The sequence below is a fragment of the Kitasatospora sp. NPDC057904 genome (assembly GCF_042887925.1).
Lineage (GTDB): Bacteria > Actinomycetota > Actinomycetes > Streptomycetales > Streptomycetaceae > Kitasatospora.
Window position 1 is genome coordinate 1 of record NZ_JBHVOL010000009.1, and the last position, 113013, is coordinate 113013.

Here is a 113013-nt window from a genome sequence, read left to right on the forward strand (position 1 = left end):
CCCTCCCCGCCCCCCCCCGGCCCCGGCCCCCCCTCCGGCCCGGGGCGCCCCCCCCCCCCCCGCGTCCGTGACCCCTACCGCTCCACCGCGAGCAGCGAGGTCAGCCGCCCGGCCAGCAGGTCCCAGCGCCAGGAGCGCTCCACCCAGCGCCGTCCGGCCTCGCCCATCCGCCGCCGCAGCTCCTCGTCGTGCAGCAGCCGGACGATCCGCTCGGCCGACGCCGACGCCGAGCCGCCCGGCACGACGTACCCGGTCTCGCCCTCCAGCACCGCGTCCGGCGCGCCGCCGGAGTCGCCGGCCACGACGGGCAGACCGGTCGCCGAGGCCTCCAGGTAGACGATGCCGAGGCCCTCGACGTCGAGCCCGCCACGCCGCGTCCGGCAGGGCATCGCGAAGACGTCCCCGGCGCCGTAGTGGGCGGGCAGCTCCTCCCACGGCACGGAGCCGGTGAAGCGCACCGAGGCGCGCACGCCCCTGGCGTCGGCCAGCTTCTCCAGGTCCGCCCGGTACGGGCCGCCGCCGACGATCAGCAGCACCGCGTCCGGCACGTCGGCGAGGATCTGCGGCATCGCCTCGATCAGGGTGTCCTGGCCCTTGCGCGGTACCAGGCGCGAGACGCACACCACCACCGGCCGGTCCGCCAGCCCCAGCCGGCGGCGCACCTCGGCGCCCCCGGAGGCCGGGTGGAACGTCGTCTCGTCCACGCCCGGCGGCAGCTGCACCATCCGGTCGGCGGCCTCCGGTCCCACCGCGCCCGCGATCCGGGAGCGGGTGTACTCGCCCAGGTACGTCAGCACGTCGGTGCCCGCGCCGATCCGGCGCAGCAACTGCCGGGCGGCCGGCAGCTGGGCCCAGGCGGCCTCGTGCCCGTGCGTCATGCCCAGCAGCCGCCCGGCCCCGGCCCGGCGCAGCGCGGGCGCCATCAGGCCGAGCGGCGCGGCGGCGCCGAACCAGACCGAGTCGCACTTCTCCGCGCGGAGGATCTCGGCGGCCCGCCGGGTGACCCGCGGTGTGGGAACCATCACCTTCGTCCGGTCCCGGATCACCGGGAACGGCTGCTCGGCGTCGAAGCGCGCGACCTCGGTGCCGTCGCGCCAGGTCGAGGCGTAGACCACGATGCTCCCGGCGGGCTGACGGACGGCCATGTTGTGCACGAAGGCCTGGATGCCGCCGGGTCGCGGCGGGAAGTCGTTGGTGACGATCAAGGTTCTGTGCATCAGGCCACGGCTCGCTCGGTCGGGGGGTGCTCGGTGTACCGCTGGGTGATCCGTACGATAGGTCAACACCATGACCCGCCGGGAACGGAAGCACGCACGGCAACCGTTCCACCCCCGGGTCAGTCCTAGTACCTGAGCCGCTGAGGACGGCGGCCCGGGCGTCCGTCGCGCGACGCCTCCGGTGGGGACGTCCGAGACGAACGAGGGAGCGCTGTGGAGTTGGCCCCGGCCATCGAGACCGGTACTTCCCGTGCCCGCACGGGCCGCCCGCTCGGGGCGCTCGCGGCACTCGTCGCCACCTGGGCGGGCACCCGGACGCTGCTGCTGCTGTTCGTGACCGGCGTGCTGCGCTCGCCGGGCGGCGACGTCACCGCGGACGTCTGGATGATCTACCACGCCTGGTACGGCGTCCTGCAGACCGGCACCTTCCCGTTCGACGACGTCACCTGGCAGTACCCGCCCGGCGCCGCCCTGGTGATCCTGCTGCCCGGCCTGCTGCCGTGGTCGTACGTGGTCTCGTTCTGGGTGATCTGCGGGGTCGCCGACGCCCTCGTGATGGCCCTGCTGGTCCGCACCGGCCTGCGCCGGGGCCGGGCGCTGACCGGCGCCTGGCTGTGGGTGGTGGCCGTGCCGCTGCTCGGCCCGATGATCTACAACCGCTTCGACATCATCGTCACCGCGAGCGCGGTGGCCGGCCTGCTGGCGCTGATCCGCCGCCCGGCCGTCGGCGGGATGCTGCTGGGCCTCGGCGGGATCGTCAAGATCTGGCCGCTGCTCGGCCTGATCGGCACCCCCTCCGGCCGCCGCACCGGCCGTTCCTGGACGCTCGCGGCGGCCACCGCCGTCTCGCTGGGCTTCCTGCTGGCCGCCGGGATGAACGGCGCCTTCGGCTTCCTGGCGTTCCAGAAGGACCGCGGCGTCGAGGTCGAGTCGCTCGGCGCGCTGCCGCTGCACTACGCGCGGATCGCGGGCGGCTGGGACGGCCGGGTGACGATGAACTACGGCTCGGCCGAGATGCTCGGGCCCTGGGTCGGCGTCGTCGGCAAGGTCATGATGGCCGGCACCGTGCTGGGCTTCGCGTGGCTGCTGCTGTGGCGCTACACCGCCAAGCGCCGCAACGCGGCCACGATGTACGACGCGGCGCTGACCGCGCTGCTGATCTTCACCGTCACCAGCCGGGTGATCAGTCCGCAGTACCTGGTCTGGCTGATCGGCGTCGCGGCGGTCTGCCTGACGGTCCGCGGCAGCAGCCAGCGGCCGGTGGCACTGCTGATCCTGCTCGCGGCGCCGCTCACGCTGCTCGAATTCCCGCTGATGTTCACCCAGGTCCTCGCGAGCGACCCGGCGGCCATCGCCGTCCTGTCGGCGCGCAACCTGCTCCTGCTGGCGGCGACGGTCCTGTCCTGCGTCCGCCTCTGGCGCTCCACGCGGGGCACGGACCGGCTGCCGCCGACCGTCGTGCTGACGCAGCCGGAGCCCGTCCCGGCCGGCTCCTACCCGGTCCGCCCGGGCATCGCCTACGAGCAGGACCTGCTCGACGGGATCGACCGGCCCAACACCCCGGCCGGGCGTTAGCCGCCCTAGGCGTTGAGAGCGGCCACCTCGGCCACCCACAGCCGCGTGAACTCGTCCTTCCCGAGGCCCAGTTCGGCCCGGAACAGCCGGTCCATCCGCTGGTCGCGGTCCTCCCCCGCGCCGTCCGCCGCGCCCACCGCGCGGTAGAACGCGACCAGGCGGGCGGTGCCGAAGCGGGCGGCGATCAGCCGACAGGCGAGCCAGGCCTGCTCGTAGGCCTGGGCGATGCCGGTGGTGCCCGCGGCGAAGTCGCGGTCGGCGGGCAGGGCCGTGGGCACCCTTCCGGCGGCCACGTCCCGGGCCAGCTCGGGGGCGATCTGGCGGGGCGTGCGGCCGGAGTCGCGGTAGGCCGTCCAGTCGGCGACGCCCTCGGAGAGCCACAGCGGCGTCCAGGCCCGGGTGTCGGCCCGGGTCGCGACGTGGGTGGTCTCGTGGGTGACGACCACCTGGCGGCCGAAGTCGCTGAGCCGCCCGAACGCCTCGGGGTTGATCAGCACCCGGTCGGCCGGGGTGTGCGAGGGCGCGCCGGGGGCGGCCACGGTGACCGCCGCCATGCCCGTCCAGCCGGCCGGATCGGCCTCCAGCAGGCGGGCGAACTGCGGCTCGGTGGCGGGCAGTTCCAGCAGCAGTCGGCCCGCCCAGCCGGTGCCCCAGACCGCGCTCACCGCGGGGACGGCGCGGTCGCCGATCGCGACCGGCCCGGCCGGGTCCGGTCCGGCGGCGAGGCCGAGCACCAGGCACTGCGCGCCGCGCGCGGACCGTCCCGTCCCGAAGTCCCAGAGCGCCGGCGGCCCGCTCGCGGCGTCCTCGCGCTCGACCCGCCAGCCGTCGGCCCGCGTCAGCGTGAGGCGGCGGGGGTAGACGGCGGGGTACTCGTCGTAGCCGGCGACCCGGACGTCCAGGTCGGCCGTGACGGTCAGCCGGCCGGGGTCCGTGCCCGGGGAGACGACGAGGTTGCGGTAGCCGGCGGTCAGCGGCAGTCCGGTGGTGGCCGACAGCTCGCGCGCGCGTTCGTCCAGCACCGCCGCCACCTCGGTCCGCTCGTCCGCCCCGCCGAGCCCCCGGCCGGCCACCGCGGGGGCGACGGGCGGCAGCGACAGCTGGGTCAGCCCTCCGGCGGCGAGCAGCAGGGCGCCGCGCCGGGACAGCACGCAGGGCCGTATCGCGTCCGGTCCGGACGGGGTCGGGCTCAGAGCCGGACCACCCCCGCGACGGGCATCGCGTTGACGCTCTCGTACCGCACCCTGGCCCCCGGGTACGGGGCGTGCACGATCACCCCGCCGCCGGCGTACATGCCGACGTGGTGCATGTCCCGGTAGAAGATCACCAGGTCTCCCGGTCGCGCTTCGGACAGGCTCACCCGCTGGCCGGCGTAGGCCTGGGCCTGCGAGGTGCGCGGCAGGCTCACTCCCGCCTGCCGCCAGCTGTAGTACATCAGACCGGAACAGTCGAACGCGCGGGGGCCGGTGGACCCGTACACGTACGGCGACCCGATCATCCGCACCGCCGCCGCGAGCGCCGCCGCCCCACGCTCGGAGGCGGGCGGGGTGGTGCCGAGGTCCAGCCGGTCGGTGCCGCGGGTGGCGCGCTGCTCGGCCTCCTGGGCGTCCTGCGCGGCCATCCGGGAGCGCTCGGCGGCGCCCAGGCTGTTGAGCAGCCGCTGGGCCTTGGCCAGCCGCTGCTGGATCTCCTGCTTGCTGTCGGCGAGCGTCCGGCGGGCCTGGTCCAGCTCGGCGAGCTTGGCGGCGGTCTCGGTGCGGCGCTGGTCGAGCCCGCGCTGACGGGTCACCAGCTCGTGCAGCGTCTCGTTCTGCCGCTCGGTCGCCTGGTCGAGGGTCCGGGCGCGGGCGAGGTAGCCCTCCGGGTCGGTGGCGAGCATCAGCTGGACGGTCTGCGCCATGCCGCCGGAGCGGTACTCGGCGCCGGCCACGGTGGCGAGGTCGCCGCGCAGCTGGTTCAGCTGGTCCTGGGCGGCGGCGATCTCGCCCTGGAGGACGGTGGTCTCGCCCTGGAGCCGCTGCTGGGCCTCCTGCGCGGCGTTGTACTTCTCCGACGCCTGTTCGGCCTCGTTGTACAGCTGCTCGACCTGCGCCTTGACGTCCTTGCGGCTGGGCGCGTCCGGGGAGCCGGGGGCGGCCTGGGCGCTGCCGCCCGTCGTGACGCCCAGGGCGGTGGTGGCGGCCGCGGTCAGCACCAGCGCACGGGCGAGCAGTTGGGAACGGCGGTGCACGGGCATGGCGGCGGCTGCTCCAATCCTGCGGACCGGTCCCGCCGCCGCACCCAAGCGGGCGGTCCTGGAGCGGGAGTCCGGTGGCAGACGTTAGCGAGTCCGGGCAACCGAGTCCAAACCTCTCCCAACCCGAATATTTGACCCTTAATCGGACACCAGTCCGAGGAAAGGAAACGCCGCAGGCCCGGACCTCCGGGGAGGAGGGCCGGGCCTGCGGGAAGCCGAGCGGGGAATCAGACCCGCACGATGGACGAGAGCGGCATGTTGGTGACCGCCTCGTAGCGGACGCTCGCACCCGGCTTGGGCGCGTGCAGCACCTGGCCGTTGCCGGCGTAGATGCCGACGTGGTGGGCGTCGTTGAAGAAGATCAGCAGGTCGCCGGGCTGGGCCTGGGAGAGGTCCGTGCCGATCCGGGTCCCGGCGCCGGCCTGCTCCTGCGAGGTGCGCGGCAGCGAGACGCCAGCCTGGTCGAAGGCCCAGACCATCAGGCCCGAGCAGTCGAAGGAGTTCGGGCCGGTGGCGGCCCAGACGTACGGGCTGCCGATCTTGGTGGCGGCGTAGGACAGCGCGGCGGCACCGCGCGAGCTGCCCGCCGCCGGCGGCTTGGCGACCGGCGAGGACGACGGGGCCGAGCCGAGGTCGGTGCGGCTGCTGTCGCGGGAGGCGCGGTCGGCGGCGGCCTGCTGGGCCTTCGCGGCGTCGGCCTTGGCCTTGGCATCGGCGGCGGCCTTGTCCTCGGCCGCCTTGATGGCCTGGCGCTCCTGCTCGGACAGGGTGTTGAAGAGGTTCTGGGCGGCCGTCAGCTTCCCCTGGATCTGTTCCTTGGACGCCTTCAGCTGCTGGGTGGTCGCGTCCAGCTCGGCGAGCTTGCCCTGGGCCTCGGTGCGGTCCTGGTCCAGCTTGCGCTGCTGGTCCTGGAGCTCCTTCAGCTGACCCTTCTGGGTGCTGCCGGCCTGGTTCAGGGCGTCGGCCTGGCTGAGGAAGTTGTCCGGCTTGGACGAGAACATCAGCTGGACGGTCGGGGATATGCCCCCGTTGCGGTACTGCTCGCCGGCGATCTGGGCGAGGCCGCCCTGGAGGTCGGTCACCTGCTCCTGCTGGCGGGCCACCTGGTCCTGGAGGCCGCTGACCTGCTTCTGCAGCTCCTGCTGCTTGGACTGGGCGGCGTTGTACTGCTCGGTCGCCACCTCGGCCTGCTCGTTGAGCTGGTCGACCTGCTCCTTGACCTGGTCCTTGGTCGGCGCGGGGTCGGCGTGGGCGCCGGACTGCGCGGAGAGGGCGACGGCTGCCGCGGCAACTCCGGTCAGGAAGGAAACTCGGGCACGGCCGGCGGGCTTGGGACGACGATGGGACGCCACGAAGGCGGACTCCTTCTTCCTACGTCCGCCTACCGGGTGAGCTGACGGGTTCGGGCCGGAAGCATGCCCTACGACGCCTCACGGCCGTTCCACCGGCCGACCTGGCGCCGATTCACCCCGGAGGAACGTGGTTCCCCGGCTCCGCTCCACAGCGCCCCCTGTCACTGGGCTCCCCTGTCGGACGGTCGCTTCGACCCGTCCCGCTGCTTCACGAACTCGGCGGGAACCACCGCCGCCACCCTGGCTGGGCGATCGACAGTGCGGTGGTCCGGGTCACGACCCTAGTAACTGAACCGTGATCGGTTCAAATCCTTGTCAGAAAAAAGGCGGAAGAATAACCAAGTTCTTTTGTGAAGATGACAGAAGGTGATCGCAGCAGCACGCAAGGCTGATCACTTGTCACGCGAACGCGGCGAAACGCAGGGAAACGCGCTCAAGCGAACGCGCCACCCCCGCTCGGGAGGTGGCGCGGATCACAGGGCCGTCGCGCCGGCCCGCGGCGTGTCGGCGGGTCAGACCCGGCGGATGGTGTTGATCGGCATCGCGTCGGCCTTCATCACCTTGACGACGTCGCCGGTGTGCGGCGCGTGCACCACCATGCCGTTGCCGATGTACATCGCGACGTGGTGCATGTCGGGACCGTAGATCACCAGGTCGCCGGGCTGGGCCTGGTCCAGCGAGGGCACCCGGGTGCCGTAGTGGCCCTGCTCCTGCGAGGTGCGCGGCAGCGAGACGCCGGCCTGGCCGTACGACCAGAGCATCAGGCCCGAGCAGTCGAAGGTGCTGGAGCCGACGGCACCCCACACGTACGGCGAGCCCTGCTTGCTCATCGCCTTGGCCACGGCCACGGCCGCGTAGCCGCTGGCCGGCGGCAGGCTGCTCAGGTCGACCCGGTCGGTGCCGCGCGAGGCGCGGTCGTCCTGGGCCTGCTGGGCCTTCAGCGCGGCGCGCTCGGAGGCGCTGAGCGAGTTGAGGAGGTCCTGGGCCTGCTTGAGCTTGGCGTTGACGTCCGCCTTGGACTGGTTCAGGTCCTTGGTGGTGGAGTCCAGGGAGGCCAGCACCGCGGCGGCCTCGGCCTTCTCCTGGTCCAGGCGGCGCTGCTGGTCCAGCAGGCCCTTGAGCGCGTCGGTCTCGGTGGCGGTGGCCTGCTGCACGCTGGAGGCCTTGGCCAGGTAGTTGTTCGGGTCGGAGGAGAGCATCAGCTGGACGGACGGGTCGATGCCGCCGGTGCGGTACTGCTCGCCCGCCACGCCGGCGAGGCCGGTCTGAAGCTGGGTCATCTGCTCCTGGCCGCGGGCCACCTGGTCCTGGAGCTGGTCGGCCTGCTTGCGCAGCTGGTCGGCCCGCTCCTTGGCGCCGTTGTACTTCTCGGCGGCCTGCTCCTGCTCCTGCTGCAGCTCGTCGATCTGCGCCTTGACGTCCGTCTTGTTCGGCTGCGGCGCGGCGTGCGCGGCCACCTGGGCGGAGAGCGCGACCGCGGTCGCAGCAGCAGCGGTGAGCACGGAGACCCGCGCGCGGCTCGGCTGCTTGGGACGGCGGTGGGAGGCCAAGGGACCTGCTCCTTCTTCCATGGACTCACCGGTTCGGGTGAGAAATCCGGAAAATAGGTTTGACGCCAGACCCTAGTGAACATCCAGGCATTGCGCCACTCCCCCAAAGGCGTGAACTCCGAGCCCCCACGCCGCTTCACCGAATCCGCACATCACCGCAAACCGGACGCTGAGCGGCCGTCATCCCCATCGGCACGGAATCAGGGCCGCGCCAGCCGGTTCAGCAGCAGAACCGAGGCGACCGGGCGCGCGCCGGCCTTCCGCACGCCCTCCGCGACCTCCCGGTCGGCGGAGACCACCACGACCGGACGGCCCTGCGGCTCGGCCCGCACCAGGCGTCTGATCAGCTCGTCCGCCGTCTCGCCGGTCCGGCTGAAGCGCACCCGGACCCCGCGCGGCGGCGCCATGATCACCGGCACGTCCAGGTCCTGCCCGTCGAACACGCACGTGACCTCCGCCTGCGTGCGCTGGGCCAGCATCGCCAGCCCGCCCAGCAGCCGCAGCCGCTGCTGCTCCAGCGGCAGCGTCGGATAGCCGGTCTTCGTCACGTTGTAGCCGTCCACCACCAGGTGCACCTGCGGGATCGCCAGCAGCTGGTCCAGCAGGGCCGGATCGTCCTCCGCGAGCCCGCGCCGGGCCACGTCGTGCGGCGAGGCCGAACCCGGCACCACCGCCTCCACCAGGTCCGCCGGGCGGATCTGCGACACCGGCAGCGCCAGCTCGCGCTGCAGCCCCTGCGCCGACTGCAGCACGGTGTCCAGCAGCAGCCGCAGCCGCATGTCCTCCACGCTGCGCCCCTCGCGGGCCGAACGGCGGCCCTGCTCGGCGGCGGTCTCCAGCTCGCCGACGCGGTGCCGCAGCCGCCGTGCCTCGCTCTCGGCCGCACTGCGCTCGGTCGCCGCCTGCGCGCGCAGCGCCTCCAGCTCACCGGCCAGCCGACGGGTCTCGGCCTGCGCCCGGCGGGTGTCGCTCTCCAGCGAACGCACCTTCTTGCGCAGCGAGTCGGCCTCCCGCCGGACGTCCTCGGACTCGGCCCGCTGCCGGTCCAGGTCCGCGCGCGCCCCGGCCCGCACCTCGGCCAGCTCGGCCTGCAGCTTCTCCACCAGCCGGGCCGCCTCCGCGGCCGCGCCCTCGGCGCCGGCCCGCTCGGCCTCCTCGCCGGCCTCGGCGACCAGCCAGCTCCAGCCCGCCGACCGCACCAGGTAGGCGGCGGCCGCGACGTCCATCGGATCGGCGGCGCCGGGGACGCTGCCCGACTCCAGCGCCTTCACCAGGTCCGGCTGGCCCAGCCGCAGCCGCTCCGCTATCCGCAGCCGGAAGGCCGGCTCCGACTCCAGCGCCGCCGCGATCGCCGTGGCCGCGTACTTGGCCCGCCGGGCCGGGGTGAACTTGGCGTACTGACGCAGGCTCTGCGGCAGCTCGGCGGGCGGCAGTCCGCCGAGCGCGTCCGCGGCCAGGCCGACCACGCGCCGGCGCACGCCCTCCGGCAGCGGCCGGTCGAGCTTCTCGGCGGGACGGCCGGCGCCCGGGTCCGCGGCGGTTCCGGACGCGGCGGCACCGTCGGCGGCCCCCGCCGCCCCGGCGGCCGGCTCCGCAGCGGGCTGCCCCTGCGGTCCGGCGGGCTCCCTCGCTGCGTCCACCACGTCCTCGGCTCCGATCCTGGTCCAACGGGTGCGGCCCCGCGGCCGCCGTCCCTGTCGTCACGCTCCGTGCGTTCTGTCTGTATTGTCCCGTGCGGCGGACGGCCGTGCCGTGCACCGTCCACCGCACCGGCGGGGCATCAACCCTGCTCGGCCTCGACCGCCGCGTCGTCCGCGCCCGGGCGGGCGACCAGCTCGACCTGGTCCACCGCGTTGCACCAGCGGCAGCGCACCGTCTCGACCGTCTCGCTCAGGACTTCGGTCTCCTCGACCTTGGACTCGCCGGCCAGGTCGAAGTGCAGGAACTCGGTGACCCGCGCGGAGCGGGTCACGTCGAAGCGGGTGAGGTTGCCGCACAGGGTGCAGCGCCAACGCGTCTCGGCGGTCAGAGCGGGGACGGTCATCGGGGGTCCTCTCGGGTGGTCCCTGGGTGGGCTAGGCGCTCCCCCCGGAGCCCCGGCATCGGCGGCGGGAGGCGGGAATGCCCGCCCCAAGCCTATTGCCTGGGGCAACCATCACGGCCACCGGTTCGGGCGATCGGGACGGCTAGCCCACCTGCCGTACAGCGCGGTGTCACGGAGGGCCCGCGGAGGGATGCTTGGCCGCATGGCGCTCGCGGCCCCCGGCCACACCGACGCGCGGGACGGCGGCCCCGCGGTGCCCGCCCCGGCGGTCACCTACGCCCTGATCGCGCTCAACACCCTGGTCTTCCTGTTCGGGCCGGCCGCCGGACTCAACCCCCTCTACGGCACCGGGCAGGCCCGGCTCTGCGCCGAGCAGCGGTACGAGCAGCGCTGGGGCGCCGTCCCCGCCGAACTGCTGGCCGGGCGCCCGCTGACGGCCGAACAGCTCGCCGAGGCCCCGGACCCGGCCCCCGGCTGCCCGGCCGCTCCCACGCCGGGCAAGCGCCCGGCCGTCTCCGTCCTCACCGGCCTCTTCCTGCACGCCGGCTGGCTGCACCTGGCCGGCAACCTGCTCTTCCTCCACGTCTTCGGCCCCACCGTCGAACGGCGGGTCGGCCGGGCCCGCTTCCTCCTCTTCTACCTGGCCGCCGGGAGCCTCGCGACGTACGGCTTCGCCCTCGCCGAGGCGCACTCGGCGGACTCCACCCGCGTCCTGATCGGAGCCTCCGGCGCGATCTCCGCCGTCCTGGGCGCCTACCTGCGCTTCCACCCGCGCTCCCGGGTGACGACGCTCGTCCCGCTGCTGCTCTTCCTGCCGCTGCGGTTCCCGGCCTGGCTCGTGCTGGGCCTCTGGTTCGCCCTGCAGTGGTGGTCGGTGCACTCGGCCGGGCCCGGGGTCGCCTACCTGGTCCACGTGATCGGCTTCTGCGCCGGCTTCCTCTACGCCTGCACCGTCGTCGGTCACCCCCCGAGACGACGCGGCTGAGGCCCGATACGCTGGCGCCACCCCACGAAGGAGCCGGAACAGTGATCACCGCCATCGTCCTGATCAAGACCAGTGTCGACCGCATCCCGGAGATCGCCGAGGCCATCGCCGCCATCGAGGGCGTCAGCGAGGTGTACTCGGTGACCGGCGGCTACGACCTGGTCGCGATGGTGCGGGTGCGCAAGCACGACGACCTGGCCGACGTCATCCCGGGCCGGCTGAACAAGGTCCCGGGCGTCGCCCACACCGAGACCCAGATCGCCTTCCGCACCTACTCCCAGCACGACCTGGAGGCCGCGTTCGCGCTCGGCCTGGACGAGTAGTCCTCAGTCCTCAGTCCTCACGGCGAGTGTCGGCGACGCAACGGCCGCCCTCGTTCCGGTAGTTCCACGCCGCGCCGTCCGTGACCAGCTCGCGGACGGCGGTCAGGAAGCGGTCGACGTGCTCGTCCGGGGTCCCGGCGCCGAAGCTGACCCGGATGGCGTTCAGGCTGCGCTCGCCCGGCAGCGACGGCTCCGGCGCGCCGCACTCGGACGGCGCCACGTCCTCGTCGCCGAGCAGCGTGCGCACCAGCGGGTGCGCGCAGAACAGCCCGTCGCGCACGCCGATGCCGTACTCGGCGGAGAGCGCGGCCGAGAAGTGCGAGCTGTTCCAGCCCCGGACGACGAAGGACAGCACGCCCACCCGCGCCGAGTCGGAGCCGAACAGGCTCAGCACCTTGACCTGCGGGATCTCCGCCAGCCCGGCCGTGAGCCGGGCGATCAGCGCCTGCTCGCGGGCCTCCAGCGCGTCGAAGCCGGCCTCGCTCAGCGCCCGGCAGGCGGACGCGATGGCGTAGGCGCCGATGACGTTCGGCGAGCCGGCCTCGTGCCGGGCCGGGCCGGTGTGCCACTGGACGGCCACCGAGCCGTCGGCCTCCCGGGCCACCGTCCGGGTCGCGCCGCCGCCGGCCAGGTACGGCTCGGCCGCGTCCAGCCAGTCCGCCCGGCCGGCCAGCACCCCGGCACCGAACGGCGCGTAGATCTTGTGGCCTGAGAAGGCGATCCAGTCGACGTCCAGCTCGGCCACCGAGACCCGGTGGTGCGGGGCGAGCTGCGCGGCGTCCAGCACCACCCGGGCGCCGTGCCGGTGCGCGGTCGCGGTGAGCTCGGCGACCGGCCACAGCTCGCCGGTGACGTTCGAGGCGCCGGTGACGCACAGCAGCTTCGGGCCCTCGGGCGCCCCGGCGAGCGCGGCGTCCAGCGCGGCGACGGCCTCGGCGTGCGAGCGGGGAGCGCGCAGGTAGGTGACGTCGAGCCCGGCGTGGGCCCAGGGCAGCAGCGAGGCGTGGTGCTCGGTCTCGAACGCGAACACCCGGGTGCCGGCCGGCAGCGCGGCGGCGAGCAGGTTGAGCGAGTCGGTGGTGGCCCGGGTGAAGACCACCTGGTCGCCCTCGCGCAGGCCGAGGAACTCGCCGACGGTCCGGCGGCTCTGCTCGAACAGGTCGGTGGACAGCTGCGAGAGGTACCCGGCGCCGCGGTGCACGCTGCCGTAGTAGGGGGCGTACGCGGCGACGTCGTCCCACACCCGCTGCAGCGCCGGCGAGCTGGCCGCGTAGTCGAGCGGCGCGTAGCCGACCTTCTCGCCGTTGGCGAGCGGCACCTGGACGTCGTGGCCGAGGACGGCCAGGGGGGCGCAGATTTCGGTGGCAAGGGACACGAGGATGCACTCCTTCGGAGGTCGAGGGACCCCGGGAGTGCTAGTCGTCGGGCGTCCGCGCTTGCCTCGCGGACGGTTCGCCGCGCGGCCCGGTCCTCACCCAGGGCACCCCGCCACGGACGGAGGGTTGCCGGACAGCAAGCTGGGGCTTGTCGCTGTCACTCATGACCTGGACAGGACTCTAGGTCGCGTCCGCCCGGTGGTCAAACAGGCATCCACCATCCGGACAGCCGAAGGGGCCCGCGGCGACGAACTGCCACGGGCCCCTCAACTCGCTTGTCAGTCCCGGCCGGTGGCCTCCGACCAGCGCCGCAGCAGCTCCTGCGCCGCGCCCGAGTCCACGGCCGCCGCGGCCCGCTCCATGCCGGCCGCCAGCTGCTCGGCGAGCGGCGCGTCCGTCAGGTCCAGCGCCACCAGCGCCGCCGCCGTGTTGAGCAGGACGGCGTCCCGCACCGGCCCGCGCTCCCCGGCCAGCAGCCTGCGCGCGACCTCGGCGTTGTAGGAGGCGTCCGCCCCGCGGAGCGCCTCGATGCCGACGAGCTCGATGCCGACGTCCCGCGGGTCGAAGGCGGTCTCGGTGACGATGCCGTCCCGCACGATCCACACCTGCGACGTCGTGGTGACGGTCAGCTCGTCCAGGCCGTCGTCGCCGCGGAAGACCAGCGCCGTGGAGCCGCGCCGGGCGAGGACGCCCGCGATCAGCCCGGCGAGCCGGGTGTCGAAGCAGCCGACGGCGTGCGCGGTGACCTTCGCCGGGTTGGTCAGCGGGCCGAGGATGTTGAACGCGGTCGGCACCCCGAGGTCGCGCCGGGCGGTGGCGGCGTGCCGCATCGACGGGTGGAACTTCGCCGCGAAGCAGAAGGTGAGCCCGACCTCCTCGGCCACCTCGGCGACCCGCCGGGCCGACAGGTCCAGGGCGACGCCGAGCTTCTCCAGCACGTCCGACGACCCGCTCGCCGAGGAGGACGCCCGGTTGCCGTGCTTGACCACCTTGGCACCGGCGGCCGCCGCGACGATCGCGGACATCGTGGAGATGTTGACGGTCTTGGCGCGGTCGCCGCCGGTGCCGACGATGTCCACCGCCGGGCCCGGGATGTCCAGCGGCTCGGCGTGCGCGTACATCGCGTCCACCAGGCCGCTGATCTCGTCGACCGTCTCGCCCTTGGCCCGCAGCGCCACCATGAACCCGGCGACCTGGACGGGGGACGCCTCGCCGCTCATGATCCGGTCCATCGCCCACGCGGTGGCCGAGCGGTCGAGGTCCTCCCCCTTCAACAGCGCCGCCAGGAGGTCCGGCCAGGTGCGGACCACCTGCGCGGGGTCGGTACCACCGTTCGCAGGGTTCACGTTCACCATGGCTGACTCCAGCTTTTGTCGGTTCCCCCAGGGGGGACGTCCGTACGGATGGAGTCAGCCTATCGAGCGGCGGGGTACCTCCGGCCCTGTCTTCTCTAGTACTGAGACGGCGCCGCTCAGCGCGTCGCGGGGGCCCGCTTGGCCAGGCGCGCCCGCAGCAGCGTGGCCACCGCCCCGGCCAGCGCGACCGGGTCGACCGGGCGCGAGATCGCCGCGTCGGCCCGGCTCCAGGCGGCCAGCCAGGAGTCCTGCGGCCGGCCGATCAGCACCAGCACCGGCGGGCAGCCGTAGATCTCGTCCTTGAGCTGGCGCCCGAGTCCGAGCCCGCCGGCCGGCACCGCCTCGCCGTCCAGGATGCAGAGGTCGACGCCGCCCTTCTCCAGCGCCCGCAGCACCGCGGGGGTGGTCGCGCACTCCAGGTAGGACAGCTCCGGCAGATCCTCGGCGGGCCGGCGGCCGAGCGCCGTCAGCACCTGCTCGCGGGTGTTGCGGTCGTCGCTGTAGACGAGGACGGTGAGCGTCTCATCGGTCGTGTACGCCATTGACCCTGCTCCCTCAAGTGTGATCCGGACCACGTTCGCCTGACCCGGATGCTACTCCGGATCACCCCCGGCCGAGCCCTCCCCCGCGCGCGTTCCTCCTCAAGGCGCCGCGCCCGGGGCTCACCCGCCCGGAGGACGCCCCGTCACCCGGCCACGCGCAGTCCACCCGGACGGCCGACAGCCGGGCCCGCTCCCCTACCTCCGGGCACTGCGCCGACCGTGCATCGACACGCTGGGCAACGGGGTCCAAGGGCCCTCCGAGGAACCGTCAGAAAAGGGACACGCCGCTGCTCAGGTACCGTCCGGGCACCTGGGTGCCCCCCAAGCGGGCATACCGCACGCACCGGACACTCCGAGGGAGACCCCCCGGCGTGAAGACGGAATAAGGGACCGACATAATGTCCGTCGTGGCGACAGCAACAGCAGTAGAAACCGGGCACGCGCACGGATCGGTCAACCGGCCGAACATGGTCAGCGTCGGAACGATCGTCTGGCTCAGTTCCGAGTTGATGTTCTTCGCGGCCCTCTTCGCGATGTACTTCACGCTCCGCTCCGTCAAGGGGCCGGAGTTCTGGACCGAGAAGGCGCACGCCCTCAACGTGCCCTTCTCCTCGGTCAACACCACGATCCTGGTGCTCTCCTCGCTGACCTGCCAGCTCGGCGTGTTCGCCGCCGAGCGCGGGGACGTGAAGAAGCTCCGCTCGTGGTTCGTCATCACCTTCGTGATGGGCGCGATCTTCATCGGCGGTCAGATCTTCGAGTACACCGAGCTGGTCAAGAAGGACGGCCTCTCGCTGTCCTCCGACCCGTACGGCACGGTGTTCTACCTGACCACCGGCTTCCACGGTCTGCACGTGACGGGTGGTCTGATCGCCTTCCTGCTGGTCCTGGGACGGACGTACGCAGCCAAGCGCTTCACGCACGAGCAGGCCACCGCCGCCATCGTGGTGTCGTACTACTGGCACTTCGTCGACGTCGTGTGGATCGGCCTGTTCGCGACCATCTACCTGATCAAGTAACCAGCTGATCAGGTCGCTGGCCACCGGCTGCGGCCCCCGCCCTCACCGGCGCAGGGCCGCTTCTGCCGGTGCCGACGCTCCCACCGACCGACCGCGCGCGCAGCCCTAGCCGGGCCGCCTCGTGCCGGCCAGACCGGCAGCCGGGTGCACCCACCAGTCGACCAGATCCTGACACCGGGGTTATTCCGTGAAAAAGCTCTCCGCACGACGGCGCCACCCATTGGCGGCGCTGGTCGTCCTACTTCTCGCCCTGGCGGCAACCGGGGGGCTGTACGCCGTGTTCGCGCCCGCCGGCAAGGCGCAGGCCGACGTCGCCGCGCAGTCGCTCGCGATCGACGAGGGTAAGAAGCTCTTCGCCGTCGGCTGCTCGTCCTGCCACGGCCTGAACGGCGAGGGCAGCAGCGACGGCCCGAGCCTGGTCGGCGTCGGTTCCGCCGCCGTCGACTTCCAGGTCGCCACCGGCCGCATGCCGGCCCAGCAGCCCGGCTCGCAGGTCCCGCGCAAGAAGAACATCTACTCGCAGGCCGAGATCGACCAGCTCGCCGCCTTCGTGGCCTCGCTCGGCCCCGGCCCGGTGACGCCGACCCAGGAGCAGTACACCTCGACCAACCCCGAGGACATCTCCAAGGGTGGCGAGCTGTTCCGCACCAACTGCGCCCAGTGCCACAACTTCGCCGGCCAGGGTGGTGCCCTGACCAAGGGCAAGTACGCGCCGTCGCTGGAGGGCGTGGACGCCAAGCACATCTACGAGGCCATGCAGACCGGCCCGCAGAACATGCCGTCGTTCCCGGACACCACCATGCCCGAGGAGCAGAAGAAGCAGATCGTGGCCTTCGTCCGCCACACCACCAACGATGAGCCCAACCCCGGCGGTCTCACGCTCGGCAGCCTCGGTCCGGTGACCGAGGGCCTGTTCGGCTGGATCTTCGGTCTCGGCGTGCTCATCGCGGTCGCGATCTGGGTCGCCGCCCACACCCCCAAGGCCAAGAAGTCATGAGCCACGACATGTCAGAAGAGAAGCTTCCGGAGCACCACGGCTCCGCCGGCGAGGTCGCCGAGCACGGCGACCCGTTCGCCGACCCGGGCCTGCCGGCCCACGAGCCCCGTCGCACCGACATCGACGAGCGGGCCGCCAAGCGCGCCGAGCGCCAGGTGTCGCTGATGTTCGTGATCTCGATGATCGCCACCATCGGCTTCATCGCGTCGTACGTGGGCATCGACCCCGACAAGATCGTCTACATCTTCCCGCTCGGTCACGTCAGCGCGCTGAACTTCGCGCTCGGCCTGACCCTGGGCGTCGCGCTGTTCCTGATCGGCGCGGGCGCGGTCCACTGGGCCCGCACCCTGATGTCGGACGTCGAGCTGCCGGCCGAGCGTCACCCGATCGAGGCCGACGACGAGGTCCGCGCGGACGTCATCGACCAGTTCAAGACCGGTGCCGCCGAGTCCGGCTTCGGTCGTCGGAAGATGATCCGCAACACCCTCATCGGCTCGATGGCGCTGGTCCCGCTCTCCGGCGTGGTCCTGCTCCGCGACCTCGGGCCGCTGCCCGAGAAGAAGCTGAAGGAGACGGGCTGGAAGGAGGCGACTCCGGCCAAGCCGCTGCAGCTCATCAACATGAGCACCAACCTGCCGATGAAGGCCGACGACATCGTCATCGGCTCGCTGACCTTCGCCATGCCCGAGGGGCTGCACGTCCACGACGAGGACTTCCAGCAGGCCATCGCCAAGGACGCCCTGATGCTGGTGCGCATCGCGCCGGACGACATCAAGGACGACAAGTCCCGGGAGAAGGGCTTCGAGGGCATCCTCGCCTACTCGAAGATCTGCACCCACGTCGGCTGCCCGATCAGCCTCTACGAGCAGCAGACCCACCACGCGCTCTGCCCGTGCCACCAGTCGACCTTCGACCTGTCGGACGGCGCGCGCGTCATCTTCGGCCCGGCCGGCCACCCCCTGCCGCAGCTGAAGATCACCACTGACGAACAGGGTCACCTGGTCGCCACCGGCGACTTCGAAGAGCCTGTCGGCCCGAGCTACTGGGAGCGTGCTCGATGAGTAGCGCGAGCAGCACCACCTCCGGTGCCGCCAAGCCCACCAGCACGCGCGCCAACCCCGCCAACAAGTGGGAGGCCGCGGCTGACTGGACGGACGGCCGGCTGGGGATCTACTCCCTCGCCAAGGCCAACCTGCGCAAGATCTTCCCGGACCACTGGTCCTTCATGCTGGGCGAGATCTGCCTCTACTCGTTCGTCATCATCATCCTGACGGGCGTGTACCTGACGCTGTTCTTCAAGCCGTCGATGGCCGAGGTCGTCTACAACGGCTCGTACGTGCCCCTCAAGGGCATCGGCATGTCCGAGGCGTACGCGTCGACCGTGAACATCAGCTTCGAGGTCCGCGGCGGTCTGCTGATCCGCCAGATCCACCACTGGGCCGCCCTGGTCTTCGTGGCGGCGATGCTCGTGCACATGATGCGCGTGTTCTTCACCGGCGCGTTCCGCAAGCCGCGTGAGATCAACTGGGTCTTCGGCTTCCTGCTGCTGGTCCTGGGCATGTTCGACGGCTTCTTCGGCTACTCGCTGCCGGACGACCTGCTGTCGGGCACCGGTATCCGCTTCATGGAAGGCGCGATCCTCGCCGTCCCGCTGGTGGGCACCTACATCCAGATGTTCCTGTACGGGGGCGAGTTCCCCGGCACCGACATCATCCCGCGGTTCTTCACGATCCACGTGCTGCTGATCCCGGGCATCATGCTCGGCCTGCTGGTGGCTCACCTGATCCTGGTCTTCTACCACAAGCACACCCAGTGGGCGGGCCCGGGCAAGACCGAGAAGAACGTCGTCGGCATGCCGCTGATGCCGGTCTACATGGCCAAGGCCGGTGGCTTCTTCTTCCTGGTGTTCGGCATCATCGCCGCCATCTCGGCGATCGCGTCGATCAACCCGATCTGGGCGTACGGCCCGTACCGCCCCGACCAGGTGTCGACCGACGCCCAGCCGGACTGGTACATGGGCTTCTCCGAGGGCCTGATCCGCGTCATGCCGGGCTGGGAGATCAGCCTGTGGGGCCACACCCTGAACCTGGGCGTGTTCGTCCCGCTGATGATCTTCCCGCTGGTCCTGGTCGCGATCGCGGTCTACCCGTTCATCGAGGGCTGGATCACCGGCGACAAGCGCGAGCACCACATCCTGGACCGCCCGCGCAACGCCCCGGTCCGCACCGCCCTGGGCGCCGCGTGGATCAGCCTCTACCTGGTCCTGCTGATCGGTGGTGGCAACGACCTGTTCGCCACGCACTTCCACCTGTCGCTGAACTCGATCACCTACTTCGTGCGCGCCGGCTTCTTCGTGGTGCCGGTCATCACCTTCATCGTCACCAAGCGCTGGTGCCTCGGCCTCCAGCGCCGTGACAAGGAGAAGGTGCTGCACGGCCGCGAGACCGGCGTCATCAAGCGCCTGCCGCACGGCGAGTTCGTCGAGGTGCACGCCCAGCTGCCGCAGAAGGAGCTGTTCAAGCTCACCGCGCACGAGCAGAACCAGCCGGTCCAGCTGCCGGCCCAGACGGACGAGAACGGCGTGGCCGCCAAGGCCGGCGTCTTCACCCGCACCCGGGCCAAGCTGTCCCGCGGCTTCTACGGCGAGGGCAGCCAGATCCCCAAGCCCACCGCCGAGGAGCACCACGAGATCACCAGCGGCCACGGCCACCACTGATCCCGTCCGCACCGCAGCGCCACACCCGAGGGCCGCTGACCAGAGTTCTTCTGGTCGGCGGCCCTCGGGCTTTGCCGTCTCCCCAGCCCCCAGGCACCCTCAGGAGCCCATCGTGCAGCTGTCCGTCGACCCCGCCTCCGCCACTCCCCCGTACGAGCAGATCCGCGCCCGGATCGCCGAGCTGGCCCGCTCGGGCGAACTGCCCACCGGGCTGCGGCTGCCCACCGTCCGGGCGCTGGCCGAGGAGCTGGAACTGTCCGCCGGGACGGTCGCCCGCGCCTACCGGGAGCTGGAGGCCGACGGCGTCGTGGAGACGCACGGCCGGCGCGGCACGCTGATCGCGTCCACCGGCGACACCGCGCACCGGCTGGCCGCCGAGGCGGCCACCGAGTACGCCGAACGGGTGCGCCGGCTCGGGCTGTCGCGCGGGGACGCCCTGGCGGCGGTGGACACCGCGCTGCGGGTCGCGTTCCCGGAGGACTAGGGAGGACCAGGAGGACCGGGAGACCTGCGGAGGGCCTGCGGAGGGCCGCTCAGACCTCCGGGCGGATCATCCCCGTGGCGGGGGCCTGGGAGGCCGCGACGGTGGTGCTGAAGGGCTTGCCGAGGGAGCTGTGCTTGACCCAGTCCGCCCAGGACACGTTCCAGTCCCCGAAGCCGTTGCCGAACGGCTCCATCGTGGCGCCGTGGCTGTTGACCACCGTCACCAGGTCCCCCACCCGGGTGTTGTCGTAGAACCACTTCGCGTTGTCGGTGCTCATGCCGGTGCAGCCGTGGCTGACGTTCTCGTAGCCCTGCGAGCCGACCGACCACGGCGCCGCGTGGACGTACTCGCCGCTCCACGTCACCCGGGTGGCCCACTCGACGTTGAGGTCGTAGGCCTCCGAGCTGCCCGCGGATATGCCGATCGTCTCGCCGTTCATCCGCACCGAGCGCTCCTGGCCGAGCACCACCTTGACGCCGTTGCGGGTGTCGAAGCCGGGCTTGCCGGTGGTCACCGGGATGGTCCGGATCACCTCGCCGTCGCGCTTCAGGGTGAGCTCGTGGGCGGCGGCGTCGATCACCGACTCGACCCGGGCCCCGATCCGCAGCTTCAGGCTGCTGCGGTCGCCGCCGTACAGGCCGTCGGCGATCCGGGTGCCGGTGCCGTCGAAGGCCAGGCCGACGGTGGTGCCGACGGGCCAGTACTCCTCCGGGCGGAAGTGCAGGTTCTTGTCGTCCACCCAGTACCACGCGCCGGTGACGGCGGGCTGGGAGCTGACCGTCAGGGCCTGCTCGACCTCCTGCCGGGCCTGCGGGTCCTTGACGGCCTCGGAGAGCTGCACGGTCAGCGGCTGGCCGACCCCGTACACGCCGCTGCCGGAGGAGTCCGGGCCGAGCTTCGCGGTCAGCAGGCGCTGGGCGGCGAGGGTGCTGAAGTCCTGGGTGATCTCGCCTCGCCCGCCCCTGCCGTCGTCCGCCGCGATCCGGACGCTGTACGACGCCGAGGCCTTCAGCCGGCCGGTCGTCTGCCAGCTGCGCTGGTCGTCCGCGAGCCTGCCGGCCACCACCCGGCCGTCCGGCCCGACCACGGTGACGTCGGTCAGCCTGCTGCCGGCGACGGCGGTCACGGTGACCGACTGGGCCGGGTCGACCTTGCCCTCGGCCGAGAGGTGGACCAGCCGCGCCGCGTCGACCTTGTGCGGGCCGGTGCGATCGTCGTCACCACCGGCCGAGCAGGCGGCGAGCGGGGTCAGTACTGCGAGGGCCAGCGAGATGCCGCCGAGACCCGCTATTCCGCGCCTGTCGGCCATGACCGCCTCCGGGGGTTCGCACGATTGATCAGATCGTAGGAACGCCTTGCCGTGGAGCGACATCCGAGCGACCCCGCGTTCACCCGGGTGAGTGAGGGGCTCACCCCGGGGACGCAACAGGGGCCGGACCTCCCGTGTGGGAGGTCCGGCCCCTGCCGGTGCGGCGGAACCTACTGGTTCTGGTTCTCGCCCCGGTAGAACTCGAAGACCCAGCCGAACAGACCGATCAGGATGATCGGGATCGACCAGAACAGCAGCCACCAGCCGAAGATCACGCCCATGAAGGCCAGCGAGCCGCCGATGGCCAGCGAGAGCGGCTGCCAGCTGTGCGGGGCGAAGAAGCCCAGCTCACCGGCGTCGTCCGCGACCTCGGCCTCGGGGTTGTCACCCGCGCCGCTGTCCACCCGGCGGGCGGTGAAGGCGAGGTAGTACCCGATGAAGGCGCACAGCGCGAAGGCCAGGAACAGCGCGGTGGTGCCGGCGGCCTCGACGCCGTGGTCCGAGTGGGTGGTCCACAGGCCGTAGGTGATCGCCATCGCCAGGACGAAGACCGCCAGGCCGAGGAAGATCTTTCCCTGTTCCTTCATCAGGCGTCGCCGTCCTTCTTGCCCTTGCCCAGCTGCGGGGCGTCGTACTTCGCCGGGGTCACGCCGGCGAGGTGCTTGGCCTCCTCACCGTGGTTCTCCAGGTAGTCCAGCGCGGCGATCTCCGGGTGGTGGAGGTCGAAGGCCGGGGATTCGGAGCGGATCCGCGGGAGGGTGAGGAAGTTGTGCCGCGGCGGCGGGCAGGAGGTCGCCCACTCCAGCGAACGGCCGTAGCCCCACGGGTCGTCGACCTCGACCTTCTCGCCGTACTTGGCCGTCTTCCAGACGTTGTACAGGAACGGCAGGATCGACATGCCGAGCACGAACGAGCCGATGGTCGAGACGGTGTTCAGCGTGGTGAAGCCGTCCGAGGCCAGGTAGTCGGCGTAGCGGCGGGGCATGCCCTCCGCGCCGAGCCAGTGCTGCACCAGGAAGGTCGTGTGGAAGCCGAAGAACAGCGTCCAGAAGGTGATCTTGCCGAGGCGCTCGTCCAGCATCTTGCCGGTCATCTTCGGCCACCAGAAGTGGAAGCCGGCGAACATCGCGAAGACGACGGTGCCGAAGACCACGTAGTGGAAGTGGGCGACGACGAAGTACGAGTCCGAGACGTGGAAGTCGATCGGCGGGGAGGCCAGCAGGACGCCGGTCAGACCGCCGAAGAGGAAGGTGACCAGGAAGCCGACCGTCCAGAGCATCGGGGTCTCGAAGCTCAGCGAGCCCTTCCACATGGTGCCGACCCAGTTGAAGAACTTCACACCGGTCGGGACCGCGATCAGGAAGGTCATGAAGGAGAAGAACGGCAGCAGCACCTGTCCGGTGACGTACATGTGGTGCGCCCACACCGTCACGGACAGACCGGCGATCGCGATGGTGGCCGCGATCAGGCCGGAGTAGCCGAACATCGGCTTGCGGCTGAAGACCGGGATGATCTCCGACACGATGCCGAAGAACGGCAGCGCGATGATGTACACCTCGGGGTGACCGAAGAACCAGAACAGGTGCTGCCAGAGCAGCGCACCGCCGTTGGTCGGGTCGAAGACGTGCGCACCGAACTTGCGGTCCGCCTCCAGGGCGAACAGCGCGGCGGCCAGCACCGGGAAGGCCAGCAGGACCAGCACCGCGGTCAGCAGGACGTTCCACACGAAGATCGACATGCGGAACATCGTCATGCCCGGAGCGCGCATGCAGATGATCGTGGTGATGAAGTTGACCGCACCGAGGATCGTGCCGAAGCCGGAGAAGGCCAGACCCATGATCCACATGTCGCCGCCGACACCCGGCGAGTGCACGGCGTCCGACAGCGGCGAGTAGGCGAACCAGCCGAAGCTCGCGGCGCCGTTCGGGGTGAGGAAGCCGGCGACCGCGATGGTCGAGCCGAACAGGTACAGCCAGTACGCGAACATGTTCAGACGCGGGAAGGCCACGTCCGGTGCGCCGATCTGGAGCGGCATGATCCAGTTCGCGAAGCCCGCGAACAGCGGGGTCGCGAACATCAGCAGCATGATCGTGCCGTGCATCGTGAACGCCTGGTTGAACTGCTCGTTCGACAGGATCTGGGTCCCGGGACGAGCCAGCTCGGCACGCATGACCAGGGCGAGGATGCCACCGATCAGGAAGAAGGCGAACGACGTGCCCAGGTACAGGGTGCCGATCGTCTTGTGGTCAGTGGTCGTGAGCCACTTGATGATGGTCGCACCCGGCTTGCGGGTCCGCTGCGCCCCGACCGTGACGGCCTCGGCGCCCCCGCCGGCCGCGGCGGGCTCGTTGAGGATGGTCACTTCTCTTCACTTCCCATGGAGATGACGCCCGAGGGCACCGCGCCGGCCTGGCCCTTGGCCCGGAGGTCAGCCAGGTGCTTGTCGTAGTCGGCTCGGTCGACGACCTTGACGTTGAACAGCATGCGCGAGTGGTCGGTGCCGCAGAGCTCGGCACACTTGCCCCTGTACTCGCCCTTGACGGTCGGCGTGACCTCGAACTTGTTCACCACGCCCGGCACGACGTCCATCTTCATCATGAAGTTGACGGGCCAGAAGTCGTGGATGACGTCACGCGAGGTGAGACGGAACTGGACCGTCTCGTTGACCGGCAGCCACAGCGTGGGCGCGTCCTTGGGGGTGCCCACCTCGTACGCGGCGTCCTTGTTGGCCGGGTCGGGGTTCTCGGTGTTCTCGTAGTTGAACGCCCAGCTCCACTGGAAACCGACCACGTTGACGTAGTGCTGCGGCTTCGCGGAGACGGCGGTCAGCTTGTTCTCGTCGCGGGCGACGAAGTAGAAGAGCACCGAGACGATGATGATGGGGACCGCGGTGTAGAGCGCCTCGATGGGCACGTTGTACCGGGTCTGCGGGGGGATCTCCACGCCGGTGCGGCTGCGCCGGTGGAAGATCACGCTCCAGATGATCAGACCCCACATCAGTACGCCGACCACCAGCGCCGCGATCCAGGAGCCCTGCCACATCTGAAGGACCATGGGTCCTTCCTTGGTGACGGGGCTCGGGAGGCCAAGCCTGGGGAGGTCGTTGGCCGAGCAGCCGGTGGCGGTCGCGATGACGAGGCCCAGTGCCAGCGCCTGAGGCAGCTTCCGCCGCATCGTGCGCCGCGGCGAGCGGTCGGAGCCGTTGGGACTCACGTAGCGCCTTCCCGAAGTCTCGCCCGCCTTCGCGTCGCCCCGAGGAGGACTGCCCTCCCCGGCGACCCGTCCACGGGCACGGTTTGAATGCTTATGCGGGCCAAACCCTACTCCAGCCTTATGCGCTCCTGACGGGCAGCCCCCGGTAACGCGCCGCCCGGTCGCCCGATCAGGCCCGGCAGGGGCTGCGCCGCAGGTCACCGCAGGCATTCGAGGTCCGTACCCCCGATCGGGGGATGACCTCCCGCAACGTGGGTGACGGTCCGTCGGACGCGGACGAAGCGGACATTCGGGATGATCGACTGACGGGCGGTGAGCACCTGCGCCGGGCTCCGGAGCGGCCCGGCGTGTCGTTAAATGTGACCGTGTACTTCGACGTGGCTTCGACGGCGCCGCTCCACCCCGTCGCGCGGCAGGCCCTGACCGCCGCGCTGGACGAGGGGTGGGCCGATCCGGCGCGACTGTACCGGTCCGGACGGCAGGCCCGGATGCTGCTGGACGCCTCCCGCGAGACGGTTGCCGAGGTGCTCGGCGCCCGGGCCGACGAGATCTCCTTCACGGCGAGCGGCACGCAGGCCGTCCAGCTCGGCATGCTGGGCGCGCTGGCCGGGAACCGGCGGCGCGGCGGGCACCTGGTGCACTCGGCGGTGGAGCACTCCAGCGTGCTGCACGTCGCCGAGAAGCACGAGGCGGCCGGCGGATCCGTCTCGGTGGCGCCGGTGGACCGGGCCGGCCGGGTCGCCGCGGACGGCTTCGCCGGGCTGCTCCGGGAGGACACCGCGCTGGCCGCGCTGCAGAGCGCCAACCACGAGGTGGGGACGGTCCAGCCGGTCGAGGAGGTCGCCGGGCTCTGCCGCGAGGCCGGGGTCCCGCTGCTGGTCGACGCCGCCCAGAGCGCCGGCCGGGTCGGCGTGCCCGCCGGGTGGTCGCTGCTGGCCGCGAGCGCGCACAAGTGGGGCGGGCCGCCCGGGGTCGGGGTGCTGGCGGTGCGCAAGGGCGTCCGGTACGCCTCACCGCTGCCGGCCGACGAGCGCGAGGGCGGCCGGGTGCCCGGCTTCGTCAACATCCCGGCGATCGTGGCGGCCGCCGCCTCGCTGCGGGCCGTACGGGCCGAGGCCGAGCGGGAGAACGCCCGGCTGCACGCGCTGGTGGAGCGGATCCGGGGCCGGGTGCCGCAGCTGGTGCCCGAGGTCGAGGTGGTCGGCGACCCGGTGCGGCGGCTGCCGCACATCGTCACCTTCTCCTGCCTGTACGTGGACGGCGAGGTGCTGCTGACCGAGCTGGACCGGGCCGGTTTCGCCGTCTCCTCCGGCTCGTCCTGCACCTCGTCCACGCTGACGCCCAGCCACGTGCTGGCCGCGATGGGGGTACTCACCGAGGGGAACGTCCGGGTCTCGCTGCCGTACGGGACGGCCGAGGCGGACGTCGAGCGGTTCCTGACCGTCCTGCCGGAGCTGGTGGCCGGCGTCCGGGCGCCGCTCGGGCTGGACCTGCCGGCGCCGGAGCCGGCCGTGGGGACACCACCCCGAGCCGAAGGGCGGGCCGGTGCCGAAAGCGCGGGAGCGGGGGAGCGAGGAGATTCGGCACCGGACAGCCGGAGGGCGCGCCCGGAGGCGAGCGGGCGAGTCACAGTGATCGACGCGCTCGGCAAGCGCTGCCCGCTGCCGGTGATCGAGCTGGCCAAGCGGATCGGCGAGGTGCCGGTGGGCGACACGGTCGCCGTGCTGGCGGACGACGAGGCGGCCCGCCTCGACATCCCGGCCTGGTGCGGGATGCGCGGCCAGAAGTACGCGGGCGAGGCCCCGGCCGCCGACTACGGCGGCGACCGGGGCTCGGCCTACCTGGTGCGGCGGACTACTTGACCAGGTGCGAGCGGACGTCCGCGGCGGCGTCGGCGCCGTAGGCGTTCTCGAAGCGCTTCAGGAAGGCGGCCGGGCGCAGCTCGTACTCCTGGGTGCCGACGGTCTCGATCACCAGGGTGGCGAGCATGCAGCCGAGCTGGGCGGCGCGCTCCAGCTCCAGGTCCCAGGAGAGGCCGGTGAGGAAGCCGGCCCGGAAGGCGTCGCCGACGCCGGTCGGGTCGGCCTTGGTCTCCTCGGGGGCGCAGCCGACCAGGATGGCGGGCTCGCCCTTGCGCTCGATGCGCACGCCCTTGCTGCCGAGAGTGGTGATCCGGGTGCCGACCCGGCCGAGGATCTCGTCGGCGTCCCAGCCGGTCTTGCTCTCGATCAGCGCGGCCTCGTACTCGTTGGTGAACAGGTACGCGGCGCCGTCGACGATCTCGCGGATGTCGTCGCCCTCCAAGCGGGCCAGCTGCTGGGAGGGGTCGGCCGCGAAGGCGTAGCCGCGGGTGCGGCACTCCTGGGTGTGGCGGACCATCGCCTGCGGGTCGTCCGCGCCGATCAGGACGAGGTCCAGGCCGCCGACCCGGTCCGCGATCGGCTTCAGCTCGATGCTGCGGGCCTCGGCCATGGCGCCGGTGTAGAACGAGGCGATCTGGTTGTGGTCCTCGTCGGTGGTGCACATGAATCGGGCGGTGTGGCGGGTCTCGGAGATGTGGACGGACCGGCAGTCCACGTTGTTGCGCTCCAGCCAGCTGCGGTACTCGGCGAAGTCCGCCCCGGCCGCGCCGACCAGGATGGGGTTCAGCCCGAGCACGCCCATGCCGAACGCGATGTTCGGGGCGACGCCCCCGCGGCGGATGTCCAGGGTGTCGACCAGGAAGGACAGCGACACGGTGTGGAGCTGCTCGGCGACCAGCTGGTCGGCGAACCGGCCGGGGAACGTCATCAGGTGGTCGGTAGCGATCGAGCCGGCGACGGCGATGCGCACGGGAGGTCTCCTCAGGATGGCGGCAGGGCCATGGGCGAGCGGGGTTGTTAACCCGTTCACGGTACCGGGCGGGCGCCACGAGGTCCCACGAGTGCCGGAAATGGCACCGGCTGCGGGCGAACGTGTACTACCTCCGAGTAGCACTGGTGGGCGGGAAGAACGTGGTCCTAGGTTGGCCGCAGGGGCGCGCCGGACCGGCCGGCCCCGGTGACCGCGGCAGTGCGGCCGCGGCACGACCCGGATCGGAGCGGTGCCCGATGATGCCCAGCCCTTCCTCGCTCCCCGTGCTGCGCGGCGACGCGGACGGCGAGACGCTCGACGCCCTGGTGGACTCCTCCCGGCGGCTGCGCCGGTTCTGGCCACTGCTGGCGGCCGGCCCCCAGCCGAGCGCCCCCTCGCTCGCCGGCTTCCGGGTGCCGTCCGGCGCCCAGCGGCTGGTCGCGGGGATGGCCGAGTACGGCAACTGAGGCTTCCTGGGGCCCGGACGGAACCGGATCCGTCCGGGCCACGTCACATCCGCGCGGAGCGGCCCCGGAGGCGGCACCGCTGAGCCCTCGGGAGGATGTGCACATGGAGCAGGAGAGGATGCCGCGCGGTCGGCGGGCGGTGGCGCTGGCGGGTCTGGTGCTGGCGGCGGCGGTGACGGTGGCCGGGTGCAACGGGGACGGCAAGTCGTCCTCGGAGGCGGCGGCCACGGCGACGGCCGCGGCGACGGCGACGGGCTCCCCGGTGGCGCCGGTGCCGTCCGACGGCGCGTCGGCCGGCGCGTCCGCGGGCGCGCCCACCGCAGGCGCCTCCGGCGGGCCGGCCTCGTCGGCCACGGCTCCGCCACCGGCCGGGACGACCCCGGGCTCGGTGCCGCCGGCCCCGGCGCAGCCGACGGGGGCCACTCCCCCGGGACCCGGCATCGCGGTCGGCGAGCCGAACCCGAACGGGCCGTCGCCGGCGGCGCGTCCGGCGGTCACCTACCGGGTGGACGGCAGCAACAAGCTGACCGTGTACTTCTACGGCGGGGTGTGCCAGCAGTACGCGCTGAAGGCGGACGAGTCGCACCCGGGCCAGGTGGACGTCAAGGTCGTCGTGGCGGCGCCGGTGAAGTCCGGGCAGGTGTGCAGCGAGCTGGCCAAGCGGCAGACGGTGACGGCCGACCTGCGCGCGCCGCTGGCGGGGCGGACGGTGAACGACCTGTCCACCGGCAACGCGCTCCCGCTGGAGGCGGACCCGCACATGGGCCCGGCCCCGGTCTCGCCGGACGGCGCCGCGAAGTAACGGGAGAAGTAGCCGGACGCGGGCACGACGAAGGCGGCCCCGGGGTGCTCCCCGGGGCCGCCTTCGTCAGTCGTTCGAGCGCTGGGCCGCCGGGGCCTAGCTGAACGAGTCGCCGCAGGCGCAGGAGCCCGTGGCGTTCGGGTTGTCGATCGTGAAGCCCTGCTTCTCGATGGTGTCGACGAAGTCGACGGTGGCGCCGCCCAGGTACGGGGCGCTCATCCGGTCGGTGACGACCTTCACACCGCCGAAGTCCTTGACGACGTCGCCGTCGAGCGAGCGCTCGTCGAAGAACAGCTGGTAACGCAGGCCGGAGCAGCCACCGGGCTGGACGGCGACACGCAGCGCGAGGTCGTCGCGGCCTTCCTGCTCCAGCAGGGCCTTGACCTTGCCCGCGGCGGCATCGGTGAGGAGGATGCCACTCTCTACGGTGGTCTCGTCCTGGACGGTCATCTGCTTTCTCCCGGTCTTTGAGAACGGTCTGCCGCCAGTGCCAACCAAAGGCCGTCCGGATTCATTTCCCTGACGGCTGTGGTTTTGCGGCCTCTCGGCGGCGGATTTTCCGTGGGCCGGGTGTGCCACCCGCGTCCCCTACGGTTCCCATGCTCGCACAACCCGGATGGAGCGGGCACCGCCCGAGCCCCCGATCCGGGCGAAGCGGCCTCGCGGCGGCGCCGCGGACGCCAGGATGGTGGGCATGATCCTGCGCCAGGTCAGGGACACCGCCGCCGACGCGGAGGCCGTCCAGGAGATCGCCCTCGCCTCGTCCGCCGCCTCCGGGCCCGGCACCCCGGGCGCGGCACCGACGCCGGTCCAGTCGGCGCGCACCAGACACCTGGCCCGCACGGATCCGTCGGGCTGCTGGCTCGCCGAGAGCGCCGGGGAGGCGGTCGGCGTGGTGCTGTCGATGCGCCGGGAGGGGCTGTGGATGCCGTCCCTGTTCGCCGTCCGGCCGCACGCGCAGGGCAAGGGCGTCGGGCGGCTGCTGCTGGAGCGGGCGGCGGCCCACGGGCGCGGGTGCCTGCGCGGGATGGTGTGCGTGCCGCAGTCCGCGGCGGCGGCCCGCCGCTACCGGCTGGCCGGGTTCACGCTGCACCCGGCGATGCGGCTGGACGGCCGGGTGGACCGGGCCGGCCTGGTCGACCCCGGGGACATCCCGGTGCACCGCGGCAACGCGACCCACCTGCACCTGCTGGACTCGGTGGACCGGCGCCTGCGCGGCTCGGCGCACGGGCCGGACCACGAGCTGATGCTCGGCCACTTCGAGGAGCTGCTGATCGCCGACGCGCTGGCCGGCAGCGGCTACTGCTACCGCGACGGCGGCGAGGTGAAGCTGCTGGCCGCCACCTCCAAGCGGATCGCCGCCCGGCTGCTGCGCGAGGCGCTGGCCCGGGTGCCGGAGGGGGTGCGGGCGCGGGTGGACTTCCTCACCGCCGAGCAGGAGTGGGCGCTGGACGTCGGCCTGGAGGTGGGGCTCAGCCCGGAGCCCGGGGGCTACGTCGGCCTGCACGGGATGCGGCCGCCGGCGCCGTACCTGCCGAACGGGGCCTTCCTGTAGCGGCCTTCCCGTGGGCGCGCCGCGGCCCCGCCGGAGGTGCTCCGGCGGGGCCGCGGTGAGGTGTGCGGGGCTCAGGCCATGGTGTCCAGGATCTCCCGGACCATCTCCATCGTGGTGCCCGGGTGCAGGAAGGCGAAGCGGGCGACCGTCTCGCCGTCCCAGCCGGTGGGGGTGACGAAGCCGATCTGGTCCGCGAGCAGCTGCTGCGACCAGCGGTAGTAGTCGTCGTTGGTCCAGCCCGTGCGCTTAAAGCAGACCGCGGAGAGCTGCGGGTCGAACAGCAGCTCCAGGTGCTCGGTGTCGCGGATCAGCCGGGCGGTGTCCTGTGCCAGCTTGAGGCCGGTCTCGATGGCGTCGGTGTACGCCTGGGTGCCGTGCACGGCGAGCGAGAACCAGAGCGGCAGGCCGCGGGCGCGCCGGGTCAGGTGGTAGGCGTAGTCGGTGGGGTTCCACTCGTCGCCCTCGGTGTGCAGGACGTCGAGGTAGGAGGCGTCCTGGGTGTGGACGGCCCGGGCGAGCTGCGGGTTGCGGTAGATCAGCGCGGCGCAGTCGAACGGGGCGAACAGCCACTTGTGCGGGTCCACCACGAAGGAGTCGGCGTGCTCGATGCCGTTGTAGCGGGCCCGGACCGAGGGGGCGAACAGGCCCGCGCCGCCGTAGGCGCCGTCCACGTGGAACCACATGTCGCGCTCGCGGGCGACCTCGGCGAGGCCCTGGAGGTCGTCGACGATGCCCTCGTTGGTGGTGCCGGCGGTGCCGACGACCGCGATCACCGTCTCGGGGTTCGGGTCGGCGGCCAGGGCCGCGCGCAGCGCCTCGCCGGTGAACCGCCGGTCGACGGTCGGGACCTTGAAGGCCTCGACGCCGATGATGTTGAAGGTGTTCTTGACCGAGGAGTGCACCTGGTCGGCGACGGCTATGCGCAGGCGTGCCTCCGGCCCGACGCCCAGCTTGCGGCGCGCGGTGTCGCGGGCCACGACCAGGGCGGACAGGTTGCCCGCCGAGCCGCCGGAGACGAAGCAGCCGCCGGCCGTCTCGGGCAGGCCCGCGCGGTCGGCGATCAGCCGCAGCACCTGGTTCTCGGCGGCGATCGCGCCGGCCGCCTCCAGCCAGGAGATGCCCTGGAGGGAGGCGCAGGAGACGACCATGTCGAACAGCAGCGCGGCCTTGGTGGGGGCGCACGGGATGAAGGACAGGTAGCGCGGGCTGTCGGCGGAGATGACGGCGCGGGACAGCTCGTGGTCGTAGAGCTTGAGCACGTCGGCCGGGCTGTTGCCCTCGGGGTTCAGCAGACCGGCCAGCTGGGCGCGCAGGTGCTCGCCGTCGCCGGGGTGGTCGAGCGGGACGGGGTCGTACTGCAGCCGCTCCCGCATGTAGTCGAATACCAGGTCGACCAGGTCGTTGTCGGGCCGGTGCATGCGGTCGGGTGCTGCGGACACGGCTGTCCCTCTCGGCTGTGGGGTCGGGGGATCCGGCCGGGCGGGGAGCGTTCACCGCGCTGACCGGACGTGATCAGCGTAGGCAGCGAAGGGGGTGGGCCGCGCGTCGGAACGCGGCTGGTCAGGCAGGTTTCGAGCGTCTTCGGGCCGGTCCGCGCAGGATTCCTGCGTACGCCCCGGAGAGGGCCGTCCGGGTCAGCCGATCAGCTGGGACAGGACGACGGAGGAGCGGCTGCGCTGGACCCCGGGCTCGCGGCGGATGCGCTCGATGACGGCCTCCAGGTGGCGCATGTCGGCGGCGCGCAGGTGGACCAGGGCGTCCGGGTCGCCGGTGACCGTCCAGGCGGCGACCACCTCGGGGAACTGGCGCAGGCTCGCGAGGATCTCCTCGGGGGCGGTCCGCTCGCGGCAGTACACCTCGACGAAGGCCTCGGTCTGCCAGCCGAGCACGGCCGGGTCGAGCACCACGGTGAAGCCGCGGACCACCCCGCGCGCCCGCAGCCGGTCGATCCGGCGGCGGACGGCGGTGGCGGAGAGGTTCACCTGGAGGCCGATCTCGGCGTAGGAGGCACGGCCGTCGCTGCCGAGGCGGGCGAGGAGCAGCCGGTCGGTCTCGTCCAGGTCCGCCCCGGTCACCTCGTGCGCTCGGCTGCTGCTCATCGGTGCGGGGCTCCACGGGTCGTGCGGGGATCGGCGGACGGGACGGCAGTGGCCGGTCTGCCGAAACGGTTCGGCATCCATTCTGGCGGATGACATGAGCGAGTTCACCGCTGACAGATGACCGGGAGGCGTACACCAGGGCGCCACTCGTGGTTCAGGTCACCGGCAGCACGATCTTCTCGCGAGTGCGGCCCCCGGCGCTCGGCGCACACCCGGAGCCGCCCGGATACCGATTCGGCCACGCCCGGAAGCATCCGATCCGGCAAGCGGTTCTCGTCACATCGACAGGATGGCCATCGTCACTCTGACGCTAACCGGTTATCATAGATAGTGTCAGATAGACGAAAAGGCTTCACCGCTTGATCGGCCGCACAGAAGGGCACCCGCCCGTGACCACCACCATCACCGAGACCTACGGCGTCGACCCCACTCCGACGCCGCTCGCTCTGCTGCTGCTCGGCCGGGAGGCCGACCCGAACAGCGAGCGCGGCGTCGAGTGCCCCGGTGACCTCCCCCCGGCCTCCGACCCGAACCTCGTCGAGCGCGCCCGGGCGGCCAAGGCCGCGCTGGGCGAGCGCGTCTTCATCCTCGGGCACCACTACCAGCGCGACGAGGTGATCGAGTTCGCCGACGTCACCGGCGACTCGTTCAAGCTCGCCCGGGACGCGGCGGCCCGCCCGGAGGCCGAGTTCATCGTCTTCTGCGGCGTGCACTTCATGGCCGAGTCCGCGGACATCCTCACCGGCGACGACCAGAAGGTCGTCCTGCCCGACCTCGCGGCCGGCTGCTCGATGGCCGACATGGCCACCGCCGAGCAGGTCGCCGAGTGCTGGGACGTGCTGACCGACGCCGGCATAGCCGACGTGACCGTCCCGGTCTCGTACATGAACTCCTCCGCCGACATCAAGGCCTTCACCGGCAAGCACGGCGGCACCATCTGCACCTCCTCCAACGCCAAGCGCGCCCTGGAGTGGGCCTTCGAGCAGGGGCAGAAGGTCCTGTTCCTGCCCGACCAGCACCTCGGCCGCAACACCGCGGTGCGCGACATGGGCTTCTCGCTGGACGACTGCGTCCTGTACAACCCCCACAAGCCGAACGGCGGCCTGACCGCCGAGCAGCTGCGCGACGCCAAGATGATCCTCTGGCGCGGCCACTGCTCGGTGCACGGCCGGTTCAGCCTGGACTCGGTGAACGACGTCCGCGAGCGCATCCCCGGCGTCACCGTCCTGGTGCACCCGGAGTGCAAGCACGAGGTCGTCGCCGCCGCGGACATGGTCGGCTCCACCGAGTACATCATCAAGGCGCTCGACGCCGCCGAGCCCGGCTCCAAGTGGGCCATCGGCACCGAGCTGAACCTCGTCCGCCGCCTCGCCAAGGCGCACCCGGACAAGGAGATCGTCTTCCTGGACCGCGCGGTCTGCTTCTGCTCCACCATGAACCGGATCGACCTGCCGCACCTCGTCTGGGCGCTGGAGTCGCTGGTCGAGGGCCGGGTGCCGAACGTGATCACCGTCGACCCGGAGACCGAGCGGTACGCCAAGGCGGCGCTGGACCGGATGCTCGCCCTGCCGTAACACTCGCCCTGCCGCAACAGCGGCGGACGCACGAAGGGCGGGCCCCCTCCGAGTGGAGGGGGCCCGCCCTTTCGTCTGGCGCCGAGCGGTGCGGAAGGCTACTCCGGGTACCCGGGGATGACGCCCTCGTCATCGGCCATCAGCAGCGCGCGGACCTCGTCGATCGTCGCCTCCGCGGCCGGCAGGATCAGCTCGGACGGCTCCAGCGAGTCGTCCGGCAGCCTGGTGCCGTACTGCTTCACGGCGTCCAGCAGCTTGCCGTACGCCGAGCGGAAGAGCTCCTCGTCGCCCGAGTCGACCGCGGTGACAAGCTCCGCGTCGAGCTCGTTGAGCAGGTTGAGGTGGGCCTCGCCGACCTCGAACTGCCCCTCACCCATGACCCTCATGATCATGCCGTGCGTCTCCCTGGTTCGTGGGTGGAGCTCAGCTCACTTGTTGTAGTTGATGCGCGGGGTGTCCTGCGGCGCATCGTGCGGCTGCTGCTGCGGCTTGCCCTGCTCGATCGCGGCCGGGCCGGCAGCCGGACCGCCCGACAGCTCGGCCTTCATTCGGGCCAGCTCCAGCTCGACGTCCGAACCGCCGGCGACGCGCTCCAGCTCCGCCTCGATGTCGTCCTTGCGGCCGAGACCGCTCGCGTCGTCGAGCGCACCGGAGGCCAGCAGCTCGTCGATCGCGCCGGCCCGCGCCTGCATCTGCGCGGTCTTGTCCTCGGCGCGCTGGATCGCCAGGCCGACGTCGCCCATCTCCTCCGAGATCCCGGAGAAGGACTCGGCGATGCGGGTCTGCGCCTGGGCCGCGGTGTAGGTGGCCTTGATGGTCTCCTTCTTGGTGCGGAAGGCGTCCACCTTGGCCTGCAGCCGCTGGGAGGCGAGCGTGAGCTTCTCCTCCTCGGCCTGGAGCGCCTGGTACTGCGCCTCCAGGTCGTTGATCTGGGACTGCATGTTGGCCTTGCGGGTCAGCGCCTCGCGCGCGAGGTCCTCGCGGCCGAGCGACAGCGCCTTGCGGCCCTGGTCCTCGTACTTCGCGGACTGCTGCTGGAGCTGGGTCAGCTGGAGTTCCAGGCGCTTGCGCGAGGTCGCGACGTCCGCGACGCCACGCCGTACCTTCTGCAGCAGTTCGAGCTGCTTCTGGTAGGAGTAGTCGAGCGTCTCACGGGGATCCTCCGCCCGGTCCAAGGCCTTGTTCGCCTTGGAGCGGAAGATCAACCCCATACGCTTCATGATTCCGTCGCTCATGGGCCTCGGGTGCCCCCTTCTCCGGCCTGCGGTCTCTATCTCGTTACCAGACACGACGAGTGTATGTGCAGCGAGCCCGTCGCCGCAGTGCACCTGCCTGCAACAAGACTGCTACAGCGCTGGGTGCCTCTTCCTCATCCCCCGGGTGGATCCCATTCTCATCCCCCCAATCCTCCACCCGACTGATCCCCTACGGGAAGGGGCCGGAAAACCCCGGGCGGGTTCCCACCTCGCGGATCGATACGCGTTTGCGTCCGAGGCCGCCCCGAGAAGCGCCGCCGCACCCCGTACGCTGGTGGTGTGTTCCGACGCCGTTCAGATGATGCCGCTGCCTCCACCGTGCTGGAGAAGCAGGACGAGACGACCCAGGCCCGCGACCCGCAGGCCAAGAAGGGCCGGCCCACTCCCAAGCGCAGTGAGGCCGAGGCCAACCGGCGTACCCGGGTGGTCGTGCCCAAGGACCGCAAGGAGGCCGCCAAGCAGGCCCGCGACCGGATGCGGGTCGAGCGCGAGAAGCAGCGCCAGGCGCTCATGGACGGTGACGAGCGCCACCTGCCCGCGCGCGACAAGGGCGCGGTGCGCAAGTTCGCCCGCGACTACGTGGACGCCCGCTGGTCGCTGGCCGAGTTCTTCCTCCCCGCGGCCGTGCTCATCCTGGTCCTCAGCATCGTCAAGGTGCCGGCCCTGCAGCTGCTGTCCACCCTGCTGTTCCTGCTGTTCTTCGTGCTGGTCGCGCTGGACTTCGTCCGCCTCGGCCTCGGCCTGCGCAAGCAGCTCGGCGAGCGCTTCGCGGGCCAGAACACCCGCGGAACGGTCGCCTACGGCCTGATGCGCATCCTGCAGATGCGCCGGCTGCGGCTGCCCAAGCCGCAGGTCCGTCGCGGGGAGCGGCCCTGACCGCCGAACCGGTGGACTCCGGCTGGGCCCCGCCGTCCTGGGAGGGGCCCGGCCTCTACGCGCTGCCGGGCCAGGGCGACGGCGGGCACGACCGGCTCGGCCAGGAGCGCGCGGGCCAGGAGCGGGCCGGCCAGGAGCGCCGGCTGCCCTCCCGCAGCGGCTCCTTCGCCGGCGGCACCGCCGCGTGGCTGGACCGGCTCGGCGGACTGCGCAACTTCGTGCGCCAGGAGCTCGTCAGCCGGCAGCTCGCCGACCAGCTGGCCGGCCGCACCGCGCAGCGCGTCCTCGACATCGGCTGCGGCCAGGGCACCCAGGCGCTGCGCCTGGCCCGGGCCGGCCACTACGTCACCGGCATCGACTCCGACCCGGTCGCGCTCGGCGTCGCCCAGGGGGCGCTCGCCGAGGAGGCGCCCGAGGTCCGCGGGCGGATCCAGCTGCTCAGCGGCGACGGCCACCAGTGCGGGCGCTGGTTCGGCCCGCGCAGCTTCGACGTCGTGCTCTGCCACGGCGTCCTGATGTACCTGCCCGACCCGGACCCGATGATCGCCTCGCTGGCCCGGCTGCTCGCGCCCGGCGGACTGCTCTCGCTGCTCGTCCGCAACCGCGACGCGCTCGCCCTGCGGCCCGCCGCCGCCGGGGACTGGCGGGCCGCTCTGCACGCGTTCGAGAGCGATCGCTACTACAACCGGCTCGGACTGGCCGCCCGCGCCGACCGGCTCGCCGACCTGTCCGTCACGCTCTCCGAGGTCTCGGTACCGCTCAAGCACTGGTACGGCGTGCGGGTCTTCACCGACAACGCCCCCGACGACGCGGCCCCGCCGGTGGACGGGCGCCAGCTGGCCCAGCTGCTGGAGGCCGAGGACCGCGCCGGGCGCACCGACCCCTACCGGCAGGTGGCCGCACTGCTGCACGTCATCGGGGCCAAGTAGCGCCCCCTGACGGGCGGTTGCGCCGGTCAGTCCTCGTGCAGGCTCATCGAGTAGACGACCCGGTCGTCGTCCAGCAGGACGGCGTTGTCGACACCGTCCTCGGCGAGCTGCTTCCAGGTCTCGCCGATCCAGGTCTCGGCGTCGCCCTGGCCGGCGAACTCCTCGTGCCCGACGCCCGGCGCCACCTCGGTGCCGTCCGCCTTCTCGTACCGCCACGTCCAGACCATGCCCGGCTCCTCCCGCCGACGACCCTGCCAGTGTGCTGCGCACCTTAGCCTGCCCGGCACGATCTTCCGTATGCCCGGTCCGGCAGGATGGGAACCATGGCGACCCACCCCGAACCCTCCCGCACGCTCCTCCTCGGCGGTGCGCGCTCCGGCAAGTCCACCAAGGCCGAACTGCTCCTCGCCGACCGGGCGGACGTCCTGTACGTCGCCACCGGCGGCACCCGGGACGGCGACGCCGAGTGGGCCCAGCGGGTCGCCCTGCACCGCGAGCGGCGCCCGGCGAGCTGGCGCACGGCCGAGACCTGCGACCTGGAGGCGGTCCTCGCGGACACCGCCGATCCGGCCCCGGTGCTCGTCGACTGCCTTGCGCTGTGGCTGACTTCGGTGATGGACGAGTGCGGCGCCTGGGACGACGCGGCCTGGGCCGGCGGCGCCGAGGCCGCCGTGCAGCGGCGGTGCGACGCCCTCGCACGGGCCTGGGCGGCGACCGGGCGGCACGTCGTCGCCGTGAGCAACGAGGTCGGCATGGGCGTCGTCCCGGCGACCGCGGCCGGCCGCCGCTTCCGCGACACCCTGGGACGGCTCAACATGGCCGTGGCGGACGCCTCGCAGCGTGTGCTGCTGGTCGTGGCCGGGCAGGTTCTGACGGTCAAGCCAGCCGCAGCGTGAACACCTGCGGCGTGTAGCCTCTCGGACGATGGACACGACCGTGGATCTCGATACGTTCTCCTCGCTCGTCGAGCGCCCCGACGAGAGCGCCCGGCGGGCCGCCGACGAACGCTGGCAGGCGGCCGACCGGCCGCGCGGCGGGCTCGGCAAGCTGGAGGAGCTGGGCAGCTGGCTGTCGTCCGTGCAGGGGCGCTCCCCGGTGCGGCCGGTCTCGGCGCCCAAGGTGCTGCTGTTCGCCGCCGACCACGGCGTGGCCGCGCTCGGGGTGTCCCGGCTGCCCGCCGCGGGCGGCACCGCGGCCCGGGTGCGGGCCGTGCTCGACGGCACCGCGCCGGTCGCCCGGCTGGCCTCCCGGTACGGCGCCGACGTGCGGATCGTCGACGTCGCGGTGGACACCGACCCGGCGGACTTCCCGGACGAGGTGGTCGGCCACCGGATCCGGCGCGGCTCCGGGCGGATCGACATCGAGGACGCCCTCACGCCCGAGGAGACCGTCCGGGCCTTCCGGGCCGGCATGGCCGTCGCCGACGAGGAGGCCGACGCCGGGACGGACCTGGTGCTCCTCGGTGACCTCGGGGTCGGCTCGACGACCGTCGCCGGGGTGCTGATCGGCGCCCTGTGCGGGACGGACGCCGCCGCGGTGACCGGGCGCGGCTCGGGCATCGACGACCGCGTCTGGATGGTCAAGTGCGCGACCATCCGGGACTCGCTGCGGCGGGCCCGGCCGGTCCTCGGCGACCAGCTGGCGCTGCTCGGCGCCACCGGCGGCGCGGACTTCGCGGCCATCACCGGCTTCCTGCTCCAGGCCGCCGTGCGCAAGCTGCCGGTCGTGCTGGACGGGGTCGTCTCGGCGGCCTGCGCGCTGGTCGCGCAGCGGATCGCGTTCCGGGCGCCGGAGTGGTGGCGCGCCGGGCAGTCCAGCGGGGAGCCGGCCCAGGCCAAGGCGTACGACCGCCTGACGCTGACGCCGATGCAGGAGCAGGGGATCACGATGGGCGAGGGCGTCGGCGCGCTGCTGGCGCTGCCGCTGCTCCAGGCCGCCGGGGACGCGCTCGCGGACGAGGCGCCGCGCGCGTACGTGCCGGCGGCACCCAAGGAGCAGCCGAGGCTGCCGTCGGCGGCGGACCTGCTGCGGCGGCTGTAGGCGCGCACCGGTACGGACAACCCGCGGACGGCGGCTCGGATTTCGGGCCGCCGTCCGCCGTCTCACACAGTTAGGAAGTGCGTCGTGGAGCGGGCCGGCTGGGGCGACGGGCTGCGGTTCGCGTTCGGGACGCTGTCGGTCCTGCGGGTGCGGGTCGAGCGGTGGGACCGGGCGGCCGGGGGGCGGGCCATGGTGCTGGCGCCGGCCGTGGGACTCGTGCTGGGCGGGATCGCGGCCGGGGCCGGGGCACTCGTCGCCTGGCGGGCGGGCGGGCTGCTCGGGGCGGTCACGGCGGTGGGCGTGCTCGCGGCGCTCACCCGGGGGCTGCACCTGGACGGGCTCGCGGACGTCGCGGACGGACTGGGCAGCGGGAAGCCCGCCGAGGACGCGCTGCGCATCATGAAGCAGTCCGATATCGGGCCCTTCGGCGTACTTGTGCTGCTTCTCGCCCTGTTCGCCCAGATCGCCGCATTGGCCGGACAGTTCGGGCACTCGCCGCTGCGCGGGGCGCTGGCGGTTGTGTGCTCCGCGGTGGCCGCGCGGTGCGCGCTCGCATGGGGCTGCCTGCGGTCGGTTCCGCCCGCGCGGCCGGGCGGACTCGGGGCGATGGTGGCGAGCACCGTCGCTCCCCCGGCCGCCCTGGCCGCGACGGCCGCGACGGCGCTCCTTCTGGCCATTCTCGGCCTGTTTGACGGCTCGTCATCCGTTCGCCTCCCCCTGGCCCTCGCCCTCGGGGTCGGCTGCGCGTGGCTGCTGCTCCGCCGCTGCGTACGGCGCTTCGGCGGCATCACCGGGGACGTGCTCGGCGCCGTGGCGGAGACCGCCGCGACCGGCTCGTTGTTCGCCCTGGCGTTGCTGGCCTGACACCGGGCGGCGCGTGATCCCACCATGCGGACTACCATGCGGGGAGCACCGCAGCCCTGCACCGTCGCAGGTCCTGCCCGCCCGGCGCCGAGCGTGGAGCCGGGGCCTCTGGTGTGCGTGTCCGCGAACGGCGGGTGCGCGTAGCCAGGGGACCCGGACCCGGACCGCGCCGGAGGGACACCCGCGACGCCCGCCGGGCTGCGCCGGTGCGGCAGCCTCGCCGCACCCGGCCGTGGACCGCGAAAGAACAGGACGCATTACGTGACTGCATTGTCTGTGAGCACCTCCGCCGCCGCCTCGCTGCGTGCGGACGCGCTGGTGGTCGGTGTCGCGAAGGGCCCCAAGGGCATCGTGCTGGCCGCCGGCACCGACGCCGTGAACGAGGCGTTCGAGGGCAAGCTGGCCGAGGTCCTCACCACCCTGGGCGCGACCGGCGCCGAGGGCGAGGCCGTCAAGGTCCCCGCTCCCGCCGGGCTGAAGGCCGCGCTCGTGCTCGCGGTCGGCCTCGGCGAGGCGGCCGAGGAGGGCTACGGCCTGGAGACGCTGCGCCGCGCCGCCGGTGTCGCCGCCCGCACCCTGGCCGGCGCCAAGAAGGCCGCGCTGGCCCTGCCCGCCGAGTCCGCGGACGAGGTCGAGGCCGTCGCCCTCGGCGGTCTGCTCGGCTCGTACGCCTTCGGCACCTACAAGGGCGAGGGCGGCAAGGAGCCGGTCGGCGAGCTCGTCGTGCTGGCCCCGCGCAAGGGCAGCAAGGACTCCAAGGCCGCCGTGGAGCGCGCCGCCGCGATCGGCGAGGAGATGAACCGGGCCCGCGACCTGGTCAACACCGCCCCGAACGACCTGAACCCGAAGAGCTTCGCCGCGATCGTCCAGGCCGCCGGCAAGGAGCACGGCCTCAAGGTCGAGGTGCTGGACGAGAAGGCGCTCACCAAGGGCGGCTTCGGCGGCCTGCTGGGCGTCGGCAACGGCTCGGCGAACCCGCCCCGGCTGGTGAAGGTGGCCTACACCCACCCGAAGGCCAAGGCCACGCTCGCCTTCGTCGGCAAGGGCATCACCTACGACTCGGGCGGCATCTCGCTGAAGCCGGCCGGCCACAACGAGACCATGAAGTGCGACATGGCCGGCGCCGCCGCCGTGTTCGCCACCGTGGTCGCGGCCAAGCGCCTCGGCCTGGCCGTCAACGTCACCGGCTGGCTCGCGCTGGCCGAGAACATGCCGTCCGGCTCCGCCACCCGCCCGGGCGACGTGCTGCGCATGTACGGCGGCAAGACCGTCGAGGTGCTGAACACCGACGCCGAGGGCCGCCTGGTGCTGGCCGACGCGATCGTGCGCGCCGGCGAGGAGAACCCGGACGCCATCGTCGACGTGGCCACCCTGACCGGCGCCATGGTGCTGGCCCTGGGCAACCGCACCTTCGGCGTGATGTCCAACAACGACGAGCTGCGCGAGACCCTGCACACCGTCGCGGGCGAGGTCGGCGAGCAGTCCTGGCCGATGCCGCTGCCGGCCGAGCTGCGCAAGGGCATGACCGAGTCGACCATCGCCGACCTGGCCAACATGGGCGAGCGCATGGGCGGCGGCCTGGTGGCCGGTCTGTTCCTGAAGGAGTTCGTGGCCGAGGGCACCGACTGGGCGCACCTGGACATCGCCGGCCCGGCGTTCCACGAGGGCGCGCCGTTCGGCTACACCCCGAAGGGCGGCACCGCGAGCGCGGTGCGCACCCTGCTCGCCTACGCCGAGCGGACGGCGGCGGCGAAGGCCTGACCCGGCCCACCCGTTCGGAGGGGGCCCGGCGCACGTGCGCCGGGCCCCCTCCGGCGTTCCGGACGGGTTACCCGCAGGTAGGCCGCCACCCGGCCCCGCACCCCTGTTCGCTGCGGGCGAAACTTTGTTCCGCAGTGCGGAAGCAGCGGCGCCCGAAGGCCGTCACAGCGCCCGCCCGGTGGCTGTCAACCCGGCGTTGAGCTGCAATGATGCCCTTCCGTCGGGGGTGTTCCCACCCCCGTGACCACCCGGTGGGACACCCGCGGGGCGGACCCGGACATCAGCCGCCGTGAACAAGTGCGAAGATGTATTTCCGGCACGACTGGGCGCCCCACAAAGGCTTCCGACCCACCGGACCGCGACCGGCCCGGCGACCCACCCCATTGCATGGAGGACGTGACGTGGCGAACGACGCCAGCACCGTTTTCGACGTAGTCATTCTCGGAGGCGGAAGCGGCGGTTACGCCGCGGCGCTCCGCGCCGCTCAGCTGGGCCTGAGCGTCGCCCTGGTCGAGAAGGGTGAGCTGGGCGGCACCTGCCTGCACCGCGGCTGCATTCCGACCAAGGCGCTGCTGCACGCGGCCGAGATCGCCGACGAGACGAAGGAGGCCGCCGAGTTCGGCGTGCTGGCCACCTTCCAGGGCATCGACATCAACGGCGTCCACAAGTACAAGGACGACGTCATCGCCGGCCTGTACAAGGGCCTCCAGGGCCTGGTCGCCTCCCGCAAGGTGACCTTCATCCAGGGCGCGGGCAAGCTCTCCTCGCAGACCTCGGTGGACGTCAACGGCCAGCGCATCGAGGGCCGCCACATCGTCCTCGCCACCGGCTCCGTGCCGCGCTCGATCCCGGGCCTGGAGATCGACGGCGACCGCGTCATCTCCTCCGACCACGCGCTCAAGCTCGACCGCATCCCGAAGTCGGCCGTCATCCTCGGCGGCGGCGTCATCGGCGTCGAGTTCGCCTCGGTCTGGAAGTCCTTCGGCGTCGAGGTCACCATCGTCGAGGCGCTGCCGCACCTCGTCCCGCTGGAGGACGAGAACTCCTCGAAGCTGCTGGAGCGCGCGTTCCGCAAGCGCGGCATCAAGTTCGAGCTGAAGGCCCGCTTCTCGGGCGTCGAGTACACCGAGGCCGGTGTCCGCGTCTCCACCGAGAACGGCAAGCAGATCGACGCCGACCTGCTGCTCGTCGCCATCGGCCGCGGCCCGGTCTCGGCCGGCCTCGGCTACGAGGAGAACGGCGTCGCGATGGACCGCGGCTACGTCCTCGTCGACGAGTACATGCGCACCAACGTGCCCACCATCTCGGCCGTCGGTGACCTCGCCCCGACCCTGCAGCTCGCCCACGTGGGCTTCGCCGAGGGCATCCTGGTCGCCGAGCGGCTGGCCGGCCTGAAGCCGATGCCGATCGACTACGACGGCGTCCCGCGCGTGACGTACTCCAACCCCGAGGTGGCCTCTGTCGGCATCTCCGAGGCCAAGGCCGTCGAGCTGTACGGCAAGGACAAGGTCGTCACCCTCAAGTACAACCTGGCCGGCAACGGCAAGAGCAAGATCCTGAAGACCGCCGGCGAGATCAAGCTCGTCCAGGTCAAGGACGGCGCCGTGGTCGGCGTCCACATGGTCGGCGCCCGCATGGGCGAGCAGGTCGGCGAAGCCCAGCTGATCTACAACTGGGAGGCCCTGCCGGCCGAGGTCGCGCAGCTGATCCACGCGCACCCGACCCAGTCCGAGGCCCTGGGCGAGGCGCACCTGGCGCTGGCCGGCAAGCCGCTGCACGCGCACGACTGATCACGCCCCCACCCCCGTTCCGGTACTTCCGTACTTCCCGTACTCCCGTACGCAAGACTTGATAGGAGTCGCTGAAACCATGGCGGTCTCAGTAACACTGCCCGCGCTGGGCGAGAGCGTTTCCGAGGGCACCGTCACCCGCTGGCTGAAGGCCGAGGGTGAGCGTGTCGAGGTCGACGAGCCGCTGCTCGAGGTCTCGACCGACAAGGTCGACACCGAGATCCCGGCGCCGGCCTCCGGCATCCTGGCCTCGATCAAGGTCGGCGAGGACGAGACCGTCGAGGTGGGCGCCGAGCTGGCGATCATCGACGACGGCTCCGGCGCCCCGGTCCCCGCCGCTGCTCCGGCCGCCGCGGCCGCGCCCGCCGCCGCCCCGGCCCCGGTCGCCGCTCCGGCTCCCGTCGCCGCTCCGGCTCCGGTTGCCGCTCCGGCCCCCGTTGCCGCTCCGGCCGCTCCGGCCGGCGACGCCACCCCGGTCGTGCTGCCCGCGCTGGGCGAGTCGGTCACCGAGGGCACCGTCACCCGCTGGCTGAAGGCCGAGGGTGAGACCGTCGAGGTCGACGAGCCGCTGCTCGAGGTCTCCACGGACAAGGTCGACACCGAGATCCCGTCGCCGGTCGCCGGCGTCGTCGTCAAGATCCTGGTCGGCGAGGACGAGACCGCCGAGGTCGGCGCTCAGCTCGCGCTGATCGGCGCCCCGGGTGCGGCTACTGCCGCCCCGGCTCCGGTTGCCGCCCCGGCTCCGGTCGCTGCTCCGGCTGCCCCGGCTCCGGTCGCCGCTCCGGCTGCTCCGGCCCCGGTCGCCGCCCCGGCTCCCGTTGCCGCTCCGGCTCCCGTTGCCGCTCCGGCTGCCCCGGCTCCGGTCGCCGCCCCGGCCCCCGTTGCCGCCCCGGCTCCGGTCGCCCCGGCCGCCCCGGTGGCCGACGCCGGTGACGCCTACGTCACCCCGCTGGTGCGCAAGCTCGCCGCCGAGCACGGTGTCGCGCTGTCCGCCGTCACCGGTACCGGTGTCGGCGGCCGCATCCGCAAGCAGGACGTCATCGCCGCCGCCGAGGCCGCCAAGGCCGCGCCGGCTCCGGTCGCCGCTGCCGCCCCGGCCGCCGCGCCGAAGGCCGCCGCCGCTCCGTCCGCCCTGCGCGGCCAGACGGTCAAGATGACCCGCATGCGCAAGGTCATCGGCGACAACATGCTGAAGGCCCTGCACGAGCAGGCCCAGCTGACCAGCGTGGTCGAGGTGGACGTCACCAAGATCATGTCGCTGCGCGGCAAGGCCAAGGACTCCTTCCTCGCCCGCGAGGGCGTCAAGCTGTCCCCGATGCCGTTCTTCGTCAAGGCCGCCGCCCAGGCGCTGAAGGCCCACGCGGCCATCAACGCCCGGATCAACGAGGCCGAGGGCACCATCACCTACTTCGACACCGAGAACATCGGTATCGCGGTGGACTCCGAGAAGGGTCTGATGACCCCGGTCATCAAGGGTGCGGGCGACCTCAACATCGCCGGCATCTCGAAGAAGACCGCCGAGCTGGCCACCAAGGTCCGCGACAGCAAGATCACCCCGGACGAGCTGTCCGGTGCGACCTTCACCATCAGCAACACCGGCTCGCGCGGTGCGCTGTTCGACACCGTGATCGTGCCGCCGAACCAGGTCGCCATCCTGGGCATCGGCGCCACCGTCAAGCGCCCGGTCGTCATCGAGGCCGACGGCGGCACCGCCATCGGCATCCGCGACATGACCTACCTGTCGCTCTCCTACGACCACCGCCTGGTGGACGGCGCCGACGCCGCCCGCTACCTGGTCGCGGTCAAGGAGATCCTGGAGGCCGGCGAGTTCGAGGTCGAGCTCGGCCTCTGACCCCCCGTGGTCCCCGCGGAACCCCGCACCGTCCCCGGACGGCGCGGGGTTCCGCCGTTCCCGGCCCGGCCGCCGACGAACGTTCCGCCGGGCGTCACCAGCGTTTCGCCGGGCCATGGCATGCGCGGAGGCGGGCGAACGGGGATGCTGGAGCGGTGATGGACGAGACCGACTTCTGGCAGATCATCGACGAGACCCGGGAGGCCGCCGACGGCGACCCCGACGAGCAGGCCGACCGGCTGGTGGAGCACCTCGTCCAGCTGACCCCGGACGACGTCATCGACTTCGGCCGGCTCTTCGAGGCCCGCTTCCAGCGCGCCTACCGGTACGACCTGTGGGGCGCCGCCCACCTGCTGCTCGACGGCGCCTCCGAGGACACCTTCGACTTCTTCCGCTGCTGGCTGATCGGCCAGGGCCGGGACGTCTTCGAGGGCGGGCTGCACGAGCCGGACGACCTGGCCGACCTCCTGCCCGAGTTCGACGAGGAGGAGGACGGCGAGGCCGAGGACCTCGGCTACGCCGCCGACGAGGCCTACGAGCAGCTCACCGGCCTGCCGCTGCCCGAGGTGGGCGGGCGGCAGGCGGGCCGCCCGGCGGGGACGCCGCTGGACTTCGAGGACCCGGACGCGATGGCGAAACGCTTTCCCAAGCTCTGGGAGCGCTACGGGGATTAGAGCGCCGTCCTCCGGGGGGTCAGGTGGTGCTGCCCGTGCCGGCGCTGCCGTCCTGCTTGATGCCCCGGAGGATCTGGTCCAGGACGGAGGCGTCCGGCGCGGCCGGGTCGTCGTCCACGCCGCCCTCGAACACGACGAACCCGCCACCCTTGGCCGGGACAGTGGCCAGCAGGACGTAGCCCTGGGTGCCGTCCGAGGTGCGCACGTGCCAGCGGGAGGCGTAGCCGAGCACCCCGGCGACGGTGACGTAGGCCGAGCCCGAGTCGGTGTGCGAGGTGATCCCGGTGAAGATCGCGGCCGCGTAGTCGGGCATCGCGGCCTCGGCGGCGGCCTTGGCGGTGGCGCCCTGGACGGTGTCCTTCTGGATCGCGAACTGGCCGCGGATGCAGGTGTTGTTCCCGTCCGGGCAGGTGTAGCGGCCGGAGCCGAGGTAGACCGTCGACTTGGTGTTGTTGGTCTGCGCCTCCCAGCCGTCGAACAGCGGGACGGTGATGGCGTGCTGGGCGTCCGGCACGGTGCCCTTGAGGACGGGCGCGGGCTTGGGCGCCTGCTGCGTCTGCGTCGGGGTCGGCACGGTGGTGGGGAGCGTGTAGGTCGGGCTGGGGGCCGGGTCCTGGCTCCGGGTGACGGTGACCGTCGGGTTCGGGGTCGGGTCGGCCGACGGGGAGCCGCCGGCGAGCGTCAGGCCGGCGATCACCGCACCGACGACGAGGACCGCGGCGGCGATGCCGATGACGACGCCCGGCTTCACGCCTCCGCCGCGGGCCGGCGGCGGGTAGCCGTAGCCGGGCGGCTGGGCGCCGGGGTAGGCCGGGCCGTACTCCTGGTTCCCGTAGCCCTGGCCGTACTCGGGGGCGCCGTAGCCCTGGCCCGGGTAGCCGTAGCCGGGGGCCTGGCCGCCGGGGTAGCCGTAGCCGGGCGGCGGCGCGTCCTGCGGGGCCGGGGCTGGGGCGCCGTAGCCGTACCCGGCGGCCGGGGCCGAGGGCCCCGGCGGCTGCCAGCCCTGGGTCGGCGCGTCGGCGACCTGGGCGGCGCCGCCCTGGAGCGGGCGCACCTCGGAGGTCCAGGCGTTGCCGTCCCACCAGCGCTCCTGACCGGGCGCGCCGTCCGCACCGGGTACCGGGTACCACCCGGGAGGCGTCGAGTTGCTCACGGGCGTACCGTACCCGGCACGACGGCGGTCGAGACAGCGCGAGTCGGTCACGACTCTGCACCACTCGTTCACAACTGACACACCGTCAGGAGTGGTGGGCGAACGACCGGCCGGGGCGCTCAGCCGGTGAGGCGGCGGGCCATCCAGATGTCGTCCACGTACGAGCCGTCGATCAGGAACTCCTCGGCGAGCGAGCCCTCGACGACGAAGCCGCAGCTCTCGTAGAGGCGCCGGGCCGGGGTGTTCCAGCCGAGGACGCGCAGCGTCATCTTGCGCGCGCCCTCGGCGTGCGCCGCGGCGCACGCGGCCTCGACCAGCTTCCGGCCCACGCCCCGGCCGCGCGCGGAGGCGTCGACGGCCAGGCCCTGGATCTGCCGGACGTGCCGGTTGCTGGCGAGCGGGGTGGCCGGGACCGGGCGGATGTAGCCGACGATCCGGCCGTCGAGGAGGGCGAGCAGGTACTGCTCCGGGGCGTGCCGCTCGTCGAAGACGCCGTCCTCCTCGGGCGGCTGCGGGGCGACCTCGGACAGGGGGGACCACGCGGCGCGGTTGAGGGCGGCGAGTTCGCGCTCGTCCTCCGGCCTGGCCGGTCGGATGATCAGATCGTCATCGTGCATGCGCGTCAGCCTAATGAGGGGTGTCCACCCCGTTCTCCCGGTTAAAGGGGCCTACGGGTTAAGAACTGGGAGGATGGGGCCCATGCGCATCGCTGTCACAGGCTCCACGGGTTTGATCGGTTCGGCGCTCGTCCGCTCCCTGACGGCGGACGGCCACGAGGTGGTCCGGCTGGTCCGGCACCGCTCCAGGACGGGTCCGCAGCCCGACGGCACCACGGCCATCGGCTGGAACCCGCTGCTCGGCCAGGTGGACCGGGGCGGACTGGCCGGCGTCGACGCCGTCGTGCACCTGGCGGGCGCCGGGGTCGGCGACCACCGCTGGACGGACGCCTACAAGCGGGAGATCCGGGAGAGCCGGGTGCTCGGCACCGAGACGCTCGCCGTCGCGCTGGCCGAGCTCGAGGAAGCGCCGAAGGTCTTCGTCAGCGCCTCCGCGGTCGGCGTGTACGGGCAGACCGGCGACCGGGTGATCGACGAGGACTCCCCCCTCGGCGACGACTTCCTCGCCGAGGTGTGCGTGGAGTGGGAGGCCGCCGCGCGGCCCGCCGAGCGCGCCGGGATCCGGGTCGTCCACCCGCGCACCGGGCTCGTGCTGTCCGCGGCCGGCGGGGCCGGCGGGCGGCTGTTCCCGCTGTTCAAGCTCGGCCTGGGCGGGCGGCTCGGCGACGGGCGGCAGTACTGGAGCTACATCTCGCTGGCCGACGAGGTCGCCGCGCTGCGCTTCCTGATCGACCGGGAGGACCTGTCGGGTGCCTTCAACCTCACCGCGCCGGAGCCGGTGACCAACGCCGAGCTGACCGCGGCCCTCGGGCGCGTGCTCAGCCGGCCGACGCTGTTCCCGGTGCCGGAGGCGGTGCTGAAGGCGGTGCTCGGGGAGCTCGCGATCGAGGTCGTCGGCAGCCACCGGGTGGTGCCCCGGCGACTGCTCGACGCCGGCTTCGAGTTCACGCACACGGACGTCGACGCGGCGGTGCGGGCGGCCCTCTGACGGCCCTCCCGTCCCGGGGCCGGGCGTGCGTGCCCGGGGCCGGGCGTGCGTTCCCGGGGCCCGGTGTGCGTGCCCGGGGCCCGGAAACGTACCGGGGCCGGGCGTGCGTTCCCGGGGCCCGGAAACGTACCGGGCGTACGGCATTCGTGCTGGCCACGGGCATATGCCGAGCGGGGGTCGGACGGGGCTCCGGCAGGGGGCGCACGGGAGCACGCGGTGGGCGCGTTGCACGCCCCCGGTGACCGTGCGCGCCCGCCGACCCCCGAACCCGGCCGCCACGGCGCACAGTCCGTGACCGCGCCCCCGCCCACGCCCTTCCCGGCACCCGATCCGGCCCGATGCGTTTGTCTGACGCTCACACTGACTGGGCATCACATCGTCGGACCGTGTCCCGGCACCCCGCTGCCTGCGTCGGCCGGAGCCCCGGGAACCAGGGAGGGAGCACGCCCGTGCCCACGTACGACTTCACCCGCCGCGCCCGCCGACCGTCCGACCCGGACGTCGTCGTGGTGGGCGGCGGCCTCGCGGGCCTGACCGCCGCCCGCGCGCTCACCGGCCAGGGCCTCACCGTTCAGCTCCTCGAACGCGCCGACCGGATCGGCGGCCGCATGGCCACCCGCGAGCTGGACGGATTCCGGCTCGACGACGGCAGCCACCTGCTCAACACCGCGTTCCCCGAACTGCGCCGCGCGCTCGACGTCGACCGCCTGGAACTGCGCCCGCTCGCGCCCGGCGTACTCGTGCACAGCGCCGGCCGCCGCTACCGCGCCGGGGACCCTCAGCTCACCGCCGCCCGGCAGGCCGCCGTCCGGGCCCCGCTCGGCAGCCCGTTGGACAAGGCCCGCCTCGGCAGCTACCTGGCCCGGCTCGCCGCCACCCCGGCCGGGCGGATCCACGCCCGCCCCGAGACCACCGCCGCCCGCGCGTTCACCGGCCACGGGCTCGCCCCGCGCACCGTCGACGGCTTCCTGCGGCCGCTGCTCAGCGCCCTGCTCAGCGACCCGGCGCTCGGGACCAGCAGCCGGATCGCCGAACTGGTCCTGCGCTCCTACGCCCGCGGGCGGCTCTGTCTGCCCGCCGGCGGCATCGCGACCGTGCCGGCCCAGCTGGCCGCCGCGCTGCCCGCCGGCACCGTGCGCACCGGGATCGAGGTCACCGGGATCGCGGCCGACGGCGTCGAGACCGCCGCGCACGGCCGGATCGGCGCGCAGGCCGTCGTCATCGCCACCGACGCCCGCTCCGCCGTCGAGCTCATGCCCGGACTGCGGCTGCCGGACTTCCACCCCGTCACGACCTTCTTCCACGCCGCCGACCGGTCCCCGGTGAACGAACCCGTCCTCCTCCTGGACGCCGACCGGCCCGGCGGCCAGCCGCCGCTCGTCTCGCACTCGCTGGTGCTCAGCGAACTGGACCCCTCGTACGCCCCGGCCGGTCAGGCGCTCGTCGCGACCACCGTGCTCGGGCGGCGCGCCTTCGACGCGGGCGGCCCGGCCGGGCTCGAACCGGCCGTCCGGGCCCGGCTCGCGGAGCTGTACGGGACGTCGACCCGGGGCTGGCAGTTCCTCAGCGTCCGGCACCTGCCCGACGCGCTGCCCGCCATGCCGCCGCCGCACAACCCGCAGCGGCCGGTCCGGGTGCTCGCCGGGCTGTACGTCGCCGGGGACCACCGGGACACCAGCTCCGTGCAGGGCGCCCTGGTCTCCGGACGGCGGGCGGCGCGGGCCGTGCTGCGCGACCTCGGGCTGCCGGCCTCCGCGCGGGAGGCGGAGGCCGCGGCCTGACGGCGGTCACGGCTGCCCGGAACACGCGGACAGCCTGCCGGGACGGCGGTCACGGCTGCCCGGAACACGCGGACGGCCTGCCGGGACGGCGGACCGGCATCGTGCCAGGATGCCGCTATGCCCGCTATGACTGCTATTCGTGGGGTTTCACCCGTTGCGGCGCCCGCCGCCGCCCGGGCCCTGCGGCCGGTCGCGCGGTGAGCGCCGCCGTCCACCCGCTCACGCTGATCCTGATCCCCGCCGCCGCGATGGCCGCGCCGCTGCTCGCCGACCGGCTGCTGCGGTGGATCGCCGTCCCGACCGTCGTGTTCGAGATCGTGCTCGGCGTCCTGATCGGACCGGACGTCCTGGACTGGGCGCGCGTCGACGACCTCGTCACCGCGCTCTCCCAGTTCGGCCTCGCGATGCTGATGTTCCTGGCCGGGTACGAGATCGACTTCGCCAAGCTGCGCGGCGGCCCGCTGAAACGGGCGGGCACCGCGTGGCTGGCGACGGTCGTCCTCGGCCTCGGGGTGGGCGCGCTGGTCAACCCGAACCCGCTGGACGGCGCCTTCGCCGGGTTGGTGCTCACCACCACCGCACTCGGCACGATCCTGCCGATCCTCCGCGACTCGGGCGAACTCCCCACCCCCTTCGGCTCGTTGGTGATGGCCACCGGCGCCGTCGGCGAGTTCGGGCCGATCATCGCGATCGCGGTCCTGCTCAGCGGCAACTCCCCCGCCCGGACCGCCGTCATCCTCGGCGCCTTCGCCGTCATCACCGCCTTCGCGGTCCTCGGCGCGCAGCGGCCCCGGCCGGACTGGGTCACCCGGCTGATCGAGCGCACCCTGCGCACGTCCGGGCAGTTCGCGATCCGCGCGGTGATCCTGGTGCTCGCGGTGATGGTCGCCGCGGCGATCTGGCTCGACCTCGACATGCTGCTCGGCGCGTTCACCGCCGGGATCGTCTCCCGAATGCTGCTCTCCGGCGTCCGGGCGCACGAGGAGGAGGTGATCGAGGCGAAGCTGGAGAGCATCGGCTTCGGCTTCCTGGTACCGGTGTTCTTCGTGGTCAGCGGGATGAACTTCGACCTGGACGCGCTGCTGGACGACCCCGGCACGCTGCTGCTCGTCCCGGTGTTCCTGGTGCTGCTGCTCGCGGTGCGCGGGGCGCCTGCCGCGCTGCTCGCCCCGGCCGGGCTCGGGCAGCGCGACCGCGGCGCGCTCGGGCTGTACGCCGCGACGGCGCTGCCGCTGGTCGTGGTGATCACGACGATCGAGGTCGAGGCCGGGCACATGCCGTCCTCGACGGCCGCCGCGCTGGTCGGCGCGGGGATGCTCTCGGTGCTCGTCTTCCCGCTCGCCGCGCAGCGACTGCGCGGCGACGTCCGGCCGCTGGCGCCGGAGGCGGGGCGACCGCGGGTGCGCGCCGAGAGCTGGTGAGGCTGGGGCGTCTTTCGTCTTTGGAGTCGGGCCGGGTCAGGCGTCTTTCGGGTCGGGCCGGGTCAGGCGTCTTTGGGGCCGGGCCGGGTCAGGCGTCTTTCGGGTCGGGCCGGGTCAGGCGTCTTTCGGGTCGGGCCGGGCCGGGCCGGGCCGGTGCGGGCCGGGCGTCGTCGTGCGCCCGGCCCTAGCATCCGTCGGCCTCCGTTGTCCGGCCTGCTGGGGTCAGATCACCCCCGCCTGGCGGGCCGTCTCCTCGAACGCCCGCGCCACCGGGCTGCCCCGGTAGGGCGTGAGGCGGCGGTGGAAGTCCCGGACGTACTCCAGCGAGCGGGCCGAGCGCATCTCCCCCGCCGCCCGCAGCGCGTCGGTGGCCATCGTGCAGGCCTCGTCGAGGTCGCCCATGCCGAGCCGCGCGGTGGCGAGCACCAGCCGGCAGAAGATCCGGCTGCGGGCGTACGCGGGCGAGCGCAGCCGCAGCGACTTCTCGGCGTGCTGCGCGGAGGTGCGCCACTGCTGGAGGTCGCGGTAGCAGTGGGCGAACTCGTCGGAGAGCTGAGCCTCGTCGAAGTACCGTGCCCAGGAGGGCAGTTCATCGCCGGGCCGGGCCGCGGCCAGCGAGCGCTCGGACCGTACGAGCGCCGTGGTGCACGCCCGGACGTCGCCCAGCAGGCCGTGCCCGCGCGCCTCGGCGGCGTGCAGCAGCGACTGGACGACGGGCGGCACCGCGGTGCCCACGCCCTGCTGGGCGACCCGGGCCAGCTGGACCGCCTCCCGGCCGTGGCCGAGGTGGACGGCCTGCTGGCTCATCGTCACCAGCACGTAGCCGCCGAGGGCGCGGTCGCCCGCGGCCTGGGACAGGCGCAGCGCCTGGACGAAGTAGCGCTGGGCGAGGCCGTGGGCGGCGATGTCGAAGGACGTCCAGCCGGCCAGCCTGGTGAGGTCGGCGACCGCGCCGAACAGGGCGCGGCCGATCTGCTCGCCGTAGCGGCCGCGCAGCATCGGCTCGGCCTCGCTCTCCAGGTAGCGCACCAGCGCCTGGCGGGCGTGGCCGCCGCCGTAGGCGTGGTCGAGCGCGCGGAAGAGGTCGCCGACGGCCCGGATGGCGGCGATGTCGCCGCGGCCGACGCGCAGGGCGGGGCGCTGCTCGCGGGCCGGGTCGGCGTACGGGGGCTCGACGGCCGCGGGCGGGCGGCGGCTCTGGGTGGGGACGCGGCTGAGCGCGGCGGCCGTGGCAGCCGGGCGCGGGCCTGGGCCGCCGGGGACCGGTCCGCGTGCCGGGCCCAGGGCCGCCGCACCGGGCGCGTTGGCCGTCGGCGGGCCCGCGGGCGGTGGGCCGGTGGCGGCGTCCGGGCGGGCCAGCGTGGAGCCGTCCCGGGCGACGCGCTCGTCGGTGCGGCCGATCAGCCAGTCCCGGCTGGGGACGACCAGGCCGGCCGGGGTGAAGGCGATCCGGCGCAGCTCGGACTGCGGGCCGTTGTCCTTGCGCCACATGCTCGCCACGATGTCCACCGCCTCCTGCGGTGTCTCGGCGAACTCCAGGCCCGCGTAGACCGGGGCGCAGGCGTCCAGACCGAGGTCCTGGGCGGTCAGGCGGCGGCCGAGGCGGCGGGTGAAGACCTCGGCGATCAACGCGGGCGTGGCGCCGCGCGGCTGCTGGCCGCGCAGCCAGCGGGTGACCGAGGTCTTGTCATAGCGCAGGTCGAGGCCGTGCTCCAGGCCGAGCTGGTCGACCCGGCGGGCCAGGCCGGCGTGCGAGAAGCCGGCCTCCTCGATCAGCGCCGCCAGGTGGCCGTTCTGCGGGGCCGGACCGGAGTGGCCCGCGTGGCCGCCAGGGTGGCCGGCGGCGGGTGCCGGGGGCGCGGCGGTCGCGGTGGCCGTGGCGGCCGCGGTGGCCGTGGCGGTCGCCGTCGCGGTGCCCGCGACGGCCGTGGGTGTCGCGGGCTGGTGCCGGTCGGGCATGGCCTGCTCGGGCAGCCGCAGCTCGTCGGCGGCCGGGGCGTGGGCGGTCAGGGCGTCAGGGGCGTCCGGAAGGGCCCGGCCGACCGGACCGCGGTGCTGGTCGAGCGGGTCGAGCGGTCCGTACGCCGGGCTGTCGGTTGCAGGCCGTTGGGGCATATCAGTCAACACCTCTCGGACGCCGCACCGGGCTCTACCAGCGCTTCGGCTGCCTGTGGCGGCGCCCCCTGTCGGGAATCGGCGTGAATGTAGCGAGCATTCGGGCGCTATGGGTGGATCTGACCGAGCAATCCTCCGAACGGGTGAAGCAACCGCGCCCATTGTGGGGAAGCCGGGACAGGATGGGTTTGGACTTCCAGGGTCGAACCGTCGATCGACCGTCATAGTGGTGACCACCACCGTCCATCAGCATGCTGTAGTGCCCCGGCACATGGGAGGCGAGCCGCCGGATTCCTACCGTTCTGGCCCATGGACACCACTACAGCCCGCCCGCTCGACGGCCGCACGGCCCTGGTCACCGGCGCCGCCTCGGGCATCGGCCGGGCCTGCGCCGAGGCCCTCGCCGGGGCCGGCGCCCGGGTCTACGTCGTCGACCTGGCGGCCGAACCGGCCCGGGAGCTCGCGGCCCGGATCGGCGGACACGCCGTCGTCGCGGACCTCGCCGACCCGCAGGCGGTCGACGCCCTGCCGGCCGACGCCGACATCGTGGTCAACAACGCCGGCCTCCAACACGTCGCCCCCGTCCACGAGTTCCCGCCCGAGCGCTTCTCCCTCATCCAACGCGTGATGGTGGAGGCCCCGTTCCGCATCCTGCGGCGCACCCTGCCCCACATGTACGAGCGGGGGTGGGGCCGCGTCGTGAACGTGTCGTCCGTCCACGGCCTGCGGGCCAGCGCGTTCAAGTCCGCGTACGTGACGGCGAAGCACGGGTTGGAGGGGCTCAGCAAGACGGTCGCGCTGGAGGCGGCGTCGTACGGGGTCACGAGCAACTGCATCAACCCGGGGTACGTCCGGACTCCGTTGGTGGAGAAGCAGATCGCGGCCCAGGCAGAGGCACATGGCATCCCGGAGGAGGAGGTGGTCGAGCGGATCATGCTCGACCGCACGGCCGTCAAGCGGCTCATCGAGCCCTCCGAAGTAGCCGCGCTGGCCCTCTGGCTCTGCACGCCGGCTGCTTCCTACATCACGGGCGCGAGCCTGCCGGTGGACGGCGGCTGGACGGCGCACTGAGCGCGGCGGCGCTCCCGCTGCACAGGAAGTCCAGAAACGAAGGCCAGTCCTCGCCCTCCCACCCGCCACCTCCACCACAGACGCGAGCCCGCCGGCCGACGGAAGCTGGGCGGGACACTGAACGCAGCGGCACCCCCACAGCACAGGAAGTCGATCGGACCGACTTCCTGCGCGGAAGGGAACTCAGCGGCCGCCCGCCACCCCCGCCTCCATCACGCACGCGAGCCCGCCCGCCGACAGCGGCCGGACGGCGCACTGAGCGCGGCCGCACCCCCACAGCACAGGAAGTCGACCGAGCCGACTTCCCACGCAGAAACGAAGGCCAGTCCTCGCCCTCCCACCCGCCACCTCCATCACGCACGCGAGCCCGCCCGCCAACAACGGCCGGACGGCGCACTGAGCGCGGCCGCACCCCCACAGCACAGGAAGTCGACCGAGCCGACTTCCCACGCAGAAACGGAGTCGGCGGTCGCCCGCATCACGGACGCGAGCCCGCCGGCCGACGGGGGCTGGGCGGCGCGCTGGGGGCGCTTCTCGGTGCCGTACGGGCACGAGTGGCGCCGACGCTATGGCTGACGGCGACCGCTCGAAGGCCGCTACAGGTGCGGCAGAGGCCCGGGCGGGGGACGGGGTCGCGGCATTCCGCGCACTCGGCGTACCGGGGTGCTGGCGGGCGTTCCGGGGCGCGGCAGGGCGGCATCTTGTGCTCCAGGCGGTAGCGGAGCACGGCTGCGGCGGAGTGGATCGGGTTCGGCAGGCCGGGGAGGAGGGCTTGGGCGAGGTCGCTCGGAGTGCTGCCGCACTCCAGCCACTGGGCGACGAGGGGTGCGAGCATCTCCGCTTCGGCCTGGCCGAGGCGCAGGCGAGGCTCGGGGCGGATCGCCCGGAACAGGGCGGCCACTGCCTGTCGGGTCTGCTCGTCGGCAGCCGGGCTCGCGGGGAGGGTGGGTTCTTGCTGCCGGTCCTTTACGGGAGGGCTGCCTGTGCGACCGACAACCGGGCCACCGGGCGCCGGACGGGTGGCACCCGGACGGGAAGGCCAGGGGGTGTCGTAGACGTGGGACTCGCTGCGGAGGGTGCCGTCGGGCAGGCGGATCGTCTCGACGCGGTAGAAGCCGGCGTCGGTGAGCTCCTTGAGGGCTTTGCGGACGGCGCCGCGGCCTTGGGGACTGGTGGCGGCCATGTGGCGGCCGTCCTCGCGCCAGCCGTCGGGGCGGGAGAGGAGGTCCGCGAGGAGGCCGCGGGCGGTGTAGCTGAGCTTGCGGTACTGGAGGACGGCGTTGGGAAGCACGGTGAAGTGCCGTACCTGTTCGGTACGATGGATGCGCATGGGAGCTTCGACTCCTGGTGCCGGACCCCGGAGCGTTGGCGCGCTGCCGGGGTCACCTGTTTGCTGTTTGGTTCGGAACGTAACACGCGGGGTGGTCGGTCAACTGCCCATCACCGGAAGGGTGCTTATCGCACTAACCCTCCGCATCAGACCTCGCCGAACTCCCCCGAGTGGAGAGCGATGAGGAAGGCCGACCAGGCCTCGGCAGGGAAGGCCAGCACGGGACCGTCAGGGTCCTTGGAGTCACGAACGGGAACAGTGCGAACGCAGTTGGCCGCGACCTCGATGCACTCGCCGCCGTTGCTGCTGTAGCTGGACTTGAACCATTCGAGGGGCGTCACAGTTGCCTCCGTAGCTCGCGGATCACCACCAACAAGCATCAGGCTGCAGCAGCCAAGCAGCAAGAAGCCCCTACCCGATTAGGTAGGGGCTCGGCAACGCGGAGCGTCAGACCTCGCCGAACTCGCCAGAGCGAACGGCAGCGACGAAGGCAGCCCAGGCCTCGGCTGGGAAAGCCAGTGCAGGCCCCTCGGGGTCCTTGGAGTCACGGACGGGGATGGCGCCATGGAGGCCACGGGCCACCTCAACGCAATTTCCTGCCTGGGCGCTGTAGCTACTCGTATGCCACATGGCACTGCGCAGGTCATCCATGCTCAAAACCCTTCCGCACTTCTCGGATGAACTCGATGCTCTCCGCCCGGGACAACGCCTCAACCTGGAGATAATCGTACTCGCGAGTCAACGCGGCCAGCGTCTCCGGATCGCGCTCGAGGAAGCCGCGTTGCTCCGTCTCGCCGTATCCCACGACGGACCCGTTCGGCATGGTCAGCAACGTCAGCGGATGCTGGAACGGTCGAGTGGCTCCGAGGGAGAACGGGCTGACCTGCAGGAGGATCCGGGGCTGAGCTGCGAGAGCTTCCAGGTACTGCAGTTGTTCAACCATGACGGCGCGATCACCCATGGTCCGCCGCAGCGCTCCTTCATCTATGACCGCATGAACATGCGGCGCCGGATCGCGAGTTAGGCACCGCTGCCTGCGTTGGCGCAGTTCGGCTCGCTCATCAGCCTGCTGTGGCGTCGCGAACCCGCGAAGCACTGGCGCCTCCTGGTGAACACGGATGTACGCAGGCGTTTGGAACAAGCTCGGAACGATGTTGACCTCGAACAACCGAATGAGTACGGCCTTCGATTCGCAGCGCACGTACTCGTCGAACCCCTCGAACAAAGTGCGCTGGCCCGTGCCGTCCCATTCCCGAAGAAACTGGTCACCGGAGCCAAACACCCTGTCAAGTCGAGCAACAAACGGTTGACTTGGTTTCCTTCGGCCGCATTCGATGGCCGAGATGTACGACGACGTGCAGCCAAGCAGCTCCGCCAGGTGCTCCTGCGTCCAGCCGCGCTGCTCCCGTGACGTGCGAAGTAGCACCCCGAACTCGGCGGCGGGTGAGGACTCGGGGTCAAGTTCCTTTTTGTTCAAGGCGATTCATCCCACCAAACGAACGGCGCTGGACAAGTTGAACTACTCCAGAGCGTAGAGGACATTGAGCACTCCCGGTAGTCGTCGCACTACGAATCGGAGCCATCGCCATGAACAAGAGCACCCCCATGTCCGAAGTCCCCCTCCCCCACGAAGTGGTCATCGACCGCGGGCACCTCGACGACGGCCGGCCTCGCGAGGGGGTCTTCATGGAGCAGTGCGGCGGCATCATGTACCTCCGTCCGGTCGGCGGCGGCATCGAATGGACCACCCGGGCCGACCAGGTCAGCGTCCTCAACCCCCGCCAGATCGCCCCCGGCTCCGGTGCCCGCTCCCACCGTCGACTGCTCCAGGAAGAGCCGCCGTGAGCCCGAGCAGCCTCCTACTGCTCGCCACGCTCCACCTAACTTCCCTGGCCGCCGCCGGATTTGCTGCCGCAGAACGCGCAGCGCGAAGACGGCTCCAAGGGCGCGTTGGCGTACAGCCCTTGTCGAGCCGAACCGCTCCCCGCCGGCAGCCTCCTCCGGCGGGGAGCACCCAACTCCTCAACTCCTCTCCCAAGGAGCAACGTTGAACGACGACATCATGCGGAAGCCGCCCGCCCGACGCCTGGGCCAGCAGGCCTTCGTCCTCCGCCACAGCCCCGACGGACAGGACGAACTCCACGTCCTCCTCGTCGACCCCGTCTACCGGGACGGCTACACGCTCCCCGGCGGCAGCGCCGAGGCCGACGAGCTACCTCACCTCGCCGCCCGCCGCCACCTGGAGACCGAGACCGGGCTCGCCCTGCCCCTGCGAACGATCCTCACCGTCGACTACATGGCCCGGCACCAATACCCCGAGGGAATCAACTTCGTCTACGCGGGCGGCGTCGTAACCCCCAGGCAAGCCAAAGCCGTCAACCTGCACCGCCCGCCGCCGAACATCCGTGCCCTGCACTGGATCCCCCGCCACCTCCTGGACACCGTGATGCCCTCCAACCAGGCCCTCCGCGTCCACGACGCCTGGGACGCCTGGGAACACGGCGCCGGCCGCCCCCTCCTCCTCCGCGGCACCCCCGTCCCGGTCCGCTGATCACACACCACCGGCCTCCCGCCCAAGACTTCCGGGCAGCCTCAGCGGCCCGGCAGCGGGTGGCCGCGCGCTCTCTGCGTGGCTACTCGACATCATCCCGAGGGAACCTCAACGATATGGAGGAACCATGACCAAGAACCTCTACGAGCTGGCGCTGGGCGGCGAGTTGGCCGCCCAGTGCGGCGGCAACCTCGACAGCGAGGCCGAGTCGTGCGTCAGCGTCGCGCCGCTCACGGGCGTCGCCGATGCGTTCGCGCTCGGCGACACCAAGCCCGAGGGCGCCGGCCTCCAGCTGCGCTACACCGGCACCGAGCTCGACACCTTCGTCGTCCAGTGGGCGCAGAGCCGAGGCCTCACCATCTGATCGATCCGATCGCCTGGACGATCAACTCGCAACGCAAAGCCGGGTGGCCGTTCCCACCCTAATTGGGAGCGGCCACCCAGTCCTTGGAGGATACCCATGACTCCCGAGGCATTCGCCGAACGCGATGGACACTGGCACGGCTATGGCCCATGGGTCGGATCCCGCAGGCTCATGGAGCTGGAATACCTGCGCCGACCCGCATCACTGGACATGAATCTCCTGCGCGTCCCCAGCGGAATGAACGCACACCCGCAGGAGACCTTTCTGCCCTTCGCCCAACGCACCATTCCGCCCATGATGACCGGCCACTACCTCCTGCGCCGTCCCGAAGGCCTCGACCAGCGCACCTGGACCACCGCGCCCCCGGCCGTCGACTGGCTCACCAGCGTCTACAAGCAATTCCCGCCCCTGCGGCGCTCCGATGGAAAACAGGCCTACGCGTCGCTGGAGTGGTACCAGGAGTGCGCTCACCGCACCCTGCTCCACGGCTCGGACGTCGTGTGGTCGCACTACCTCGAAGACCTGCGGTTCATGAGCTCCGCCGTGATCTGCTGCCCGTCCCTGCCGTTCCACCCCGACATCAAGTGCCCATTGTCCTGAGGAGACGACGTTGTCTCTGCACGAGCTTCTCGGCACCCACGCCGGTGACCTGCTCGCCGCCTGCCCCACTGAACCACGCCTCTACCGTCGCCAACACACGGCACTCGACCAGGCCATCACCTTGGACCTGATGAACTCGTACATCGACCACGGTCTCACCGCCCCCTCGCGTACTGCGGCAGTCAAGAACGGCCGGGCCGTTCACCCCGGACGCTTCTCCGAGAACGGCCAGATGCGTCGCGGAAAGCTGCGCGGCCTCATCGAGGAGGGGCACACGGTGAACCTCCGCGAACTTCAGCGGAACGCACCGTTCCTGGCCGAGTTCTGTGCCCGGGTCCAGGCCGAGACCGGTTACACCCTGTACGTCTCCGCGATCATCACGCCCGCCGGGGAGACCGGCCTGACCCACCACTGGGACCAGGCCACCGTCCTGGTCGCCCAAATGTCCGGGCGAAAGCGCTGGCCGCTGTGGGCTCCGACCGTGCAGCACCCGATGGACGACCACCTCGGCTCCCCGACCCAATGGACGCGGGAGATGCAGCGGATCTGGGACACCACCGACCCGTTCGCCACCTACACCCTGGAGCCCGGCTCCACCCTCGTGATCCCAAGGGGATGGGTCCACGCCCCCGTCTGCGCCGGCGAGGAGCCGAGCTTCCACCTGACCTTCGCCCTACGCGAGCGGACCCCGCTCGACCTCGCCCACCAACTGATCGCCTCCGCACTCGACCACGACACCTTCCGCGAGGGCCTCGCCCCGGCTCAGCTGCGCGCCGACAACCTCGGCAGCACCTTGGGCAACGTGCGCGAGATGGTCACCGACTACCTGGCCGGCCTCGACCTGGACCGCCTCGCCGACCGCATCGCCCCGCAACTGACCGGCACGCCCTGACCATCCCGCCGAAACGCTCTCCTCCCCCTGCGCAGGAGGTCGGCCAGGTCGACTTCCTGCGCGCAGATTTGGAGCCGGGCCAGCCATGGGACGGCCGCGTCGCCAGTGGTGCGCAGCCGGGAACAATCCAGGTGGAGCCGATGTTCGGCGATCTTGGAAGTCATCGGTACTGCGACTGCAGAGAACGGGTGGACAATCATGTCGAGCAGCATCAGCGTCATAGTGACGATGAAGGCCAAGCCCGGCCGGGAGGCCGAGATGCGCGCACAGGCACGCTCGATGATCGAGCCGAGCCGGGCCGAGCCCGGGTGTCTCTCGTACAACAACTACGTGGACCCGGAGGATCCGCACTCCTGGGTGGTCATCGAGGAGTGGGCCTCCCACGCGGCGTTCGAGACGCACATGGCCAGCCCGCACCTGGCGGACTCACTGGCGAAGGTCGGCGATCTGCTGGCCGAGCCCCCGTCGGTTCGGATCCTCAGCACGGCGAACTGAACGAGTCCGGCGCCCCCGCGCAACTGCGGGCCGACAACCTCGGCAACATCCCGGGCGCCGCGCGCGAGATGGTCACCGGCTACCCGGCCACCGACTACATCACCCCGCACAGGAAGTCGGCGTGGTCGACTTCCTGTGCGGCTGAGCGATGACGGATCTCTGCCCCCTGCCGCGTTCGCCGGCAGGGGGTAGACGCGTATGTCCGCGTGGGAAGTCGGCGTGACCGACTTCCCACGCAGAGAGACACTGAGGGCAGACACCACCCTGGTGCCGCTTCGGCCCTGCCGAAGCGGCACCGGAACGAATCATGTCTCGCCGCTTTGGGGCTTCCCCTCAACGCGCAACCTCTTCTTCCACATGGGAAGTCGGCTCCGCCGACTTCCTGCGCAGAAGGGGCGAACACCACCCGGTGCCGAGGTAGATCCGCGTTTCTTGTATCGCGCTGAGGCCGCTCCGGCGCGCGCTTGCGCTCGGCGGAGCGGTCGTCATTCTCACAGTGCGAACGGCCTGTAGGCGAGGGCTAATTCGACAACCTCAGCCGCTGTCGGCTCCGGCCCGTCGGGCCAGTAGATCAAGTTGCTGACATAGCCACTCGGACAGCCAAGACCCCTGTCCAGCGCCTCAAGTGCGCGGTCGATCTCGGCGTCGTCGGCGCAGTCCCCATCCATGATCTTCTGCACCATCGCAACGGCCGACTCACGAGTCATCACCGCTCCAGCCACCCCCTCCAGGATAGTGAGACCTTAGCGAGCTATGTGATCGACCGGACAAGCCCCGAACCATGCTCGCCGCCTCCCCCAAGTGCGCAACTCCCCATTCCGCGCAGGAAGTCGGCTGGGCCGACTTCCTGCGCGCAGCGTGGGCCGTCGGCCCGGCCCGATCTTCGTCGGCAACCTCGCTGGAACGTTTCTTCTCCTCCCGGCCCTGCGACTTCCGGTGCTGCTTCGGCGGGCACCGAAGCAGCACCGGAACGGGCAACTGGAGCGAGAGCAGAGGGTGGGGGTGGGGGTGCGGGGCGAGGGGTGGGCAGCGGTCCTCTCGGGCTGGGCTGGTTATGGGGTGGAGGGCTGCAAGATGCCGGTGGACTATGTGGGTTGGGCACATGGGCCTCGGGCGCCGGGCTTCCTACGTTGTGGCGACATCGTCGTCCCCGGACCGGAAGTGGTGACCCATGGCAGCATCGGTTGAGAGGCGCTCACTCCCTCGGGTAGTGGCGGCGAGTCTGATCGGGACCACCATTGAGTGGTACGACTACTTCCTGTACGGAACAGCGGCTGCGCTCGTGTTCGGGAAGGTGTTCTTCCCCAACAGCGATCCGCTGACAGGCACGCTCCTCGCGTTCCTCACGTACGCGATCGGGTTCGCCGCGCGGCCGCTCGGGGCGCTGGTGTTCGGGCACTTCGGGGACCGGGTCGGGCGCAAGCGGCTCCTCGTCGTGAGCCTTCTGCTCATGGGCGGATCCACCACCCTCATCGGGGTGCTGCCCACGTACAGCAGCATCGGTGCCGCCGCGCCCGTGCTGCTGACGGTGCTTCGGCTGGTGCAGGGGTTCGCCCTCGGCGGGGAGTGGGGCGGGGCCGTCCTGCTGGTGTCGGAGCACGGGGACCAGCGCCGGCGCGGCTTCTGGGCCTCGTGGCCGCAGGGCGGCGCGCCGGCCGGGAACCTGCTGGCGGCCGGGGTCCTGTCGCTGATGACGGCGGTGCAGTCGGACGCCGCGTTCCTCGCCTGGGGCTGGCGGGTGCCGTTCCTGCTGTCGGCCGTGCTGGTGGGCGTGGGCATGTGGATCCGGCTCGCGGTCGACGAATCACCGCTCTTCCAGGCCGCGTTGGCCGCGCAGAAGAACCGCAAGACCGTCGAACAGCCGCCGCTGGTCGCCGTCCTGCGGCACCACTGGCGGGAGGTCCTCGTCGCGATGGGGGCTCGCATGGCGGAGAACATCTCGTACTACGTCATGACCACCTTCGTCCTCGCCTACGCCGTCAGCCACGCGCACTTCTCCAAGCAGACCGCGCTCAACGCCGTACTGATCGGCTCGGCCATCCAGTTCGCCCTGATCCCGCTGTTCGGCGCGCTGTCGGACCGCGTCGGCCGCAAGCCGGTGTACCTGGTGGGTGCGGTCGGCGTCGGGGTCTGGGCGTTCGTCTTCTTCGGCCTGGTGGACACGAAGTCGTTCCCCGCCCTCGTCGTAGCCGTCACGGTCGGCCTGGTCTTCCACAGCGCGATGTACGCGCCCCAAGCCGCCTTCTTCTCCGAGATGTTCGCCACCCGGATGCGCTACTCGGGCGCCTCGATCGGGGCCCAGTTCTCGTCCGTCGCCGCAGGGGCGCCCGCTCCCCTCATCGCCACCGCGCTCCTCAAGGACTACGGCAGCCCGACGCCGATCGCGGCGTACGTGGCTGCGGCGGCGGCACTCACGGTGCTCGCCGTCCTCTGCGCACACGAGACGAAGGGACAGGACTTGGCAGAGACCGGCGCCGAGACCGATGCCGAGACCGACGCCGAGGCCCCGGCGGCCGATACCACCCCGGTCGGCAAGCCCGCCACCGCGTGACGGCCCAGCCGCTACTATCGCGCTCCCGCCCCACTGCCGATTGGCGGCACGCACCATGAACGACCCCCAGACCGGCGCCGCGCCCGCCCTGCGGCAGCTGCTCGACCTGCTCGGATCCGGCGCCGCCACCGAGGACTTCGCCGAGGTGCTGGCCGACGCCCGCCGCCGGGGGGCGCCGGCCGCGGTGCTGCAGGAGATCGACGACGCCACCTGGCAGGCCCTACGGGTGCACCGCACGCTGCGCCAGCACCGGCGCCGCGAGGCCGAGTTGACGGCGCTGTTCGACACCGCCGGCGACCTCGCGGCGTCCCGCGACCTGGACACCGTGCTGAAGGCGATCGTCCGCCGCGCCCGCCTGCTGCTCGGCACCGACACCGCCTACCTGACCCTCCCGGACGAGGCCGCCGGCGACACGTACATGCGCGTCACCGACGGCTCGGTGTCCGTCCTCTTCCAGACGCTGCGGCTCAGCCTCGGCGACGGCCTCGGCGGCCTGGTCGCGCAGACCGCCCGCCCGTACGCGACCCCCGACTACCGCACCGACGACCGCTTCCACCACACCGGCACCATCGACGCGGGCGTGCTCGACGAGGGCCTGGTCGCGATCATCGGTGTGCCGCTGCTGCTCGGCGGGCAGGTCATCGGCGTCCTCTTCGCCGCCGACCGTTCGCCGCGCGCCTTCTCCCCCGACGAGGTCGCGCTGCTCTGCTCGCTGGCCGCGCACGCCGCGATCGCCCTGGACACCGCCAAGTCGCTGGCCGACACCCGCGCCGCGCTCGCCGAACTGGGCGCCGCCAACGAACTCGTCCGCGCCCACTCCGCCGCCGTCCAGCGCGCCGAACAGGCCCACGACCGGCTCACCGACCTCGTCCTGCGCGGCGCCGAGGTGCCGGACGTCGCCGCCGCCGTCGCGGCCCTGCTGGACGGCGAGATAGCGGTCCTGGACGCCGAGGGCGAGCCGCTGGCCGGCCGCGTCGCGTCCGCCGCCGGGCTGGCCGAGGCGGTCGCGGCCTCGCGCGCCGAGGGCCGGTCCGTCCGCCACGGCGGCCTGTGGGTGTGCGCCGTCCTCGCCGGGCAGGACGCGCTCGGCGCGATGGTCCTGCGCGGCCGGCCCGACCTCGACGACGCCGACCGCCGGCTGTTCGAGCGGGCCGGCGTGGTCACCGCGCTCCTCCTGCTGCTGCGCCGCTCCGTCGCCGAGACCGAGAACCGCGTCCGCGGCGAACTGCTCACCGACCTCCTGACCGCCCCCGACCGCGACCCCGCCGGGCTCACCGCGCGCGGCCGGCGGCTCGGCGTCGACCTCGGCCGCCCGCACCTCGTCCTGGTCGCCGAACCCGCCGAACCCGCCAGGGCCGCCGGAGCCGCCGGAGCCGCCGGGAGCGCCGCCACCACCGACCGCGGCCGGCTCGCGGGCGCGGCCGGGCGGTACCTGTTCGGCTCCCGGGGCATCGCCGCCGAGCACGGCGAGACCGTCGCCCTGCTGGTGCCCGACGGCGGCGACCCCGAGGAGACCGCCCGGCAGGCCGCCGAACGGCTGGCCCGGCTGACCGGCTTCCCGGTGACCGTCGGCGCGGGCCGCCCGGCCGCGGGCCCGCCGGCGATCGCCGCCTCGTACGCCGAGGGCCTGCGCTGCCTGCGGGCGCTGCGGGTGCTCGGCCGCGCGGGCGAGGGCGCGTCGGCGCGGGCGCTCGGCTTCCTCGGGGTGCTGCTCGGCGACGGGCACGACGTGGACGGCTTCGTCGGCGCGACGCTCGGCCCGCTGCTCGACTACGACGCCCGGCGCGGCACCGAGCTGGTCCGCACCCTCCGCGCGTACTTCGACTGCGGGGGCAGCCTGACGCGGGCCAAGGACGAGCTGCACGTCCACGTGAACACGGTGGTCCAGCGGCTGGACCGGGTCGAGGCGCTGCTCGGGCGGGACTGGAACGTGCCGGAGCGGTCGCTGGAGCTGCAGTTGGCGCTGCGGCTGCAACTGCTGGCGGAGGCGTGAGTCCACGGTGAGGGGTGGGGGGCGGACGGCTGACAGGTCCGATCGGGCTTGGGCGTACAGTGGCGAGGTTGGTCTCGAACGCCCGGCAAGGAGCGGCAAACGGTGAGCGAGAACGTACGTTTCGTTTCGTTGGGCATAGGCGAGCGCACGGTGCCCTACCAGGAAGCCTGGGAGGAGCAGCAGCGCCTGCACGCGCTGCGGGTCGCGGACGAGATCCCCGACACCGTGCTGCTGCTGGAGCACCAGTCCGTCTACACGATGGGCAAGCGCACCAACCCGGCCGACCTCCCGCTGGACGGCACGCCAGTGGTCGAGGTCAACCGCGGCGGGGAGATCACCTGGCACGGCCCCGGCCAGCTGGTCGGCTACCCGATCGTCAAGCTGCCCGACCCGATCGACGTCATCGCGTACGTCCGCCGGCTGGAGGAGGCGCTGATCCGCGCCGCCGCCGAGTTCGGCGTGGGGACCACCCGGGTCGAGGGCCGCAGCGGCGTCTGGGTGCTCGGCGACACCATCCCGGACGCGGTCGTGGACCCGTCCCAGGTGGTCGACATCGGCAAGCTCACCCTGCGACTGGGCCTGCCGCTGGGCATCGACCCGCGGCTGGCCGGCCCCGAGTACGCGCCGTCCAACGCCGGGCAGCGCGGCGACGACCGCAAGCTCGCCGCGATCGGCGTGCGCGTCGCGCGCGGCGTCACGATGCACGGCTTCTCGCTGAACTGCGCCCAGGACATGACCTTCTTCGACAAGATCGTGCCGTGCGGCATCCGGGACGCGGGTGTGACCTCGCTCTCCAACGAGCTCGGCCGCGAGCTGTCCGTCGGCGCGGCGCTGCCGGTGGTCCAGCGGCACCTGGCGGACGTGCTCGCCGAGCTGCCGGAGCCCGCGCTCAGTCGCTGAGGCTCCCGGCCACGGCCCCCGACGACCCGGGACGACCGGTGATCGCCGGTGATCACCGGGGAATCTACTGGCCGGTAGCTCTGTTGCCCTGCGATTGCAGGGCGGCACGCCCGGCGAAGCCCGTACAACCACAGGCGTACCCTGGGGGTACCCCGTCTAGTTCTAGGAGTCGCACGTGTCCGCTGTCGCACCCGACGGCAGGAAGCTGCTCCGCCTGGAGGTCCGCAACAGCGAGACCCCCATCGAGCGGAAGCCCGAGTGGATCAAGACCCGCGCGAAGATGGGCCCGGAGTACAACGCCCTCCAGTCGCTGGTGAAGAAGGAGGGGCTGCACACGGTCTGCCAGGAGGCCGGCTGCCCCAACATCTTCGAGTGCTGGGAGGACCGCGAGGCGACCTTCCTCATCGGCGGTGACCAGTGCACCCGCCGCTGCGACTTCTGCCAGATCGACACCGGCAAGCCCGCCGAGTTCGACCGGGACGAGCCGCGCCGCGTCGCCGAGTCCATCGTCACCATGGACCTCAACTACGCGACCATCACCGGCGTCGCCCGCGACGACCTGGAGGACGGCGGCGCCTGGCTGTACGCCGAGACCGTGCGCCAGGTGCACGCGATGACCGCCGACCGCGAGGCCGGCCGCACCGGCGTCGAGCTGTTGATCCCCGACTTCAACGCGGTGCCCGAGCAGCTGGCCGAGGTCTTCTCCTCCCGCCCCGAGGTGCTCGCGCACAACGTCGAGACGGTCCCGCGCATCTTCAAGCGGATCCGCCCGGCGTTCCGCTACGAGCGCTCGCTGGACGTCATCACCCAGGCCCGCGCGGCCGGGCTGGTGACCAAGTCCAACCTGATCCTGGGCATGGGCGAGACCCGCGAGGAGGTCAGCCAGGCGCTGGCCGACCTGGTCGGCGCCGGGTGCGAGCTGATCACCATCACCCAGTACCTGCGGCCCTCGCTGCGCCACCACCCGGTCGAGCGCTGGGTGAAGCCGCACGAGTTCGTCGAGCTCCAGCAGGAGGCCGAGGAGCTGGGCTTCGCCGGGGTCATGTCGGGCCCGCTGGTGCGCTCCTCGTACCGGGCCGGCCGGCTGTACCGGCAGGCGCTGGAGCGGCGCGAGCAGGCGTCGGTCTGAGAGCAGTCCTGAGCGGTCCTGAGCCATCGGAAGGGCGGAGCTTCGGCTCCGCCCTTCCGTTTTCACCAGGTTTTGACCGCCGGATCACGGACTGGTAACACGGGGTGGTGACGATGGACCCGACGAGGCCGTTCGGTCCGTCGTCGTTCGGTCCTTGGCCGTTCGGTCCGTCGTCGTTCGGTCCTTCGTCGTTCGGTCCGTCGTCGTTCGGTCCGTCGTCGTTCGGTCCGTCGTCGTTCGGTCCGTCGTCGTTCGGTCCTTCGTCGTTCGGTCCGTCGTCGTTCGGTCCTTCGTCGTTCGGTCCTTCTCAGCCACGAGGGGAGTTGCCCGGGATGCGCATGCGGATCCGGTCGGTCGGAGTAGCGGTGCGGTTCGCCGAGAGCGTCCTGATGGCCGGCGGGCAGCAGCACGCCCGGCGCAACGCCTGGGCGGCGGTCTGCGAGAACCGCCGGCACGCGGCGGACCGGCACCACGACGCCGCGGCGCCCGCGGGTGGTGCGGCGGCGCAGCCGGCCCGGAGCTGACGGAAGCGGGCGTTTCGTCGCTGTCAGCGACGACTGCCCGGCACACGGGTCACGGTTCGGTGCGAACGGGTACCCGGGCTTGGAGTTCCCGTACCCGTGGCACGTACCATGAGCGTTATGGCGAGGGAAACATCCGAGAACCCCGGGCGGCTGAAGCAGATCCGCCAGGCGTACATCATGACCAAGAAGGTCGACACCAAGATCGGCCTGATCATCGCCGGCGTCGGCCTGCTGACCTTCGGCGTGTTCCTCGCCATCGGCTTCGCAATCGACCACCCCGTCTATCTGGGCATCCTGGGCTTCATCGTGGCCTTCCTGGCCATGGCGATCGTCTTCGGGCGCCGGGCCGAGCGCGCCGCGTTCGGGCAGATGGAGGGGCAGCCGGGCGCCGTCGCGGCGGTGCTGAACAACATCAAGCGTGGCTGGAGCTCCAACTCCACCCCGGTTGCCGTCACCCGCAACCAGGACGCGGTCTACCGCGCCGTGGGCCGGGCCGGCATCGCGCTGATCGGCGAGGGCAACCCGAACCGGGTCCGCCAGCTGCTGGCGTCCGAGAAGAAGAAGATGGCCCGTGTCGTCGGCGACGTGCCGGTGCACGACATCGTCGTGGGCAACGGCGAGGGTGAGATCCCGCTGAAGAAGCTGCAGATCCACCTCATGCGCCTGCCCCGCGCCATCACCCCGGCCCAGGTCACCGAGACCAACGACCGCCTGCGCGCGCTGGGCGACCTGCTCTCCAAGGCGCCGATCCCCAAGGGCCCGATGCCCAAGGGCGCCCGGATGCCCAAGGGCGGCCAGGTCCGCTGATCCCCTCCCCCGTCGACACGAACGGCCCCGCCACTCCTCTGGAGCGGCGGGGCCGTTCGGCGTTCGCGGGCCTCGGCGAGATCCGGGCCTCGGCGAGATCCGGGCCTCGGCTAGATCCGGACCTCGGCTAGATCCGGACCTCGATGGTGCCGACCGCCTTGTCGTGCAGGCCGCGGGTGTCGCGGTCCCACACCAGCGGCGGCACCAGGAGGCAGAGCAGCAGCGTGCGCAGCAGCACCTGCGGGATCGTCGCGCGGCGGCCGTCCTGCCGGACCACCCGCAGACCGAACAGCCGCTTGCCGACCGTCGTGCCGGAGGTGGCGAGCAGCAGTGCGGTGACGCCGAAGAACAGCGGCGTCGTCCACAGGTTGGCCGAGGACGCGGTGCCCTTGCCGAGCAGTCCGTAGGCGACCAAGGAGACCAGCCAGCCGTCCACGAACAGGGCGCCGATCCGGCGGCCGGGGCCGGCGATCGAGCCGGGGCCCTCCTTGGGCAGTCCGAGGCGCTCGCCGCGGTAGCCGAAGTCGGCGCCCATCTTCTCGGCGGCCGCCTTCGGGCCGTCGATCCACGATCCCAACGCTTCTCTGGTGTCCACGAATCCACACTAACCGGGCGGTCGCCGCGCGCCGCCACCGGCTCCCCTGTCGTCCGCGAGCCTTCCCCGACCGAGTGAATCCCGGTGACCGGGCTTACCGAATGGTCCAGACCACTTATCGGAAGACCTGCAGGCCGGTGGGGTGTTTTGCCCTGGACCGTACGACTTTGCCGCCCGTTCGGCGGGTGTGGTTAACATCTAGGAAACGAGCGGGTCACCGGTCGGAAACGGACCGTTCCTAGGGTGAGCCGCATTCGCACGCCGAGGAGGATGCTTTGTTCAACAACGCCGCCGAAGTGAAGCAGTTCATCCAGGACAACGACGTCAAGTTCGTCGATGTCCGCTTCTGCGACCTGCCGGGCGTCATGCAGCACTTCTCCGTACCTGCGGCGACCTTCGACCCGTCCGAGACCCTGATGTTCGACGGTTCGTCGATCCGCGGCTTCCAGGCCATCCACGAGTCCGACATGGCCCTCGTCGCGGACCTCGCCACGGCCAGGCTCGACCCGTTCCGGGCCGAGAAGCACCTCAACATCAACTTCTTCATCCAGGACCCGGTCACCGGCGAGGCCTACAGCCGCGACCCGCGCAACGTCGCCAAGAAGGCGGAGGCCTACCTCGCCTCCTCCGGCATCGCCGACACCGCGTTCTTCGGGCCCGAGGCCGAGTTCTACGTCTTCGACTCGGTGCGGTTCGACACCAGCGCGAACGCGTCCTTCTACCACATCGACTCCGAGGCCGGCGCCTGGAACACCGGTGCGGCCGAGGGCGACGTGCGCGGCTACAAGGTCAAGTACAAGGGCGGCTACTTCCCCACCCCGCCGGTCGACCACTTCGCCGACCTGCGCGCCGAGATGTCGCTGGAGCTGGCCAAGTCCGGCCTGGAGGTCGAGCGCCAGCACCACGAGGTCGGCACCGCCGGCCAGGCCGAGATCAACTACAAGTTCAACACCCTGCTGCACGCGGCCGACGACCTGATGCTGTTCAAGTACATCATCAAGAACGTCGCGTGGCGCAACGGCAAGACGGCCACCTTCATGCCGAAGCCGATCTTCGGCGACAACGGCTCGGGCATGCACGTCCACCAGTCGCTGTGGACCGAGGGCTCGCCGCTCTTCTACGACGAGCAGGGCTACGCCGGACTCTCCGACACCGCCCGCTACTACATCGGCGGCCTGCTGCGGCACGCGCCGTCGCTGCTGGCGTTCACCAACCCCTCGGTGAACTCCTACCACCGCCTCGTCCCGGGCTTCGAGGCGCCGGTCAACCTGGTCTACTCCCAGCGCAACCGCTCGGCCGCGATCCGCATCCCGATCACCGGCTCCAACGCCAAGGCCAAGCGCATCGAGTTCCGCGCGCCTGACCCGTCCTCCAACCCGTACCTGGCCTTCTCGGCGATGCTGATGGCCGGCCTCGACGGCATCCGCAACAAGATCGAGCCGCTGGAGCCCGTCGACAAGGACCTCTACGAGCTCGCCCCCGAGGAGCACGCGAACGTCCCTCAGGTGCCCTCCTCCCTCCCGGCGGTCCTGGAGGCCCTGGAAGCCGACCACGAGTACCTCCTCGCGGGCAACGTCTTCACGCCCGACCTGATCGAGACGTGGATCGACTTCAAGCGCACCAACGAGATCGCCCCGATCGCCCTCCGCCCGCACCCGCACGAGTTCGAGCTGTACTACGACCTGTAAGAGGCACGTCCCGCCCGCGGAATCGCGGGTGGATCCACTCCCGTATGTGCAGGCCGGCGATCCGTCGGCCTGCACATACGTCGTTCCGGGGTCCGGCGGCTGGGCGGTTCAGACCTTCCTGCCCAGCGTGTCGGTCTCGGCCAGGATCGTTCCGGTGACGGCGAGGTTGCCCTTGATCGTCATCCCGCCCATACCCGTGCCCGCCGAGACGTAGTTGAGCTCGTCGATGTGGACGTAGATGCCGTTGTGGAGCTCGAGTACGCCCTCGATGTCGCCGCCTCCGGAAACCGACAGCCCGTTGTACACCTGAACCCCGCTGTCGGTGGCTTCCAGCGCGCGCTCGCCTTCGTCGCTGACCTCCAAGCCCCCTTGGACGACGAGGCGGCCCTTCACCCGTCCCTCGCCGGCGAGCAGGTCGTCCAGGTCGGCCTTCCCGGCCTTGACGGTGCCCAGGTCGTTCTGTCCGTCCCGGACCCGGATTCCGGCCTTCGGGAAGTCGATCCAGCCGTCGTCGGAATCCCGGCCGTGCACCGACCCGGTGTTCACGCGCTCCACGTCCGCCGTACCGGCCGTGACGGTCCCCCGAGCGCCGGTCCCGTTCCGGATCTCCACCCCTTCCGGGGAGAAGTCGACGCGGCTCCCGCTCGGCGTCCCCTCGACCCACGGAGTGCGCGTCCCGCCGTCGAACTCGGGGACGAGCGCATGGACCGTGGTGGTGAGGAAGTAGCCCTGCGACTGTTGCCCGGCACCGGCCGTCCCGGCGATGAGGACGTAGGTGGTGCCTCGCTTCGGCGGGGTGGGCGGCGACCAGGTGTAGGACTGCTGAGTCACCTGCGGTCCCTTGGCCGCCGACTGGACGAGCAGCTCGTTCCCCTGCGGATCGCGGATCCAGTAGTCGAGGTTGTCCGGCCCGTCCCACCGCAGAACGACGTTCCGGCCCGCGTCCACGTCCACCAAGGAGTTGCTCTCCGGGCGGAAGTTGCGCGGGATCCTCGGAGCCTGCTTCACCACTCCGAGAGTGGTGGTGAAATTCGCCCGCCGGATGGGGATGTTGTCGTCACCGCCGCCGGACCGCTCGTGGATCTTCAGGCGGACCGGTCCCGCCAGGTCGGAAACGGGGATGTTCTCCAGGACCAGGACCAGCGACTCCTCGTCGGGCAGGGTCAGCCTCCCCCCGGAGGGGGCATGCGCTCTGAAGCGGCCGAGGGTGCCGTCCCAGCCGAAGGTCGGGTCTTCCTCCCGCCAGACCGTGTAGTCCTTCTCGATGCTCGCACTGATAGCCGTCGGATCACCCGTCAGGTCGTCGCGGCCGCTGCCCACCGGTATCTCCACGTCGATGAACTCCCACTTCACCTCGGACTGGTGGGTGTTGGAGACGATCACGTACACCGTTCCCACCGACGGTGCCCCCGGCAGCGACGCCTGCAGCGAGGTCGGATCCGTGACGACGGCGTAGTGCAGCAAAGAGGGCACGATGAGGACTCCCTACCTCGGCGTTTCACACGATGCGGACGGAAGACACGCAGTGGAGGCTCGGTATTGGCGGGTGCACGATCGGTGCGGTGACAGCATCGGGCGGGACGCTGGAAGTTCCGGGGCAGGCGCACGGCGCCGACACCAACAGGATTGTACGGATGGGCAGTTGAGGATCCACGATCCTGCATGACTGGCTCGAACACGGCCTCTGGTGACCGAAAGCCGAAGCAGAGGACACGCGCGGTACGGAGCCCGGCCCGGGTCAGGTGGGCTCGGGGGTGAGGGCCAGGAGGGCGAGGTCGTCGGCGAGGAGGCCGGCGTACTCGTGGACGTCCTGGGCGAGGAAGGCGACCACTCGGTCCGGGGACGTCGTGCCGAGGGCGGCGAGGCGTGGGGCCAGGGGGTAGAACGTGCCGGTGGCGTCGCGGGCCTCGCTGACGCCGTCGGTGTAGAGCAGGACGGTGCTGCCCGGCGGCAGGGCCACGGCGGTGGGCTTGCCGTGCTCGTCGGCGGGCGCCAGGTTGCCGAGGCCGAGCGGGAGTTCGTCGGGGCAGGCGATCGGGGTGATGGTGCGGCCGGCGAGCAGCAGCGGGGTGGTGTGGCCGCGGTTGACGATCTCCACGCAGTCGGAGCCCGGGCGGTACTGCAGCAGGACGGCGGTGGCGAACAGTTCGTCGTCGCCGCGGTCGGCGGCGTCACGGAGCACCGCGCGGTCCAGCTGGTCGGCGATCTCGACCAGGTCGGGGGTGTCGTGCGCGGTGGCCCGGAAGGCGCCCAGCACGTCCGCCACCGTCCGTACCGCGCCGAGGCCCTTGCCGCGGACGTCGCCGAGCAGCACCCGCACGCCGAAGCGGGTGTCGCACACCTCGTACAGGTCGCCGCCGACCAGCACCTCGGCCTGGGCCGGGCGGTAGAGGCCGGCCACCCGCAGGCCGCCGGCGCGGTCCGGGACCGGGCGCAGCACGGTGCGCTGGAGCGTCTCGGCGACGGTACGGGCGTGCAGCAGGTTGCGGTTCTGCCGGATCCGCTGCCAGGACAGGGCGGTGCCCATCACTCCGGAGAGCAGCGTCGCGATGTACACCCAGACGTGGTGCTGCTCGTCGATGTGGCCGGCCCGCAGGGCGAGGACGAGCTGGAGGGCGACCGAGCCGACGGTGGTCGCGGCGGTCACCGCCGGGCCGTAGCTGAACGCCGCGACGACGGGCAGCGCGGTGAGCAGGAACCCGGCGGCGACGGCGTCCGGGACGATCGCCTCGGTGAGGAGGTCCAGGACGAGCAGCAGGACGGGGAGCCAGGGCACCCAACGCGGCACCCTGGATTCCACGGCCGCCCGGAACGGCGGGCGGGGCGCTGCGGGCACGGCGGGAACCTCCTGGACCACCGGGCGGAATGACCCGGTTCGTCCCTCCATGCTCCACCACGGTGGACCCCGCCACGAATGGTCGAACGTCCCGGATGCGTGCGGTCAGGGGCGGGCGGCGGAGGGTGACGGGCGGAGGGCCGGTCGGCGGCGGGCCGGTCGGCGCAGGGCCTGTCGGCGGAGGGTGACCGGCCCCGGCGGGGGTCAGCAGACGGTGACCGGGAGCGTCTCGTAGCCGCGCAGGACCAGGCGGTCGCGACGGGTGGGCACGCCGCCCGGGGCGAGCCGGGGGAAGCGGTCGAGCACGGCCGCGACCGCGATCTCGGACTCCAGGCGGGCCAGCCGGGAGCCCAGGCAGAAGTGCGGCCCGGCGCCGAAGCTGAGCGGCTGGCTGCCGGTGCGGGTCGGGTCGAAGACCTCCGGGCGGTCGTAGCGGGCCGGGTCGTGGTTGGCGGCGCCGATCATGACGAGCACCGTGCTGCCGGGCGGCGCGGGCAGGTCGTCGACGGTGAGGCCCTCGGCGAGCGCGATCCGCGAGGTCAGCTGGACCGGTGCGTCGTAGCGCAGCACCTCCTCGGTGAAGGCGGCCGGGGAGAGCGCGCCGGTCCGCAGGGCGGCGGCCGTGCCGGGGTGGCGGAAGAGCAGGGCGAGGCCGTTGCCGAGCAGGTTGGTGGTGGTCTCGAAGCCGGCCACCAGGAGGAGCACCAGGTTGGCCAGCAGCTCGCGGCCGGTCAGGCGCGCGGGGTCGTCCGCGGCGATCCGGGCGAGGTCGGTGACGAGGTCGTCCTGGGGGTGGCGCAGGCGCTCGGCGACCAGCCCGGTGAAGTACCCGGCCAGCTCGTCGGCGGCCTCGTCGGCGACGTCGAGCTCGGCCGGGTCCTGGACGAACTCCAGGGCGACGGTGAGGTCCGCGGCGAGGTCGCGGAAGAGGTGGCGGTCGCCCTCGGGGACGCCGAGCAGTTCGCAGATCACGCCGACCGGGAGCCGGTGGGCGAAGGCGTCCATGAAGTCGACCGGCGAGCCGTCCGCACCGGCCCCGGCCATCTCCTCGAGCAGCCCGGCGACCGCGGCCTCGACGGCCGGCCGCAGCGCGGCGACCCTGCGGGCGGTGAACACCGAGGCGATCAGCGAGCGGACCCGCGCGTGGTCGGGCGCCTCGCGCTCCAGGATCGAGCGGCCGAACAGGTCCAGCGAGGAGTGCTCGGCGAACTCGGGGGCCAGGCCGGCCTGCATCTCGGGGGTGGCGACGCCGAAGCCGGGGGTGCGCAGCACACGGTCGGCGGTGCCGTGGCCGAGCGCCAGCAGGAAGCCGGGCCCGGCCGGGGCGGCACCGCCCAGCTCGTGCGCCCGCGCGTACAGCGGGTACGGATCGGCCCTGCCCTCGCTGGTCAGAAGGTGCTCGACGATCGCCGCGCCGTCCATCCGCTGCTCCCCTCCCCGGCCGGTGTCCCGGGCCCGGACCGCTGTTTCCGGTTCGTGAACCACCGGCGGGCGCCCGGGAGTTCCCGGGGCACGGCCGGTTCGGGTCCGCGGTCCGGGCCGGAGCGCGGTCCGTCGGGCACGGCGGCGCTCGGTAGGGTGGGCGGCATGGAGATCTGGATCAACCCCCGCTGCGGCAAGTGCCGGTCGGCGCTGACCGAGCTGGAGGCCGCCGGGGCCAAGTACACCGTGCGGCGCTACCTGGAGGACCCGCCGAGCGCGGCCGAGCTGGAGGCGGTGCTGGAGCGGCTCGGCCTGGAGCCGTGGGACATCACGCGCATCGACGAGCAGGTCGCCAAGGACCTCGGGATGAAGCAGTGGACCAAGGAGCCCGGCGACCGGGCGCGCTGGATCGCGGCGATGGCCGAGCACCCGATCCTCATCCAGCGCCCGATCATCACCGCGGACGACGGCCACGCCGTCGTGGCCCGGACCCCCGAGGCGGTCAAGTCCGTCCTGCCGTAGCGCGGCCCGGCGCCCGGGCCGGTCAGTGGAGCATGGTGCGCTCCACCGGCCGGCCGGGGTGCCAGCTGAAGACCCACAGGTGGCCGTCGGCCAGGCCGGTGTGCACCACCTGCTCCAGGTCGAGCCGGAACGCGTGGAACGGGCCGGGCGGCGGCTCGGGCAGATCGGCGACGTAGGCGGTGAGCTCGGCCTCGTCGGTCAGCTCCACGGCGCGGCCGGACAGCTTGGAGTCGCCGCCCGCCATGGTCTCGTCGCCCGGGTGCGAGTGCAGCGCGAAGCGGCCGTCGCGCTGGAGGTCGCGGGCCTTCATCGAGCCGTACATCGACCCGAGCATCGCGTCGGCGCCGATGAAGTCGACCTCGCTGCCGCTCACCCGGGGCGATCCGTCCTTGCGCAGCGTCGCCAGGACGTGGTGCTTGTTGGCCTCGAACCGGGCCCGTACCAGGGGCGCGATGTCGGGGGCCTCCTGCTCGAAATCCTGCCAGGTAGCCATGGCGCCAGTCTGGCACCGGGTGCTGACAACCGCCCCGCCCGCCGCCCGCCGCGAAGGCCTTGTCGGTGGGCGGTGCCAGACTGGCCGGGTGACCACCACGACCACGTACATCGCGTTCCTGCGGGCCATCAACGTCGGCGGCCGCACCGTGAAGATGGAGCGGCTGCGGGCGCTCTTCACCGAGCTCGGGCTGGCCGGCGTCCGCTCGTACATCCAGACCGGCAACGTGTTCTTCACGACGGACGAGCCGGACCGCGCCGCCCTCACCCGGCGCATCGAGCGGCACCTGGCGGAGTCGCTCGGCTACCCCGTCCCGGTGATGCTGCGCACGGTCGACGAGGTGGCCGCCCTGCTGGCGGCCGAGCCGTTCCGGGGCGTCGAGGTGACGCCGGACGTCCGGCTGGTGATCGCCTTCCTCTCCGAGCCGCTGCCCGCGGACCTCGCCGCGCCGCACACCTCGCCGAAGGGCGACTACGACGTGCTCGGGGCGGACGCCGGCGCCGCGTACGTCGTGGTGCACCTGAAGGACGGCAGGTGGGTCACCAACGACCTGTTCGACAAGCGCTACCAGGGCTCGGTCACCTCCCGCTTCCTGCACACCACGGAGAAGATCCTGGCCGCCGCCAGGAAATCCTGACCGGCCGGCGGAACCGCCGGCCGCCCGGTGGTGTCCTGCTTCCCGGGGGGAGGCGGGAACACCGGGCGGCTGGCGGCCGGAACCTGGACAGCCGGGCACGGCGCCGCCGACAATCGGGACATGACGCAGCCTGAGATCCGGACGCACGCCGTCCGGCCGTCCGAGGACGAACGGGACCGGGCCCTCGGGGTGCTGCGCGACGGCGCGGGCAGCGGCCGGCTCTCGCACGACACCTTCCTCGGCCGGATGGAGGTCGTCCTCCAGGCCACCAGCCGCGCCGAGTTGGACGCCGTGATGGCCGACCTGCCCACCGGCGGCCCGGCGGAGCGGTTCGTGCTGCGGACGGTGGGCCGGATCTCCGCGTTCGGCGAGCGGATCGGCCGGGCCTGGCGCATCGAGAGGCTGCCCGGACTGAACCTCCCGCAGGCCGGCGCGACGCAGTTGACGATCGGTCGGATCCCCGGCTCCGGGCTGCGGCTGCACGACGCCTCGGTCTCCCGCCACCACGCCGAACTGCGGCACGAGGGCGGCGGCTGGGTGCTGTACGACCTCGGCTCGACCAACGGCACCCACGTGAACGGGCACCGCATCGCGGGCGGTGTCCGGGTGCGCCCGGGCGACCAGGTCCGGTTCGGCAACCTGGAGTTCCGCCTCGCGAACGGCTGAGCCCACGGATGAGCCCACGGATGAGCGCACGGATGAGCGCACGGCGGGGCCGGCGAGCCGCAGCGGTCAGTGCGGGAACTGCCGGGGCGGGCGCAGCTTCGGCAGCTCGTCCTGGAACTCCCCGACGACGGTGCTGATCTGCCGCGTCAGCACGGTGCGTTCGAGCCGGTCCAGGTAGCGGTGCTCGGCGGCCAGGGCCTCGACCGTGACCCCGAAGTAGATCGCCATCAGCGGGTTCACGAAGAGCTCGCCGTCCTTGGTGCGGTCGGTGAAGCGGACGTCGCCGAACTCGCCGCGCAGCGCCGCCGCCACCGAGCCGTTGACGATGCTGGGGTGCTCGGGGAACGCGGCCCTGGCGTGCTCGACGGCGTCCAGGTAGAGCGCGCCCTCGCGGCTGTCGCGGGGGACGGAGAAGGCGCCGAGGTAGCCGCCGGCCCGGTCGAGGGCGGCGAGGTTCTCCAGCACCAGCGAGTGGTTGACGCCGTGGTAGGCGTCGACGCCGAAGCCCAGGCAGGCGACCAGGCGCTCCGGCACCTCGGTGAGGCCGGCCACCGCGCCGAGGCTGGCCATGTCCTCCTCGGGGGTGCCGAGCCCGGCCTCGTCGCCGCGCATCAGGATGTCGGTGCCGCCGTCGACGAGGAGGACCGCGTCGACGCCCAGGTGGCCGATGAGCAGCCGGTAGGCGTCGCGCAGCGGTTGGACGCCGACCGAGGGGAACGCCCAGACGGTGTCGGGCATGCCGTGCAGGTGCAGCCAGCGGGCGAGGGTGCGCTCCGGGAAGTAGCCCTCGGGGGCCGCGGTGTCCGGGCCGATCCTGGCCACGTCGGGCTCGAACCACACCTCGCCGGGCAGGCCGTAGAGGTGGGTGAAGGAGAGGTTGGCCAGGTGCACCTCCTTGCCGGCGGCGCGCAGGGCGAGCGCGATGGGGAGGCCGGCGTAGACGTCGAAGCCGCCGCCGGCGCCCGCGACGAGGATGCGGTCGGCGGCCAGCAGGCGGGTGATCAGCGGGGGTTGCAGCAGCGAGGTCACCGCCGGGACGGTAGCAGGCCCGTGCGACCGGGGCGCTGTCGGTGGCGGGTGCGAGGATGCGGGCATGACGCAGGAGACGCCGATGCCCGAGCTCGACCCCGAGGTGCTCAGCGAAGCCCGTGACCGGGCCCGCGAGTTGATCCGGTGCGGCTTCCAGGAGCCGGACGAGATAGCCGGGTCCCTGGCCGAACTCCTCGACGACCAGGGGCTGACGGAGGAGGAGGCGGAGCTGATCGTGGCTCCGCTCTGGGAGGAGCGGCTGGCCGAGCAGGCCGGCTGGCCCGAGGTCACCGACGTGGACCGGCTGGGCGCGGCCTTCGACGCTCTGGAGGGGGAGGGCGTCGTCGCGGCGATGGACTTCACCTGCTGCGCGAGCTGCGGCTACGCGGAGATCGGCGACGAGGCCGACGAGAACTCGCGCGGTTTCGTGTTCTTCCACCAGCAGGACACCGAACGCGCCGCCGCCGGGCAGGGTCTGATGCTGCGCTACGGCGGATTCCGGGCGGCCGACGGGCCGGACGGGGAGGGCTCGGCGGACGCGGCGGCGCTCCGGACGGTGGGGATCGGGCGGGAGGTGGTGGCCGCGCTGACGGCGGAGGGCCTGTCGGTGGAGTGGGACGGCTCGCCGGACAGGGCGATCCTGGTCGCCCCGCTGGAGTGGCTGAACCGCCTGCCGGAGTAGCCGCCCACGCGTGCCCCGCATGCCCGCGCCTGCCCAGGCGTGCCCCGCATGCCCACGCGTGCCCCGCCTACCCCCGCCTGCCCACGCGTGCCCCGCCTGCGCCGGGGCCCGCACGCGGGTCACCGCATATGCCCGTGACACTGCCACGCGCGTAGATCGACGGCCTGCGAAAGGGCCCCGGGCTCAGTCGGGAAGGATCCCCCAGTCGCCCACCGGCCCCCACAGCGGCGAGGTGCAGCGCTCGTAGGTCGCCCGCCAGTGCGGCCAGGAGCGGGCCACGTCGTCGTCGCACTCGGCCAGCAGCCGGTCGACGACGGACGGCTCCACGCCCTCCAGCAGCCAGGCCAACGCGTCGGCCGAGCCCGGGCCGTCGGCCGAGCGCAGCAGGGCCAGCAGCTCGGGCAGGCCGCCGACCCGCGAGTTGTCGGCGAACACCCCGGCCATCCGCGGGAGCAGCTGGCGCTCCTCGATCCGCAGGTGCGTCTCCAGCCGGGCCGCCAGGTCCTCGATCGCGTACGCCACCGGCCAGACGCTCCCGGTGTCCCGGCTGGCGATCCGGACCAGCGTGGTGACCCGGGTGAACGAGTGGTCGAGGTTGTGGTGGTCCGCCTCCAGCCAGTTGAGCAGCAGCCGCAGCTCGGGCGCGAAGCGGCGCACGATCGGCCAGATCCGGGTGTCCTGCTGCTCGTGGTGGCAGGTCAGCATCGCCGTCACGAAGTCCCAGTGCCGCAGCAGCGCCTCGCCCTTGGCGTCCTCGCCGGGCTGCAGCAGCCGCAGCGCGTTGGGCAGGCGGGCGAGGTCGCGGCGCAGCGCGGCGTGCACCAACCGCAGCCCGGCGAAGCGGACCGCCTGTGGCTCCTCGTCCTCGGTCCGCTCGGGTGCGGTGGCGGACGGCGGCGGCAGCAGGTGGATCGGCATGGCACTCTCTTCACGAATCGGCGGGTCGTGCGGATCACGGCCCCCGGAAGGCGGCCCCGTTCACTGTGCGTGCAGTCGATCAGAGGTGAATCAATGTCCGATTGACGCGCAGGTCACAGCCTTTTGCGCGGCCCGGCCGACGGCGGTGCCGCACGGCCGGGGAGAGTGCCGGATGAAAAGAACCGCCGGTGCCGGGGATCGCTCCCCCGCACCGGCGGTCGGTGTGTCCGCACGGACGGCGTCAGTCGGCCGCCGGGCCCGCCAGGTTCTTGGTGAGCCACTGCAGCGTGTCCGGGATCATCTTCTTGAAGTCCGAGGTCAGGTGCTTGCCGCCGGGCTGCTCGTAGTACTCGATGGCGACCGGCGGGGCGGCCTTGGCCACCCAGCTCTTGACCACGCCCTTCTCGTAACCGTTGGCGCCGCCGGCGGTGACCAGCATCTTCACGTCGGCCTTGCCCTGGGTGACCAGTACGTCGGGGTTGTTGGCCATCCGCTCGGCGTCGTGGCCCTTCCACAAGTGGGAGTCCGGGATGAAGTAGCCGTCGATCGGGACGGCGGCCTTGTACACGTCGGGGTACTGGAGCGAGAGCTTGGCGCTGCAGAACCCGCCGGTGGAGGCGCCCATGATGCCCCAGCTGTCGCGGCCCTTCAGGGTGCGGAAGTTGGCGCGGACCCAGTCCGGGATGTCCTGGGCCATCCAGGTCGCCATCTTGGGCTGGCCGGGGATGTCGGAGCAGTCCAGCGCGTTGTTCTCGTCGCTGTTGAAGTTCTGCACCGGCATGATCATGATGAACGGGTGGGCCTTGCCGGCCTTGACCAGCTGCTCGTCCTCCTCCTGGATCGGCAGCTGGTTGTCGGTCCAGGTGTTGTAGCCGTTGCTCTGGCCGCCCGCGTAGAGGGTGAGCACCGGGAAGCCGGTCTTCGCGTACTTGGGGTCGTTGTACTCGGGCGGCAGCCAGACCCACACCTGACCGGTGACGCCGGACTTCGGGCCGGCCAGCTTGGTCATCATGATCGGGCCGGCGGCGGTGTCGCGGACCTTGGTCAGCGAGGGCTGGCCGGTCGGCATCTGGACCTTGCCGCCCGAGGCCGGGGCCGCGCCGGTCGGCGCGGGGGCGCCGGTGGCGGCGGCCGGGTCGCCGGGGACCGAGCTCGTGCCGGCCGCGCTCGGGGTGCCGGCCGCCTTGGCGCTGTCCCCCTTCCCGCCACCGGAGCTCCCGCAGGCGGCGAGCGAGGCAGCCAGGGTGAGCACGGCGGCACCGGTCAGGACGGCGCGGGAACGGGACGACTGCCTAAGCACGGTGAGGACTCTCCGACCGATGACGCGCCCGGGCCGGCTGGCCGGGCGGCGGCCCCCGGGTGGGGCCGGACAGGCCCGGGGGCGCCTCGGCGCGGCCCCCGGAAGTGCGGCTCGCCGCAGCGCGCCGTCCTGCGATCTTATGACGTGGGCCGGGGCGGGCCGGTTGCGCGTCGGCCACCGGAAATCCAATGTTTGTTCGCGATCAGGTAAAACCCCTCACATGTCCCGTGCGGCCCCCGCCGGACGGCGGGGTACACAGCGGACAATGCGCCGAGCGACGCGATCTTTGGGTCCTTGCACCAGTGACGGCGGCCCCGCCGATCGGCGACGATCGGCTCAGAACCGAGCCGGCTCGGACCCGAGAACGAGGAGCGCCGCCATGTCCCAGCAGACCGCCGCCGACACCGGAACCGCCGCCGGCACCGGGACCGCCGTCGTCACCGGGACCGCCGTCGTCACCGGAGCCGGCAGCGGGGTCGGCCGGGCCGTCGCGGTCGAGCTGGGCGCCGCCGGCTGGCGGCTGGTCCTGGCCGGGCGCCGCGAGGAGCCGCTGCGGGAGACCGCCCGGCTGGCCGGCGGCCCGGCCGCCGTCGTGCCGACCGACGTCACCGACCCGGCGGCGGTGGACGCGCTGTTCGCGGCCGCCGCCGAGCGCTTCGGCCGGGTGGACCTGCTGTTCAACAACGCGGGCGGCTTCGGCCCGGCCGTCCCGGTGGACGAACTGGCGGTGGACGCTTGGCGCGCGGTCGTCGACCTCAACCTGACCGGCGCCTTCCTCTGCGCCCGGGCCGCCTTCCGGCAGATGAAGGCCCAGGACCCGCAGGGCGGCCGGATCATCAACAACGGCTCGATCTCCGCGCACGTCCCGCGCCCGCACTCGATCGCCTACACCGCGACCAAGCACGCCGTCACCGGGCTGACCAAGTCGCTCTCGCTGGACGGCCGCCCGTACCGGATCGCCTGCGGGCAGATCGACATCGGCAACGCGGCCACCGATATGACGGCGGCGATGAGCGCCGGGGTGCGGCAGGCGGACGGGCGGATCGCGCCGGAGCCGACGATGGACGTGGCCGACGTCGCGCGCACGGTGCGGCACATGGCGGCGCTGCCGCTGGAGGCGAACGTGCAGTTCGCGACGGTGATGGCGACCGCGATGCCGTACATCGGACGCGGCTGACCCACCACTGTCACGTCACGCGTCACTCGTCACTCGTCGTGCGAGTGGCGGTAGCGCAGCTCCCCGCCCTCCCCGCCCAGCCGGTAGACGCTGGTGGTGGGCCAGTACTCGCCGCTCTCGGCGCTGGGCAGCCGGACCCGCAGGAGCATGCGCAGCGAGGGCGGCGGGGCGGCGGCGTTGACGCGTTTGCGGTGGCCGTCCCAACGCCCGCCGCAGAGTTCGACGTCGAGGACGACGGGGGTGGTGCTCATCCCGCGATGGTGTCAGCGCTTTCGCCCGAAACGGGGGTTTGAAACAGTCGGTCCACCCGCAGGAGGGATCCCCGTCACACCGCGCTGACGCGGCCGACGGGGATCCCCGACCCGCTACGGCCGCCAGGTGTCGTTCAGCGCGACCGTCCCCGAGGAGGGCACCGTCGCCGTCCGGTTGGTGCCGGACTCCCAGGTCACCGCCCCGCTCGCGTCCTTGCGGACGTACTTGTACTGGAAGGACGTGCCGGCCGGCAGGGACAGCGCCAGCGACCAGACCGGGTAGCCGGAGGACGAGAGCGGCAGCGCCTTGGCCGGGTCCCAGGCGCCCAGCGCCGGGTTGTCGCCGACGACGTAGACGTTCTGGCCGTACGAGGTCGTCGCGTTGACGTTGAACGAGGCGCCGGAGGCGTTCGTCCCGGGCTGGACGTACAGCGCGACCGCGTCGCCCGCGCCGACCGTCGCGGTGAACTGCCCGTTCGCGCCGACCTGGTAGGTCGGGCCGGTGCAGCCACCGCCCGGCTGCGGGTCGCCGTGCTGGACGTCGCAGTAGGTGCCGGCGGGCAGGCCGGTCTGGAAGGTCTGGGTGATCGCGCCGGTCTCGTGGTTGATCGCGACGTAGCCCCGGTTGCCGCGGCCGAAGGCGATCGCGTTGTTGCCGTTGGACCACCAGTCGGTGACGCCGGTGCCGGCGACGGCGTTGCGGAAGCCGACCATGTTGGCGATCTGCCGCCAGGCGTGGGTGCAGTTCCAGCCGTCCTGGTAGCAGGCGTTCACGGTGCCGCCGTTGGGCGGGCCGTCGTCGTTGTTGGTGAACGCGTAGCCGGAGTAGACGTTGGGCGAGCCGTAGGTCGAGGCGAGCAGGAACACGTTGGCCAGCGTGTAGGTGTTCCCGTAGGTGTAGTTGAGGGTCGAACCGTTGCGCTCGGTGTCCCAGTTGTCGATGAAGCTGCGCGCCTGGCCGCTCGGCAGGTAGCCCCAGGAGGCGCCCCAGCCGTTGAGGTTGGCGAGCTTGTCACCGGTGAAGACGCGCTTGAGGTCGGTGCCGACGCGGAACTCGTCGACGTCGCCGTTGCCGGTGTACTCGGACGGCTGGATCGGCTCGCCCGCGCCGTAGATCACCTCCTGCACCCAGAAGGCGTTGGGGTTGGCCATCTTGGCCTTGATCGCGGCCAGGTCGGAGGCGGCGATGTGCTTGGCGGCGTCGATCCGGTAGCCGTCGACGCCGAGCGAGGCCAGGTCGTCCATGTAGTGCGCGATGGTCTGCTGGACGTACGCGCTGCCGGTGTCCAGGTCGGCGAGGTTGACCAGCTCGCAGTCCTGCACGTTGGTGCGGTCCTGGTAGTTGCTGACCGGCTGGCGGCAGGTGTGGAAGTCCTGGTCCTGGTAGACGCCGGGGTAGTTGTACTTCGTGTAGGCGGTGCCGCCGGTGCCGGTGCCCGAGCCGGCCGTCATGTGGTTGATCACCGTGTCGGCGACGACCTTGACGCCGGCCGCGTGGCAGGTGTCGACCATGTTCTTGAACGAGGTCCGGTCGCCGAGCCGTCCGGCGATCCGGTAGCTGACCGGCTGGTAGGAGGTCCACCACTGCGGGCCCTGGATGTGCTCCTGGGGCGGTGAGACCTCGACGAACCCGTAGCCCTTCGGGCCGAGGGTGCTGGTGCAGGCCTGGGCGACGGAGTCGAAGCGCCACTCGAAGAGGGTCGCGGTGACGTCCTTGCCGTTGTCGGCGGGCGGGGCGGCCTGGGCGGTGGGGGCGCCGAGGCCCGCGGTGAACGAGAGCGCCAGCGCCGCCGAGGCGGCGAGCGCTCCGGCCGCGCGGGCGGGCCGGCGGGTCCTCCCGGCCGAAGGCCGGGGGAGGGTGGGGGCGGTGGTGACCACGTCGTCTCCAAGGGGGGCGGCTGGGGTGGGGCAGCCAAGGTGCAGGAAGTTTCTGTAACTTGCCGGAAACTTGCAGCGAACCTAGAGCCACCGGGAGACACCGTCAAGGCACGGGACGAAACGTTTCCGCATCAGTAGCCGCAGCCGTCGGAGAACCGGGACACGACGAGGGCCCGGCAGCCGCCTCGGCTGCCGGGCCCCGCCTACCGACCGAAGGTCAGCCGGTCTGGATGGAGGTGTCGTCGATCACGAAGCTCGTCTGCAGCGAGGCGTCCTCGGTGCCGGTGAACTTCAGCGTGACGCTCTTGCCCGCGTACGCCGACAGGTCGAAGGTCCGCTGCTGGTAGCCGGCCGCCGCGTCCACGTTGCTGTACGTCTTCAGCGTGGTCCCGTTGACCGACACCGCCAGCTTGTCGTACGCCGTCGTACCCGTCTCCGCGGTGTCGATGTGCAGCCAGAAGCTCAGCGTCGCCTTGCAGCCCGCCGGGATCGTCACCGTCTGCGACAGCGTGTCCGTGTGCGCCGAGCCGTAGCCGTCCAGCCACGCCTTCCAGCTGCCGCCGTGCGCCGCCTGCGACGCGCTGTTGTCGATCACACCGCTCGACGCCGTCCACGGCGCCGCCGAACCCGTCTCGAAGCCCGCGTTGCCCAGCAGCTGCGCCGGCGTGCAGCCGCCGCCACCGCCGGAGACGGCCCAGGAGAAGCTGGTCGTCGCGGTCTTGCCGCCCGCGTCGGTGACCGTGACGGTCGTGTTGTAGTTGCCCGCGGTGGAGGCCGTGCCGGAGATCACACCGGTCGAGGAGTTGATCGACAGGCCGGTGGGCAGGCCGGTGGCGGCGTACGACAGCGGCGCAGTGCCGCCCGAGGCCTGGATCTGCAGGTTCACCGAGCCGTTCAGCGCGGTGGACTGGCTGCCCGGGTTGGTGACGCTGACGCCGCCCGGGTTCGGCGGCGCCTGGCCGACGTTGACGCCCGCCCACGCGAGGCCCACCTGGTAGACCTCGTTGCTGTTCGCGCCGTAGAGGTCGGTGGCCGCGCTGACCGTCGCCGTGCGCGCGGCGGCGTAGTCGGTGGTCGAGGTCATGTAGGCGGTGAGCGCCTTGTACCAGATCTGCTTGGCCTTGTCCCGGCCGATGCCCGCGACCGTGACGTTGTTGGCCGTCGGGCTGTTGTAGTTGAACCCGTTGATGCTCTTCGCGCCGCTGCCCTCCGACAGCAGGTAGAAGAAGTGGTTCGCGACGCCGGACGAGTAGTGGACGTCCAGGTTGCCGACGCCCGAGTACCACGAGTCCGCCGAGGAGCCGTCCTTGGAGGGCTGGTCCATGTAGCGCAGCGGGGTGCCGTTGCCGTTGATGTTGAGCTGGATGCCGATGAAGTAGTTCGGCGGGGTGGAGGCCAGGTTGGCGTTCCACTCGACCATCTTGCCCATGATGTCGGAGGTGGCCTCGTTGAGGCCGCCGGACTCACCGGAGTAGTTGAGCGCGGCGGTCGCGGCGGTGACGCCGTGCGTCATCTCGTGGCCGGCCACGTCGAGCGCGGTGAGCGGGTGGGTGTTGCCGGAGCCGTCCCCGTAGGTCATGCAGAAGCAGGAGTCGTCCCAGAACGCGTTCACGTAGTTGTTGTCGTAGTGGACGCGGCTGTACGCGCCGACACCGTCGTTGCGGATGCCGTTGCGGTTGAAGGCGCTCTTGTAGAAGTCCCAGGTCGCGGCGACGCCGTACTGGGCGTCCACGGCCGCGGACTCGCCGTTGCTGGCCTGGCCGTTGCCCCACGTGTCGGTGGACTTGGCGTACAGCGTGCCGTTGCCGGACGTGCCGTTGCTCATGTTGGTCGTGTACTGGCCGCCGCGGGTGCCGTCCTTGAGCTGGTACTGCCCGCCGCTCTGGGTCGTGGTGAGCGGCACGTTGCCGACGTACACGCCGGTGCCGGTGCCGGTCTCGATGGTCTCGTTCTTGCCGAGCACCTCGCCGGTCGCCGCGTCGGTGACGACGTGCAGGCGGCTCGGCGTGCCGTCGTCGCCCTTGCCGGTGACGACGGTCTCGTACGCGAGCCGCGGGGTGCCCTTGGCGGCGAAGACCACCAGGCGCGGTGCGGCCTCCAGTGCGGCGCCCGACTCGGCGGCCAGCGCGCTCTCCTGGGCCTTCGGCGCGGCGAGCGCGGGGGTGGTGTCCAGGCCCGCCAGGACGGCGTCGCTGGCCTTGGTCACGCCCTTCGTGGCGCCGGCCGCGGTCTGGTGGACGACCAGGTCGCCGCCGAGGACCGGGAGGCCGGCGTAGGTGCGCTCGTACCGCAGGTGGCGGTCGCCGTTGGTGTCCTGGACGGCGTCCTTGGCGACGAGCTTCTCCTGGCCGCTCAGCCCGATGCTCTGGGCGAGGCTCGCGGCCTGCTGGTTCGCCGACGAGAGGAGCTCCGCACGGGCGGAGAGCTGCTGGGCGACGACCGTCGGCGCGTCGGGGGCGGCCGCCTGGGCGATGACCGGGATGCCGGTCACCAGCAGCGCGGTGGTGGCGGCCATGACGACCGCCGCCTTCCGGGCGTGGGCGTAGCGGGACATGCGGACTCCTTAACCGACCGGCGCGGGTGTGCGCACGGTGGAGGGCGACCTGGGCCGCGGGGTTGCGGCGCAGTGGGGGCCCCCGGCGGCGGTGTGCGCCAGGGGTGCAGCGGTGCTCACAGAGTCAGGTGCAGAGGAGTGCAGGTGTGCGGTGCGTGCAGAGGTGCGCACGGGGAAAGCCGCCGCGGGGAGGGAGAGTTGGGGGGTCCCTCGTCCGCAGCAGGGGGAATCGTGGCAGCAAATGAGCCGTTAATGACAGATGCATGCCATGGTTTGGCCGATTCGAGTCCGCACCGGGCAATCGCGAAGTGCTTCAACCGCGTTACAGGTAAAGGCACTTACAACAACGGTTTTCATGAGCGCCAAATTGTTCGGGTCCCCCGCACCGGCACTGACCAGCGCTCAGGCCGACGTCGGACCGCCCGGCCGGGGCGCAGCGTCCGCGGGGCCCGACACGTCACCATTCCGGCCGTGCCACCGCGCGGTTCCGGCCATTTCGAGCGGCCCCGGGAACGAACCCGGCACGAGCCCGGTACGGACCCCGAACGGACCCGGGCCCGGCACCGCCACAACGGCGGTACCGGGCCCGGGAGTCGGAGGTCGTCAGCCCTGGACGAACACCGCCACGGTGCGGCCGGGCACGGTGAACGTGCCGGTCGCGGCGTCGAAGCCGGACTGCTTGATCACCGGGTCCGCGCCGCCCGCCTGGACGGGGTGCAGCGCCTGGGCCGTCCCCTTCAGCGCGGAGACCGTCTGGCTCTGCGCCGTGGGCGTGGCGTTGAAGACCACGGTGACACCCTTCTCGGCGCCGGCCAGACCGGTGCCGTCCAGGTGCAGGGTGATCACCCCGGGCGTCTCGGCGGCGGTGCCGGAGAGCGGGTAGGACAGCCGCTGCTGGACGTCGGCGAGGGTCGGCAGGGAGAACAGCGGCGAGGACCGCTTGATCCGCAGGAAGTCCTGGAACTGCGCCGTGGTCGCCCGGATGTCGTCCGCGCCGACGGTCAGCTTCGGGTTGGCCAGGAGCGATTGGGCCGTCGGCCAGAGCTCCTTGTTGTCCGCCGCCATCGGCAGGCCGCGGCCCCAGCCGTTGCCGTCCGCGGCACTCCAGTGGATCGCGTTGAACCAGTCGCCCGAGTTGTAGGAGTTCGAGTCGAGCGACTTCGAGCGCAGCAGGTCGCTGCCCGCCTGGGCGAAGCCGGCGCCCTGGGTGAGCGCGGTGAGCGAGAGCCCGAGCGCCTGCATCCGGGCCCGGTCGGCGGGGGCGGTGCCGGTGGGCAGCTTGTAGGCGAGGGCGTCGAACAGGTCGGTGTTGTCGTGGGCGTCCACGTACTCCACCGCCTCGCCCGGCCTGCTCGCGTACCCGGTCGGGGCGCCGTTGTAGTCGACCTGGGCGCCGGTGACGGGCTTGCCGGAGCTGTCGGTGAACGCGTAGCCGGCCAGGTTGCCGGTCAGCCCGACCTTCAGCTGGTCCATCTCGTGCAGGAGCCGGGCCTTCTGCTGGTCGGGGGTGCCGTTGGCGGGCGAGCCGTTCGGGTCGGTGTACAGGCCCGAGGCGAAGCCCTGCTGCGGCGCGGAGCCGAGCATGAAGTTGCCGCCGCGGGCGGCGTCGCGCATCCGGTCGTCGAAGGTCGCGATGCCGGTGCCGGCCATGTTGGCCTGGGTGGCCTGGACGAACCGGGCGTCGTTGGCCACCGTGCCGAAGTTCCAGCCCTCGCCGTACAGGAAGACGTTCTTCCCGTCGACGCCGTCCGAGTCCGGCGTCATCTTCCGCAGCGCGGCCTGCACGTCGAGCATGGTCGACTTCGGGTCGAGGCCCATCAGGTCGAAGCGGAAGCCGTCGACGCGGTACTCGCGCGCCCACAGCGTGACCGAGTCGACGACGAGCCGGTTCATCATGGCGTGCTCGGGCGCGGTGTCGGAGCAGCAACTGTCCGTCGTCACCTTGCCGTTGGCGTCCAGCCGCTGGTAGTAGCCGGGCACCACCCGGTCCAGCACCGAGTTCCCGTCCTGGCCGCTGGCGGCGGTGTGGTTGAAGACGACGTCCAGCACGACGCGCAGCCCGGCCTCGTGCATGGCCTGCACCATCCGCCGGAACTGCACCGTGCGGGCGGTCCCGGTCGGGTCCGTGGCGTACGTGCCCTCCGGCACGTTGTAGTGCAGCGGGTCGTACCCCCAGTTGTACGCGTCGTCCGCGGCGACGGCGGCCACGCACTCCTGCTGCTTCGGGCCGTCCGGCGGAAGGGACTTGAGGTCGCAGGGCGGCAGCTTCTGCCCGGCCTTGTCCTTCGGGATGGACGCGATGTCGAAGGTCGGCAGCAGGTGGACCGTGGTCACACCGGCCTTGGCGAGGTCGCGCAGGTGCTGCATCCCGGCCGAGTTCGACTCGGTGAACGCCAGGTAGGTGCCGCGCTCGGCGGCGGGGACGGTGGCGTCCTCGACCGAGAAGTCGCGGACGTGCAGCTCCTGGATCCGCTGCTTCGCCGGCGGGACGGCCGCCGGGACGTTCTGGTCCTCCCAGCCCGCGGGCTTGAGCTCCTTGGCGTCGAGGTTCGCCACCAGGCTGCGCCTGGAGTCGGCGGACAGCGCGACCGAGTACGGGTCGGTGACGGTGTTGACGACGGTCTGCTGCACCGAGGGCGCCCAGACCTTCACCTGGTACAGGTAGTACTTGCCGTCCAACTCGGCCTTGTCGCGGACGACTTCCCACACACCGGTCTCGTCGTCCGGCTTCAGCGGCAGCGTCCTGGGAGTGCCCCCGGTGGCGCTGTCGAAGACCTGGACGGACACGTCCTGCGCGGTCGGCGCCCACACGGACAGCGCGACCTTGCCGTCGTAGTAGGCCGGGCCGAAGTCCACCCGGCCGGCCTTCCCCGCGTACAAGTCGTCCAGCACGCCCGGGATCTGCACGCCGGTCGCGGCCAACGCGGCCCCGCTCGGCAGGTGTTCGGTGAACAGCAGTTGGCTGCGCAGCGCGGCGGGCACGCGCGCGGCGTCCCGGGCATCCACGGTGAAGGCCCGGTAGCCCGCCAGGTGCGGGAACTTGGCCTTCTGCACGTCGGTCAGCCCGCCCTGGGCGGGGGTGAGCCGGATCCACTTGCCCGGCTTGGTCAGCACGCCCTTGTCGGCGCGGATGCCGCCCGCGGGGTCGTAGACGAGCTGGGCGCTGGTGCCGCCGGCGAGCGCCGCGTCGGCGGCGCCGTAGTTCGCGGGGACGACGACGGTCTTCGCGTCGATCCACTGCGCCTTGGCGGTGCCGGGGTCCAACTGCGAGGAGGCGGCGGCGTTCTGGGGCAGGAGGTAGCCCTCGCGGCCGCCGAGGATCCACACTTCCCGGCCGTTGACCGCGAAGTCCAGCGACTGGTCGCCCGGGAGGTCCTTGTCGTTGCCGTTGTGGAGGATGTAGCTGAGGCTGGTCGCCCCGGGGGCGAGGGGCACCTCGAAGACGTCGCCAAAGGCGTCGCGGCGGGCCGGCATCAGCGGCTTGCCCCAGTCGGTGGGGTTCGCGGCGCCGGTCCAGTCGTGCAGGCCCCAGCCGTCGTAGGCGCCGTCGGCCCGGTTGTAGTGGATGACGGCGGTACCGGCCGGCGGGGTGCTCGTCGGGCCGGGGTCGGTGGTCCGCACGGCCGGGTCGCCCTGCTTGACCCAGACCTCGCCGGTGCTGCCCACGTCGATGTGCCGGTCGGCGTCGACATCCTTGACGCCGTCCTTCTCGACGATGAACCCGACGTCCGACGCGCCCGGCTTGAGCCGCACGTACGCGAAGGCGCCGTACGCGTCCCGGCCGGTGAAGCCGTGCCCGGCCGGCCACTGGGTCGACTCGCCGTCCGCGAGGTCGCCCCAGGCGTAGAGGTTCCAGCCGTCGTAGTTCCCGTCCGGCCGGTTGTAGTGCACGACGGCGTACGGGCGCGCGGTGGCCGTGGGTACGGGCTTGGGCGCCGGGGTGCCGGTGGTGAAGCTCGCGGTGGCGGAGCGCAGGTGCCCACTGGAGTCCTGCACGACGGCCTTGTAGCGGACGACCGTGCCGGGGGCGACGGCGCTCAGGTCCTGGGTGACGGCGTACTTCCCGGTGTCGGCGGTGCCGAGCGTCTGCCAGGGCCCGTCGCCGATCTGCCCGGTGAACGTGACGCGGTTGAAGCCGCCGTCCGTCTTCGCGCCGATCGTCACGAGCCCGGTCGAGCCGTCCGCGGGCGGCTGCACCGAGAGCTGCGGCGCGGCGGCGACCGGCGCGAGCCTGGCGCCCGCCTTGTAGACGACGGACGACAGCGCGGGCACGGTGACGGTCGCCTTGCGGTCGGCGCCGCTGGTCAGGTGCTCCCCCGCCGACGGGTAGATGCGGTCGAAGCCCATCCCGGCGGAGAACGTGTCCAGGGTGACCGTCTTCGCCTCGGTGGCGTTGTTGACCGCCACCAGGTACTCGACCTGCTGCCCGGCGTCGATCCGGGAGAACGCGTACACGCCCGCGCCGTCGGCGGCGTACCGCTCGATCTGGGCGCCGTCGGCGAGCGCCGGGTTGTCGCGGCGCAGCTTGGCGAGGCCGGCGATGCCCTGGTAGAGCTCGCCGCCCTGCCCGTACCGGTCGGCCGGTCCAGGGGCGCCGCCGAGCACGCGGTCGGCGTTGTAGGACGCCGTCCGCGAGGCGAACATGTCCTGCCGGGCGTCCTTGTCGCCGCCCGCGCCGGTGAAGCCCTGCTCGTCGCCGTAGTAGACGACGGGCTGCCCGCGGGTGAGGAACTGCAGCTCGTTGCCGAGCCGGTCCTTCTTCAGGAGGGTGGTGTCGTCGGCGCCCGGGTTGTCGGCGAGGAGGAAGGAGCCGAAGCGGCCCATGTCGTGGTTGCCGAGGAAGGTCGGCAGCTCGTACGCGTCGGTGTCGGCGCTGGTGTAGCGGTAGTCCTGGCCGTAGACGTCGGCGAGGTTCTTCGCCGAGCCGCCTTGCGAGACGTACGAGCGCGCGGCGCCCTGGAACGGGAAGTCGAGCGTGGCCTGGAGCCGGCCCTTGGTGACGTACGGCGAGGTGACCGCCGGGTCGCCGGAGTAGACCTCGCCGAACATGAAGAACTTCTTGTTGCCCTGCTTGGCGGCGAAGTCCTTGAGCGCCGGCGCCCACTGCTGCCAGAAGGCCATGTTGACGTGCTTGACGGTGTCGATCCGGAAGCCGTCCACGCCGGCGTCCTTCACCCACTGCTCGTAGACCTTCTCGAAGCCCTTCACCACGCGGGGGTTCTGGGTGTCGAGGTCGTCGAGCCCGCTGAAGTCGCCCTCGGTCGCGGACTCGCCGACGAAGGTCGAGTCGCCGCGGTTGTGGTAGAGCGACGGGTCGTTGAGCCAGGACGGGCTCTTGGCGGTCGCGTCGGCGGGGGTGCGGAAGACCGGGGTGTAGGGGAAGGAGTCCTTGGTGATCTTCGGCCAGGGGGCTCCGCTGTCGGCCACGGCCGTCTCGTCGACCGGGTTGCCGTCGGCGTCGAGCGTCGGGTAGGCGCCGGTCGAGCGGTAGGCGTGCTGCTGCTCGGCGTCGTCGATGACGTCGGCGGTGTGGTTGGTGATGACGTCGAAGAAGACCTTGATGCCGCGGGCGTGCGCCTTGGCTATCAGCTCCTTCAGCTGGTCGTTGGTACCGAAGTGCGGGTCGACCTGGGTGAAGTCGGTGATCCAGTAGCCGTGGTAGCCGGCGGACGCCTGGTCCCCCGTGCCCTGCACGGGCTTGTTCTTGAAGATCGGCGCCATCCAGATCGCGGTGGTGCCGAGGTTCTGGATGTAGTCGAGCTTCTGGATCAGGCCGGCCAGGTCGCCGCCGTGGTAGAAGCCCTTGTCGGCGGGGTCGAAGCCGTTGTCCAGCCGCCCGCCCGTGATGCCGCCGGTGTCGTTGGCCTGGTCGCCGTTGGCGAAGCGGTCGGGCAGGACGAAGTAGTACTGCTCGCGGGTGAGGTCGTGCCGCCCGGCGGTGGCCGCCAGTGCGGCGTCCGACGGCGGGGCGGGCGGGGCGGCGGCGAGGGCCGCGGGGGCGCCGCCGAGGGTGGCGGCGGTCAGTGCGGCGGCGAGCAGGACGGCCGTGCGGCCGGGTCTGCGTCGTGGGGTGCTCCGCCGGGGGCTGAGCGGCGTATCGGCCACTGAGGGCTCCCTTAGGGGAAGGGGCGGTCGAGTTCCCTGGAAGCTAGCGGCCTGCAATATGTTTCAGCAAGATGCAGAAATGGTTTCGTGCCGGGAAAGTGCAGCGCACGACCGATCCGCGCACGCCTCGGGCACCCCGATTGCGCGCCCCGCACCGGTCGGCGTGACAATGGGACGTATGCCAGTCCCACCGGTAAGCACCAGACCCGACCTCACCCCCTACCCCGGTGGGAGTCGCCCCCTAACCCTCAAGGGGGACAGCCGGTGAAGAATCCACTTCCAGAGGATGAGCGGACGGCTACGGGACGTCTGGCAGACTTCTCGTCCATGGGGGAACCGACCGAGATCCAGCAAGCCGGCGCGCGGCGCGCCGACCAGGCGCACGGTGGTGGTTCCGGAGCTCGCCAGGCCCCGTCCGGCGGCCCCGACGGAGCCACCCGGGCCGTCCGCTCGCGCACCGCCGCCCTGCGCGACCGCGTCCGCGACCAGCGCCGCTCGCCGGCCCGGCCGCGGATCTGGTTCGAGCTCGCCCTGATCGGCATCAGCTACTGGCTGTACTCGATCGTCCGGAACGCCGTTCCGGAGCAGGCGGCGATAGCCCAGAAGCACGCCCGCTGGATCTGGGACCTGGAGCAGAACCTCGGCGTCGCGGTCGAGCGCTCGGTCAACCACGCCGTGGACGGCGTCGGCTGGCTCATCACGGGCATGAACTACTACTACGCGACGCTGCACTTCGTCATCACGATCGGCGTGCTGGTCTGGCTCTACCGCAGCCACCCCGGCCGCTACGTCGCCGCCCGCACGGTGCTGTTCGTCACCACCGGGATCGCCCTCGTCGGCTTCTACTTCTTCCCGCTGGCCCCGCCGCGGCTGATGACCGACGGCGGCTTCATCGACACCGTGAAGGCCCACGGCACCTGGGGCTCGATGGCCTCCGGACCCGCCGCGCACGTCTCCAACCAGTACGCGGCCATGCCCTCGATGCACATCGGCTGGTCGATGTGGTGCGGTCTGGCGATCTTCTTCCTGGCCCGCCGGACATGGGTCCGGGTGCTCGGCCTGATGTACCCGCTGGCCACGCTGGTGGTCATCATCTCGACCGCCAACCACTTCTGGATGGACGCCGTCGGCGGCGAGATCTGCCTGACGGTGGGCTTCCTCGCCGCCCGCTGGATCTACCAGGAGTGGGTCTACAAGCTGCCGCGGGTGCCCGCCCGGGAGACGGCCGAGGAGCCGATCACCGTCCCCGAGCAGTGGAGCGAGCCGGCCGTCGGCAGCGGCCGCCGCTAGACCGCGAAGAGACGTACGGAGGGGCCCCACGAGGGGCCCCTCCCGCGTTTCCGGCCCACCCCGGCCCACCCCGGCTCAGCCGTAGAACAGCCGCTCCACGACCGCCCGGGCCCGCCGGGTCGTCCGCCGGTAGTCGTCCACCAGCTCCCCGCTGTGCCCGGCGCCGTACCCGAGGTAGCGCGCCACCCCGGACAGCTCCCTGGCCTCCCCGGGGAAGCTGTCCCCCGGCCGGCCGCGCACCAGCATCACCGCCGCGCGCACCCGGGAGGCCAGCACCCAGGCCGCGTCCAGCACGGCCGCGTCCTCCTCGCCGATCAGCCCGGCCCCGGCCGCGGCGGCCAGCGCCGCACGGGTCCGGGTGGTGCGCAGCCCCGGCAGCTCGTGCCCGTGCTGGAGCTGGAACAGCTGGACGGTCCACTCGACGTCCGCCAGCCCGCCGCGGCCGATCTTGGTGTGCGTGGTCGGGTCGGCGCCGCGCGGCAGCCGCTCGGCCTCGATCCGGGCCTTGATCCGGCGGATCTCCAGGAGGTCCCGCTCCGGCACCCCGTCGCCGGGGTAGCGCAGCGGGTCGATCAGCCGGCGGAACCGCGCGCCGAGCTCCTCGTCCCCGGCCACCGGCTCGGCGCGCAGCAGCGCCTGGCTCTCCCACGCGTGCGACCACCGGCGGTAGTACGCCGCGTACGAGGCGAGGGTGCGCACCAGCGGGCCGCTGCGCCCCTCGGGCCGCAGGTCGGCGTCGACCAACAGCGGGGGCTCGGTGGACGGCGCCGCGAGCAGCGTGCGCAGCTCGTTGCAGACCGCCTGGGCGGCCTTGGCGGCGTCCTGGTCCAGCGAGCCGAGCAGGGGCTCGTGGACGAAGAGCACGTCCGCGTCCGAGCCGTAGCCCAGTTCGTGGCCGCCGAACCGGCCCATCGCGATGACGGCGATCCGGGTGGGCAGGTCCCCGTGCTCGGCCTCCCAGCCGGCGACGCAGGCCCGCAGCGCGCCCTGCAGGGTGGCGGCGTTGAGGGCGGTGAGCGCCTCGCCCGCGGTGTCCAGGGCCTCGGCGGGGTCGTCGCCGAGGCGGCCGAGGACGTCCGCGGCGGCCGTGCGGAACAGCTCGCGGCGGCGCACCGAACGGGCGGCGGCGACGGCCGCGGCGGTGCTCCCGGCGCGGCCGACGGCGGCCAGTATCTCCTGCTCCAGGGCGGCCCGGCGGCGCGGTTCCAGGCCCTGCGGGTCGCCCAGCATGGCCACCGCCTCGGGTGCGCGCAGCAGCAGGTCGGGGGCGAGCCGCCCGGCCGACAGCACCCGGGCCAGGTGCTCGGCGGCGGCGCTCTCGTCGCGCAGCAGGCGCAGGTACCAGGGGGTGCGCCCGAGCGCGTCGGAGACCTGGCGGAAGTTGAGCAGTCCGGCGTCCGGGTCGGCCGAGTCGGCGAACCAGCCGAGCATCACCGGCAGCAGCGTGCGCTGGATCGCCGCCTTGCGGCTGACCCCGGAGGCGAGTGCGGTGAGGTGGCGCAGCGCGGCGGCCGGGTCGGCGTAGCCGAGCGCCTCCAGCCGGGCCCGGGCCGCGTCCGGGGTCAACCCGGCCGCGCCGGGCGGCAGTTCGGCGACGGCGTCGAGCAGCGGGCGGTAGAACAGCTTCTCGTGCAGCCGCCGGACCTCGACGGCGTGCCGCTTCCACTCGCGCTGCAGCGCGGCGACCGGGTCGGTGCGGGTGTCGCCGTTGATCAGCCCGGCGAGCGAGCGGGCCAGCCGGCGCAGGTCCTCCTCGCCGGTCGGCATGAGGTGGGTGCGGCGCAGCCGGTGCAGCTGGATGCGGTGCTCCAGCGAGCGCAGGAAGCGGTAGGCGGTGTCCAGCGAGGCGGCGTCGGCCCGGCCGACGTACCCGCCGCGGGAGAGCGCGGCCAGCGCCTCCAGGGTGTTGCCGCTGCGCAGCGCCGGATCGGTGCGGCCGTGCACGAGCTGGAGCAGCTGGACGGAGAACTCGATGTCGCGCAGCCCGCCGGGGCCGAGCTTGAGCTGGCGGTCGACCTCGGTCACGGGGATGGAGTCGATCACCCGGCGGCGCATCTGCTGCACGTCGGCGACGAAGTTCTCCCGGGTGGCGGCCTGCCACACCATCGGGGCCAGCGCGTCCACGTACGCGGCGCCGAGCTCGGTGTCGCCGGCCACCGGGCGGGCCTTGAGCAGCGCCTGGAACTCCCAGGTCTTGGCCCAGCGCTGGTAGTACGCGACGTGGCTGGCCAGGGTGCGCACCAGCGGGCCGTTGCGGCCCTCGGGGCGGAGGTTGGCGTCCACCGGCCAGATGGTGCCCTCGCCGGTGGTGTCCGAGCAGAGCCGGGTGAGCGCGGCGGCCAGCCGGGTGGCGGCCTTGACGGCCTCGTGCTCGTCGACGGCCCCTTGCCCGTCGACCCGGTCGGGCGGTTCGGCCACGAAGATGACGTCCACGTCGGAGACGTAGTTGAGCTCGCGCCCGCCGCACTTGCCCATGCCGATGACGGCGAGCCGGCAGGCCGCGGCGGCCTGCGGGTCCTGCTCGACGGCGAGGTCGAGGGCGGTCTGCAGGGTGGCGCCAGCGAGGTCGGCGAGTTCGGCGGCGGTCTGCGCGAGGTCGGTGGTGCCGGAGAGGTCGCGGGCGGCGATCGCGAGCAGGCAGCGGCGGTAGGCGACGCGCAGCGCGTCGGCCGGGCTGCGGGCCGCGCCCGGCCGGACGCCCTCGGCGAGGGCCCGCCGGAAGTCCTCCGGGCCGGGGTGCATGTCCCGCAGCTCGAAGGTGACCAGGGCGTGCCAGTCGTGCGGGTGCCGGGCGAGGTGGTCGCCGAGCGCGGTGGAGGCGCCGAGGACGCCGAGCAGGCGGTCGCGCAGCGGCTTGGAGGTGGTGAGGGTGTCGCGCAGGGTGTGCCGGTCGGCCTCGTCGGCGGCCTCCAGCAGCCGGGCGAGGCCCAGCAGGGCGAGGTCGGGGTCGGCGGTGGTCCCGAGCGCGTCCAGCAGGACGGGGTCGTCGGCCAGGCCCTCCAGGCCCGGCCCCGCCAGCAGCCGGACCGCCCGCGCGGGATCGGTGAATCCGCGCCGCACCAGCCGGATCTCCGGCCGGCTGACCCGGCTCCCGGCTCGCTGTCCCTCCTCCGCCATCGCCATCGCCATGCCCTCCCGGCCCGCCCGGTCGCCCGCGCGGGTGCGCGGTCCCTGGACCTACCTTCCCAGGAGCCGGACCACCCGCGCCACGGGGGCCGTGGCGCGGGTGGGGTCAGGGCGTCAGGCTTGCTCCTGCGTCCGGTTCACCAGGTACCAGAGCACGGCCGCCAGCAGGACCGAACCGCTCGCGGCCGTGCCGGTCAGGACCAGGGAGTCGCGGTTCAGCAGGGTGCCGGAAGCCGTGCCGAGAAGGCCCGCGCCGACACCCGCGAGGGTGAGGCCGAGCCGTCTGCGCTCCGACATCCGGGTGATGACGACCCGCCGCCCCTGGCGACCGGTCCAGGAGGTCAGGTGCCGGCCCAGCACCCATTCCCGGAACATCACCCAAAGGGAAACCACGGTTCCCATGGTGCCCACCACGAGATATGCCGGATAGCAGGTGAGCGTCCGCCGGACGCCGATCTGCAGGGCGGCCGTCCCGAAGGTCAGGGCGACCATCATCAGGAACCAGACGCCCATCCAGCGGAAAGCGTCGAAATGGGTGAACCTGGTGGCCAGCTGGTAGAGCAGCGAAAGGTATCCAATGGCCATCAGGGCACTGTCCACGAGCATGGCACCGAATACCCGAGCGAATCCCCAGCTGCGGAGGAAAAGCCCGCGGTGCTTGTACAGCGCCTGCGCCCAGCCAGCCGCCCAGCGGTGGCTCTGCGCCCAGTAGACGGACCAGCTGCCCGGGTCGCGCACGCACACGTAGGCGCCCGCCACGAAGCCCGCCTTGCGCCCCGCCCGGTTCATCTTGAGCGCGAGTTCGACGTCCTCGCAGAGGCTGTCGGTGGACCAGCCGCCGACCGCCCGGACCGCCTCCGTACGGTACACGCCCGCACAGCCGGACAGCACGGCGACCCAGCCGTGCCAGGACTCCACCGTCCGGGACATCCGGTGCGCCGCCGCCCACTCGATCATGCGGGAGCGCTGGAACACGCCCTTCACGCTGTGCGGCGTGACGGACATGCAGACGCCGCCGTAGTCCTTGGCGTTCATCCGCTCCAGGCACGTCTCCAGTGCCCGGTCGGAGGCGAAGTAGCCGTCCCCGTCGAGCAGGGCCACGAACTCGGTGGTCACCTGCGCGAGCGCAAGGTTGAGCGCCTCCGGCTTGCTCCCCCGGTCGACCTCCAGCACCTCGGCACCGCACCGCCCGGCGATCGCCGCCGTGTCGTCGGTGCAGGCGTCCGCGATGACCAGCACGGTGCGCGGCACCACCGTCTGGGCGAAGGCGGACTTCACCGCGTCAGCGATGAAGTCCGCCTCGTTGTGTGCCGGGATCAGCACGGTCAGCGACTCGGTCACCGCCGGGCGAACCACTTCACGGCCGCACCGATCGCGGCGGCGGCACCGCCGGTCGCCAGCAATGCCAGCGAGGCGACACCGGTATGAGCGAGTCCGTACATAGATATTCCTCACTGCTGGTCCGAACCCTTGCGGTGAATTCACTCGCGAATTCAGAAGGAATTAACGAGCATTGGGCCACCGTCATAAAACCCGCATGATTTCTACCACGGCCCGGGCCGGGCCACAGCATTAACACACCAATCCGCGACGGGCGAACCGGGGCGGGAACGAGGAATTCATCCGGACGGCTCCACCCACTGCGCGGGCCGATCGTCCGACGGCGATCCTGACGCCATGGATCTTCGAATACTGATGGCGATGGCGGTGACGGTCGTCGCGACATGCACGGCCACCCCGTCGTCGGCCGCCCCCCTCTCCCGGCCGGTACGGGACACCACGGTGCTGCTGGAACGGTTCGACACCCTCGACGTCGGACCGGGTCGGTCCTGGGGCTGGAAGACCGCCGCGTATGCCAACTGCACCGACAATCCGAACAGTTGGAAACAGGATCGGCTGACCACCGACGCGCTGAGCACCGCCTCCGGGCACCTGACCATCACCGCCACCCACCCGGAGGACGGCTCCTGGAACACCGGCCTGCTGACCACCGGCGACTCCTGCGACTCCGGCGGCAGCGGGTTCCGGCTCCGCACCGGCGACCTCGTGACGGTCCACGTCCGGCTGCCCGCCGCGGACACCGGTGCCTGGCCCTGCCTGTGGACCTGGCAGGACGGCGGCCACGAGCTCGACCTGTTCGAGTGGTACGCCGACCACCCGGACCGGATCGAGTTCGTCAACCACCTGCGCCCCAGCAGCACCGTCTACTCCGGCCCGGACATCGGCCCCGAACGCTGGGTGTACGTGGCGGTCAGGCTCGGCACCGACACGGACACCTGGTACGTCGGGCCCTCCCAGGACCGGCTCACCGCGGTCTGGTCCGACGGGACGGGCGTCGGACCGGACTTCGCCGCCTACCTGATCCTCAACCTCTCGATCGGCGACGGGACCTTCCACGCCCCGCCGTCCCGCACCGACCCGGTCACCATGGAGACCGACCTGATGAAGGTCGACCGTCCCCTGAAGGGACGCTGACCGCGTGGTCCGGGCGGGGTGCCGCTCAGCGCAGCTCCGCCGGCAGCACCCGCCCGGGTGTCATCGCCTCCTCCCGGACCAGGCTCCCCCAGACCACCAGACGGTAGAGCGAGGTGTAGGCCGGCGTGCACGTCGTCAGCGTGATGTAGCGCCCCGGCGAGGTGTAGGGCGAGCCGACGGGCACCGGCGCGATCACGCCCACGTCGTCCGGGGAGGTCTCCGGCAGGACGCCGTCGACCCGGTAGACGTACCAGCGGGTCCTGGTCTCGACGACCACGGCGTCGCCCGGACCCACCCGGTCCAGGTCGTGGAACTTGGCCCCGTGGCCGTCCCGGTGCGCCGCCAGGGCGAAGTTCCCCTCGCCCTCCCACGGCGGTACCGAACGGTGCGGCACGGTGTACGCGCCGGCCACGCCCTCCGCCAGGGTCTCGTCGTCCGTGCCGAGCCTGATCAGCACCTGGTAGTCCCGGCCGAGGGCCGGCACGTGCAGGAACCCGAGATCGCCGTGGTCCGGCGCCGGCTCGGACCCGGGCGCCGGCGTGGCGGGCGGGGCCGCGGCGACCGCCCAGTCGCCGCGCAGCCGGGCCGCGGCGCCGTCCGCCTCCCGGTTCGCCACCAGGTCGGTCCACCAGACCGAGTACGCCGCGAACAGCACCACCACCACGCCCAGGGTCAGCAGCAGGTCGCCCAGCCCTCGTACCCCCGCTCGCACCACCGCACCGACGTTCCGCCGCTCCGCCACCCCGGCCCTCCTTCACGCCGTCGGCCCGACCATCGCCGTCACTCCAGCGGCCCCGCTCGGCCACCGCAAGCCGACACACGCCCGCGCGGCGGGACCGCCCCGGATGCAGTAACCCGCCGCGCCGGAACATGCGAAGGCCCGCCCGGCAGTGGGTCGCCGGGCGGGCCTGGGAGCCGGTTCAGAGCACCTGGAGGTTCTTCCGCAGCTCGAACGGGGTGACCTCGGAGCGGTACTCCTCCCACTCCTGGCGCTTGTTGCGCAGGAAGAAGTCGAAGACGTGCTCGCCGAGCGTCTCGGCGACCAGCTCGCTGCGCTGCATCAGGTCGATCGCCTCGCCGAGGTTCTGCGGCATCGGCTGGATGCCCAGGGCGCGGCGCTCGGAGTCGGTGAGCGCCCACACGTCGTCGTCGGCGCCGGGCGGGAGCTCGTAGCCCTCCTCGATGCCCTTGAGGCCGGCCGCGAGCGTCACCGCGTAGGCGAGGTACGGGTTGCAGCCGGTGTCCAGCGAGCGGACCTCGACCCGGGTCGAGCCCTGCTTGCCGGGCTTGTACATCGGCACCCGGATCAGCGCCGAGCGGTTGTTGTGGCCCCAGCAGATGTACGACGGGGCCTCGCCGCCGGCGCCGGCGGTGCGCTGGGAGCCGCCCCAGATGCGCTTGTAGGAGTTCACCCACTGGTTGGTGACGGCGGCGGTCTCGGCGGCGTGCTTCAGCAGTCCCGCGATGAAGGAGCGGCCGACCTTGGAGAGCTGGTACTCGGCGCCGGTCTCGTGGAACGCGTTGCGGTCGCCCTCGAACAGCGAGAGGTGGGTGTGCATGCCCGAACCGGGGTGGTCCGAGAACGGCTTCGGCATGAAGCTCGCGTGCACGCCCTGCTCCAGCGCGACCTCCTTCATGACCAGCCGGAAGGTCATGATGTTGTCGGCCGTCGACAGCGCGTCGGCGTAGCGCAGGTCGATCTCCTGCTGGCCGGGCGCGCCCTCGTGGTGGGAGAACTCCACCGAGATGCCCATCGACTCCAGCATCGTGATCGCCTGGCGGCGGAAGTCGTGGCCGACGCCGCGCGGCGTGTGGTCGAAGTACCCGGACTGGTCGGCGGGGATCGGCGGGGTGCCGTCGCCGGGCAGGTTCTTCAGCAGGAAGAACTCGATCTCCGGGTGCGTGTAGAACGTGAAGCCCTGCTCGGAGGCCTTCTCCAGGGTGCGCTTGAGCACGAAGCGCGGGTCGGCGAAGGAGGGCGAGCCGTCCGGCATCAGGATGTCGCAGAACATCCGCGCGGTGCCCGGCGTCTCCGAGCGCCACGGGAGGATCTGGAAGGTGGTCGGGTCCGGCTTGGCGATCATGTCGGACTCGTACACCCGGGCGAAGCCCTCGATCGCCGACCCGTCGAAGCCGATGCCTTCCTCGAAGGCCTGTTCCAGCTCGGCCGGTGCCACCGCGACCGACTTCAGGAACCCGAGCACGTCGGTGAACCACAGCCGGACGAACCGGATGTCACGCTCTTCGAGCGTCCGAAGCACGAACTGCTGCTGCTTGCCCATGGGGACAGTCTCACCTCTGCTCTTTACGCTCGTGTTACGCGCGGAAGACCCCCGAGGGACCCAGGGGAAGCGACTGCTCCCATCATGGCCGATCATCGGCCGCGAGGGCAGTGCCGACCCCCCTGCCAGGACATTGCGTCAGTTCGACGATTACACTGCGGACCATGCCCAATCTCCGTCTCGCCCTGAGCCAGATCGACCCCTGGGTCGGTGACCTCGCCCGCAACAGCGATGAGGTGGTGCGCTGGACCAAGCAGGCCGTGGAGGCCGGCGCCCAGCTGGTCGCGTTCCCCGAGATGGTCCTGACCGGCTACCCGGTCGAGGACCTCGCGCTGCGCCGTTCCTTCGTCGAGGCGTCCCGGGCCGCACTGGTGGAGCTGGCCGGGCGGCTGGCCGCCGAAGGGCTGGGCGAGGTGCCGGTCTTGGTCGGCTACCTCGGGCGCTCCGAGCACGCCTCCCCGCGCCTCGGCCGCCCGGCCGGCTCGCCGCAGAACTGCGCGGCCGTGCTGCACGGGGGCGAGGTGGTGACCCGCTTCGCCAAGCACCACCTGCCCAACTACGGCGTGTTCGACGAGTTCCGCTGGTTCGTCCCGGGCGACCAGCTGCCGGTACTGCGGGTGGACGGCGTGGACGTCGCTCTGGCGATCTGCGAGGACATCTGGCAGGACGGCGGCCGGGTCACCGCCGCCCGCGAGGCCGGGGCCGGCCTGCTGCTGGTGATCAACGGCTCGCCGTACGAGCGGAACAAGGACGACCAGCGGCTCGACCTGGTGCGCCGCCGCGCCGCCGAGGCGGGCTGCACCCTGGCCTACGTCAACATGGTCGGCGGCCAGGACGAGCTGGTCTTCGACGGCGACTCGATCGTCGTCGGCGCGGACGGCGAAGTACTGGGCCGCTCCCCGCAGTTCGAGGAGCACCTGATGGTGCTGGACCTCGACCTGCCGGCCGCGAGCAGCGACCACACCGACGGCCTGCTGCTGACCGACGGCCTGCACCTGGTGCGCACCGAACTGAGCGGCGAGCCGCGGCCCGCCCCCGCGGAGAAGCTCGCCGCCGAGGTGGCGCCGCGGATCTCCGACGAGGCCGAGATCTGGGCCGCGCTGGTCTCCGGCACCCGGGCGTACGCCACCAAGAACGGCTTCACGTCCGTACTGATCGGCCTCTCCGGCGGCATCGACTCCGCGCTCGTCGCCTCGATCGCGGTCGACGCGATCGGCGCCGAGAACGTGTACTGCGTCTCGATGCCGAGCCGCTACTCCTCCGAGCACTCCAAGGACGACGCGGCCGACCTGGCCCGCCGCACCGGACTGCACTTCCGCACGGTCTCCATCGCCCCGATGTTCGACGCCTACCTGGCGGCCACCGAACTGACCGGTCTGGCCGAGGAGAACCTGCAGTCCCGCCTGCGCGGCACCCTGCTGATGGCGATCTCCAACCAGGAGGGGCACATCGTGCTCGCGCCCGGCAACAAGAGCGAGCTGGCGGTCGGCTACTCGACCCTGTACGGCGACTCGGTGGGCGCGTTCGGCCCGATCAAGGACGTCTACAAGTCGCTGATCTTCCGCCTCGCCCGCTGGCGCAACGAGGAGGCCGAGCGGCGCGGCGAGGCGCCGCCGATCCCGGAGAACACGATCACCAAGCCGCCGTCCGCCGAGCTGCGCCCGGACCAGGTGGACAGCGACTCGCTGCCCGACTACGACCTCCTGGACAGCGTGCTGGCCCGCTACATCGAGGGCGACGAGGGACGGGACGCGATCGTCGCGGCCGGCTTCGACCCGGCGGTCGTGGACCGGGTGGTGCGACTGGTGGACACCGCCGAGTACAAGCGGCGCCAGTACCCGCCGGGCCCGAAGATCTCGGTCAAGAACTTCGGCCGGGACCGCCGCCTGCCGATCACCAACCGCTGGCGGCGCGGCTAGGGATCACTGGAACCGGTAGGCGGCGGCCACCGCGAGGTGGTCGCTGCCGTCCCGGGGCAGGGTGCGGGACTCGACCGGGCGCAGGCCGCCCTTGCTCATGATCTGGTCGATCCGCGCCATCGGGAAGGACGACGGCCAGCTGAAGCCGAAGCCGTCCCCCGCCGCGCCCTGGGCCGAGCGCATCTGCGAGGTGACGGGCGCCAGGCTGCGGTCGTTCATCGTGCCGTTGAGGTCGCCGAGCAGCAGCACCTTCTTGAGCCGCTCGGCCTGGATCGCGTCCCCGAGGGCCTGCGCGCTGACGTCCCGCTGGGCGACGGTGAAGCCGCCCTCGGCCTTCAGGCGGACGGACGGCAGGTGCGCGACGTACACCGCGACCGGGCCCTGCGGGGTGGTGACCTCGGCCCGGAAGGCCCGGGTCCAGCCCATCCTGAGGTCCACCGGCTGGACGTCGGCGATCGGGTACTTCGACCACAGGCCGACGGTGCCCTCGACCGCGTGGTACGGGTACGCCGGCGCGAGGCCGGTCTCGTAGCCGCGCAGCGCCTTGCCGGCCAGCTCCTGGAGGGCGACGATCTGCGCGCCCGAGTCCACCAGGTTGCGGACGGTGCCCGGCACGTCGGTGTTGCCGGCGGCCACGTTGTGGGTGACCACCGTCCAGTCGCCCTGGCCGCCGCTCTTGTCGGTGACCAGGCCGCCGAAGAGGTTGACCCACAGCACCGCGGGCACCAGCAGGGCGATCAGCGCGGTGGCCGAGCGCCGCAGCAGCGCGGGTACGAGCAGCACCGGCACGGCCAGGCCGAGCCAGGGCAGGAACGTCTCCAGGAGGCTGCCGAGGTTGCCGGGACTGTTCGGCACGTCGGCGTGGAAGCCCAGCAGGAGGCCGGTGACCAGGGCCAGCGCGGCGACGACGAGACCGCGCCGCCACGCGGTGGCACCGCGGCCGTCCCGGCCCCAGTGCCGCAGGCCCAGGAAGCGTCCGCCCAGGTCCCCCCGGACGCGCGCGGCACCCGCGGGGGCCGGGGCACTCTCCTCGCCCCTCACCCGGTCGGTCCTGTCCGCCTGCGTCATCCGTGGCTCCCGTTCGCTCGTGCCCTCGCCCGTCCGCCGCCCGGCCCGTGGGGGTACGGGCGGCATGCCGGACTGGTGCCGGTTTGATCGGATCCCGGCTCAGCCTATGCCGGGACAGACGCGGGGCCGCCGGAGCGGGTTCCGGCGTGGCCCGCTTTGGTGAGCGAGGCCACGCCGGGGGCGGACGGGAACGGACGGGGACGAACCGGCGTTCAGGCGCCGGGCGCGAGGCCGTCGAGCAGGGCGTCGATCATCTTGCCGGCCAGCTCCGGGTCCTCCAGGTCGGAGTCGTCCCACAGGATGCTGCGGTAGAGGATCGGGCCCATCAGGAGGTCGCCGAGCAGCTCGATGTCGAGGTCGGCGCGGAGCACGCCCTCGTCGACGGCCCGGCGCACGAGCGCGAGCGCGGCCTCGCGCCGGGGCCGCACCACCCGCTCGTGGTAGGCCTTGTGCAGCTCGGGCAGGCTGTGCATCTGGCCGAAGGCGGCCTTGAGGATCCAGCGGCTGCGCTTGGCGAGGCCGCGCCGCCGCATGTAGTCGATCATCGCGACCAGGTCGTCCCGGGCGCTGACGCCGGTCGGCTCCGGCATCGCGATCTCCAGCCGGCTGACCACGTCGACCAGTAGGGCCTCCTTGTTGGGCCAGCGCCGGTAGATGGTGGCCTTGCCGACGCCGGCGGCGGTGGCGATGCCCTCGATGGTCAGCTCGGACAGGTTCGCACCGCCCGCCATCAGGTCCTCGACCGCGGTGAAGATGGCCAGCTCGGCGGCCTCGCTGCGCGGACGGCCGCGGCGGACGGCCGCGCAGGTCGGCGCGGCCTCGGCGGTCGGGGTGTCCGTCTTCATCCCGCTGGTCTCCCTGGATGTGCGCGGGCGCGGGGGCGCCGTTCCGTTGTCTCCGATGGTGGTCCGTGGCGGCGGACCGCGGCCCTGCCGCGCCGGGTGCCCCCGGGGCGGCAGGGCTCAGGGCCCGTCTTCGGACTCATTGTCGCTCAGGTGGGCCGCCGGTCAGGCGTCGGCCACCGCGCTCTCGCGGCGGTCGGCGACCTCGGGCGCCGCGGCACCGGGCCCGCCGGTGGGACCGGCGGCCTTGCGCGGGAGCAGGAACCAGGCGATCAGCGCGCCGGCCACGGTGATGCCCGCGGAGAGCGAGGCGACCACGTGCATGGCGCTGATGAACGCGTCGTCGGCGGGACCGAGCAGCGCCGCGCCCTTGGGGCCCATCCGGCCGGCGATGGCCAGGGTGGCCTCCAGGGACTCGCCCGCCTTGTCGCGCAGCTCCGCCGGGAACCCGGCGAGGGTGTCGCTCATGTGGTCGCGGTAGACGGTGGAGAGCACCGCGCCGAGGACGGCGACGCCGAGCGAGCCGCCGACCTGGCGGAAGGTGTTGTTGACGGCCGATCCCGCGCCCGCCTTCTCGCGGGGCAGCGAGCCCATGATCGCGACGGTGACCGGCGGCATGACGTGGGCCATGCCGGCGCCCATGAGCAGGCCGAGCACGATCAGCACCCAGATCGGCGTGGTGGCGGTCAGCACGGCGTAGCCGACGAAGCCGGCCGCGATCAGCAGCATGCCGACGGCGGCGGTGGCGGCGACGCCGAAGCGGTCGACCACGAGCCGGGCCCGGGGCGCGAACACCAGCTGGGCGGCGGCCAGCGGGAGCATCAGCAGACCGGCCTGCAGCGCACTGTAGCCGCGCACGCTCTGGATGTAGAAGACGCCGAAGAACGAGACGCCCATCAGCGCGAAGAACACGACGCCGACCACGACCACGGAGGCGCTGAACACCTTGTTGCGGAACCACGTGACGTCCAGCGCGGGGTGTGCGGTGCGGCGCTCGAACCAGACGAATGCGGCCAGGGCCACCAGGCCGATCAGCACCGGCCCCCAGGCCTGCACATCGGTGAAGTCGGCGAGCTCGCCGCCCTTGATGATGCCGAAGATCAGCGCGACCAGGCCGATGATCGACAGCAGTACGCCGACCGGGTCGAGCCGGCCCGGGTTCGGGTCCTTGGACTCCGGCACCAGGATCACCATCGCGATCACCGCGACGATGACGATCGGCACGTTGATCAGGAAGACCGAGCCCCACCAGAAGTGCTCGATCAGGACGCCGCCGGTGATCGGGCCGATGGCGATGGCGAGACCGACCGCGCCGGCCCAGACGCCGATCGCCTTGGGCTGCTCGGAGCGCTCGAAGACGTTCATGATGATGGCCAGCGTGGCGGGCATCGCGAGCGCGGCGCCGACGCCCATCAGGGCGCGGAAGCCGACGAGTTGGCCGGGCGTGCCGGCCATCGCGGAGAGCAGCGAGGCGATCCCGAAGACGACCATGCCGGCGAGCAGCGCGCGCTTGCGGCCGAAGCGGTCGCCGAGCAGGCCCGAGGTGAAGAGCAGCCCGGCGAACACCAGCGTGTAGGAGTTGATCGACCATTCCAGGTCGCTCTGGGTGGCGCCGAGTCCGACCGGCGCCGGGGTCGCGATGGTCTTCATCGCAACGTTGAGGATCGAGTTGTCGAGCACGACGACGAGCAGGGCGAGCACCAGGGTGCTCAGGATCGCCCAGCGGCGGCGGTGGATGGCTTCCGGCACGCGGGGCGGCGCGGCTGCGGTGGTCATTGGTCTTCCCGTCCGTGATGGTGTGGCACTGGCGGGCAATTCCGAGCCGCGGACGTCTCGTAACCCCCCGAACAGCGTAACCGCATTTTCGATACGAGACGACGCCGTATCGCAAAATGGCGGCAAAGACCCCCGGTGTGCCGCAGATCGCACCGGGCCCTGTGCACCTGTCTTTGCGCAGCCGTCCGGGCGTGCAAGCATGGAGGGGATCCGGGGACGCCGTACGGCGCCACGAGACGACAACCCTTCAGGAGCCTGTTCGATGAACGCTTCTTCGCCTTCGCCTGCCCAGAACCAGGTGTCGCCCGCCACCCTCTACGGCGGGGTCACCAACCGACGCGTCACCGTCCGCGACCTCGCCGCCGCCAAGCAGCGCGGCGAGAAGTGGTCCATGCTCACCGCCTACGACGCCCTCACCGCGGGCGTGTTCGACGAGGCCGGCATCCCCGTCCTCCTGGTCGGCGACTCGGCCGGCAACTGCCACCTCGGCTACGAGACCACCGTCCCGGTGACCATGGATCAGATGGTGATGCTCTCCGCCGCCGTCGTCCGCGGCACCAAGCGCGCGATGGTCGTCGCCGACCTGCCGTTCGGCTCCTACCAGGAGTCCCCCGCCCAGGCCATGCACAACGCCGCCCGCCTGATGAAGGAGGCCGGCGTCGGCGCGGTCAAGCTGGAGGGCGGCGAGCGCAGCGCCCGTTCGATCGAGCTCCTGACCGAGGCCGGCGTCCCGGTGATGGCGCACATCGGCCTCACCCCGCAGTCCGTGCACGCCCTCGGCGGCTACCCGGTCCAGGGCCGCGGCGACGAGGCGGCGCACCAGCTGCTGCGCGACGCGAAGGCCGTCCAGCAGGCCGGCGCCTTCTCGGTCGTGCTGGAGGCGGTGCCCGCCGAACTGGCCAAGCAGGTCACCGAGCAGCTCGCGATCCCGACCGTCGGCATCGGCGGCGGGCCCGACACCGACGCCCAGGTCCTGGTCTGGACCGACATGGCCGGCATGACCGCCGGCCGGGTGCCCAAGTTCGTCAAGCAGTACGCCAACCTGCGGGCCGTCCTCGGCGACGCCGCCCGCGCGTACGCCGAGGACGTCCGCGCCGGCACCTTCCCCGCGGCCGAGCACAGCTTCCACTGACGCGCCGCCGGCCGGCCCCGCTCCCCGCCCCGGGAGCGGGGCCGCAGCCGTTTCCGGGGGCCCGCACCGGCGGCGCTGTCACGCCCGGCCGCCCGTGACAGCGGGGTGACAGCGCCGCGCCGGGCCCTCCCCCGCGATGACAGCCCGCTGACAGCCGGGCCGGACACCCTTCGGGGCATGACACGAATCGCCACCGCCCCGAACGACCGGCCCGGCTCCCGGCAAGCCGTCGCCGCGGGCAACGCCGTCGAGGTCCGCGGCATCGTCAAGCACTTCGGTGACACCAAGGCCCTCGACGGGGTCGACCTCACCGTGGCCGAAGGCACCGTCCGCGCCCTGCTCGGCCCCAACGGCGCCGGCAAGACCACCCTGGTGCGGGTCCTGTCCACGCTGATCAAGCCGGACGCGGGCACCGCGTTCGTCGGCGGCTACGACGTCCTGCGCCAGCCCAAGCAGCTGCGCCGCACCATCGGCCTGACCGGCCAGTACGCCTCCGTGGACGAGCTGCTCTCCGGCTACGAGAACCTCTACCTGATCGGCCGGCTGCTCGACCTCCCCGGCCGTGAGGCCAAGGCCCGCGCCACCGAGCTGCTGGAGCGCTTCTCGCTCACCGAGGCCGCCAAGCGGATCGCCAAGACCTACTCCGGCGGCATGCGCCGACGCCTCGACCTGGCCGCCAGCATGATCGGCCGCCCCCGGGTGCTCTACCTGGACGAGCCCACCACCGGCCTGGACCCGCGCACCCGCAACGAGGTCTGGGACGAGGTGCAGCGGATGGTCGCCGAGGGCAGCACCGTGCTGCTGACCACCCAGTACATGGAGGAGGCCGAACAGCTCGCGAACGAGCTGACCGTCATCGACCGCGGCCGGGTGATCGCCAACGGCGGCGTCGCCGAGCTCAAGGCCAAGGTCGGCGGCCGGATCCTCCAGGTCCGCCCGGCCCACCCGGCCGAACTGCCGGAGATGGCCCGCTGCCTGCACGAGAACGGCATCTCCTCCGCCACCTTCTCCCCCGACGACGGCCTGCTCGCGGTACCGCTCGTCGACGAGCAGCAGCTCACCACCGTCATCGGGGTGCTCGGCGGACGCGGCTTCGCGATCGCCGGCATCGACACCAAGGTGCCCAGCCTGGACGAGGTCTTCCTCGCCATCACCGGCAAGCCCACCGCCGACGCGGCCACCACGGCCGCCGCCGGCCTCGTCAAGGAGCCCGTCGCATGACCACCGCCACGCTCGCCCCCGCCCGGGTCGAGGACTCCGGCGCCGACGACACCCGGATCGGCCTGGCCGGCACCCTGCGCCACATCGGCGCGCTGACCCGCCGCAACCTGATGCGGATCAAGGCCGACCCGGAGTCGATGTTCGACGCCGTGCTGATGCCGATCGTCTTCACGGTGCTGTTCGTCTACGTCTTCGGCGGCGCCGTGTTCGCCGGCGACCAGGACAAGTACAAGCAGTTCATGATCCCCGGACTGCTCGGGCAGACCGGCATGACGCTGGCGCTGGCCGTCGGCACCGGCCTGAACACCGACTTCCAGACCGGGGTAATGGACCGCTTCCGCACCCTGCCGATCGGCCGGGCCTCCGTCCTGCTCTCCAAGATCGTGGCCGAGACGCTGCGGGCCCTGCTCTCCTCCGCGATCCTGCTGACCTTCGCCTTCATCCTCGGCTTCGAACTGAAGACCGGCGTGCCGGAGCTGCTGGCCGCGATCGGCCTGTCGCTGGTGTTCGGCATGTCGATCGTCTGGATCTCCATGCTGCTGGGCATGTCGCTGCGCAGCGCCCAGGCCGTCCAGGGCGTCTCCATGCTGGTCCTGATGCCGATGCAGTTCGGCAGCTCGATCTTCGCGCCGACCAGCACGATGCCGGGCTGGCTGCAGGCCTTCACCAAGGTCAACCCGCTGTCCGCGCTGGCCGACGCCTCCCGCGCGCTGCTCAACGGCGAGGGGGCGGTGGCCCACCCGGTGATGATCGTGCTGATCTGGTCCGCCGCGTCGACCGCGATCTTCGCCCCGCTCGCGGTGGCGCGGTTCCGCAAGCGGGTGTGACGGCCGGCGGCCGGCCCGCCGCGGGGGGCGGACCGCCCGCGATCCCGCCTCCGGTGGAGGCGGGATCGCCGTCCCTGGTGCCGTGGCCCTAGCCGATCAGCCCGTCCAGGACGGCGCGCGTCTGCTGCGGGGTCATGCCGTGGCCCTCGGCGCAGGCGGCCTCGAACGCCTCGTCGCCCAGCAGGGACCGCAGGGCGGCTCCTGAGCGCTCGCGCTCGGCGCGGTCCAGGTAGCCGCCCTTCGGGCCGTTCATCCCGTTGTGGGCCGCGAGCAGCACGGCGCCCAGGCGGGCCTTCACGAGGTCGGCGTCCCGTTCGGCGAAGGACCGCAGCACGCCGACCACGGCCGGCACCACCATGACCGTCATCTGCTCGGCGAAGCCGGTCGCGCCCTCCATCGCGGTGAGCAGCCGCCGGCCCTCGCGCAGCAGGGCCAGCCCCTCCTCCGGCCGGCCGGCGCGGGCGATGATCCAGCCGCGGGCGGTGGTGAGCAGACCGGCCACCACACCCGGGCTGAAGCCGCCCACCCGGGTCCCGTCCAGCTGGTCCAGTTCGGTCAGCGCCCGGTCGTAGTCCCCGCGCTGGGCGTGGATGCCGCAGAGCGTCAGGTGCCCGAACAGGAAGGCGCCGCTGACGGAGTGGTTCGCGCTCGTCCGGTCGAGGCCGTCGATGGTCTCCCGGATGATCCGCTCGCCGCGCTCCATGTCCCGCTCCAGCAGGGCGGCGCCGAGGTTGACCCGCAGGATCGGCACCTCCTGCGGCGCGCCCAGGACCTCGGCCAGCTCGATCGCCTGCTCGTACGCGGCCGCGGCCTCCTCCGGCTCACCCGAGTTGGCCAGCGCCTCGCCGCGGGCGGCCAGCGCCTGGGAGATCCCCCAGAGGTCCCCGGCCTCCCGGTACAGCGCCAGGGACCGCTCGCCGTCGAGGACGCCCTGCTCGGCCCCGCCCGGCCAGTCGTTCATCACCTTGGCCCGGATCTGCAGGACGAACGCGAGGTCGGTCAGCCCGCCGTGCACCTCGCAGCCGCGCACGGCGTCGTCCATCAGGTCCTTCATCACTTCCAGCCGGCCGGCCAGGAAGGCGCCGAACACCCGCATCAGGGCCGGGAAGCGGTAGGACTGCGGCAGCCCCGGGCCGAACACCTCCAGCAGGTGCTGCGAGACCGCGATCGCCTCCTGGTCCCCGAGCACCTCCAGGTTCCCCTCGAACAGCCCGATCAGCCGGTACATCGCGAGCAGCCGGCGGGCCTCCTCGACGACGCCCTCGGGCATCGGCACGCCGTACGCGAGCACGTTGCGCTCCAGCGGCACGGGGGCCGGTCCGGCCGGGTCGAACGGGTCGGGGCCGAGCGCGGCGA

Annotated in this window: 99 protein-coding genes and 2 riboswitches (1 of these 101 only partly in view); of the genes, 50 read left to right on the plus strand and 49 right to left on the minus strand. The window is 72.3% G+C overall.

Annotated features, from left to right (window positions below):
* Positions 1-74 precede the first annotated feature (74 nt).
* On the minus strand, positions 75-1217 hold the full coding sequence (locus ACFVSN_RS22825; RefSeq protein ID WP_387956470.1) for a glycosyltransferase family 4 protein: 1143 nt from the start codon (positions 1215-1217) through the stop codon (positions 75-77).
* A 213-nt stretch (positions 1218-1430) separates the two neighbouring features.
* Between ACFVSN_RS22825 and ACFVSN_RS22830 the strand changes: the two genes are divergently transcribed.
* On the plus strand, positions 1431-2792 hold the full coding sequence (locus tag ACFVSN_RS22830; RefSeq protein ID WP_387594514.1) for a glycosyltransferase 87 family protein: 1362 nt from the start codon (positions 1431-1433) through the stop codon (positions 2790-2792).
* Positions 2793-2797: 5 nt separating this feature from the next.
* On the opposite strand, the gene ACFVSN_RS22835 is transcribed toward ACFVSN_RS22830, so the two are convergent.
* From ACFVSN_RS22835 to ACFVSN_RS22860, 6 genes are all read right to left on the minus strand, one after another.
* On the minus strand, positions 2798-3943 hold the full coding sequence (locus tag ACFVSN_RS22835) for a hypothetical protein (protein WP_387594512.1): 1146 nt from the start codon (positions 3941-3943) through the stop codon (positions 2798-2800).
* 38 nt (positions 3944-3981) lie between these two features.
* Entirely contained in the window at positions 3982-5028 is a 1047-nt protein-coding gene (locus ACFVSN_RS22840; protein WP_380502902.1) for an NlpC/P60 family protein, read from the minus strand.
* Positions 5029-5255: 227 nt separating this feature from the next.
* The gene (locus ACFVSN_RS22845) at positions 5256-6380 is read right to left on the minus strand and encodes an NlpC/P60 family protein (protein ID WP_380502905.1); all 1125 of its coding nucleotides are present in this window, start codon (positions 6378-6380) and stop codon (positions 5256-5258) included.
* Positions 6381-6390: 10 nt separating this feature from the next.
* Positions 6391-6544: riboswitch (cyclic di-AMP (ydaO/yuaA leader) on the minus strand.
* Between the two features lie 348 nt (positions 6545-6892).
* Complete coding sequence (locus tag ACFVSN_RS22850; protein ID WP_380447446.1) at positions 6893-7930, minus strand: NlpC/P60 family protein; 1038 nt, start codon at positions 7928-7930, stop codon at positions 6893-6895.
* 200 nt (positions 7931-8130) lie between these two features.
* Positions 8131-9570: an NYN domain-containing protein gene (locus tag ACFVSN_RS22855; protein WP_387956471.1), complete on the minus strand. Its 1440-nt coding sequence runs from the start codon at positions 9568-9570 to the stop codon at positions 8131-8133.
* Positions 9571-9710: 140 nt separating this feature from the next.
* Entirely contained in the window at positions 9711-9974 is a 264-nt protein-coding gene (locus ACFVSN_RS22860) for a hypothetical protein (protein ID WP_380447442.1), read from the minus strand.
* A gap of 202 nt (positions 9975-10176) precedes the next feature.
* On the opposite strand from ACFVSN_RS22860, the gene ACFVSN_RS22865 reads away from it, so the two are divergent.
* Together ACFVSN_RS22865 and ACFVSN_RS22870 are read left to right on the plus strand one after the other, a co-directional pair.
* On the plus strand, positions 10177-10959 hold the full coding sequence (locus ACFVSN_RS22865) for a rhomboid family intramembrane serine protease (protein WP_387956472.1): 783 nt from the start codon (positions 10177-10179) through the stop codon (positions 10957-10959).
* A gap of 41 nt (positions 10960-11000) precedes the next feature.
* Complete coding sequence (locus ACFVSN_RS22870) at positions 11001-11282, plus strand: Lrp/AsnC ligand binding domain-containing protein (RefSeq protein WP_380447438.1); 282 nt, start codon at positions 11001-11003, stop codon at positions 11280-11282.
* 10 nt (positions 11283-11292) lie between these two features.
* Here ACFVSN_RS22870 and ACFVSN_RS22875 read toward each other — a convergent pair whose 3' ends face one another.
* The 3 genes from ACFVSN_RS22875 to ACFVSN_RS22885 form a co-directional block, all read right to left on the minus strand.
* Entirely contained in the window at positions 11293-12657 is a 1365-nt protein-coding gene (locus ACFVSN_RS22875) for an aminotransferase class V-fold PLP-dependent enzyme (protein WP_387956473.1), read from the minus strand.
* 52 nt (positions 12658-12709) lie between these two features.
* Positions 12710-12827, minus strand: a riboswitch (SAM riboswitch).
* 109 nt (positions 12828-12936) lie between these two features.
* Positions 12937-14013 carry an anthranilate phosphoribosyltransferase gene (gene trpD / locus ACFVSN_RS22880; RefSeq protein ID WP_387956474.1) on the minus strand — a complete coding sequence of 359 codons (1077 nt, stop codon included), beginning with the start codon at positions 14011-14013 and terminating at the stop codon, positions 12937-12939.
* Between the two features lie 116 nt (positions 14014-14129).
* Positions 14130-14555, minus strand: coding sequence for a hypothetical protein (locus tag ACFVSN_RS22885; protein ID WP_359967869.1), 426 nt, complete (start codon positions 14553-14555; stop codon positions 14130-14132).
* Between the two features lie 398 nt (positions 14556-14953).
* Between ACFVSN_RS22885 and ACFVSN_RS22890 the strand changes: the two genes are divergently transcribed.
* The 5 genes from ACFVSN_RS22890 to ACFVSN_RS22910 all read left to right on the plus strand — a co-directional run bounded on the left by ACFVSN_RS22890 (position 14954) and on the right by ACFVSN_RS22910 (position 19771).
* On the plus strand, positions 14954-15574 hold the full coding sequence (locus tag ACFVSN_RS22890) for a heme-copper oxidase subunit III (RefSeq protein WP_030301107.1): 621 nt from the start codon (positions 14954-14956) through the stop codon (positions 15572-15574).
* 187 nt (positions 15575-15761) lie between these two features.
* Positions 15762-16571, plus strand: a complete 810-nt coding sequence (locus tag ACFVSN_RS22895) for a c-type cytochrome (RefSeq protein ID WP_380447432.1) — start codon at positions 15762-15764, stop codon at positions 16569-16571.
* An 8-nt stretch (positions 16572-16579) separates the two neighbouring features.
* Entirely contained in the window at positions 16580-17632 is a 1053-nt protein-coding gene (locus tag ACFVSN_RS22900; protein ID WP_380496985.1) for a Rieske 2Fe-2S domain-containing protein, read from the plus strand.
* Positions 17629-19287, plus strand: a complete 1659-nt coding sequence (locus ACFVSN_RS22905; protein ID WP_380496984.1) for a cytochrome bc complex cytochrome b subunit — start codon at positions 17629-17631, stop codon at positions 19285-19287. Before ACFVSN_RS22900 ends, ACFVSN_RS22905 begins: the two co-directional genes overlap by 4 nt.
* 112 nt (positions 19288-19399) lie before the next feature.
* Positions 19400-19771, plus strand: coding sequence for a GntR family transcriptional regulator (locus tag ACFVSN_RS22910; RefSeq protein ID WP_380437681.1), 372 nt, complete (start codon positions 19400-19402; stop codon positions 19769-19771).
* Between the two features lie 49 nt (positions 19772-19820).
* Here the strand turns inward: ACFVSN_RS22910 and ACFVSN_RS22915 are convergent, their stop codons facing one another.
* The 4 genes from ACFVSN_RS22915 to coxB all read right to left on the minus strand — a co-directional run bounded on the left by ACFVSN_RS22915 (position 19821) and on the right by coxB (position 24293).
* Positions 19821-21080, minus strand: coding sequence for an Ig-like domain-containing protein (locus ACFVSN_RS22915; protein WP_387956475.1), 1260 nt, complete (start codon positions 21078-21080; stop codon positions 19821-19823).
* Between the two features lie 170 nt (positions 21081-21250).
* Complete coding sequence (locus ACFVSN_RS22920; protein WP_380437677.1) at positions 21251-21667, minus strand: cytochrome c oxidase subunit 4; 417 nt, start codon at positions 21665-21667, stop codon at positions 21251-21253.
* Positions 21667-23442: a cytochrome c oxidase subunit I gene (gene ctaD, locus ACFVSN_RS22925; RefSeq protein WP_380437675.1), complete on the minus strand. Its 1776-nt coding sequence runs from the start codon at positions 23440-23442 to the stop codon at positions 21667-21669. The genes ACFVSN_RS22920 and ctaD overlap by 1 nt, the downstream gene beginning before the upstream one ends.
* Positions 23439-24293, minus strand: coding sequence for a cytochrome c oxidase subunit II (gene coxB / locus ACFVSN_RS22930; RefSeq protein ID WP_380437673.1), 855 nt, complete (start codon positions 24291-24293; stop codon positions 23439-23441). The genes ctaD and coxB overlap by 4 nt, the downstream gene beginning before the upstream one ends.
* 365 nt (positions 24294-24658) lie before the next feature.
* Between coxB and ACFVSN_RS22935 the strand changes: the two genes are divergently transcribed.
* Positions 24659-26155 carry a cysteine desulfurase/sulfurtransferase TusA family protein gene (locus ACFVSN_RS22935; protein ID WP_387956476.1) on the plus strand — a complete coding sequence of 499 codons (1497 nt, stop codon included), beginning with the start codon at positions 24659-24661 and terminating at the stop codon, positions 26153-26155.
* Here ACFVSN_RS22935 and ACFVSN_RS22940 read toward each other — a convergent pair.
* Complete coding sequence (locus ACFVSN_RS22940) at positions 26148-27125, minus strand: carbohydrate kinase family protein (protein ID WP_380437669.1); 978 nt, start codon at positions 27123-27125, stop codon at positions 26148-26150. The two genes, ACFVSN_RS22935 and ACFVSN_RS22940, sit on opposite strands and share 8 nt — an antisense overlap.
* A gap of 257 nt (positions 27126-27382) precedes the next feature.
* On the opposite strand from ACFVSN_RS22940, the gene ACFVSN_RS22945 reads away from it, so the two are divergent.
* Complete coding sequence (locus tag ACFVSN_RS22945) at positions 27383-27592, plus strand: hypothetical protein (RefSeq protein WP_380437667.1); 210 nt, start codon at positions 27383-27385, stop codon at positions 27590-27592.
* A gap of 103 nt (positions 27593-27695) precedes the next feature.
* Positions 27696-28394: a hypothetical protein gene (locus tag ACFVSN_RS22950; protein WP_387956477.1), complete on the plus strand. Its 699-nt coding sequence runs from the start codon at positions 27696-27698 to the stop codon at positions 28392-28394.
* A 96-nt stretch (positions 28395-28490) separates the two neighbouring features.
* Here ACFVSN_RS22950 and ACFVSN_RS22955 read toward each other — a convergent pair whose 3' ends face one another.
* A complete protein-coding gene (locus ACFVSN_RS22955; RefSeq protein ID WP_380437663.1) occupies positions 28491-28844 on the minus strand; it encodes a HesB/IscA family protein in 354 nt (117 codons plus the stop codon).
* Between the two features lie 244 nt (positions 28845-29088).
* Between ACFVSN_RS22955 and ACFVSN_RS22960 the strand changes: the two genes are divergently transcribed.
* Complete coding sequence (locus tag ACFVSN_RS22960; RefSeq protein ID WP_380437661.1) at positions 29089-29949, plus strand: GNAT family N-acetyltransferase; 861 nt, start codon at positions 29089-29091, stop codon at positions 29947-29949.
* Positions 29950-30020: 71 nt separating this feature from the next.
* Here ACFVSN_RS22960 and ACFVSN_RS22965 read toward each other — a convergent pair whose 3' ends face one another.
* Both ACFVSN_RS22965 and ACFVSN_RS22970 read right to left on the minus strand, forming a co-directional pair.
* Positions 30021-31388 carry a pyridoxal phosphate-dependent decarboxylase family protein gene (locus ACFVSN_RS22965; protein ID WP_380437659.1) on the minus strand — a complete coding sequence of 456 codons (1368 nt, stop codon included), beginning with the start codon at positions 31386-31388 and terminating at the stop codon, positions 30021-30023.
* Positions 31389-31583: 195 nt separating this feature from the next.
* Entirely contained in the window at positions 31584-32048 is a 465-nt protein-coding gene (locus ACFVSN_RS22970; RefSeq protein ID WP_359967830.1) for an Lrp/AsnC family transcriptional regulator, read from the minus strand.
* Between the two features lie 389 nt (positions 32049-32437).
* On the opposite strand from ACFVSN_RS22970, the gene nadA reads away from it, so the two are divergent.
* On the plus strand, positions 32438-33622 hold the full coding sequence (gene nadA, locus ACFVSN_RS22975) for a quinolinate synthase NadA (RefSeq protein WP_380437657.1): 1185 nt from the start codon (positions 32438-32440) through the stop codon (positions 33620-33622).
* A gap of 98 nt (positions 33623-33720) precedes the next feature.
* Here the strand turns inward: nadA and ACFVSN_RS22980 are convergent, their stop codons facing one another.
* Both ACFVSN_RS22980 and ACFVSN_RS22985 read right to left on the minus strand, forming a co-directional pair.
* Positions 33721-34014 (minus strand): hypothetical protein, encoded by a 294-nt coding sequence (locus ACFVSN_RS22980; protein ID WP_363652151.1) that lies wholly within the window; start codon positions 34012-34014, stop codon positions 33721-33723.
* Positions 34015-34050: 36 nt separating this feature from the next.
* On the minus strand, positions 34051-34857 hold the full coding sequence (locus ACFVSN_RS22985; RefSeq protein WP_380437655.1) for a PspA/IM30 family protein: 807 nt from the start codon (positions 34855-34857) through the stop codon (positions 34051-34053).
* Between the two features lie 300 nt (positions 34858-35157).
* On the opposite strand from ACFVSN_RS22985, the gene ACFVSN_RS22990 reads away from it, so the two are divergent.
* Positions 35158-35754: a DUF3043 domain-containing protein gene (locus ACFVSN_RS22990; protein ID WP_380437654.1), complete on the plus strand. Its 597-nt coding sequence runs from the start codon at positions 35158-35160 to the stop codon at positions 35752-35754.
* A gap of 218 nt (positions 35755-35972) precedes the next feature.
* Positions 35973-36683: a class I SAM-dependent methyltransferase gene (locus ACFVSN_RS22995; RefSeq protein ID WP_380437764.1), complete on the plus strand. Its 711-nt coding sequence runs from the start codon at positions 35973-35975 to the stop codon at positions 36681-36683.
* Positions 36684-36709: 26 nt separating this feature from the next.
* Here the strand turns inward: ACFVSN_RS22995 and ACFVSN_RS23000 are convergent, their stop codons facing one another.
* Positions 36710-36910 carry a hypothetical protein gene (locus ACFVSN_RS23000; protein WP_359967816.1) on the minus strand — a complete coding sequence of 67 codons (201 nt, stop codon included), beginning with the start codon at positions 36908-36910 and terminating at the stop codon, positions 36710-36712.
* Between the two features lie 96 nt (positions 36911-37006).
* Between ACFVSN_RS23000 and cobU the strand changes: the two genes are divergently transcribed.
* The 7 genes from cobU to ACFVSN_RS23035 all read left to right on the plus strand — a co-directional run bounded on the left by cobU (position 37007) and on the right by ACFVSN_RS23035 (position 45664).
* On the plus strand, positions 37007-37579 hold the full coding sequence (gene cobU, locus ACFVSN_RS23005; protein ID WP_380437652.1) for a bifunctional adenosylcobinamide kinase/adenosylcobinamide-phosphate guanylyltransferase: 573 nt from the start codon (positions 37007-37009) through the stop codon (positions 37577-37579).
* A 28-nt stretch (positions 37580-37607) separates the two neighbouring features.
* Complete coding sequence (locus ACFVSN_RS23010; RefSeq protein ID WP_380437650.1) at positions 37608-38723, plus strand: nicotinate-nucleotide--dimethylbenzimidazole phosphoribosyltransferase; 1116 nt, start codon at positions 37608-37610, stop codon at positions 38721-38723.
* 84 nt (positions 38724-38807) lie between these two features.
* Positions 38808-39587, plus strand: coding sequence for an adenosylcobinamide-GDP ribazoletransferase (locus ACFVSN_RS23015; protein WP_380496978.1), 780 nt, complete (start codon positions 38808-38810; stop codon positions 39585-39587).
* 261 nt (positions 39588-39848) lie between these two features.
* Entirely contained in the window at positions 39849-41348 is a 1500-nt protein-coding gene (locus ACFVSN_RS23020) for a leucyl aminopeptidase (RefSeq protein ID WP_380437646.1), read from the plus strand.
* A gap of 401 nt (positions 41349-41749) precedes the next feature.
* Positions 41750-43138 carry a dihydrolipoyl dehydrogenase gene (lpdA, locus tag ACFVSN_RS23025; RefSeq protein WP_380437644.1) on the plus strand — a complete coding sequence of 463 codons (1389 nt, stop codon included), beginning with the start codon at positions 41750-41752 and terminating at the stop codon, positions 43136-43138.
* A gap of 79 nt (positions 43139-43217) precedes the next feature.
* The gene (gene sucB / locus ACFVSN_RS23030; RefSeq protein ID WP_387594495.1) at positions 43218-44990 is read left to right on the plus strand and encodes a 2-oxoglutarate dehydrogenase, E2 component, dihydrolipoamide succinyltransferase; all 1773 of its coding nucleotides are present in this window, start codon (positions 43218-43220) and stop codon (positions 44988-44990) included.
* 158 nt (positions 44991-45148) lie between these two features.
* Positions 45149-45664, plus strand: coding sequence for a DUF4240 domain-containing protein (locus tag ACFVSN_RS23035; RefSeq protein WP_380437640.1), 516 nt, complete (start codon positions 45149-45151; stop codon positions 45662-45664).
* 19 nt (positions 45665-45683) lie between these two features.
* Here ACFVSN_RS23035 and ACFVSN_RS23040 read toward each other — a convergent pair whose 3' ends face one another.
* Both ACFVSN_RS23040 and ACFVSN_RS23045 read right to left on the minus strand, forming a co-directional pair.
* A complete protein-coding gene (locus tag ACFVSN_RS23040) occupies positions 45684-46817 on the minus strand; it encodes a DUF2510 domain-containing protein (RefSeq protein ID WP_387956478.1) in 1134 nt (377 codons plus the stop codon).
* 119 nt (positions 46818-46936) lie between these two features.
* Positions 46937-47434 carry a GNAT family N-acetyltransferase gene (locus ACFVSN_RS23045; RefSeq protein WP_387956479.1) on the minus strand — a complete coding sequence of 166 codons (498 nt, stop codon included), beginning with the start codon at positions 47432-47434 and terminating at the stop codon, positions 46937-46939.
* A 73-nt stretch (positions 47435-47507) separates the two neighbouring features.
* On the opposite strand from ACFVSN_RS23045, the gene ACFVSN_RS23050 reads away from it, so the two are divergent.
* The 3 genes from ACFVSN_RS23050 to ACFVSN_RS23060 all read left to right on the plus strand — a co-directional run bounded on the left by ACFVSN_RS23050 (position 47508) and on the right by ACFVSN_RS23060 (position 51624).
* Positions 47508-48422, plus strand: coding sequence for a TIGR01777 family oxidoreductase (locus ACFVSN_RS23050; RefSeq protein WP_387956480.1), 915 nt, complete (start codon positions 47508-47510; stop codon positions 48420-48422).
* 449 nt (positions 48423-48871) lie between these two features.
* Positions 48872-50203, plus strand: coding sequence for an NAD(P)/FAD-dependent oxidoreductase (locus tag ACFVSN_RS23055; protein WP_387594491.1), 1332 nt, complete (start codon positions 48872-48874; stop codon positions 50201-50203).
* 197 nt (positions 50204-50400) lie between these two features.
* The gene (locus ACFVSN_RS23060; RefSeq protein ID WP_387956481.1) at positions 50401-51624 is read left to right on the plus strand and encodes a cation:proton antiporter; all 1224 of its coding nucleotides are present in this window, start codon (positions 50401-50403) and stop codon (positions 51622-51624) included.
* Positions 51625-51846: 222 nt separating this feature from the next.
* On the opposite strand, the gene ACFVSN_RS23065 is transcribed toward ACFVSN_RS23060, so the two are convergent.
* Positions 51847-53739, minus strand: a complete 1893-nt coding sequence (locus ACFVSN_RS23065) for a regulator (RefSeq protein WP_387594487.1) — start codon at positions 53737-53739, stop codon at positions 51847-51849.
* A 309-nt stretch (positions 53740-54048) separates the two neighbouring features.
* Here ACFVSN_RS23065 and ACFVSN_RS23070 point away from each other — a divergent pair, with 309 nt between their 5' ends.
* On the plus strand, positions 54049-54810 hold the full coding sequence (locus ACFVSN_RS23070) for a 3-hydroxybutyrate dehydrogenase (RefSeq protein ID WP_387594486.1): 762 nt from the start codon (positions 54049-54051) through the stop codon (positions 54808-54810).
* Between the two features lie 478 nt (positions 54811-55288).
* On the opposite strand, the gene ACFVSN_RS23075 is transcribed toward ACFVSN_RS23070, so the two are convergent.
* From ACFVSN_RS23075 to ACFVSN_RS23090, 4 genes are all read right to left on the minus strand, one after another.
* Positions 55289-56140, minus strand: coding sequence for a hypothetical protein (locus ACFVSN_RS23075; RefSeq protein ID WP_387594484.1), 852 nt, complete (start codon positions 56138-56140; stop codon positions 55289-55291).
* 146 nt (positions 56141-56286) lie between these two features.
* Positions 56287-56481 (minus strand): DUF397 domain-containing protein, encoded by a 195-nt coding sequence (locus tag ACFVSN_RS23080; protein ID WP_387956482.1) that lies wholly within the window; start codon positions 56479-56481, stop codon positions 56287-56289.
* Between the two features lie 106 nt (positions 56482-56587).
* Positions 56588-56791, minus strand: a complete 204-nt coding sequence (locus tag ACFVSN_RS23085) for a DUF397 domain-containing protein (RefSeq protein WP_387956483.1) — start codon at positions 56789-56791, stop codon at positions 56588-56590.
* The gene (locus ACFVSN_RS23090) at positions 56784-57617 is read right to left on the minus strand and encodes a Scr1 family TA system antitoxin-like transcriptional regulator (protein ID WP_387594482.1); all 834 of its coding nucleotides are present in this window, start codon (positions 57615-57617) and stop codon (positions 56784-56786) included. The genes ACFVSN_RS23085 and ACFVSN_RS23090 overlap by 8 nt, the downstream gene beginning before the upstream one ends.
* A 128-nt stretch (positions 57618-57745) precedes the next feature.
* Between ACFVSN_RS23090 and ACFVSN_RS23095 the strand changes: the two genes are divergently transcribed.
* The 6 genes from ACFVSN_RS23095 (at position 57746) to ACFVSN_RS23120 (ending at position 61042) form a co-directional block, all read left to right on the plus strand.
* Positions 57746-57985, plus strand: a complete 240-nt coding sequence (locus tag ACFVSN_RS23095) for a hypothetical protein (protein ID WP_387594480.1) — start codon at positions 57746-57748, stop codon at positions 57983-57985.
* 202 nt (positions 57986-58187) lie between these two features.
* Positions 58188-58691, plus strand: a complete 504-nt coding sequence (locus tag ACFVSN_RS23100; protein WP_387594478.1) for an NUDIX domain-containing protein — start codon at positions 58188-58190, stop codon at positions 58689-58691.
* Positions 58692-58818: 127 nt separating this feature from the next.
* Positions 58819-59055, plus strand: a complete 237-nt coding sequence (locus tag ACFVSN_RS23105) for a DUF397 domain-containing protein (RefSeq protein WP_380437614.1) — start codon at positions 58819-58821, stop codon at positions 59053-59055.
* A 294-nt stretch (positions 59056-59349) separates the two neighbouring features.
* Positions 59350-59655 (plus strand): hypothetical protein, encoded by a 306-nt coding sequence (locus tag ACFVSN_RS23110; RefSeq protein ID WP_387594476.1) that lies wholly within the window; start codon positions 59350-59352, stop codon positions 59653-59655.
* 10 nt (positions 59656-59665) lie between these two features.
* Entirely contained in the window at positions 59666-60547 is an 882-nt protein-coding gene (locus tag ACFVSN_RS23115; RefSeq protein WP_387956484.1) for a JmjC domain-containing protein, read from the plus strand.
* A 198-nt stretch (positions 60548-60745) separates the two neighbouring features.
* Positions 60746-61042 carry a putative quinol monooxygenase gene (locus ACFVSN_RS23120; RefSeq protein WP_387956485.1) on the plus strand — a complete coding sequence of 99 codons (297 nt, stop codon included), beginning with the start codon at positions 60746-60748 and terminating at the stop codon, positions 61040-61042.
* A gap of 491 nt (positions 61043-61533) precedes the next feature.
* Here the strand turns inward: ACFVSN_RS23120 and ACFVSN_RS23125 are convergent, their stop codons facing one another.
* On the minus strand, positions 61534-61749 hold the full coding sequence (locus ACFVSN_RS23125; RefSeq protein ID WP_387956569.1) for an e9imm peptide: 216 nt from the start codon (positions 61747-61749) through the stop codon (positions 61534-61536).
* A 464-nt stretch (positions 61750-62213) separates the two neighbouring features.
* On the opposite strand from ACFVSN_RS23125, the gene ACFVSN_RS23130 reads away from it, so the two are divergent.
* From ACFVSN_RS23130 to ACFVSN_RS23155, 6 genes are all read left to right on the plus strand, one after another.
* Positions 62214-63593 (plus strand): MFS transporter, encoded by a 1380-nt coding sequence (locus ACFVSN_RS23130; RefSeq protein WP_387956486.1) that lies wholly within the window; start codon positions 62214-62216, stop codon positions 63591-63593.
* A gap of 55 nt (positions 63594-63648) precedes the next feature.
* Positions 63649-65586 carry a helix-turn-helix domain-containing protein gene (locus ACFVSN_RS23135; RefSeq protein WP_387956487.1) on the plus strand — a complete coding sequence of 646 codons (1938 nt, stop codon included), beginning with the start codon at positions 63649-63651 and terminating at the stop codon, positions 65584-65586.
* A gap of 102 nt (positions 65587-65688) precedes the next feature.
* Positions 65689-66486 (plus strand): lipoyl(octanoyl) transferase LipB, encoded by a 798-nt coding sequence (gene lipB, locus ACFVSN_RS23140; RefSeq protein ID WP_380446950.1) that lies wholly within the window; start codon positions 65689-65691, stop codon positions 66484-66486.
* A 175-nt stretch (positions 66487-66661) separates the two neighbouring features.
* A complete protein-coding gene (lipA, locus tag ACFVSN_RS23145; RefSeq protein ID WP_363655648.1) occupies positions 66662-67615 on the plus strand; it encodes a lipoyl synthase in 954 nt (317 codons plus the stop codon).
* A gap of 332 nt (positions 67616-67947) precedes the next feature.
* The gene (locus tag ACFVSN_RS23150) at positions 67948-68139 is read left to right on the plus strand and encodes a hypothetical protein (protein WP_380446952.1); all 192 of its coding nucleotides are present in this window, start codon (positions 67948-67950) and stop codon (positions 68137-68139) included.
* Between the two features lie 108 nt (positions 68140-68247).
* On the plus strand, positions 68248-68946 hold the full coding sequence (locus tag ACFVSN_RS23155) for a DUF4191 domain-containing protein (RefSeq protein WP_380446955.1): 699 nt from the start codon (positions 68248-68250) through the stop codon (positions 68944-68946).
* A 127-nt stretch (positions 68947-69073) separates the two neighbouring features.
* On the opposite strand, the gene ACFVSN_RS23160 is transcribed toward ACFVSN_RS23155, so the two are convergent.
* Entirely contained in the window at positions 69074-69541 is a 468-nt protein-coding gene (locus ACFVSN_RS23160) for an RDD family protein (RefSeq protein ID WP_380446957.1), read from the minus strand.
* Positions 69542-69816: 275 nt separating this feature from the next.
* Here ACFVSN_RS23160 and glnA point away from each other — a divergent pair, with 275 nt between their 5' ends.
* Entirely contained in the window at positions 69817-71229 is a 1413-nt protein-coding gene (gene glnA / locus ACFVSN_RS23165; RefSeq protein WP_380446960.1) for a type I glutamate--ammonia ligase, read from the plus strand.
* 108 nt (positions 71230-71337) lie between these two features.
* On the opposite strand, the gene ACFVSN_RS23170 is transcribed toward glnA, so the two are convergent.
* The 3 genes from ACFVSN_RS23170 to ACFVSN_RS23180 all read right to left on the minus strand — a co-directional run bounded on the left by ACFVSN_RS23170 (position 71338) and on the right by ACFVSN_RS23180 (position 75487).
* Positions 71338-72702 (minus strand): hypothetical protein, encoded by a 1365-nt coding sequence (locus ACFVSN_RS23170; RefSeq protein ID WP_387956488.1) that lies wholly within the window; start codon positions 72700-72702, stop codon positions 71338-71340.
* A 265-nt stretch (positions 72703-72967) separates the two neighbouring features.
* Positions 72968-74005, minus strand: a complete 1038-nt coding sequence (locus ACFVSN_RS23175; protein ID WP_387956489.1) for a PP2C family protein-serine/threonine phosphatase — start codon at positions 74003-74005, stop codon at positions 72968-72970.
* A 264-nt stretch (positions 74006-74269) separates the two neighbouring features.
* Positions 74270-75487, minus strand: a complete 1218-nt coding sequence (locus ACFVSN_RS23180) for a cytochrome P450 (protein ID WP_387956490.1) — start codon at positions 75485-75487, stop codon at positions 74270-74272.
* A 165-nt stretch (positions 75488-75652) separates the two neighbouring features.
* On the opposite strand from ACFVSN_RS23180, the gene ACFVSN_RS23185 reads away from it, so the two are divergent.
* Positions 75653-76009: an arsenate reductase family protein gene (locus tag ACFVSN_RS23185; protein WP_380446968.1), complete on the plus strand. Its 357-nt coding sequence runs from the start codon at positions 75653-75655 to the stop codon at positions 76007-76009.
* A 22-nt stretch (positions 76010-76031) separates the two neighbouring features.
* Here ACFVSN_RS23185 and ACFVSN_RS23190 read toward each other — a convergent pair whose 3' ends face one another.
* Complete coding sequence (locus tag ACFVSN_RS23190; protein ID WP_380446970.1) at positions 76032-76502, minus strand: pyridoxamine 5'-phosphate oxidase family protein; 471 nt, start codon at positions 76500-76502, stop codon at positions 76032-76034.
* An 88-nt stretch (positions 76503-76590) separates the two neighbouring features.
* Between ACFVSN_RS23190 and ACFVSN_RS23195 the strand changes: the two genes are divergently transcribed.
* Both ACFVSN_RS23195 and ACFVSN_RS23200 read left to right on the plus strand, forming a co-directional pair.
* Positions 76591-77139 (plus strand): DUF1697 domain-containing protein, encoded by a 549-nt coding sequence (locus ACFVSN_RS23195; RefSeq protein ID WP_380446972.1) that lies wholly within the window; start codon positions 76591-76593, stop codon positions 77137-77139.
* A 120-nt stretch (positions 77140-77259) separates the two neighbouring features.
* Positions 77260-77805, plus strand: coding sequence for an FHA domain-containing protein (locus tag ACFVSN_RS23200; protein ID WP_387956491.1), 546 nt, complete (start codon positions 77260-77262; stop codon positions 77803-77805).
* Between the two features lie 66 nt (positions 77806-77871).
* Here ACFVSN_RS23200 and ACFVSN_RS23205 read toward each other — a convergent pair whose 3' ends face one another.
* Complete coding sequence (locus ACFVSN_RS23205) at positions 77872-78834, minus strand: DUF1152 domain-containing protein (RefSeq protein WP_387956492.1); 963 nt, start codon at positions 78832-78834, stop codon at positions 77872-77874.
* 64 nt (positions 78835-78898) lie between these two features.
* Here ACFVSN_RS23205 and ACFVSN_RS23210 point away from each other — a divergent pair, with 64 nt between their 5' ends.
* Positions 78899-79516, plus strand: a complete 618-nt coding sequence (locus ACFVSN_RS23210) for a DUF6891 domain-containing protein (protein WP_387956493.1) — start codon at positions 78899-78901, stop codon at positions 79514-79516.
* A 183-nt stretch (positions 79517-79699) separates the two neighbouring features.
* Here ACFVSN_RS23210 and ACFVSN_RS23215 read toward each other — a convergent pair whose 3' ends face one another.
* Complete coding sequence (locus ACFVSN_RS23215; RefSeq protein ID WP_380496948.1) at positions 79700-80434, minus strand: hemerythrin domain-containing protein; 735 nt, start codon at positions 80432-80434, stop codon at positions 79700-79702.
* A gap of 241 nt (positions 80435-80675) precedes the next feature.
* Positions 80676-81734: an alpha/beta hydrolase gene (locus ACFVSN_RS23220; RefSeq protein ID WP_380446984.1), complete on the minus strand. Its 1059-nt coding sequence runs from the start codon at positions 81732-81734 to the stop codon at positions 80676-80678.
* A 379-nt stretch (positions 81735-82113) separates the two neighbouring features.
* Between ACFVSN_RS23220 and ACFVSN_RS23225 the strand changes: the two genes are divergently transcribed.
* Positions 82114-82911 carry an SDR family oxidoreductase gene (locus tag ACFVSN_RS23225; RefSeq protein WP_387956494.1) on the plus strand — a complete coding sequence of 266 codons (798 nt, stop codon included), beginning with the start codon at positions 82114-82116 and terminating at the stop codon, positions 82909-82911.
* 29 nt (positions 82912-82940) lie between these two features.
* On the opposite strand, the gene ACFVSN_RS23230 is transcribed toward ACFVSN_RS23225, so the two are convergent.
* From ACFVSN_RS23230 to pulA, 4 genes are all read right to left on the minus strand, one after another.
* Positions 82941-83162 carry a hypothetical protein gene (locus ACFVSN_RS23230; protein ID WP_380446987.1) on the minus strand — a complete coding sequence of 74 codons (222 nt, stop codon included), beginning with the start codon at positions 83160-83162 and terminating at the stop codon, positions 82941-82943.
* 114 nt (positions 83163-83276) lie between these two features.
* The gene (locus ACFVSN_RS23235; RefSeq protein ID WP_387956495.1) at positions 83277-85040 is read right to left on the minus strand and encodes a carbohydrate-binding module family 20 domain-containing protein; all 1764 of its coding nucleotides are present in this window, start codon (positions 85038-85040) and stop codon (positions 83277-83279) included.
* 217 nt (positions 85041-85257) lie between these two features.
* The gene (locus ACFVSN_RS23240; protein ID WP_387956496.1) at positions 85258-87594 is read right to left on the minus strand and encodes a M4 family metallopeptidase; all 2337 of its coding nucleotides are present in this window, start codon (positions 87592-87594) and stop codon (positions 85258-85260) included.
* A gap of 603 nt (positions 87595-88197) precedes the next feature.
* Complete coding sequence (gene pulA, locus ACFVSN_RS23245; protein WP_387595894.1) at positions 88198-93699, minus strand: pullulanase-type alpha-1,6-glucosidase; 5502 nt, start codon at positions 93697-93699, stop codon at positions 88198-88200.
* A gap of 327 nt (positions 93700-94026) precedes the next feature.
* Between pulA and ACFVSN_RS23250 the strand changes: the two genes are divergently transcribed.
* Positions 94027-94989 carry a phosphatase PAP2 family protein gene (locus ACFVSN_RS23250; RefSeq protein ID WP_380443459.1) on the plus strand — a complete coding sequence of 321 codons (963 nt, stop codon included), beginning with the start codon at positions 94027-94029 and terminating at the stop codon, positions 94987-94989.
* A 75-nt stretch (positions 94990-95064) separates the two neighbouring features.
* Here the strand turns inward: ACFVSN_RS23250 and ACFVSN_RS23255 are convergent, their stop codons facing one another.
* Together ACFVSN_RS23255 and ACFVSN_RS23260 are read right to left on the minus strand one after the other, a co-directional pair.
* Positions 95065-98112, minus strand: a complete 3048-nt coding sequence (locus ACFVSN_RS23255; protein WP_387956570.1) for a bifunctional [glutamine synthetase] adenylyltransferase/[glutamine synthetase]-adenylyl-L-tyrosine phosphorylase — start codon at positions 98110-98112, stop codon at positions 95065-95067.
* Positions 98113-98229: 117 nt separating this feature from the next.
* Complete coding sequence (locus ACFVSN_RS23260) at positions 98230-99456, minus strand: glycosyltransferase (RefSeq protein ID WP_380443457.1); 1227 nt, start codon at positions 99454-99456, stop codon at positions 98230-98232.
* A 336-nt stretch (positions 99457-99792) separates the two neighbouring features.
* Between ACFVSN_RS23260 and ACFVSN_RS23265 the strand changes: the two genes are divergently transcribed.
* The gene (locus tag ACFVSN_RS23265; protein WP_380443455.1) at positions 99793-100590 is read left to right on the plus strand and encodes a beta-glucanase; all 798 of its coding nucleotides are present in this window, start codon (positions 99793-99795) and stop codon (positions 100588-100590) included.
* Positions 100591-100615: 25 nt separating this feature from the next.
* Here the strand turns inward: ACFVSN_RS23265 and ACFVSN_RS23270 are convergent, their stop codons facing one another.
* Complete coding sequence (locus ACFVSN_RS23270) at positions 100616-101332, minus strand: class E sortase (RefSeq protein ID WP_380443453.1); 717 nt, start codon at positions 101330-101332, stop codon at positions 100616-100618.
* A 178-nt stretch (positions 101333-101510) separates the two neighbouring features.
* Positions 101511-102872, minus strand: a complete 1362-nt coding sequence (locus tag ACFVSN_RS23275; RefSeq protein ID WP_380443451.1) for a glutamine synthetase family protein — start codon at positions 102870-102872, stop codon at positions 101511-101513.
* A 164-nt stretch (positions 102873-103036) separates the two neighbouring features.
* On the opposite strand from ACFVSN_RS23275, the gene ACFVSN_RS23280 reads away from it, so the two are divergent.
* Complete coding sequence (locus ACFVSN_RS23280; RefSeq protein WP_380443449.1) at positions 103037-104791, plus strand: NAD+ synthase; 1755 nt, start codon at positions 103037-103039, stop codon at positions 104789-104791.
* Positions 104792-104794: 3 nt separating this feature from the next.
* Here the strand turns inward: ACFVSN_RS23280 and ACFVSN_RS23285 are convergent, their stop codons facing one another.
* The 3 genes from ACFVSN_RS23285 to ACFVSN_RS23295 all read right to left on the minus strand — a co-directional run bounded on the left by ACFVSN_RS23285 (position 104795) and on the right by ACFVSN_RS23295 (position 108477).
* The gene (locus ACFVSN_RS23285) at positions 104795-105859 is read right to left on the minus strand and encodes an endonuclease/exonuclease/phosphatase family protein (protein ID WP_380443447.1); all 1065 of its coding nucleotides are present in this window, start codon (positions 105857-105859) and stop codon (positions 104795-104797) included.
* Positions 105860-106071: 212 nt separating this feature from the next.
* The gene (locus ACFVSN_RS23290; RefSeq protein WP_380443445.1) at positions 106072-106704 is read right to left on the minus strand and encodes a TetR/AcrR family transcriptional regulator; all 633 of its coding nucleotides are present in this window, start codon (positions 106702-106704) and stop codon (positions 106072-106074) included.
* Between the two features lie 162 nt (positions 106705-106866).
* A complete protein-coding gene (locus ACFVSN_RS23295; RefSeq protein WP_380443443.1) occupies positions 106867-108477 on the minus strand; it encodes an MFS transporter in 1611 nt (536 codons plus the stop codon).
* A 262-nt stretch (positions 108478-108739) separates the two neighbouring features.
* On the opposite strand from ACFVSN_RS23295, the gene panB reads away from it, so the two are divergent.
* The 3 genes from panB (at position 108740) to ACFVSN_RS23310 (ending at position 111657) form a co-directional block, all read left to right on the plus strand.
* Entirely contained in the window at positions 108740-109609 is an 870-nt protein-coding gene (gene panB / locus ACFVSN_RS23300; RefSeq protein WP_387956497.1) for a 3-methyl-2-oxobutanoate hydroxymethyltransferase, read from the plus strand.
* A gap of 177 nt (positions 109610-109786) precedes the next feature.
* On the plus strand, positions 109787-110830 hold the full coding sequence (locus ACFVSN_RS23305; protein WP_387956498.1) for an ATP-binding cassette domain-containing protein: 1044 nt from the start codon (positions 109787-109789) through the stop codon (positions 110828-110830).
* Entirely contained in the window at positions 110827-111657 is an 831-nt protein-coding gene (locus tag ACFVSN_RS23310; protein ID WP_380443437.1) for an ABC transporter permease, read from the plus strand. Before ACFVSN_RS23305 ends, ACFVSN_RS23310 begins: the two co-directional genes overlap by 4 nt.
* Positions 111658-111745: 88 nt before the next feature.
* On the opposite strand, the gene ACFVSN_RS23315 is transcribed toward ACFVSN_RS23310, so the two are convergent.
* Positions 111746-113013, minus strand: the 3' end of a protein-coding gene (locus ACFVSN_RS23315; protein WP_387956499.1) for a BTAD domain-containing putative transcriptional regulator. The gene runs 2050 nt beyond the window's last position; the window shows 1268 of its 3318 coding nt (coding positions 2051-3318); the start codon falls outside the window, past its right edge; its stop codon occupies positions 111746-111748.

What these genes read in the sequence shown, in the direction of transcription:
- ACFVSN_RS22825 (WP_387956470.1), bottom strand. Translation starts at nt 1,217, where the DNA reads ATGCACAGAACCTTGATCGTCACCAACGACTTCCCGCCGCGACCCGGC.
- ACFVSN_RS22840 (WP_380502902.1), bottom strand. Translation starts at nt 5,028, where the DNA reads ATGCCCGTGCACCGCCGTTCCCAACTGCTCGCCCGTGCGCTGGTGCTG.
- ACFVSN_RS22860 (WP_380447442.1), bottom strand. Translation starts at nt 9,974, where the DNA reads ATGACCGTCCCCGCTCTGACCGCCGAGACGCGTTGGCGCTGCACCCTG.
- ACFVSN_RS22865 (WP_387956472.1), top strand. Translation starts at nt 10,177, where the DNA reads ATGGCGCTCGCGGCCCCCGGCCACACCGACGCGCGGGACGGCGGCCCC.
- trpD (WP_387956474.1), bottom strand. Translation starts at nt 14,013, where the DNA reads ATGGTGAACGTGAACCCTGCGAACGGTGGTACCGACCCCGCGCAGGTG.
- ACFVSN_RS22885 (WP_359967869.1), bottom strand. Translation starts at nt 14,555, where the DNA reads ATGGCGTACACGACCGATGAGACGCTCACCGTCCTCGTCTACAGCGAC.
- ACFVSN_RS22890 (WP_030301107.1), top strand. Translation starts at nt 14,954, where the DNA reads ATGTCCGTCGTGGCGACAGCAACAGCAGTAGAAACCGGGCACGCGCAC.
- ACFVSN_RS22900 (WP_380496985.1), top strand. Translation starts at nt 16,580, where the DNA reads ATGTCAGAAGAGAAGCTTCCGGAGCACCACGGCTCCGCCGGCGAGGTC.
- ACFVSN_RS22905 (WP_380496984.1), top strand. Translation starts at nt 17,629, where the DNA reads ATGAGTAGCGCGAGCAGCACCACCTCCGGTGCCGCCAAGCCCACCAGC.
- ACFVSN_RS22915 (WP_387956475.1), bottom strand. Translation starts at nt 21,080, where the DNA reads ATGGCCGACAGGCGCGGAATAGCGGGTCTCGGCGGCATCTCGCTGGCC.
- ACFVSN_RS22920 (WP_380437677.1), bottom strand. Translation starts at nt 21,667, where the DNA reads ATGAAGGAACAGGGAAAGATCTTCCTCGGCCTGGCGGTCTTCGTCCTG.
- ACFVSN_RS22945 (WP_380437667.1), top strand. Translation starts at nt 27,383, where the DNA reads ATGATGCCCAGCCCTTCCTCGCTCCCCGTGCTGCGCGGCGACGCGGAC.
- ACFVSN_RS22950 (WP_387956477.1), top strand. Translation starts at nt 27,696, where the DNA reads ATGGAGCAGGAGAGGATGCCGCGCGGTCGGCGGGCGGTGGCGCTGGCG.
- ACFVSN_RS22955 (WP_380437663.1), bottom strand. Translation starts at nt 28,844, where the DNA reads ATGACCGTCCAGGACGAGACCACCGTAGAGAGTGGCATCCTCCTCACC.
- ACFVSN_RS22960 (WP_380437661.1), top strand. Translation starts at nt 29,089, where the DNA reads ATGATCCTGCGCCAGGTCAGGGACACCGCCGCCGACGCGGAGGCCGTC.
- ACFVSN_RS22970 (WP_359967830.1), bottom strand. Translation starts at nt 32,048, where the DNA reads ATGAGCAGCAGCCGAGCGCACGAGGTGACCGGGGCGGACCTGGACGAG.
- ACFVSN_RS22980 (WP_363652151.1), bottom strand. Translation starts at nt 34,014, where the DNA reads ATGATCATGAGGGTCATGGGTGAGGGGCAGTTCGAGGTCGGCGAGGCC.
- ACFVSN_RS22985 (WP_380437655.1), bottom strand. Translation starts at nt 34,857, where the DNA reads ATGAGCGACGGAATCATGAAGCGTATGGGGTTGATCTTCCGCTCCAAG.
- ACFVSN_RS23000 (WP_359967816.1), bottom strand. Translation starts at nt 36,910, where the DNA reads ATGGTCTGGACGTGGCGGTACGAGAAGGCGGACGGCACCGAGGTGGCG.
- cobU (WP_380437652.1), top strand. Translation starts at nt 37,007, where the DNA reads ATGGCGACCCACCCCGAACCCTCCCGCACGCTCCTCCTCGGCGGTGCG.
- ACFVSN_RS23010 (WP_380437650.1), top strand. Translation starts at nt 37,608, where the DNA reads ATGGACACGACCGTGGATCTCGATACGTTCTCCTCGCTCGTCGAGCGC.
- sucB (WP_387594495.1), top strand. Translation starts at nt 43,218, where the DNA reads ATGGCGGTCTCAGTAACACTGCCCGCGCTGGGCGAGAGCGTTTCCGAG.
- ACFVSN_RS23035 (WP_380437640.1), top strand. Translation starts at nt 45,149, where the DNA reads ATGGACGAGACCGACTTCTGGCAGATCATCGACGAGACCCGGGAGGCC.
- ACFVSN_RS23045 (WP_387956479.1), bottom strand. Translation starts at nt 47,434, where the DNA reads ATGCACGATGACGATCTGATCATCCGACCGGCCAGGCCGGAGGACGAG.
- ACFVSN_RS23050 (WP_387956480.1), top strand. Translation starts at nt 47,508, where the DNA reads ATGGGGCCCATGCGCATCGCTGTCACAGGCTCCACGGGTTTGATCGGT.
- ACFVSN_RS23065 (WP_387594487.1), bottom strand. Translation starts at nt 53,739, where the DNA reads ATGCCCCAACGGCCTGCAACCGACAGCCCGGCGTACGGACCGCTCGAC.
- ACFVSN_RS23070 (WP_387594486.1), top strand. Translation starts at nt 54,049, where the DNA reads ATGGACACCACTACAGCCCGCCCGCTCGACGGCCGCACGGCCCTGGTC.
- ACFVSN_RS23075 (WP_387594484.1), bottom strand. Translation starts at nt 56,140, where the DNA reads ATGCGCATCCATCGTACCGAACAGGTACGGCACTTCACCGTGCTTCCC.
- ACFVSN_RS23085 (WP_387956483.1), bottom strand. Translation starts at nt 56,791, where the DNA reads ATGGATGACCTGCGCAGTGCCATGTGGCATACGAGTAGCTACAGCGCC.
- ACFVSN_RS23095 (WP_387594480.1), top strand. Translation starts at nt 57,746, where the DNA reads ATGTCCGAAGTCCCCCTCCCCCACGAAGTGGTCATCGACCGCGGGCAC.
- ACFVSN_RS23105 (WP_380437614.1), top strand. Translation starts at nt 58,819, where the DNA reads ATGACCAAGAACCTCTACGAGCTGGCGCTGGGCGGCGAGTTGGCCGCC.
- ACFVSN_RS23110 (WP_387594476.1), top strand. Translation starts at nt 59,350, where the DNA reads ATGATGACCGGCCACTACCTCCTGCGCCGTCCCGAAGGCCTCGACCAG.
- ACFVSN_RS23120 (WP_387956485.1), top strand. Translation starts at nt 60,746, where the DNA reads ATGTCGAGCAGCATCAGCGTCATAGTGACGATGAAGGCCAAGCCCGGC.
- ACFVSN_RS23125 (WP_387956569.1), bottom strand. Translation starts at nt 61,749, where the DNA reads ATGACTCGTGAGTCGGCCGTTGCGATGGTGCAGAAGATCATGGATGGG.
- ACFVSN_RS23130 (WP_387956486.1), top strand. Translation starts at nt 62,214, where the DNA reads ATGGCAGCATCGGTTGAGAGGCGCTCACTCCCTCGGGTAGTGGCGGCG.
- ACFVSN_RS23135 (WP_387956487.1), top strand. Translation starts at nt 63,649, where the DNA reads ATGAACGACCCCCAGACCGGCGCCGCGCCCGCCCTGCGGCAGCTGCTC.
- ACFVSN_RS23150 (WP_380446952.1), top strand. Translation starts at nt 67,948, where the DNA reads ATGCGCATGCGGATCCGGTCGGTCGGAGTAGCGGTGCGGTTCGCCGAG.
- ACFVSN_RS23155 (WP_380446955.1), top strand. Translation starts at nt 68,248, where the DNA reads ATGAGCGTTATGGCGAGGGAAACATCCGAGAACCCCGGGCGGCTGAAG.
- ACFVSN_RS23180 (WP_387956490.1), bottom strand. Translation starts at nt 75,487, where the DNA reads ATGGACGGCGCGGCGATCGTCGAGCACCTTCTGACCAGCGAGGGCAGG.
- ACFVSN_RS23185 (WP_380446968.1), top strand. Translation starts at nt 75,653, where the DNA reads ATGGAGATCTGGATCAACCCCCGCTGCGGCAAGTGCCGGTCGGCGCTG.
- ACFVSN_RS23190 (WP_380446970.1), bottom strand. Translation starts at nt 76,502, where the DNA reads ATGGCTACCTGGCAGGATTTCGAGCAGGAGGCCCCCGACATCGCGCCC.
- ACFVSN_RS23200 (WP_387956491.1), top strand. Translation starts at nt 77,260, where the DNA reads ATGACGCAGCCTGAGATCCGGACGCACGCCGTCCGGCCGTCCGAGGAC.
- ACFVSN_RS23210 (WP_387956493.1), top strand. Translation starts at nt 78,899, where the DNA reads ATGACGCAGGAGACGCCGATGCCCGAGCTCGACCCCGAGGTGCTCAGC.
- ACFVSN_RS23215 (WP_380496948.1), bottom strand. Translation starts at nt 80,434, where the DNA reads ATGCCGATCCACCTGCTGCCGCCGCCGTCCGCCACCGCACCCGAGCGG.
- ACFVSN_RS23225 (WP_387956494.1), top strand. Translation starts at nt 82,114, where the DNA reads ATGTCCCAGCAGACCGCCGCCGACACCGGAACCGCCGCCGGCACCGGG.
- ACFVSN_RS23230 (WP_380446987.1), bottom strand. Translation starts at nt 83,162, where the DNA reads ATGAGCACCACCCCCGTCGTCCTCGACGTCGAACTCTGCGGCGGGCGT.
- ACFVSN_RS23240 (WP_387956496.1), bottom strand. Translation starts at nt 87,594, where the DNA reads ATGTCCCGCTACGCCCACGCCCGGAAGGCGGCGGTCGTCATGGCCGCC.
- ACFVSN_RS23250 (WP_380443459.1), top strand. Translation starts at nt 94,027, where the DNA reads ATGGGGGAACCGACCGAGATCCAGCAAGCCGGCGCGCGGCGCGCCGAC.
- ACFVSN_RS23255 (WP_387956570.1), bottom strand. Translation starts at nt 98,112, where the DNA reads ATGGCGATGGCGGAGGAGGGACAGCGAGCCGGGAGCCGGGTCAGCCGG.
- ACFVSN_RS23265 (WP_380443455.1), top strand. Translation starts at nt 99,793, where the DNA reads ATGGATCTTCGAATACTGATGGCGATGGCGGTGACGGTCGTCGCGACA.
- ACFVSN_RS23275 (WP_380443451.1), bottom strand. Translation starts at nt 102,872, where the DNA reads ATGGGCAAGCAGCAGCAGTTCGTGCTTCGGACGCTCGAAGAGCGTGAC.
- ACFVSN_RS23280 (WP_380443449.1), top strand. Translation starts at nt 103,037, where the DNA reads ATGCCCAATCTCCGTCTCGCCCTGAGCCAGATCGACCCCTGGGTCGGT.
- ACFVSN_RS23285 (WP_380443447.1), bottom strand. Translation starts at nt 105,859, where the DNA reads ATGACGCAGGCGGACAGGACCGACCGGGTGAGGGGCGAGGAGAGTGCC.
- ACFVSN_RS23290 (WP_380443445.1), bottom strand. Translation starts at nt 106,704, where the DNA reads ATGAAGACGGACACCCCGACCGCCGAGGCCGCGCCGACCTGCGCGGCC.
- ACFVSN_RS23295 (WP_380443443.1), bottom strand. Translation starts at nt 108,477, where the DNA reads ATGACCACCGCAGCCGCGCCGCCCCGCGTGCCGGAAGCCATCCACCGC.
- panB (WP_387956497.1), top strand. Translation starts at nt 108,740, where the DNA reads ATGAACGCTTCTTCGCCTTCGCCTGCCCAGAACCAGGTGTCGCCCGCC.
- ACFVSN_RS23305 (WP_387956498.1), top strand. Translation starts at nt 109,787, where the DNA reads ATGACACGAATCGCCACCGCCCCGAACGACCGGCCCGGCTCCCGGCAA.
- ACFVSN_RS23310 (WP_380443437.1), top strand. Translation starts at nt 110,827, where the DNA reads ATGACCACCGCCACGCTCGCCCCCGCCCGGGTCGAGGACTCCGGCGCC.